The sequence below is a fragment of the Trichocoleus sp. DQ-A2 genome (assembly GCF_039961915.1).
Lineage (GTDB): Bacteria > Cyanobacteriota > Cyanobacteriia > Cyanobacteriales > FACHB-T130 > FACHB-T130.
In genome coordinates this window covers 113,197-228,539 of record NZ_JAMPKD010000004.1, presented here as the reverse complement: position 1 = coordinate 228,539, position 115,343 = coordinate 113,197, and the positions used below count along the sequence as shown (strand labels likewise).

Here is a 115,343-nt window from a genome sequence, read left to right as displayed (position 1 = left end):
TGCTGGTGAGTGACATTGGGATGCCCGAAATGGATGGGTATATGCTGTTGCGGCAAGTGAGACGGTTGCCCGCAGAGCAAGGTGGTGAGATTCCGGCGATCGCTCTCACGGCGTATGTGGGGGAACTAAATCAACAACAAGCGATCGCTGCCGGATTCCAGCGGCACCTTTCTAAGCCGATCGAGTCAGCCGCGTTAATTGCAGCGATCGTCGATCTCATCAAGAATGCAAATTAAGACTGCTTGCTTAGTGGTTCAATACTGCCCCTTCTGGGCTTTTTGGTGAGGGATTAGGAGTGAAGTTTCAAATGTATTTCACTCAAGCGACTGCTATCGCAATCCTATTTAAGTTGTGAGCCAGTCCTTCCGATCCCCGACTTCTATCTCGAAGTCGGGGATCTCAGCTTTAGGAATTATTTAGGAGTGCTATATATATTTTCTTTTTTCTGGACAAGGGTAGCAGCGGATTGTGGATATTAGAGGTCGGTAAAGTTTGTTGCGACAGGTTTTCTAGGAACGTGGGCGTGTCAAGTGCCGGTTTAAAGACGAGGGGGAAAATCAAAATTTTCTTCTATTTTTGTTTTATTTAGGCGATGATTCGCACTCTTTAAAGCTTCCTTTGTCGGGGGGTGAGTGCAGGTGTCTTAGAAACCTCTTGCCAAGAGCTTAATCTGGTTTACCCAGGTTAAACACCTGCTAAAAATTTTTGCCCCCCGGAGTCCGGATACCGTACCAGGAGATGATCCCCAGGATAGATGAACAAAACCTATGTTCAGTTCTATCTTTATTTATCAGAGCGGTCAACACGCTTAATATTCGGTCTTAGGGCATTAGCATCTCGCAACCAAAAAGTTTCATTAACCACATCTTTTTTTAAGGTTCGGGAAGCTCAAAGTTAATTTATTTTTTCAGATTGTGTTCGCCTATACATTCGCTTGAGTGACCAAGGCTTCAGGGGTGTACTTTTTGTGAATAAGGAGTTTAATAAAATGCGAATGAATACTTGCCATTGTTGCGGCAGTCCTCTTCTACGTCATGCGCGGCAAAATGGGGTTTATTGGTTTTGTACTTCATGCCGACAAGAAATGCTGCCTGTAGCCCTGGATCAAACACTTCCACTTCATCAAGCGGTTCAGGGAGCGCGATCGCTTTCTCTGAAACTGGTAAAACCATAAAACAGTTCCCTTCCCTTATTTGGGAAGGAAAAAATACCTAACTGTTAGATAAAGAAAAACTGAAAAGTCCGTTTTCAGCCTGGTGCTACTGTTCCCAAGCTGAACCTGGAAACCAATTCGCCGTCATGTCAGGCGTCAAAATTCATCTGCCCTGATAAAATCAGCTTGGACTCGGTTAGGGGCAGTGTTTCATGCTGGCAGCGGTACTTTACGGACAAACGGATCTACGCCTAGAACAGGTCGCTGACCCTACACCCTCTGCTGGTGAGGTGGTGATTCAAGTGGCTGCGGCAACGACTTGCGGCACCGATCTAAAGGTTTGGCGGCGCGGCGGTCATGCAAAGATGCTGAAGCCTCCTACCTTGTTTGGTCATGAAGCAGCGGGGCGGATTGTGGCGGTAGGAAGCGGAGTCCAAGGTTGGCAAGTGGGCGATCGCGTGGTTGCTAATAATTCTGCTCCTTGCATGAATTGTTTCTTTTGTCAACGTCAAGAATATTCTCTTTGCCCTAACTTGACGTGGAATAACGGCACGTTCGCACAGTATTTAAAAATTCCCGCCCCGATTGTGCAACACAACCTGTTGCCCATCCCAGATGACTTGCCCGATGCCTTGGCATCGATGACTGAACCATTAGCCTGCGTGCTGCATGGGGTAGCACGTTCTAATGTAAAGTCGGGCGATCGCGTTGTGGTGTTGGGAGATGGGGCAATTGGGCTGATGTTTGTGGCGGTACTGGCGCATCAATCGGCGTCGGTGTTGCTCTTTGGGGGAAATGACCAACGGCTGGAAATTGGGAAAAAGCTAGGCGCTGTGGAAACGTTTAATTATCATCATCTGACAGATATACCGAGTGCGGTAAAAGAGCGAACCGACGGCTGGGGTGCAGATGTGGTGATAGAAGCGACGGGTGTACCCGCAGTTTGGGAGAGTGCGATCGCGTGTGCCCGTCCGGGTGCTACCGTCAATCTATTCGGGGGATGTCCGCGCGATACCACCATCACCGTCAATACCGAACAACTCCACTACAGCGAACTCACTCTAAAAGGCGTTTTTCACAACACCCCAAAATATGTACGAGATGCTTTATCTCTATTGGCGAGTCGCGCCATCCCCTTGGAATTGCTCATCAGCGAACATCAGCCTTTAAAGCATTTAGAGCAAGTGTTCCAAGATATGAAGAATCGTAAGGTAATTAAGGTTGCTATCGACCCCAGCATGGCATCTTAAGAATAGGGATAGCTAAGAACAGGGTGCTGATTGGTGAAGTGTGTTTGCAGGTTTAAGGTTTAAATGAAAAGCGTTAAATTTTGGTCAGTTCTGTCACTGGGAATTTTACTAGCATTAGGAGCCACTAAAAGTGCTGACGCCCTACCCGGACAGAAAACAGAAGAAGTGATTGCCTGGATTAATTCTAATCCCACCCTTCGACCTTCTACAGGCGATGGTCTATTAGTGCAAAAGACCAATACAGCCGCCCAGCGATTTACTTTTCTCGCAACTGTCCTTCCTCCCGGTAGAGTCACTTTTCTTAAAGATCGAGGCACGATTCGCAGCGAACGCTTTTCTTTTTTTGACATGGTTAATGGCGTAACGCCACAACGTCTAAAAGAATCGCTGCGGGTAATTTATGGCCCAGATATCTATCAAGACTACGACCGTTCCCGAATTGTCTACGAATATCCCACACCACAAACTGTAGACTTAGCTCGTCGGCAGCGGCTTCCGCTTTTGGCGGCACAACAGGGTGAACTGCGCTTAGGAGATCGATTTGGCTACTGGATGGAAATTGCCCAAACCAAGGAAGGGAAGGCGTATAACGGTCAAATGGTCATTTTCTTGAGAGAGGATTTAGACAAGTTAGAGACGGAACTGCGCGATCGCTAAATTAGAGGAATGGCAAATTGCTAATGATTAACTAGATTCAAAAATTAGCGATTTGTCATCTTAATTTAGTTGCACCGGACTTAAAAAAAAGAGACACGATTAATCGTGTCTCTCCTGCATCATGAGTGCAATCTGTAGCGGCATTAGTCGTTTACAAAGACTACTTATTTTTACCCTTATCTTTGTTCTTGCCTTTTCCTGTGCCATCAAATTGTGTAGTGCCAGTGTTTTCAGGAGTCGATACCTGTTGGCTCGGTGTCTCTATCGCCTGGGGGCTTGGCGTTGCTGGTGATGGCGCAGTGGATGCGGCTGGTGATGGCTTTGGAACTTCTGCTGGCTTTAGCGCTACAACCAAGCCGGTTACAGCAGTGAGAATGGCAGCAGTTGCGGTCATAATGCCCGGAACGGTATGAAACCATCCCTGTGATTTTGGTTCTTCAGACATCGGTGAACTTCTAGAATTTCCTGTTAATTTAATACGGCTAATTACTCGGGTTTCCGAATAAACGGTGCGAGTATAACAAATGCGATCGCGTCCAGCAAACGGGAAATATACCAGATTTCACGCTATCTATCGCTTTCCTCTCCCGCCTGCAAATCCGGGAGATGCACGCCAAAACTTGATTTTGTTTTCTGGTTCTTCGCGGCTACTGCCAACAGTGGGGGTGAAACTCTCTCCGAGGGTCGCTAGAGTAGATGGTATCCCAACACAGCTAAATCAGGATAAAGCGACAAGGCTAGGAATCGCTAACCAACGAGAAGACCTGATATTTTTGGGTTCTGATAGAAGGTGTATTCATGAGCAGCAAACAAGACTACACTGCACAAATGCTTGACGGATGGATTTACCAAATCGTACCGGGACGCTACGGGCATCATCTGGAGATTTGGAACCCGCAAGGCAATCCATATCGCAGCTTAAAGGCTTTTGTGCAATACGAGGAAGCTGTAGCATTTGTCGAATCTCTAATTGCTTTGAGTAATCACGAAAGCCATTGGGTTCCTAACAACGAGGACAGCGTTCGCTTTGACGGGATGATGCAACAGCTAGTTTGCGTCGAATGCGACGACTTTATCTATCAAGAGTGGCATGTTAAATCCTATGAAGATTCTGACAACAACTGGAATCTTTATGCCATTAATCCAGTCATTGGGAAAACCGAGATTTTACTGAAGCGACAAGCAGAGTTACAGGAAGCGATCGCTCTGGTTAAGGCTAAGATTGATGCAATTGAGCCAGGTGGCGTGCCAGCAAGCGATCGCGCTAACGCCTTGCTTCGCTAACGTGTACTCCTTTTAGGTCAAACTTAGCCTGAGCGATTTATCGCATTGATTCCCTCAAGATAGATGTGTTTGAGAGGGAGCGATCGCGCTTTTATTCGCATCTTTCTTTAAAAAATCATCAGCTCCACCCAACACGAGTAATTAGTAGCAACCGGATGCTAGAAGCCTAAAGCCAAGAGAACACCGCTACACCAAGCCAAAACCAGAGCTATTTCGCTTGTTTCGTTTATTGCGTTCGTTTCAAAATATTGTTCGCGCACTTCTATCACTCTAGTAAAATAATAGCAGAGTGATAGAAGAAAGTTAATCAGAAATCAAAATACTTTCTAAGCCCATTTCTGGTTTTGGATATTGTGGATTCATTGCTTCAAGGGTGTCAGCAATTGTACGAGCAATAACTAAATTGCGGTACCACTTATTGTTAGCAGGCACCACATACCAAGGGGCATACTCAGTCGAGCAATTAATAATTGCATCCTCAAATGCCTTCTGGTATTCATCCCAAAACAGACGCTCCTTCAAGTCGTTGCTAGAAAATTTCCAATGCTTATCTGGATCTTCTAAACGACTTTGTAACCGTCGTTTTTGCTCGTCTTTAGAAATGTGCAGAAAAAACTTGATTACCGCAATGTTATTAAGCGTGAGCATATGCTCAAACTCATTAATAATGTGATAGCGCTCCCGCCATACATTCTCTGGTACCAGTTGTTTCACCCGGACGATTAATACGTCTTCGTAATGCGAGCGATTGAAGATAGTAATCATCCCTCGTAACGGCGTCCGCTGGTGATAACGCCAGAGAAAATCATGACCTGCTTCTTCTTCACTAGGTTTTTTGAATGACCAAACCTGGCAACCTTGCGGATTTACACCACCAAATACGTGTTTAATGGTGCCATCTTTGCCTCCTGTATCCATCGCTTGCAGGACAATCAGTAGACTGCGCTGATGTTCGGCATATAGACGTTCTTGTAAATTTTGAAGGCGTTGGCGCTGATGTTGCAGTTCCTGCTCAATATCTTTCTTATTTTTATAGTCTTCCGAAGCATTCGGATCGACAGATGCTAAGACAAACTGCTCTCCAGGATGAACCCGATAGTGGGGATAATTGGGTTTTGGGGGTGGAGAGTCAACGACAATTTTTTCGGGTGCCATTTCAAAAGCAACTTTGGCTGTTGCTTTTGCAGCCGCTTGTTGAGTCTTATGTTCTTCTCCTGTAGACGCATCGGTAGTTGTCGAACTATTGTTTGGTAGATTGCTTGATTGGCTCATGGTATCTCCTTATTAAAAAGCTTTCACAGCAGCACATTTAATCTTCAGGAAATGGACTTGACAACGTCTGGTAAATTGTGAATTTTGAAATTTCCAGGAAAACTTTTTGCCTATTTGGTTTGTTTGGTTATTTACCAGACGGGTAAGGCTTCCAGAAGGGATATCAGGCTGCTATTTCCGTTTTCATCTCTAGAGATTCTTTAAGATTAGATAAGCACTGTAAATAACGTGAGTTCGGGATAAGGAGGGGTGGAACAGATACAGTTGAAAGTGCTTAATTCTCAACATATCTGACCACCCATGCTTAGTCTAGAATCGTTGTTCTGCCATGTCGATGACTTCTGTCAGGAATTTGAACCGAGGTGGAGGCAAACCTTGCTCAAAGACAAAGTGCAGCAGCGATGCCGCTCCCGCAGCCTGTGCTTAAGCGAAATCATGACGATTTTGATTGCGTTCCATCAGTCGGCTTACCGCAATTTCAAATGGTTTTACACCCAGTTGGTCTGCCGTTATTGGGGACAAGCCTTCCCGGGCTTGGTCAGCTACAACCGCTTTGTCGAATGGATGCCATCGGTGTTCATCCCGTTGTGTGCCTACTTGCGCCATTGCTTTGGACGCTGTACCGGCATCAGTTTTATCGACTCCACCAGTCTCAAGGTGTGCCACAATCGCCGCATTGCCTCCCACAAAGTGTTCCAGCCCTTAGCCGCTCGGGGCAAAACCTCGGTAGATTGGTTCTTCGGCTTCAAGCTACACCTAGTCGTTAATGAGCAGGGGGAGTTGCTCAATGTAGTCCTAACCCCTGGCAACACCGACGATCGTAGTCCCGTCCCTCAACTCCTCCAACGCCTCTTCGGCAAGGTGTTTGGCGATCGAGGGTATGTCTCACAAAAATTGATGCTGCACTTGTGGCAGTCCTTTGGTATTCAACTGATCGCTAAGCTCAAACGCAACATGAAGAACCGTCTGATGCGTGCAACCGACAAGTTACTGCTGCGTCGAAGAGCTATTATCGAATCCATCATTGACCAACTGAAGAACATTTCTCAGATTGAACATTCCCGTCACCGTTCCCCGGTCAATGCTTTCGTCAATGTGATTTGTGGGTTGATTGCCTATTGCCACCAGCCGAAGAAGCCCTCCCTGCTGATTAATGAGGCTTTGCCTGCTTCTGCTTAACCCGAACTCACGTTAAATACATTCAAAAATGATGTAAAGTTCCGCAAGAAAACGATTTCTTCCATCAATTTGAATTGATGGTGTAACTGGGAAATGTTTTGTTTGTTACATTATCAGTGTTGAACTTTTACCGGGTGTCTACATCAGTCTGACGGTGTAAAGGTTGAGTTTTCCTCAGCATCACCTTAATGTCCGTCGTACTGAGGCACTAATCATATCTACGATAAAAGTGAGGGCGAGAAACACGATTAGAGTGGTTAGGAGACCTTTGTAGTCAAAGCTACTCAGTTGTTCCGCGAGCAAGCGACCTAATCCACCCGCACCCACTAATCCGACGATGACGGTGGCGCGGATGCAGACTTCCCAACGGTAGAGGATATAAGCGATAAAGCGGGGCAAAGTGCGGGGTAAGACGCCGTAGAGGAAGACTTGAGAACCACTCGCGCCCAATGCTTTAAGCGATCGCAAGGGACGTTCATCTAGATTTTCCGTTACTTCCGCCATCAGACGCCCTAGGATACCTAAGTTGTGTAAACCGAGAGCGATCGCTCCCGGTAAGATACCTGGAAACAATACAAATAGAAAGATTAACGCCCAAATAGGTTCGGGGACGGCACGGGCAAACAGTAGTAGGAAGCGGGTAAAAATCAGTACAGCAGTTGCTCGTAGATCCCCCCTAGCCCCCCTTAAAAAGGCGGGTATTAGAGTCGCTGTCCCCTTTGATGAGGGGAGTTTGCTGGATCTTCTGCCAGTATCTAAAATCCCTCCTGGCAACAGGAAATTATTTGCGGCTGGAAAAGATAATAAAATGCCGCCTAATCCAGCCCCAGCCATTGCCAGGATTGACATAGCAAGGGTTTGAGCCGAAAGGGTAAAAAGTTGACTCACCTGACTCCCATCCGGTGGGAAGATATCCTGAAACACTCCTGCCAATAGCTGTACGGTTCGCGGTGCCCAAAGCTTTGAGAAATCAGCTTGGACGTACCAGAAGGAGAAAATGACTAAAACAATGCCGCCGAGAAAGGACACCTGCACGACTGGATCTTTTTGATAAAACCGCTGTTTGCGCCCTTGGAGATTTAGGACGTTCAAATCCAGGCGACTCGGCGCACCTAAACGGTGGCGTAGCAAAGCACTCCAAAAATCCGTAGCACCATTTAATACAATTAGGGCGATCAAAAACGTCCACATCTGCTCATAGCGCAGAGATTGGAGGCTGAGGAGAATTTGATACCCCAGTCCACCTGCACCGATAATTCCTAATACGGCGGCGGAACGAATCGAACACTCAAACCGATAGAAAGCGTAGGATAGCAGATTTAGAAAGGCTTGGGGAATCAAGCTATAAGCAAAGGCATTCAGAGGAGGAACGCCGCTATTGAGCAGTGCCATGAGTGGCTGGCGGGGGGTTTCGTCTAGAATCTCGGAGAAGACTTTGGCAGTAATCGCACCAAAAGGAATTGCGATCGCTAACACGGCTACTAGCGGATCGAGTCCAAAAATATTGACAAAAAATAATCCCCAAATTAACTCGTGAATTGCTCTGGGGATTGCCAAAATTCCTCGTATTACTACCCAAGGAGACTGAATTTTGAGTTGTAGAGACGCAAGCGATCGCGTCTGAGTTTTGAGTTTTGAATTTGAAACAGATTGCCACCAGATATCAGAAGAAAAAACACCCCCCACCAAACCAATCAGCACGCTGAAGAAAGTGCCACACACGGCGTAAGCGAGGGTTTTCAGGGTGGAATCTAGAGTGAGGTGGAGAAATTCCGGGCTGAGATCGGGTGAAAATGCAGCTACGAGAAAGCGCCAGACAAGGTTCCAGCCACCTGAGTTGATTAAATTGCCTTGGAATACGCCTGCTACGTGCAACGACCAAATGAGGGACGCGACAAACAGCAATCCCCATACAGTACGCCAGTTAAGCGGGGAGGGGCGCTGAGGGAGAGTAGTTGGATGGCGATCGCTTGTTTGTGGCACGCTTCAGATATCGAACCGCTAGAGATGAAAAAAACGCAGAGGAATTTGAATAGAAATATTTAGGATTAGTCCTTGGTTTGGTAGAGAGTTTCAATCATTGCATCGGATAAGTCTTCAGCGGGAATATCAAACAAAATACGCCCATGTCGCAGACCAATAATTCGCTGATAATGACTGCGAGCAAATTCAATCGCGTGGACACTGGTGACTAAAGTTTTCCCGGTTTCTATACTCAACTGGCGCAATAAATCCATAATCTCGCGGCTGCGTTCGGGGTCGAGGCTGGAAATGGGTTCGTCGGCAAGGATGGCGGTGGGATTTTGCACGAGGACGCGAGCGATCGCTACCCGTTGCTGTTGACCACCAGAAAGGCTATCGGTACGTTCGTAAAGTTTTTCTGGAATCCCCACCTGTGCCAAAGCTTGATGAGCAGTTTCGACTTCTAAAGGATAAATCAGCGAAACTGCTGCTTTGAAAAACGACCAGCGCCCTAGATGTCCTGCATTGACATTGTGAATCACCTGCAAATTATCAACTAAGTGGAATTGTTGGTAAATCGTACCCATCTGACGCTGGACTTGACGCAGCAACTTGGGACGCAGATGGGCGAGGTTGCGACCGAGTACCCAAACTTCTCCTTGAGTGGGTAGCAGTGTACCGTTGAGTAAATTAATTAGCGTACTTTTTCCCGCGCCGCTAGAACCAACCAGCGCCACGCGATCACCTGCCGAAATCTGTAAGTTAATCTCAGCGAGAGATTCAAAACGTCCAAATTGCTTAGAAACGTTTTTCAGTTCAAATATTGGCGCAGATGAGTTCACTTCTCTGCTTAGTTTGCTATCCATTTAGTCATGAGAGAGCGATCGCGATCTTTAGAACCAACCTTCTGATACAAATTTTGTGCTGCTGTCTTTTTCCGCTCGACTTCTAAATAAAGTGCTTGAATTTCTGGAGAAGGGCAAACACTTTCTATAAACTGAATTACGCTCATGCCTACCCCTTGCCCCCGATAACTCTCTCGGATGTAAAGTTCATCAATAAATGCATCACGTCCTCGAAATTCCAAACTGTAGCCAAAGGTCAGGACGATGTAGCCAATCGCTTTGTTGCCATGCTAGATCGGCCACACTCGTCCTAGAGAATCATCCTGCAAAATCTTTGCTAACCCCTTGCAAACAAGGGATTTATCAAATTTTAGGTGTTCAAATTTGTAGAATTCCCAGATAAACTCCACTAGAGTTTCACTAGCGGAGTTTTCTGCAATTTTAAAGTTAGCTTCGGTCATTTACATCACTTTATTTTGCCAATTTCCCGACCAATTTCCTCAATTTGAGCATAATTGGAGTTTTGGGTAGGAATAAATTTAGTTGCTTGTAAAAGGTCAAGAATTTCTTTTTGCTCTGGTACCTTGGGGTCTAGTTTTAAAAAGGCGTTTTGCACTTTTTCAACAAAATCTTCACCGTAGTACTCTTTGACATCGGGATGAATGACCCAGTGATAGTCGTAGTAAGCGGGTGTCTCCCAAAGGACTTCTACTTTGTTCAAGTCTACTTCTTTGGCATCGACTCGCTTTTTCCAGACGCTTTCATTCACAGCACCGACATCGTAGGTGCCTGCTTCCACCAATTTAATCGTCTTATCGTGATCGCCAGAAAAACCAGCTTGACCTTTCAAATCTTCAAGCTTAAGTCCAGCTTGTTGCAAGAAATATTGAGGCATTAAACGCCCGGATGTTGAAGATTCGCTGCCAAAAGTGAAGCTATGTTTTTTTAGTTGTTGTAAACCAGAAATATCTTTAAATGGCTTCAGCCCAGCCTTTTTGTTGGCGATGAAGAGACTGTGAAATTGGGCGTCTACGTCGCGTTGCGCGATCGCTTCTGCACCGGGCACCTGCAACCGTGCCTGCACCCCCGTCAATCCCCCAAACCAAACCAAATCCAAATCCCCTACTTTGAACACAGTAACCGCCGCCGTATAGTCAGTAACCGGCTTATACTCAACTGGCACACCCAGTTCCTTTTCCAGATAAGCAGCTAGCTTCTCATACTGACGCTGTAACTTTTGCGGATCTTGATCGGGAATGGCACCGATTGTCAGAGGTTTTGCCTCAGTTCCACCGTTCGTCGCTGAAGTCCCGGAGGGGTTGGGCGAACATGCTGCTAGCGGTAGCAACAACAACAAACCGGACAACAATATTTTTTTCATCCCTGACTTGGCTCTCCTCATTTTGACTGGCATACAAACCTACGCTAGAAGCGACCCATGCTGGAAATGGGGTGTAGCGAGGGTGCCAGAAGTCAGTGTAAGCGAACGGCTACCCTTATGCCAAAATTAACCCTAGTGTCGAGGCAGCTTTAGCAATGGTTTGGCATCCTGGACAAAAGTTGCAGGGCGGACGATACATTATTGAAAAGCAGTTGGGTAAAGGTGGCTTTGGGATCGCCTATCTTGCTGAGAATAAATGCAATCAAAAGAAGGGCAAGCGATCGCATTCTCTATTCGCGCCTGTCTTCAAACCAATCTTGCCCACCCGGTAACTGAGTTAAATACTCATCAATCATGTCAAGTAAAATACTTGCTGAATGAGCATACGGCAAAGCAAGTAATTGTTGAGCTGTCAGGATTATCTGAGTTCTATCCACCTTTTCTTCATCTAATCCAGCCCACCTAAAATCGTCAAAGTTTCTTTATCGCGTCCCTCAATGATGCTATTTCGTAAATCCATGAGTTCCTGAGTCATAACAATTGCCTTCATCTAGGCGTTTCTACGCTGAATATAGCACTCAAAAACAAGAGCGATCGCTCTTCTCTCACCTTTGTTTCCTTCCGTTATGGAGCCTTCTGGAATAGGTCAAATACTTAACAAAACTGGCACCAAGGGTATGGCAAAATTAGCCTAAGTGTCAGGGAAAGTGTGAGGAATGGTTTGGGCCGCTGGGCAGATGTTGCATGGTGGAAGATACATCGTTGAAAGGGTGCTAGGAGAAGGAGGCTATGGCATCACTTTTCTAGCTAGGGACAAAAAAGGGAATTTTGTCGTCATCAAGACGCTGAATGAACGGGTACTGACTAAACGCGAATTTACAGCGTACCGAGACAAATTTAATCGAGATTTCCAGAAAGAAGCGCTGCGACTCGCTGTGTGCCGACACCCTAATATTGTGCAGATTGACAATGCCTTCTCTGAAGGACAGTTACCTTGCATGGCGATGGAGTATGTTGAGGGAGAAAACTTAGAGCAGCGCGTACTTAATCTGGGTGTTTTGTCGGAAACCGAAGCATTACACTACATCCGCCAGATTGGTGACGCACTAACTTTCATCCACGACAGGGGCTTTTTGCATCGGGATGTGAAGCCATCTAATATCATGGTGCGTGCCGAAAAATTCCAGGCGGTACTGATTGATTTTGGCATTGCTAGGGAATTTATCCCCGATATAACGCAGACTCATACGCAAACCTTTACTCCAGGCTTTGCTCCAATTGAACAGTATGCTCAGCAAGCAAGACGGGGCGAGTATACGGATGTTTATGCACTCGCGGCGACGCTCTACTATTTGCTGACTGGAGAAGTCCCGCTACCTGCGCCTGCGAGAGCTGCGGGGATTCGGTTAAATTCACCGCAACGCCTCAATTCCAGTATTAGTAATTTAGCCAATCAGGCGATTCTTAAAGGGATGGAATTTCAAGCGGAGGAACGCCCTCAGTCGGTGCAGGAGTGGCTAGAATTGCTTAATCTTAATAAGATTTCTACTTACAGTTTTAAGCAGCCACTATCTAGCAATATCCCGGTTTCAAAAACTTATAATGCTAGTTCAATCGCTACAAATCGGAATTTTTTAACAAATCGGCAAAGTTCAGCGTCAAAGATAGATTACCGGCAACTACAGACTTTTTTAGCGTTAGGAAAGTGGCAAGAAGCGGATGAAGAAACCACGACGGTTATGCTGAAAATTTCTGGTCGAGAAACAGAAGGTTGGCTGAGAGTGGAAGATATCAAAAATTTTCCAATGTCAGACCTTCGGATCATTAACCAACTTTGGATAAAACACAGCAAAGGACGCTTTGGTTTTAGCGTCCAAAAATATATCTGGGAAAGGATCGGAGGGACGAGAAGCGCAAATTATGAGATTTTGTGTATTTTAGGCGATCGCGTCGGATGGCGGATTGATGGCGCTTGGGTTCCTTATGAAGAATTTATCTTTGATTGCGATCGCGCTCCCGCAGGTCATCTTCCTAGCGGATATGTTTTTTGTGAAGTTGGTTGGTGGGTCGGGTTATTGAACCTCTTCTATCGCCTTGAGTAGATGATTATAAAAAATTAATATTTTTATGAAGTCTTATTGATTATTTTATGAAGTTAAGGGCTGTGTGAATATAATAAATGCTGCCTACGCTAAGTCGCTCTATTAACCAGCAAAAATGCCGGATATTATTTTAATAAAATAAACTTAAACTTAAGATTTTTTCTACATTCAAACAAAATTTTAGCAGAGCAAAATTTTATGTATCCCATTACTACGAAAACTCAACTTGAAAATTTACGTCCAGGCGATCGCATAAAATATTATGGCGTTCAGTGGCAGATTAAAGAATACAGCACTTATGACGATTCCTATGGATATGAAACAACGGAGTGGTTGCTAAAATCTCAGGCAGGAAAAGAATACTACTTGCTACGAGAAATTGATCCGCAAAATCCTGAATCCTTAGTCAATTGGTATCTTGCCGAAGAAATTTCAGACCCTAAGATATTTGAACCAGAATCACTGAATAATTTGGCTATTCGTTTTTGGCACGATATGCAAGGAGGAAAAATGCCTTACCCAGAATTACAAGCCTTGGGTAAACGCTATTACTTTGAATCATCAACCAAGGGTAATTATGAAGGAGATGAAGAGGAGACATCTCGAATTACGTGGGATTATTGGGACAAGGATCATCAATGGAATTTAGCAATTGAAGCTTGGCCTGATGGCAAACGACATATTTACTCTACCAAAATAGTAAAACCAGAAGATTTTTCTCACATTGAACGAGGAGCGAAGAAGAGTTTTTTGGAAAGCGTGATTTTCCAAGCATTAGTAGCCAGTTTCATGATGGCTTGCGGAATATTGTTGATGGTATTCGGATAGTAAAAAAATGCCTACATCTTTATTTATTGAACAACATAACAACGGATTGGCTTTTTATATCAATGGTGATTTGCAGTTTGATACCGCTGATGAAGCCATTTATCACGAGTATTTAGTGATTCCATCGGTAGCGCTGGCAGTCAAACGATTTCCTCACACAGAGTTGCAAGTCTTGATTTGTGGCGGCGGAGATGGATTAGCTGCACGGGATGTGTTGCGATTTCCTGAAGTTAGTCACGTTGATTTAGTGGATTACAACCCAGAAGTTTTAGAACTAGGGAAAAGGGTATTTAAGGATTTTAACGAGGGAAGCTTAGAAAGCGATCGCTTAACAATTTACACGCAAGAAGCTTTTGAGTTTTTATCGACACTCAAGGAAAAATCTTATCACGTTATTATTTGCGATTTCACTTATCCTAGTTGTACAGAAGATACGGCGATATACAGCCAAGAATGGTTTAAAACGATTAGCCGGGTTCTTTATCCAGGTGGGATTATTAGCACGAATGGTGTTTCTCCAGAAAATCGGACAACAGGTTTTTGGTGTTTATATCAAACCTTGTTAGCTGCTGGATTGATGGCAAAGCCTTTACAATTAACAATCCCATCCTTTCAAAGGCATGATTATGGCAATTGGGGGTTCTTCTTAGCGTCTCCAGTTGCAATTCAGCGTTCTGAAATAGAAGGAATTACCCTACCTGAAAATTTACAGGCGATCGCGCTTAAAAATCTGCTAAAAGTGTTTGAGTTTGAGAATGCGATCGCGCATAGCCGCCACAGCGTCAATATTCACACCCTGGATTGCCCGCAGCTATTTTACTACTTACTAAATCCTCATATTCAATCGCCTCAAATTAGCGAAGCAATTGATGAAAAAACCATTAATTTTTTAGACATTGAAGAAGCTGGAACTGGAGTGATAGGGTTGCGGGATCTCTTTCAGCTAGAATCAACCGCCCAAAGGTGGTTAGAAGAAGTTCAGGGTAATGAGATAGATACTAGCAAACTATTGCCGGTACAACATCCTTATCACAACCCAAAGATGACAGCAGAATGGTTAGCCCACCTTCAAAAATTACTATCAGAAATCGACTTATCACGTTTATTGGGAAGTATTTTAGAACGTGCTCAAGAACTGCCGCCTCAGATTGCCGCTGAACTAAAACAATTGTCTGATAAAATCCGCACTGGACAGCAAATTTTAACGCTATCACCACGAGCAGCAGAATTTATTATGATGCTCTCAGTAACTTTATTAATGGCCAATTTAGCATCTCCAGATGCTGTATTTGCCAAGGGATACTATTCAGGAAGTAGCCATTCTACTGGCTCTAGCGGCTATTCGGGAGGAAATACTTATTATAGCGAAGGAGACTGGAGTTGGTTCAATAGAACTATAGGATTTGTTTTGACGGCGGCTGGTGGTATTTGGTTGATAAACTTATTAACAAATCGCTCGAATAATGACTGACATTTTAGATGTAAATAATGGGCACAAAATTCAATTGGAAGAATTATCTTTAACCCTTAGACTACTAAATTCAGAAGAACGCCATCATTGGGACTTGCTTGTGCAAACTGCTCCCGCAGGATGCTTTATGCAGTCTTGGACTTGGGCAGACTTCAAAGAATTGGAAGGATATAAAACCTTCCGTTATGGTTTATTTTACAAGCAAGAATTAGTGGGAGGATGCATTTTTTATTTTTATCCCCATCCTAATAAAGCCAATTTATTAGTTGCTCCCGGTGCCCCTCTGCTACCTGAAAAATTGGAAAAAGAAGGAATGCAGATATTGCTGGAAGAAGCGGCATCTTTAGCTAAAAAAATAGGAGCGGTTGCCCTACGAATTGAACCTTTATGGCAGCAAAAACTAGATTTGCTTTCCGGGTTTATGCGTGCACCTGCTGATTTATTGCCCTCGGAAACTCTGTTAATTGATTTACAGTTAACAGAAACTAAAATGTTAGCAACTATGAAGCCAAAAGGACGATATAATTTGCGTTTGAGTTGGCGTCATGGTGTAGAAACTGAATTTAGAACAGACTCACAGGCAATTCCTGTGTTTTACGATATTTTTTGGGAAACGGTAAAACGCCAGCAGTTTTTTGGTGAACCCTACAAATTTTTCATTAATCTTTGCCAAACCTTATTTAAGGCAAATATGGCAGAGCTAGGTTTCGCAATCTGGCAAGGAAAAATATTAGCAGCTATCTTAGTTGTTTATTGGGGCGATCGCGCAACTTATCTCTACGGCGGACGTAGTTTTGAACATCCGGAAGTCATGGCAACTTACAGTTTACACTGGGCTGCAATGCAACGGGCAAAATCACGCGGTTGCACTTTCTATGATTTCTATGGTTTTACTCACGATCCTAATCATAGCTATGCAAAGTTTTCTCGGTTTAAAAGTCAGTTTGGTGGCGTATCAGTAAAAACTATCGGTGCTCATGATTACTTTTTTTATGACCAACTAGCAGATACAATGATTGGCTTATTACAACACTTAAAAATATCGAATTAATTGAATATCAAAGAAATATTGAGAAGGAGTTAAGTAGTGGAACAAGTTAGTCAACTAGGATTTATTCTTCTAGAGCTAGTCGTAGGCTTTGGGTTGTTCTGGCTGGGACAACTCGCTTACCAAAAACTATTTCGTCGCATGGAATTAAACTTGGAACTATTTGTTAAAGATAATCCAGCCGTAGCGATCGCTCTCGTCGGATATTACCTCGGTATCGTCATTGCGCTGGGTGGTGTTTTAGGACAACCTTCAGGCAATTGGCAGGACAAATTACTCAATTTGGCAAGCTATGGCGCAACAGTCATTTTATTCATGTTGGCTGGCGCTTGGGTAGGCGATCGCTTAATTTTGCGTTGCTTTGATTGTAAGCGCGAAATTCTTGAAGAACGGAACACAGGCGCTGCTGCTGTATAATTTGGCAATCACATCGCTAATGGACTCATTCTCAGCGCCGCACTCGGCGGGGAAAGTGGCACTTGGCTGGTAGGGTTTATCTGCTGGATCGTTGGCTTAGGCGTACTCGTTTTGGTGAGCGTTCTCTATCCTCGTGTCACTCAATACAATGTATTTGGAGAGATCGAAAGGCGCAATAATCCTGCTGCTGGTGTGGCGTTAGCGGGCTTACTTATTGCCACAGGTAATATCGTGCGCGTAGCATTTGCCGCCGAGTTTCAAAATTGGGTAATTAGTTTTACTCAATATGGTTTAACACTCCTATTTTGCTTAGCCTCACTGATTGTAATTCGCTGGGTAGCAGATTTAATTTTAGTGCCAGGAGTAAAAATATCAGACGAAATTGCACGTCAACAAATCCCGAACTTGGGTGCTGGACTAATTGAAGCTTTTGCTTATATTGCGGCTTCATTTTTAATCGCTTGGGCTGTTTAAATTAACCAGTAACGCAGAAATATTTCCACTGCTCATTATTGGAATTGTCGCCAATCTCCAAAGTAAGTAATTCAGCAAGAGTTTTTGCTTTTTCGTAATTATCTTGCTGATAATCACACACATGGATATCAACGGTAACTTTCCCTTCTTCAGGCCAAAAATGCAAGGCGACGTGAGATTCTTCCAGTAAGAGAACTGCTGATACTCCCTGTGGTTGAAAAGTAAAAGAAAGCTGACCAACGGGAGTTAGATGGGCATCTTGAGCCGCACTTTTTAATGAATCTAAGAAATCGGCTTCTGTCCAATCAAAAATAGATGGAGAAGCGATGAGAATCGCTGAAAAATGATGGGATCTAAGCACCGCTTGTCCTTTTAGCCAGCACCTTGAACAAAGTCAAATAAAGCGTGAGCCATCTGCAATTTACTACAGGGTTCAATCTCTACTTTGCGCCCTTGATTGTCAAGAAATACGGCTTGGTTGTTGTCGCTGCCAAAACCAGCATCGGCTTGATCGATGGGATTGGCAACAATGGCATCCAAATTTTTCTTCTGCAACTTCTCCAAGGCTGGCGTAACAATATCCCCAGTCTGGGCGGCAAATCCAATTAACTTTTGATGCGGCTGTTTGAGACTCGCCAATTCTGCCACGATATCGGGTACAGATTCTAAAGGTAATGAAGCAGGAAGCGATCGCTTCGGCAATTTCTGGGTACTATACTCGGCGGGTTTCACATCTGCCACCGCCGCCGACATTACAATCAAATCCGCATCGGGAAAACACTCTAACATCGCCTGCTGCATCTGCTGGGCGCTCATCACACTAATCAATTGCACTTTTTGTAGAGAGGCGATTAATGGTGTCTCCATTGGCCCATGCACCAGCGTCACAGATGCGCCGCGATGCAGTGCAGCTTGTGCTAATGCGAATCCCATTTTGCCAGTCGAAGGATTACCGATGAAACGCACCGGATCGAGATGTTCTCGCGTTCCTCCAGCACTAATTAAAACTCGTTTCCCGGCTAAATCTCGCTTACCGCCAGTGTGCAATAGAGATGTAATTTGCGGCAAAATTTCAGCAGGTTCTGCCATACGTCCAGCACCAACGCGATCGCAAGCTAACAGTCCAGCACCGGGACCAACACCGTGATAGCGTTTATCTGCGAATACCTGTTGCCAATTGCGTTGCACTGCCACCTGTTCCCACATATCCGTATTCATTGCCGGTGCTAACAGCACTGGACAAGTTGAAGCGAGGACGGTATTCGTGAGCAGATTGTCAGCGAAACCATAAGCTAACTTGCCTAAGGTATTCGCAGTGAGAGGAGCAATAACAAAAACCTCTGCCCATTCTCCCAACTCAATATGCAAAGGGCGTCCGCGTGTCGGCTGCCAGAAATTTTCGTCTGTATAAGCAGGATGACGGGACAGCGTTGCTACGGTTAGCGGAGTGATAAATGCTTGAGCCGAATCCGTGAGAATCGCCCGAACTTCCACCCCAGTTTTCGCAAGCGCCGAAATTACCTCACAAACTTTATAGGCGGCGATACCGCCGCCTATCCCTATGAGAACTCGTCTGCCACTTTGCATTTAAGCTTCATCGAAGGGTTGAAAATCCAGTAGGTAGAGGTAGGGTTCAACTAAATCTGGACGTTGAAAAGCGATCGCTCTGAGCAAATGCCAATCATCCAATCCTTCAAAAGGATTGGTGTAATTATCTTGCTCTAGCCGTACAGCCAGATGTTCCACTTCAGTTGCCGTTACAGCAGAAATATCCCGGTTGGAAATGCTAACAGTTGTCATTGACCGCGCCTCCCTCAATCTGCATCTGTGCCATGTATTATACAGATGCAACAAACCATTTTATCTTAACGCCATTACTGGCGATCGCTTAATATAAAAAACGTCAAGTTAGCGGGTCTACTAGCTTTAAACGGGAGATTTCACCGAGTGGGAATGGGGAATGGAAGGGAAGACTCGACACCCACTACCCATTTCACTCTGACGACTGCTATTAGCGGCTAGCGCCGATCAGATATTTGCCTTGACAAACTTCCGCATCACTTCTAAAGCTGCCGGTTGAACCTCATGCCCCATATCAAATTCCTGGTATTGTACCGATATTCCTAGTGCTGTTAAAGCGTCCCGTGCCTTCTGGGCAGCACTCAGCGGCACCACAGAATCTTGTCTCCCATGCAAAATTAATACAGGTGGATAAGTCGCATCAGGTTTTGGAGAGAGAGGATGCAAATAGCCGCTCAACACGACTAAACCCGCTAAAGGTAAATTCAATCCTACATCCAGCGTCATTGCTCCGCCTTGAGAAAATCCACACAAAATTGTGCGTGAAAGAGGGACTCCGGTAGAACTTTCTAAAGATTTGAGCCACTCAGTTAGCATTTGCTGACTTTTGACTAAATCCGCAGACTGCGAACCTCCTGGCTTTCCAAATTCGTACCACATTCGCCCCCCCGATACATAGGGATTTGTAAAAGGGGCATCGGGCACCAAAAACTGATACTCCGGTAAATTCAAAAATGGGGCTAAGGATGCCAACTGTTGGGCATTCCCTCCAAAGCCATGCAATACGACAATCAACCCAGCGGGCTGTTGATTCGTTGCCGATGGAACCGAAATTACTGAGAGAGACAGAAGCTTACTCCTAACAAATGCGACTCACCAATCAGAGATGCTGGCAAAGCTCTCATCTTTTAGGATAATGTGGCGATCGCAATCCAGGCTAATCGATCCCTGCTGCTGTAACTTGCTGAGCAATCGCGTGATTGTCACGCGGGTGGTACCGATGGCACTGGCGATATGTTGATGGGTGAGGCGTGCCCCCAGACGAGTTCCACCCGCTACAGGTTGACCGATTTCTTTTTTTAACAGCAACAACAGTCGCTGCAAGCGATCTTCGACCCGTCGCTGTCCGACAATGGCTAAAAGTGCCTCTGCTTGCCGCATCCGTCGTCCCATTTGCGGCAAAATCATCTGAGCTAGACGTGGGGAAGCTTCAATTTCTGTGACTGAAAACCATCTTAAGTAGACATCACAGAGCGCCGTTGCCTGATAGGCTTGCAGCAAGGTCATCCAAAGACCAAAGAATGTTGCAGTTCCTGCCCAACCCAGCAACACTTCTTCACCATTCGGGCAAAGGGTACTCAGCTGCACCAAACCTCGATCGATCTGCCAAATGCCCTGTGGCACGAGGGGAATTAGGTCTCCCTTGGCATAAAAATGCAAACGACGCCCTTCATTGGGATCGTATTGATCGATTGCTAGAACTGCTTTGGAAGTTGGAGGCATGGCTGTAATTATTTCCAGCTATGAAAATTTGGCGATGGATAGCCACTGCCACTGTAACCCCCTAAGGTAAAGGAGAAGTAATCAAAAGATTACTAAAGGCTTAAAGACGGTGATTTGGGAGTATTTTTTGATTGTGCTGTCGCACCTTTGAAGGGTAAAGGCGATCGCATCTAAATTGTTCCAGATTCACCCTAAAAATAAAGAGACTGGCGATTGATAGCCAGTCTCTGTTTAATATTCCAAAGGAAAAAATCGGTAATCCAAACGCTTAGAATCCATCAGCAATTGGTCAAAAACTCATCACCAATCACTGATTACCCTTAGATTTTGGTGCCGCAATCCGGACAGAAGTTGTTGCTAGCAATGTTTTTCGCACCGCAACCGCTGCAATAGACTAGCTCTGTGGCTTTTTCCAACTTGCGGCGTTCTGGCAAGCCAATCATTTGAGCGTTACTCTTGCCAGGAGCCACCATTGGGTAACAGTTTTCGTCCCGTTTAACTTGGGCTTCCAGCAAAACGGGGCCATTGTGAGCCAACATTTCGGCGATCGCATCTTTCAGTTCCGAGCGATCGCGGATCGACATTCCCTTAATACCGTATGCTTTGGCAAGCATCACAAAATCCGGCATCCCCACTTCCATATTTGAGGACGAGTAACGCTCTCCGTAGAACGCCTCTTGCCACTGACGCACCATTCCCTGCCAGCCATTATTGATAATAACAGTCTTGACATTTATGCCGTATTGTGCCAGTGTGCCCAGTTCCTGTAAATTCATCTGGAAACTGGCATCGCCGCTAATACAAATCACCTGTTCGTTTGGCAGCGCTACCTTAGCACCCATCGCCGCTGGCATCCCGTACCCCATCGTGCCTAAACCGGCACTAGAAATCCACCGACGCGGCCCATTTTTGAGAAATTGCGCCGCCCACATTTGGTGCTGACCTACGTCTGTCGTGTAGTAGGCTTGGGGAGCTTGATTCGCTAGTTCTGAAATCACCTCTTGCGGTGCCAGACTATCGGGGTATTGGGGCACCACGAGGGGATAGTCTTCCCGCCAGCGATTAATGCGTTCCAGCCATGCTTTCGTTTGATTTGGCTCAAAAGCCGCGTTGGTTTCCTGACATCGGCGCAGCAAGTCAATCAACACGTTCCGCACATCGCCGACAATGGGAACTTCCGGAGCGCGATTTTTTCCGACTTCTGCGGGGTCGATGTCAATATGAATGACCTTGGCGTGAGAAGCAAATTCATCCAACTTACCCGCCACTCGGTCATCAAATCTAGCTCCCACCGCAATCAGCAAGTCGCACTCGCTCACTGAAAAGTTAGCGTAGGCGGTGCCGTGCATCCCCAACATTCCCAGTGAGAGGGGATGGTTCTCGTCAAATGCACCAATGCCCATCAACGTCGTTGTTACGGGGATTTGGAAGAGTTCCGCCAGTTCCTGAATTTCTGCATGGGCACCAGATGTAATCGCGCCTCCCCCCACATACAGCAACGGCTGCCGTGCTTGCCGAAGTAAGGTACACGCTGCATTGATCTGACGAGGATTGCCCTTCACTGTAGGACGATATCCCGGCAATCTCACCGTATCCGGCTCCACCGGCACATAGTCAAATTCCGCTAATGCCACGTCTTTGGGCACATCAATCAACACGGGTCCCGGACGTCCCGTACTGGCGATGTGGAACGCTTCTGCCACAATCCGCGCCATGTCTTCGGGATCGCGCACAACATAGGAGTGTTTCACAATCGGCAGCGTAATTCCGAAAATATCGGTTTCCTGAAACGCATCGCTGCCAATCGCGTTAAGAGCCACCTGCCCCGTGACTACCACCATTGGAATCGAGTCCATGTGAGCTGTTGCAATGCCTGTCACTAAGTTCGTTGCCCCAGGGCCAGACGTGGCAAAACAGACACCTACCTTGCCAGTGGCACGAGCATAACCATCCGCCGCGTGAGCCGCGCCTTGCTCGTGTCTTGCCAGAATGTGATGAATCCCGCCATCCGTTTGTGCCCGATACAGTTCATCGTATATCGGCAGAATTGCACCACCCGGATAGCCAAAAATATGCTCAACACCGTGACGCTTCAGACTGTCAATCAGGGCAAAGGCACCTGTTCTGCGGCTGCTCATTTGACGTATTGATTCTTTTTCCGAGACGCTTTGCGATCGCACCATGAAACCTCTCACTATAGCTACGTTCTTTTTTAAGATTTCTATCTAATTCAGCATTAGAAATAGGGGTTTAATTCTTAAGTCTAATCCTGATATCAATTCCTGTCGAGGGATTAACCCCCCAAAAACTCGCGAGTGTTTATTTTCTGTGACTTTAAGGTTTATTGTTTCGGTTCACGCCACCAAGAAGGAGGTGCGCCAAGGATACTGGCTAAGGGCGGCTGACTTAATGAACGCGCCTTCAATTGGGTTGTAACGCTGAGCGCGTCCCCTTACCCAGCAAAAGGCAAAGGCGTTTCTAGGAAGGACTGGCTACAAGATGTTACTCCTCAGTCCTCCTTTCAAGCTAGATGACATCTTCTAAAACATTACGGGTACTGAGCCACGCCCAGACCCCAACGATATTCACAATAATGCTCATTCCCAAAAGAACGCCTCGCAAACCAAATTGATCCGTAAGTGGGCCAGCGATCGCTAGTGGCGCACTCAGTGCAATATTGACAGCATTATTCTGAAACCCAAAGACTTTGCCGCGCATATTTTCTGGGGTTGAGGCTTGAATCAGAGTTTGCATGGGTACGCCAATGAGCGAGGCACCCAGACCCAACAGGGCGCTTAATCCTAAGCCCATCCAGAGATTTGTCGTCAACGTAAACACAGCCAACACAAAGCCCATACTCAAAAAACCCACCAGAGGCAAAGGCTTGTGGTGGAAGCGATCGCCCCAATGCCCCAATACCCCCGCACCAAAAACCATACCCACCCCAGCAGCGGATAACAAAAAGCTAAATTGACCCGGCTCATTGAGACCGATTTCCTTCGCCAGCTCAATTGCCAGTACAGTTAAAGCCGCAAATACCGAATATAGAATCGTCAGCTGCACCATCGCAGTCCGAACTAGGCGTTTTTTCCATAAATAACGGAAGCCTTCCTTAAGGTCATTCCAAGGATGAACTGCCACCGAGCCAATCGGAATTGGAGTTTCAACGATTTTCACTAACTGGCTGAGACCAGCAGCCAATAGGTACAAAAGCGCCACCATAAGTTCTTGACTATACGTTCCCCCCCAAGTTCTGGCTAGACTCAACAGCGGCTCTCCCACAGAGAAACCGACAATCAGAGACCCCATCATGGTGGTTGTAAACAGCGCATTTGCTGTCATCAAATTTTCGCGCTTCACCAATAGGGGAATCGCCGCCTGCTCTGCTGGAGCAAAAAATTGCGTAACTGTCGAGAGCAAAAACGTAATTACTAAGAGAACTAAAAACTGCTTTGGCAATATCGGAAGCAATAGTATCAATAAAGCGCGAATCCAATCAGAAGCCACCATAATTTGCTTCTTTGGAAAGCGATCTACAAAAATACCGGCAGCTGAGCCAAAGAAGATTGCAGGTAGTGTGAAAGCTACCATGATGGCGGAACGCATAGAATTTGCCCCCATCAGCGACGTCTGATAGTTTTCCAGCAATGCAATCAACAAAATGAAGAAGACCTTGTCTGCTACCTGAGACACGATCTGCCCTACCCAAAGAATGAGAAAAGGCCGATTCTTCATCAGAGCGCGAAAGCCACTACCAGAAGCCGGAGGTTCAGCTGGAAACATAAGAAGAGTTCAGGAGCCTCTTGAGTACATCTTTAAGTGTGCGCTGGCGAGAGTCACTTGTGCCAGTCGAGTAGCCACTTTTTGTCAAAGTTCTTAAAAGCCACATCTGCCATAATCGCTATCCCACTCTATATGCTAAGAAGCATCCAGTCTCGTAAAGATTCCAAAACCCATGACTTTTCCCGCATCCGTAGCGGTTAGAACCCCTGTATAGCTGTTGTTTTTACCTTGTGTATAAACCGCAATGCTTCGCAGAAAATTGTCACTCTTTAAATTACGAAATCATTCCCTTGACAAATTTCATATTGTTTTCCTTGATGGCGAATGCCTGAAGCCCGATCCTGTGCTAAGTTAATCACTGAGAATTTAATTCGGCTAAGTGAGTTGGTTGTCTACGTTGACAGGCGTCTCTCCGAATCTAAGTCTCTACACCATCTGCAGAAAGCGAGATACTTCCATGTCAATCTATGTAGGCAACCTATCCTACGACGTCACCCAAGAAGACCTCAGCCAAGTTTTTGCCGAATACGGAACTGTTAAGCGGGTTCAGCTACCCACTGACCGCGAGACAGGCCGCCCACGGGGTTTCGGTTTTGTAGAAATGGAAACTGAAGCTGAAGAAACGGCTGCCATTGAAGCTCTAGATGGAGCGGAGTGGATGGGTCGAGATTTGAAAGTTAACAAAGCCAAACCTCGTGAAGATAGAGGACCCTCTGGCGGCGGCGGTGGTAATCGCAGACCCAGTAGCGGTGGCTTTTCTCGGCGCTACTAAGTTTTAAGACAAAAACATTAACAAGTCTAGTCTCCAGCAGATTGACACTTCCACTGCTCCACGCTGTTTTTACTTTCTATATATAGAATGGGCGTTCTAGCAGTGGATTTTTATTTAAAAATGCTGACATTTCTAAAATCCTGAATTGTTAACTTTCCTTTACATTTTTGTTGACATCAGGTATTAAGTAGTGCTGATTCAATAAAATTTTGACGGTTTTTAGAAACTTTTTAGTCGAAAATTCCCTACTTCCTCAATTAAGAGTGACAGAGCTGTAGGGGGAAAAAGCTAATTAGATGCATTACCCCCAACCCCAAGACCTAGTCAGTAAGTAGGATTAATTATTTGTGGGATGGGTTAAGCGATCGCGTCACCCCTGTAAGTGTTGGGCTTGCTAGGTCAATCCCACCTCCAAAAATCTTCAATTGAATTGCTTCGCTTACTTACCCAGCAGTTAATTCAGTCAGTCAGGACGGGGGGGTAATTCAGAGGGCGAGAGCGAACCTGGTTCGCTGGGGGTTGGTACGGTAGCAGGATTGGCAGGAGTACCAGCGGCAGGAGTAGCAGTGGCAGTACCGGCAGCAGGGGCACCCGTGCCAGAAGCCTCTGGGGTACCAGGGGCAGAGGTTGCGGCGGGGGCACCCGCTGCTCCGGGAGGGGGCGCTGGGGGCAGCGGCGGTGGGACGATTGGAGCCGGGGCTAAGGTAGGTGGAGCGGGGACTAAGGTAGGTAGAGCCGGGGCTAAGGCAGCAGGTGGCGGTGGGGGTGGCGGTTCAAAAGTTTCAATGGTAACTGCTCTGCTAATTTGTTCGCCAGCTCCATTGGTGACTTGCAGCGTAATCGTTTCACTACCCGGTTTCTGACTGAGAGTGTAGGGGATACTGCCCTGAGCGGGAACCGTACCGGGTGCCGGAAGCAGCTCAACTTTAATATTGCTGCCGCCTTCTACTTTCCAAGATATTTTAATAATTTCACCAGGTTTTACCTGATTGACTGGAACAATATATTTGGGTAAAGCTTCTTGATTGTTGATTTTAAAATTAACAATTCTCGAAGGTTGGGCTGTAATTTTAATCGCATCCGTCTTCTTGGAATCTGATGGTTCCTGTTGTCCTGTATTGGGAACGACCATCATTTCAAAGATGTAGTCTCCTGGTTTGCGGGCATCTGTAGGCACATTTTTACAGATTAGCGCTGCTTCGGCAGTACAGTATTTTGCCAAACCCTTTGCAACACCTTTGCTGAAGTCAAACCGCTTCAATACACTATTTACCGTACCGTCAGGCGATCGCCCGATCAACTGCAACTCTTTGATCTGCTCTGGATTCACGACTCTCCAATTGAGGTGAATTTTATTGGCATTGGTGGGCTTACCAGGGACTTCTGCATAAATCGGTCTTGTAGAGGAAAACTCGATAATTTTTGGGGGAGGCTCCGGTTCAATTTTGATCGGACTGGTCTTCAGCGTATCCGATGCGACATCTTTTCCTTTTTTGGAGAAGACTTTCAGTTCAAAAACATAGTCACCGGCTTTGCGGGCATCTGTCCGCACATTTTTGCAGATTAAAACCTGACGAATCGCGCAAAATGACTTGAGTTGCTCTGGAACACCCTGGCGGAAATCGTAAGAAATGGGTTCAACGGTAGCTGTACCATCGGGCGATTGCCCGGTGAGCAAGAGCGACTGGATCTGATTTGGGTGGCGAATTTGCCAACTCAGACGAATTAAGTCATCTTCAGAGGCTTGATAGAGAGCATCTGAAGAGCTAAATTGAAGAATTTTTGGCGACGGCTTTGGCTTAAAGAAGATCAACCAAATCAGGAAAGCGATCGCTACCAGAATTCCTAAAGAAAGCAGTAGTACCAACAGGAACTGCCACCAAGGACGGGGTTCCCAATACAACGTCCCTTGTGGGGCATCATTAATTAAGGGCAACTGCTGCGTATCTTCAACTTCAACGCCGAAGCCGATCAACCTCCCTCCCCCATACAGAGGGCGACGCCACCACTTAAGCGGTTTTACCTGAACTTCGGCGATGGCTAAGGAAAAAGGCGCTATCCGTATCAAGGAAGGCGACACCGTGTAAGAACACACATCCTCCTCATCCAAACTTTTGGCTCGCAGGATAACCTCGCGCGAGGTGTTGCCCCCATTGTTTAATCTGAGTTCGTACAATCCGGATAGGCGTCTCACCTTACCGACCAGGGTGCGGAATTCTACGGTCAGAAGGTAAGTCGGGAGAATTTCTAGGTAAATGACATCCAGCAATACCAAGTCTGGATTGTTAACAGAATATAAGCGAACGGTAGGATAGTAAGTTCCTGCCAGCGCGTCCATTGGCGGGTTTAACACCAGCAGAATTTGCCCAGTATCTCCGGGGTTGAGGTCTAATCCTGTCGTCGTTGTCACCAGTCCCGGCGACTCTAGCCCTTCCGGATAACGCACGCTAAACCATTTCTCGTCCAAATCCGGGCACATCAGCCGAAACCGATCGACTCTGGCAGAGCGGTTGTGTACGTTCACCACAACTTGCAACAGCGAACCGGGTTGGAGACGAGCCGGAACCGCAGAACTGGTGATTGGCTGAAGACTAAAGGTAGGATCGCTAACCCGAATGGCAGTCTCAATCGGCGGTAAAACCTGAAGTCGCGCTTGATGGCGGATCGGGGTATCTTCCGGGTAGTGCTGCGGCGCATCGACGACCAACAGGTAGGGGTAGGTGCCCGGTTTCGTCTCGACTGGCACCTGAAACTGAAAGATGACCTCGCTGGTAGAGTTGGAACCTAACGCCAGTCGCTGATGGGGAGAAGTACACCACTGACGGAGCGGTTGGGATACTTCATCGATAAAAATATCAATTAAGGCGCTTTGATTGCCCTTGTTGCTGACCGTGATGCAGAGATCGAAGGTCGCTCCGGCGACGAGGGCGTAGTCTCCGGAAGGATTGAGGATCACCGCGAGGGGATTACCGGGAGCCAGCGCTTGGTGGATGGTTTTAGGCAACTGCTGAGCGCCTCGTTTGGCAGCAAGACGCATCCGATAGCGTAATTCGCCTGCTACTTCCGTCTCCTGTACAAAGCCTTGAGCAACCAGATCGTCCAACAGCGCGATCGCTACGTCTTCCCCTGAGCCTGTACGATCTGCCACCTCAGCCAGACTAACTTCGGATTTTTTACGCATCATCCATTGCACGATCTGTCGCTGGGACTCAGGCAGCGTCAGGACATCGACCATTGTGAGACCACCGGCTTTTTCATCCTGTCTCTCTAAGGAACCAGCATCGAACGGTTGTCTCGTTGTCATTGTTTCCCTCCCCAGAAATAAGGACTGAGGAGACGCGATAAATCGGCGTCTCTACACGGCTGAAAACTCAGTGAGGCTTCTCGCTCAGTTCTCCGTTTTTTCACCTCAGTTTTGTTGGTCGCACTGTAGTTGGGGTAGCCGATCCGCACGTTTTAACCTCACTTCAGTATCGTCACTACCACTCAGCACAAAGATAGAGTTTCCGACCGTCTTAATATCTACACTATTAATATGCCAAGACTGACCAAACGAGCCATCGATTTTTCTGCCTTTTAACTGAGAATCCCGCTTACCTTCAGCAGTCAGAGGCCAAAGCATCACTCGTCCGTCATCCCCTCCACTCACCAAGTAGCAACCATTTGCGCTCAATGCTACCGAGCGAACTGACTTGCCGCCATGACCATCCGACCATTCATCCAAAACTTCACAAGGTCCCTGCTCGGCAAGACATTTTTGCATATTCCATAAGGTAATGTACCCCTGGTTATCAGCAGTGACTAAAAGATTCGGCTTGTATTCAGCACTATCCAAGCTGACGATGTAATCTTCCTGACCTCCTTGGCGAGGATAGGATACGCGCCCCCACTTGTCTTTTGCCAAATTCCAGACGACAAATTGGTTGAAGCGTCCTGCGATCGCTAGGTTTTTATCCGCTTTTCCCACCAATGCCAGAGCATTCACGACAAAATCAAATTTCTTCCCTCGCAGCGGTTGATTGGTAGCGTTAGGATTGTCGAGGTCGCGTTCCACATCCCACACTGCAACTAAACCACTCCCGTGACCGCTTAATAGATAACGCGAGTCTTTGGTGAATTCTAGAGCTAAAACCCGATCGTCCTTTTGGAACGAGAAAGAATTTATCGGTTGCTTTCTTTCTCCCGATACATTCCATAGCTGGATCTCTCCATTCTCCAAGCCTGCGGCAACCACATCATTGTCTACTGGTTTATAGCGGATGACCCGCACAGCTTTACCCGCCTTTCCCACAACTCCCATTTGTTGATTAAGCAAGGGATTCAGAAAGCCTGAAGTGCGCCATCTAATTGCGGTTTGGTCATTCGAGCCAGTAATGAGTTGCTCTCCGAGTCCATTAAATTGCACCGACGTGACAGAAGCTTTGTGTCCCCAAAATGGGTTGTAAGGGTTTAACCACGACAGCGCCCAGAGCAAGAAAAGCAGCAGGATTAATCCAGTTAACTGCATCCAGATAGGGAGAACTGGCCGGACAAGCAGTTTCAAGATTTGGGTGTCATTTCGGACATCTAAGCGCTCATCCGACACAATCGCCTTAACTTCCAAAAGAAATCTTTGAACTGAACCCAACCACCGGCGTTTCCTCGTACAGACTAGCTGTAATTGAGTCGTCTCACCTGGCTTCAGGTCTGCCACTTCAGGGATGATCTGCAAATGGAATCTCCGCCGATCTTCCGCATTGACTTCGCAACTTACTTGCTGAGTTAAATTGCTGGCATTCTCAAAATTGAGTTTGTAAGTTGCGGAGTTAGACTTCCATCTCGGCAGCCAATTTCGCGATGGAGGGATTTGCTGTAAGGCTGGGGTGCAACTGAAATCTATAAATCCCGCAGCAACAACCTTAATGGCTCCTGCATTCTTTGATGGAGGACCATTGTGCTGAGTACATTCAACGGAAAAAGGGTATAACTGGCTGGGAGCAAGGGTGGCAATGGGTATTTGGCATAAGAAACTTGTTTCTACCTTGCTACCGGGTGCAACTTGCAGCCGTCGTTCGGCACTCTCGGCTAGCCAAGTCGGCTCTATGCCCGCAAAATGTAGCACGACGTTGGTGGACAGTTGGCTGGGATTGTATACCCAGACTGGTATTTCGATCAAATCTGTCGGATGAACAACAAATTCTCGGACTGGCAGCTCAACCTGCATGGGGATAGAGCCAGTTCCCTGCTCAATGGATATCCTCAGAAGTTGTCTTTCTTCTTCCCGCAGTTCCATTGAGAAGATGCGGACGGTGATATTCATTTTGCCGACAAACCCAGGAACGGGCGTGTCAGTAATCGCTACATAAAACTTTGTACTATCTCCAGGGGGTGTTTTGGCGCTAATTCCTGGAGATAGTTTATACCAGGAATTAGCTAAACTAGAGTCAGCACCAGCGGCTAGTAGTTCTACTTGAAAAGTTGCAAATTGATTGCTTTCATTTGTAACTGTTACTTCAAAGGCAGCTTGTATACCTCCCGGTTTGTATCGAAGTAGCTGGGTGGATAATTTAGCGTAGATTAAACTTTTATTTACCATCGAAAATATACCTTTTTAGCGATAGCAGTCTTATTTAATTGAGGAAAGCTACCTTTTTTTATGAACTGCGAAGACGCAGAGGGCGCTAAGAAAGAAGGAAAGAAGCGAAAATTTTATTAGTTCATTAGAATTACTCTAGTATCTAGATATCTAAATAACTGTTACTCGTTACTCGCAACAAATAAGAATACCGGAAAAATGCCTGGTTTTTGTTTGGGACAGAGAATTTTTTAAAATTGTAATTTGTCAAAAATCGCTTGTTTGACAGACGGTTTAGCAACGGTTGACACAGGATTGTCTGCCCTTAATAATTGGGTGAGTTGCCGCTTGCGCCATGCGAAATGCAGAAGGTTTATTCCTAATTCTTGGGCGGTACGAATCGTTTCTCGCGGTAGTAAAAGCTTGTCATCTAATCCCCATGCTGCTGAGAGATTGCCAACGACTAAGATAATTCCTCCTCCATAGCCGAGTTGAATGGGCTGTTGATTTAAACTAGGTAAGGCTGCAAACAAGAAAGGCTGTGTCCGCAAGGGATGATTTCGGCTCAAGCGTTTGATATCCTCTAAAGGAGTTCCGAGTTGTTGAGCGATCGCCATGATGCTCTCAATCAGTTCTATGGCATCGGTAGCAGCATCAACTAGCAGAACACCCCCTGTCTCTAAATAATTTTTGAGGGCTTCAAATTCTCGATCGTTGAGAGAGAGTGCTTGACGACCTGTAAAGTAAAGCAGGTCATAGCCTAAAGCGGCAAGCGGCAAAGACTTTTCGGCACCCAAAAAGGGAACTTGTCCTATCAGATCCGCTCCCTGCAAGCTTGGGTAAAGTGCAGGAACCGAATTGAGTAAGTACGAAAGATTGGAAAAACTGCGCCCATCGGCAGGTTGCTGCTGCGTCACTTGGGCAACGCGGACAACTGCTTGAGGACGCGATCGCGCGATCGCTCGATAACGTAAATCTAAGCTATTAACTGCCGGAAAAAATACATCCTTGGGATTCTCTAATTCCTCTGACTCAGATTGCAGAAAAATTCGGCACAATTCCACTTCCATTTCACTCGGTGGAGTGGTCTTTTCATCAAGCCGGAAGGTTTCTTTTTCAAATTCACGAGACTCTTTCCGGCGCAATTTTTCCGGATCTACGTAACTAATCGCTAGATAAACCATCTGCGGATTTTCTGTCAGCGTCTCACCCGACACCCGAAATTCAATCGGTTCGGAAACAACAATCGGATTCCCCGCTAAATCAATTGCAATTCCCGGCTGAATTTGTACCCAACGCCCATCCCGGAATTGCGGCGCGACTTCCGCAGGTGCTGCAATCAAGCGCACGCCCAAACCGCAGACAATTCCTGGCTGGTTAAGAGACTGATAATGGATATTCTGCCGCTGTCGATGGTACTCATGCGCCCGACGCCAACGGTCGGCATTCATCAACAGACCATCAGTAACTTGGAGACGTTCTAAAGGATTCGTTGGGGGTGGTGGAAACATAATGATTAATGGCTAATTAATGATTGCTAATTATTAATGACTCATGGTTTTTTTACTCAGATTACCCACTACCGATTACCTCTGCGATATCCAGATCGTAAGTGCAGAAAGCCGGTTTTTCTTGGTCGATGATGTGCCGCACCAATCCTTCATCGACTTGACCAGGTCGCTCAGGTCGCAGGCGTACAATGAAGTGATAAGGACGCCCACCACCCAACATGGAGTCTTCGCCAAGGCGGGTTTCCCCTAAAAGGAAACCTTTACCAAAGATTTCTTCAATACTAATGTGCTTATCAGCTTCTTCAGGGAGATGCTCATCGAGTGGCAAGTCTGTATAGAGATGTAGATAGAGCCGCAACCCCCGTCGCGTTCCTCGCCAGCGATAAAGTTCTACCGCCTGACGAATCAGATATCGCTGCCGATTTAGACTCCAACGGGCGTCCATCGGCCATGCTACCCAGTGGGCAAGAAAGGGTAACAGCGTCGCTGGCGCAGTTAACGGATCTAAATAAGCCCACAGGAGATCCATCGACTGCACTGCGGGTTCAAAAGTCTCCTCAAAAATCTTCAAAAAGCGACCAATAAAGTCTACTTCCCGATAGAGACTGGGCAAAAAATCCAGGTAGAGACTGCGAGGACGGATATAGAGGTTGAAGGCTGCGGATTCGATCAGTTGTCTGGCTGGTGTGACAAGCCCGCCCGTGCCTCCTTGCTCTGTATAGTACACATGAAGGCGGCTATGATAATCGACGACTAGGGTTCCACCCGACTCTAAAGACTGGTTATTTTCAAAGAAGTTGGCTGGAATTTGGAAATATAACACCGCATCCATCTGCTGACCTGGAGCAATTTCATGACCCTCCATCCCAATGCGATACCACTGGCTTGGGAAGTTGCCCTCAAGTTGCAGGTTCACCTGTAGAATTCGGGTTCCCAGGTTTTTTAGCTGCACCACCATTTCACTGGGTTCGCCTGGATACACGAGCAATTGATTGCTCGTCATGCCTTCGGTACTGACACTGCCAGTGAGTGCCAGGGCATTAGCCGTGCTACTCGCCCCCATTGGCTGAACTGCCTCGGCAAGCTGCATGGGGGTGAGTGTCAGGTGTAAGATTTTACCGTGCGACGTGCTTTGAGTCATGGTCTGTGGTGAGTGCTGAAAATCAGGGGTGAGGGCGGAAAACTCAGTGAAAAATCAGACAGTGGAAAGCCAGAAGCCAGCAGTTAAAAATTGAGAAGAACTGATACTACTTTCTCATTCTGTTCACACTTGCACTGAGTCCGTGCTTCGCACCGCTTCGCTAACAGTCCTCATCCCTCAGTCCTTTATTGAATGAGGTTGACGACATGACCGGAGCGCAGGCGAGTGTTCAGCCAGGAACAGACTAGCCCTAAAGGGCCGGGATCGATGACCGGATTTTGAGGCAGTGTACGAACCCAGGTTTGTTCCTGCTGACGCAACTCAAACAGCTGCACCACACCTAAATAGCGAACGCCTGGAATTTGCTGGAATAAGGTGACAATGTCTGAAGGATAAACGGGGCGTCCAAAAGGCCAGCCTTTCCCATCCATTCCGCCAGTAAGTGGGTTGAGGAAGCGGTACAACGCTACCCGTAATTTCAGCAGAATTTCTTCTTGGGCGCGGGGGTTATTGTACTCTGGCTCCAGTGCCACTTCAGTTTGAACAGACACTCCGACATATTCAGGTGCTTGCAGACGCACTTGCACTCCCAGCAGTCGTCGCTCGTTCAGGTAAGCATGGATTTGCTCGCTCAGTTGAGGGCTGAGGGAAAATAGGTCTGGGTGAATGCCTTCGCCTCGCGCGATCGCATCCGTATTCGCCTGGGGCACCAGCATCAGTCGAACGGTTCCGGCTTCGCTACTATCGGTAGGGGTCAGACAACGCGCACGAGCAACGCCACCGCCTGCTGCCTGTAGTGCCAGTACCTCAAAATCTTCGGGGGTAACAGCGCGATCGCGGGTGCGGAGCATTGCTGGCACTCGGACGACGGCATCTTCCAAAGATTCGGCGTCGGCACCGTTGCGGGCGGGGGTATGGTTAATGACTCTGGCAACGTAGGGAACGGCTGACTTGGGGATAGTAATGGTTCCCCGTTGAACATTGCCTTTTCGACCTCCTCCCGTGCGGTAAGCGACCATGCGAATCGCGGAGCCTTTGGGCGGCACTGCACCATATTGACGCTCTAGCGATCGCACTTCTTCAGGACGGGAACTGGCATTCAACAGGCGATCGCTTACAAGGTGCTGCATCTGCGTTCTCGCGCGCAACTGGGTCTGCTGCTGGAGTTGGGCGGGTTCTCGAATCAGGGGGCCAAACTGAACCATCCCAGTCCGCGAGTCAATCGTGTAGTGAAGATCCTGAGGGCCAGAATCAGCAAAGTCATTGACTTCTGTCCAGATTTGAGGCAAGGCTCCAGGCGGACTTACCAAAATGTATTCATCTTCCCGCCGTGTCAAGACAGGAACGCCTTGCAATTGGAAAGTTTGACCGGGCGTACCCTCGCTTTCTCCCAAAAGTTCATTTCTAATCTGTTCGCATTGAGAAGCGAGGACGGTACCGCCAATCGCTCTCGCCGACAAACTCACAATCCGCGGGGAACTACTGTAACCCGGTTGCGTAGGATCGATGTGACTGTAAACGCAGCGCAGCCAACGACCCTGGTAGGTGAGAAAGTGGCTCACAGGCCAACGTTGGGGCAGATGTAGCACGACGTCCCCACTTTGGAGGGGATTGCTCCCAGTCCGGGCGAATTCGCTGAAACTAAATCCTTTAGTGCCATCATCGGCTTCCTGCAACAAAACCGGCTGCCAGTACGCGCCATTCCAAGCTTCCCAGCGGCGAGGAGGCGCGTCGGGATTAATCCCAGTAGATGTCGCAACTTCTCCTTTAAACTTGACTGCCAGAACATTCCCTTCGCATTCGTCCTCCGGGTCGAATACCAGATAAAAGCAATTTCCCGACTGGGGTTGCTCATCAAAAAAGGCTAATTCTCTGCCCATCCACTCACCGTCTGGGCGCAGAGTCCAAAGGTTCGTGAAGCGATCGCGCAACATTTGGGGAGTATCTTCAACCGTCTGAGCGGTTAGAAAATGTCGGATACTGGGCTTGCCAATCACCAGGGGCTGGTTGGTACTGAAGACAATCGCTTGCTCAGTTTCTGTCCTGACGGTCGCAATTTCCACCCCAGATGGAATCGTATACGGTTCGGGCAAAGCAGCACTTAGATAAAAAGTCAGGTCTGTCTGAGCGGGAACCGGAGCTTGTAGGCGAACCCCTAGCAACTCTAAAAAAGCAACGTAGTTGCGACGGGGAACTTGATTGAACCGCAGCAACATTTGATCGGTCAGCCACGCAAATAGCTCAATCAGCGTGATGCCAGGATCGCTAGGGTTATAATTCGTCCACTCCGGACAATAGCGAGGAATCCGTAGAATGCACTCATCTACTAAATCTTTGAATGTCCGATCATCTAAATCAGACTTCGGTAACTTGGGTAAAAAATCAAAGTCCATTATTAATAAATAATCGGTAACTAGGAATTGGTAATTAGTAATTGGGCAAAAGTTATAGAAATGCGATAAATGAGTAGGGATTTTGAATTAAAGAATTCTCTTATTACTCAAAACCCTCATGAACCATCACTCCTCTTTGCCGTTCAGATAGAAAGGATAGACCAAGCTCCGAGCATCATAAGTGCCCTTAGGATGGTATTCCACAATAATATCCACTCGACCTCGGATGGGATCGGGGTCAGTCCGCACCAAATCGATGACAATGCGCGGCTCCCACATTTCTAGAGCTTCTTGGACGTGCAAGCGCAACAGGAGAAGGGTTTGAGTATTCATGGGGGCAAAGACCATCTCCGATAAGCGCGACCCAAAATTGGGCCGATACACCCTTTCTCCGATTTCAGTCCGCAGGATAATCCGAATAGATTCTTCAATATTCCGTTCTGCCGAACTGAGTTGAAGCCCTCCCTGTACGTTCACCCGTAGTGGGAAAGACCATCCCGTACCCAAGTGGCTGCGCTGCTTATCCGATCCTTCTGGCATAAAAGTGACTCTGTGCCTAGTATCGCAGCTACTTTACTAAAGCTGAAAGTCCCCGACTATTCGCCAAAAGTCGAGTTATCCCAAGCTGGCTGTAGCCCTAGGTTCTAGGGGCGGTGCCCTTCCACCTCAAAGCGGGTTGTAGCCGAAGGCAACAGTCGCCAAGCGCAGCCAGTCACCAGCACATACAACATTGCTTAAATAACCTGAATCAGTTTGACACTGCGGGAGCTACCCCGTGTTTAGTGGCTAACTAATCGTTGACTCTCTACCCAGTATCCTGTTTTTGATGGAAATGGAGGTTTTACAAAACCGGGATGCTCCTTGTATGCGAGGCATACTCCAAGAATTAGTAATGTAAAAAGTCGCGCTTGGACAGTACCCCAGCGCAAGTGGTTGGAGCGAATTGGTCAGCAGTTGAAGACAGAGGTTATTGTGGAGCGGGATGCTTTCGCTTGCGGAGCGTTTAAGGTTTAGGACGAGAAACTTTAGCGCCTGAACGAGACTTTTGAAGGGTGCTTAGAAGAGATTCTGCTGAAAAGTAACATTATTCTTTACGAAAGTGCAAGCTCAAATCTGTGGTTTTCTTACAGATATGATTTAGACACCGAATTTAAGATTCTTTTATTGTTATGACAGAACAAATAAGGGAAAAATTCATCTATAACGGAGGAATTTACTATTTAGCTGGCTTAGAACCTTCGTTAAAATATCCAGTTGATGGAATTAATTCTACAGCCGAAGAATCGGTAGATTTTGATGGGATAGAAGATAAAATGTTTGATTTTTTAAATGAGGAATCAGTTCCTTCAAACGTAATAAAAGTAGGAGTCTTAATTAGACCGCACGACTATGGGATGAAAGAGATTCTATTTTCTACAGCTTGCCGGAGAGGATTTTATTCAACCTATGAAATTGTTAATGAAGAATTGTTTTTGAAGGAAATGACTGTCGGTAGTGTTACTGGTGGTCATAAACCTATAGAAGGAGTTATGCCAACCTACGATAACCATAGTGGTTTTTGTTATCGGAATCTTAAAATTTTTACCCGTTTTACTGGGACAATCACCTTAGGTAAAGACTTCATTGATGGAATCTTCTTAAAACCTCTTTTGGGGATGACATTTTATCAAGGCAAATTAGTTGCGATTCAAGACCTTTCATTAGACATTTCCATTAGTCTTGCTGTTATCTTTGGCGGGTTAGAAGCTGTTAAGAGACGCTTGGCTAGTGCAGTGTCAGCGCAAAGAATTCTTGCATTAAGCGGTGCCCTCTATTATGGCGAGTCAGGCTTAGATTTGGTGATTCCTGCTTTGCTGGATGAATCGGCACAGGTAATGTGGGCTACGTACTCGCTACTGCGGACAAGGACAGAAACGAAAGTCAAAATTGCCTTGCAAGAATTCAATCCTTATCAATTTTTTGAATGTCTTTGTACCTTTGAGGGGCATTCTGACTATGTTAGTTCGGTAGCGATCGTGCCGGATGGTAAAACCATTGTTAGTGGCAGTGGCGATATGAATATCAAAGTGTGGAATATTCTGACGGGTAAGTGCAGGGGCACCTTCGAGGGGCATTTAGGCTGGGTTGATTCTGTAGCAATAGCGCCAGATGGTAAGACTTTTGTCAGTGCTAGTAGGGACAACAACTTCTGTGGTAGAGGGGGCTTAACGAGTATCAACGTATGGGATATTCTGACGGGCAAGTGTCAGCGCAGCCTACAAATACTAGGAATATTCCCAGATGGTAAAACTTTGATTCATGGTCGTCAGTATAAAACCATCAAAGCGTTAGATAAAGAGACGAGGGAGTGCCTCCGCATGGTAAATAAGTTTTTATGGGATGTTTATTTCGTAGCAATAGCCCCGAACGATCAAACGATTGTTAGTAGCAATGATGACAACATCCTCAAAGTGTGGGATATCGAAGCAGGTAAGTGGAAGGGTTCGCTACAGGGGCATTCACGCCGAGTTTATTCCTTAGCAATAGCCCTGGATGGAAGGACGATTGTTAGTGGCAGTAAGGACAATACTATTAAAGTGTGGGATCTCGTGACGTGCGAGTGTAAGGGCACACTAGAGGGACATTCAGACTATGTTCTTTGCATAGCAATAGCGACGGATGGTAAAACTATTGTCAGTGGCAGTAAAGACAACACCATCAAAGTGTGGGATCTTGAGACGTGCGAGTGCAGAGGTACGCTAGAGGGGCATTCAAACGCAGTGAGTTCCGTAGCAATAACCCCAGATGGAAGGACGATTGTTAGTGGCAGTTACGACAACACCATCAAAGTCTGGGGAATTCGATAAGGAAGTTTAAAGTATTCCCTGTTGAGGATGATTTGGGCAATTCAGGGATGCGTTCGTCGGGATTTGCCGACGCACCTTAAAGAATAAGCGATCGCTAACCCAAACTAGAAATAACGAATTCTACCTCTTATAGTTGCTCATTAAGGAGCAACTAATACAGTGACTCCTGTGGCAATCACAGGTAAAGAAATGGGAACTGGAGGCACAGTAGGAGTTGCTCCCACTGTCATTGTGCCCATATGCGCCACTGGACGCCCGCAAGCCAGAACGGTGACAGAACAAGGCATCGCGAGAGCGCCAGCAATTGACGGACCCGTGACAGCATCTCCCAGACAAGCGATAGGTCGCCCCATAACTAAAACGGTTGGTGCCCCCGGTCCGATAATGGGACTACCACTAGCGACATCGCCCAATACGGCTACTGGTAACATAAAACCTTCCTTAATCGTTAATCGAGAATGGCTAATTGTGTACCACGTTTCTATGGTTAGGCATTAGCCATTGGTCGCGATCGCAATTTCTTCTTTCTTGCTCCTTTTAATTGTTAGCAATTCAGCCGAATCAGCGGTGCGGTCATACTCGCTGTGGCAGCTGCCATAATCGCCACCGCAGCACCTGCTTGCAGGTTCAACGCTCCGGCAGACTGTACGCTCACAGTAGCAGCCGACTGCGCCGACAAAGCACCGCCAGATTGCAGTGACAATGCCGCACCAGCTTTCATAGTGGCAGCACCCCCAGACTTCAAATCTAAAACTCCGCCTGCTTGAGCGCTTAACTTGGCTGCGGTTTGAAGTTCTATGCCAGCAGGTGCCAGTTTTATACTACTAGGGCCTGATTGCAGCAGAATTTCCATTGGTGCTGAAATACTCACTTTTTGCACTGCCTGCATCGTGATGGTGTTGGTCATGTCATTCATCAGCAACTTCTGACCACCAGTTGTTGTGATATCCAGCTTCTTATTGAGATCGTCGATGAGGATCTTATGACCGCCTTTGGTTTTAATTTCGATCTTCTTATTTTGATCGTCTAGGCGCACATAATGACCGTCAGTGGTTTTAATTTCCACAAACTTTTCGCTGTCATTCATGTGACATTTATGAGCGCCTATTGTCTCAATGTAGACGCCAGCTTTGCTAGTATCTTTATCCTCTTCCACAAACTGTAATTTATGCCCGGTACGGGTTTTAAATGTCCGCAACCGGACTTTACCTTCACCTGAAATTGTATTATCCACATCTTCCGGCGGTGCATCTGTACCGTTCCAGACACCGCCAATGACGTAGGGGCGATGAATATCGCCGTGTTCAAAGGCAACCAATACCTCGTCATTGACCTCCGGCAGACAGTCAAACCCGCGATTTACACCAGCTCCGGCTCCCACCACTCTTGCCCAGTTACTTTCGTGTGCCTCTGTTAAAGTGGGAAGTTTCACTCTCACTCGACCCCATTTTTTGGGGTCTTTGTTATTGGTGACAATCCCCACTAACAACGTTTGTCCTGCTTGGAGATGGGTTCGGGGAGACAGGGTTGCCAGAAGATCGTCTCCCCGCAATCCCCGCACGCTAAATTCGGTGGTGTAGAAACGTTCCTGATAAACGTGACGAGTTGTCGTGACGTAATACTTGCCGCTGTATTTGCCCATACTTGCCAAGTCCACGACCCGTCCCGGTCGAATTCGCGGATCGCCTTCAGCTTTGGCATCAGCGTAGACAAATTCCCCCGATAACTCGTTATACAAAGCTTGGGCGATCGCATCTGATTCTGCCTGAGAAGAGACTGGCTGATCGACAACAATCATCTTAGGAGTACTACTAAAGCTAGTGCTAGTTGCTTTGCCCTTGCCTTGTTTGGTATCGGTAATGACTTGTGTTGTTTGACTGCTTTTAGTAGAGGAAATCACCTGTTTACTTCGATAATCCCAAGCTCTTACCTCAACAGAATCTACCTGTTCGGCACTTGTTACCCGAACTTGGAAACTATGTATTTCTTGCAACCACTTGAGAGCCAAAGAAGCACCCGCCACCGGCTTGCGGAAGTGCAGTTTCCCATCTTGCACAAACAACTCAAAACCGTTCCGGGCTGCCCTTTCTCGCAAGAATTCCATGTTGGTTTGATTTTCTTGGAAAATATAGCCAACAGGATCGCCAAAGCCATAAGGCCCACCACTTGCGTCAATGGTGCCCGCTGTAATCCCCAATTCACCAATAATCTGCCGAACAATGTCAGTGTCGGTCATATTTTGGAAAGAGCGGTTGTAGCGTCCCCGATGTAGGCGGTGGGAAACGTCATACCCGCGAATCACGACCGGAGCTTGAGAACCACTGGTAAAGTGGGTTTCAATTGCTGTAATTTCGCCATTCAGAATGTTACCCTGCTGTGGATCGTCAAAATCAGCATCTTCTGTAGTGCTGGATTTAAAACCTATTTGAACGGGTTTACCAATTGTTAATAAGTTTTCGTAGCGCCAAAGTTCATCTCCTTCGCGCCCCGGAAAGTAGTCGTTCCGAATGACTAGGGTAAACATGGCTGGGAGATGGAGGCTTTCTTCCACGGAGATTTGAAGAATATCTTCCATCAAACTCGCAGGAGCATCATCTCCATCAATTTTTATTTGAGGATAGGATATGTACGGAACTGTTTTTTGTGGCATTTGTAGGCGACATGTAAATGATTTTAGATTCTAAATTTTAGATTTAGAATTAAAGGCTGGCTGGCAACTTTTTTAGAATTTGGTATTTAAACTCTTGAGACATTTTGTAATTCAAATTTAAAATTCAGAACGCAAGTTTCAGCTAGTTTAGAAGAAACTCTACGCTCTCGACCATTCTCCAAAGGTCGAACTACAATTCTTTTTCTAACCGTTCTGCTTCCGCGCCACCCAACAAATGATTACTTTATGTAGCTCTTCGAGTCCTGCTGTTTCGGCTTTCTCCAGTACGATTCACACTAGAAGGAGCTTCTGGAGAGCCTGGGGGGATGAGTATATCGACTTCGTGGAGGGTCAGGCTAGCTGAAGCACGCACTGGAGTGCCATCAGGTAGAAACATAGTGAGTTCGTAGCTGAGTGATTGCACAAAGCAACGGAGGTATTCTTGGGCACCCCAGGTAAATACATAGACGGGTGGGACATCTTGACCATCGGGAAACTCAACAGCTTTTTTCAATTTGTTGATGTACCAAAGCACACTTGTGCCTTCTTCATAGGTATCAAACAAAATCTCTGAGATAGTGAGTTTGTAAGGATCTATACTTTGGAAGCTGACTTTCGGCAGTCCTTTAGCAGTACGTGCGCCTTGAGGAGAATTGATTTGAACACTCCGGCTGAAGGAAAGCTTGGTGGGGTTGAACATGAACTCAATGGTGTCCACACCCTGCGCTGGAACCTTTGGAATAAGTTTTGCTTTGACCAGACGAGTAGTTGACATATTATTCTCCTTAATAATGGCAGTAACTTTACCAGGGCAGACGTCCTGAATAGTTATTTCCTCGACGTTCTCGCTCTATTTCCAACCGTTGCCGGATAAAACTATAGACTTCACGAGCTAGAAGCTCTAAGTTGTCGGTGGCTTCTTCACTAGAGGAGTCATCAACGGTAGATACGCTTTGATCGATTGCTCCTACTTGGCTATCAGCGTCCCCCATTAACTGTATAAGCGCTTCCATTCCAGAAGCTGATGTGCGACGCGAGGGCATGGAATATGTTTGAATGACATTGCCCAAACTATTGTTTTGCGGGGAATTCATCAGGGACTGGGAAATATTTGATTGGGAGCTGTTAAAGTCGGATGCTTTGGAAATTATCGGCTTTTGCGGTGTCTCCCACGTCCTCTGTTCTGAGAGAGGTTGTACAACGATTGATTCGCTTTCTTTAGGTGTATTCTCCCCTAGTAATTCAGAAATACTTGACCAAGATGTTGGTATGTCTCTGGTGTTCGTAGAATTATTTGCGGAAGGTAAATCATGAGAAGAGGAAAGGGAAGAAGGTGCCATTTGCACTTGTTCTACGCTGCTTGAAAATGTTGTGGCATCTTGATTTTCCTTCCATGACTCTTCTGGCATTCTCTGGATAGGAATAGACTGCTCCGAAGCACCAGAGAAATTTGAGGTACTCGGCGCAAGAAAGGATTCTTCAACCTTATTGCTTCCTATGTCTAGAAAAGGGGAAGTAAGAAGATTAGATTGTTGAGCTAGAGGGCTGAGAATGGATAGATTTGTCAACACTTGAGGCAATTGAGGCAGTTGTTCGCTCTTCTCAATCGACTCTGTTTCCACCAGAGGTTGTATAACGGTGGGTTCTGTAATTTGTGTGCTTTGGGGCACCTCTACAGGGGGATTGGCAAAGGATGTGGAAGCGATCGCGTCTGGTGCCAATCGAGCCAAATTTTCACTGACTGGTTCGGGTTCTAATTTCGGTTGAATGACTGTAGCGTCTGGCGTGGTTGTACTTCCAGGGACTTGTATGGAGTCGGTGGAAGCGATCGCTTCCGGTGCTAACCAAGTTACCTCTTCACTTGTCGGTGCGGTTGCTAATTTTGGTTGAATGACTGTAGTTTGTTGCGTTGTTGTACTTTCAGGTATCTGTATGGCATCAGTAGAAGCGATCGCTGGTTTTGTCTCAACCGGAAAATCTTCACTTCCCGATGCGGTTTCTAATTTTGGTTGAATGACTGTAGTTTGTTGCGTTGTTGTACTTTCAGGGACTTGTATCGAATCGGTGGAAGCGATCGCTTCCGGTGCTAACCCAGTCAAATCTTTACTTGCCGGTTCGGGCGTTGTTGTACTTTCAGGTACTTGTATCGAATCAGTGGAAGCGATCGCGTCTGGTGCCAATCCAACCAAATTTTCACTTACTGATTCGGGTTCTAATTTCGGTTGAATGACTGTAGTTTGTTGCGTTGTTGTACTTTCAGGTATCTGTATGGCATCAGTAGAAGCGATCGCGCCTGGTGCCAATCCAGCCAAATTTTCACTCGCCGATTCAGGTTCTAATTTCGGTTGAATGAGTGTAGCGTCTGGCGTTGTTGTACTTTCAGGTATCTGTATGGAATTGGTTGATGCGATCGCTTCCGGTGCTAACCAAGTCACCTCTTCACTTGTCGGTGCGGTTGCTAATTTTGGTTGAATGACTGTAGTTTGTTGCGTTGTTGTACTTTCAGGTACTTGTATGGAGTCGGTGGAAGCGATCGCGTCTGGTGCCAATCCAACCAAATTTTCACTGACTGGTTCGGGTTCTAATTTAGGTTGAATGACTATAGCGTCTGGCGTTGTTGTACTTCCAGGTACTTGTATGGAATCTGTGGAAGTGATCGCTTCCGGTGCTAACCGAGTCACCTCTTCACTTGTCGGTGCGGTTTCTAGTTTTGGTTGAATGGCTGTAGCATCTGGTGCTAACCAAGTCGCCTCTTCACTTGTCGGTGCGGTTGCTAATTTCGGTTGAATAACTGTAGTGTCTGGCGTTGTTGTACTGCCAGGGATTTGTATGGAGTCGGTGGAAGCGATCGCGTCTGGTTCCAACTCAGTCAAATTTTCACTTACTGGTGCGGTTGCGAATTTCGGTTGAATGACTGTAGTTTGTTGCGTTGTTGTACTTTCAGGTACTTCTATGGAGCTAGTGGAAGCGATCGCTTCTGATGCCAACCTAGTCACATCTTCACTTATCGATGCGGTTTCTAGTTTCGGTTGAATGACTGTAGCGCCTATAATCGGCGTACTTTCGGGCATCTGTAGAGGAGAGTCGGTTGATTCAGTAGGTGAAAGCGCCAAGTTGAACGCTTCAGGCTCTTTTACCGATGATTCTATTGGGAGTGGTAATTCAGCGATGGGTGCCAAGAATTCTGGCAACACTTCTCCCTTTGTTTGTATAGATAACTCCCCAATCGGTTGTATTAGCGTGGATTCTGTAGGCGTCGTTTCTTCACGTACAGATTTTGGAGCGATCGCAGAGGTGGAAATCGGGGGAGATGAGCTTACCTGTGATGGAAATTCAGCCCTTAACTGTACCGCAGGCTCAAATGGTTCCAGGACTTCTGGCACTGGTGTTGTTGAGTCAGAGGGCTGTGAATTTAAGCTGGCTTGTACAAGGGTGGATATGTCAGGTGTAGTTTCAGGTAGTGCAGTAGCTGGTGTGGAAATCGAGGGTGTGGGGGCGAAGTTGTCAGTCACTTCTGAAGAGAAATTTTCCTCCATCCTTTGTAGCAGTGGGGGTTCACCTGGTTCTGTTGCTGTTGAAAGCGCTGGTGCCTTTTGAACTAGGGATTCTACCTTTGTTACAGGCGCTATGCTGTCCGAGCGGTCAACTGTTATATTCTCAGAAGCGATCGCTGGTATTTCAACTGATTCCGCCTCTGTCACCGCAGAAAATGATATTGGTGACTCAATTGATTCCGTAACCTTCGATAACGTAGTTTCTGTGTGGTTTGCTGCTTTTGTTTCCAACAGAGGTTGTACAACAACTCGATCTGTAGTGACTTCTGGCACAGCCTTGGAAGTAGTCAAATTAGAGACTGCGGCTAAGTTTTCGTTTACTGCTGAAGTAAGTTCTAACTCTGTCTCTGGTGGCACCGATGCCGCTTGCGGTGCAGTTAACGGAGGCATTTGTACCTTTTGAACTTGCAGTTCAGCTTGTAACAGCTGTTGTTCTACGGTTGGTGCGATGGCGGCTGTATCTGGCTGCACAGATGAAGGCATAGTGGGTGAGGACGAATCAGCCAGAGGGTTTTTCACCTGAGTCATCTGTTCTGGCGCTGGTGCTGTAATAGATGACGTGAATTCCTCAACCGCTGGTGCCCTTTGAACTTGTGGTTCTGTATGCGAAAGGGTTTGTCCCAAAGTTGGTTGGCTATCAATGGGATCTCGCTGGCTAGCAATGGTGTCTCGTGGTGCTGATGCTACATTTGGTGCTATTTGTTCGTTAATTGCTGGTGCTTTTTGAACTTGTGGTTCTGTATCCAAAAAGGCTTGTCCTAACCTTGCTTCGGTTGCGGCTGTCTTAGTTGGCACCGATGAAGGTGTGGTTGAAGAGGGTAAACTGATCTCGTTGCTTCTTTCAGTTCCTAGTGCTGCATCTGGTTCCGTGGCAACCTCAATCGCCACTGTCCTTTGAATTATGCTGGCTGAGGGTGAACTAGCGATCGCATTGCTTATCTCAGTTGCTGGTGCTTCAATGGGTGCCGTGATAGCGTCAATTGTTGGTGCCCTTTGAATTGTCCTGGGTGAGGCTGAACTAGCAATTTCATTGCTTATCTCAGAAGTTTGTGCTGCGATAAGTGTTGTTGGTTCGTTAATTTCTGCTGTCCGTTGAATTGAGCTGGGTGAGGGCGAACTAGCAATTTCATTGCTTATTGCAGTTCCGGCTGCTTCAAGGGGTGCCGTGATAGTCTCAATCGCTTCTGTCCGTTGAATTGTGCTGGAAGAGGGCGAATTAGCGATCTCATTGCTTATTTCAGTTGTTGGTGTTACACCCGGTGTGGAAGCCTCAATTGCTGGTGCCCTTTGAATTGTGCTGGCTGAGGGCGAATTAGCGCTCTCATTACTTATTTCAGTTGCTGGTGTTGAATCTGATGCCGTGGAAGCCTCAAGCGCTGCTGTCCGTTGAATTGTTCTGGCTGAGGGCGAACTAGCGATCTCGTTGCTTATTTCAGTACCTGTTGCTTCAAGGGGTATTGTGCTGGCTGAGGGTGAATTAGCGCTCTGATTGCTTCTCTCAGTTGTTGGTGTTACATCCGGTGTGGAAGCCTCAATTTCTGCTGTCCGTTGAATTGTGCTAGCTGAGGGCGAATTAGCGCTCTGATTGCTTATTTCAGTTGTTGGTGTTACACCCGGTGTGGAAGCCTCAATTGCTGCTGCCCTTTGAATTGTGCTAGCTGAGGGCGAATTAGCAATTTCATTGCTTATTTCAGTGCCTGCTGCTTCAAGGGGTGCCGTCTGTTCGTCAATTGTTGCTGCCCTTTGAATTGTGCTAGCTGAGGGCGAATTAGCAATTTCATTGCTTCTCTCAGTTGTTGGTGTTACACCCGGTGTGGAAGCCTCAATTGCTGCTGCCCTTTGAATTGGGCTAGCTGAGGGCGAATTAGCAATTTCATTGCTTATTTCAGTGCCTGCTGCTTCAAGGGGTGCCGTGAGAGCATCTATTGGTGGCTGAATTGTGTTGGGTGAGGGCGAACTAGCGCTCTCATTGCTTATTTCAGTTCTTGGTGCTGCAATGGTTGCTGGTGTTGAATCTGGTGCCGTGGAAGCCTCAATCGTTACTGCCCTTTGAATTGTGCTGGGTGAGGGCGAACTAGCGATCGCAATGCTTATTTCAGTGCCTAGTGATTCAATAGGTGTCGTTTGTTCGTCAATTGCTGGTGCCTTTTGAATTGTGCTGGAAAAGGGCGAACTAGCGATCGCATTGCTTATTTCAGTGCCTGCTGCTTCAACGGGTGCCGTGAGAGCATCTATTGATGGCTCAATTGTGCTGAGTGAGGGCGAACTAGCGCTCTCATTACTTATTTCAGTTGCTGGTGTTACACCCGGTGTGGAAGCTTCAATCGCTGCTGCCCTTTGAATTGTGCTGGGTGACGGCGAACTAGCAATCGCATTGCTTATTTCAATTCCTGCTGCTTCAAGAGGTGCCGTGAGAGCAGCTATTGGTGGCTCAATTGTGCTGGGTGAGGGCGAACTAGCGATCGCATTGCTTATTTCAGTTGCTGGTGCTGCAATGGGTGTCCTGACAGGACCAATCCCTACTGCTTTAGCTGGTAGTTCGGTAGCTAAAACGGGTTGCACTAATGTTGGATCGGTTGCCCGCATAACTGGCAAAGCAGCCTCTGCCGAGATCGGTGCCGTGTCAACATCGACCGATTCACTTAATTGTGAGCCTTGGGATTCTGCAAAAAAGGGTGAATTCTTGAAAGGATTATCTGGCGGAAATTCATCCGCCACTTCCTCAGAGAAAAAACCGGAAGGATTGAAAACGGTAATCGATCTTGCTCCCAGCGGGTGCAAAAATTTAGGATTTAGTAAGTTCTGCCCTAACGGATTAGGTGGAAGCAAGGGGTTTTTGATACCAAGGGGTTCCTGGGGTATCGTTTCTCCATCGGGAAAATTGTTCCTTGGTTCTGTGCCCTCATGTTCCGCCATATTTTTGTTGTGTTAATTTCTAGGCAAAGTATCCCAAACTATCGCGTCCACCGGAAATTGAAGAGCCGCCATTGCGTGACTTATCAACCTGTAAACTCTCGTATGAAAGTGTTAACTCTTCAATTGCCACTGCATTGGAATCCGCGCTTAATGAGGCTGACTTCCAGGCAACAGGAACGGCACCAATTAGTGTCCAACACTGCATTGTTTCTCCTGCTGGGTTGAATACCAAAATATTAATGTTACGACGTTCTTTTTTCGGTAGATTATTGCCTTGATTACGCCCAACATCGCTTAATATTTTACTAATCCAATCCCAAAAAACTAAATCATTAGTGATACCCCGCTTGAGGGTCACATCTGAAAATTCTGCCTGACCTAGAAAAATTCTCTGTTGATCGTTGACACCGCCTTCATAGTGTTTTTGAGCCTTGATCGTCACGCCCAAGCCTTGGCACTCGGTGAAACAGGCAGTAATATTACTTTGAATTTCTACATAAAAACGATTGGCAGTAACGTAGTTTAGTTCGCGGACGCTAGTGCCATTTTTGTTCTGTCCATTATTGCGACTTGACGCAGACGACTGTGCTGGTGGCAGTGGGGCGGGCATCAGAAGTATCCTCCGTAGTTTCTACTGCGTTCCCTTTGACGACGTAAATCTTCAAGCATCAATTCATAAACGCGATCGCTCAATTGCCTCAGCAATAAAGGATCGCGCAGAACTTTAGCGGCTGTCTTTGATACCGCAGTTTGGTTATCTTTATCGTTACTGGGAACTAAACCCGGTGCTGCGTACCCAGCCGGACGAGTGCTACTCCCAATGGGTTGTAGATAAGATTGTGTCCCCAGATTAGCGATCGCGCCGGAAACCGCTTGTTGGGAAGAATACCTGTTCATAAAAAAACCAAAACTTCCTGTTATTTTAGGGCATCCGTTTTTGGCTGATTGCTAGACAAAGGTCTAAATTCAGCTAATAGCTATTCACCATTAACCTCTAGGAATCTAACCCACTCTAATCCAGCAGGTAATTATCTAAAAACTATTCTAGCGGTTGTAACGGCACCAGTCCTGCTTTGCTCAGCAATCGCTGTGCCTCAAGAGTTCTCAGCAAATCGGCGAACTTTTGACCAGCCGGGATACGACGGTTATCTCCAGAATAAATAACCGTTATCGGATATGCCAAGGGGTAGGTGCTATTTTTGAAAAATTCTATATTAGGATGATAACTTCCTTTATCATCACAGAGGTCTGTTGTTGGCTCTACAGGCTTCCCATTATCTTGAATTAACGCCTGGATTGCTGGTTTATTTCCGTCTTTTAAAGCTAAGGGATAAGCCGAACATTGACCGAAAACTTTGCTGATTGTGCCAAAGGCAATTCCCCCAACCTCATCATCCTCAAAATCCCGAATCACCTGTCGTAGAGTCTCGAAAGTTGACAAAGGCTTAATTTCTGGCTCGAAAGAGTTTTTAAACAAAGGAGGTGGTTGCTCGCTCTTTTGAATTAATTTTCTAAATAGAGCAATTTTTTGCTCATCTTTAAGAACTCGTTGCTCAAATATTCGTACCGCCTCAGTTTCTTTCGGAATATAGAGTTTTACAGGTAAATCAGGCCCTCCTAAAACTTGCCAATTAGTAATTTCGCCAGTGTAAAGCTGACGCAATTGCTCAAAAGTAATTTGACCCCTGAGAGACTGAGGAAGGCTTTTATCTCGTTTGGCGTAGCTGAAGGCAACAAACACGACCAGCCCATCGTAGGCAACTTGTTTATACTTCAATTCGCTGGTCAAATCACTCACCAAGCTAGAAATCGCAAAGTCTACTTGCTGCGAACTGACTTTCGCGATCGCGTCCTCTCCGGAAGGCTCAGCTTGATAATTCAACTCTAATTTCGGCTGACGTTCTCGGAGCTTGTCTTCTAAAGTTTTGTTCTTTGAGATGAGATTAGCGTGGCGCAGGATATAGCTCCATGTTCCGTCTTTTTCTGCTGTGTAAGTAAACTTACCCGCAGGAATACCAGGGATTTCCTTGATGCAACAAACCAGAAAATCATCATCGGCGGCACGATTACCCGCTTGGGACTTCGGAATCAAAAACCAGATGAGTATTCCCAACAAAGTCACTCCCAAAGCACCCAGCAGCAGCCAGGGAGGACGGCGCAGCTTGGTTTTTTGCTCTTCCGGCGGCACTGTGTCTACAACTACCAGATCGACTGGTTTTTCCGGCGGCAACTTCAACAGTGCTTGTCGTGCTTCCTCAGCACTCTCAAAACTGACATCTAGCCCTAAAAGGCGAAAAATGAACATTTTGAGGTGAGGTTCCACCACAGGCCATTGCTGTTCATCCTTGGGGTCAAGCAGCTGACCGGAAACAGGGTCAGTAGAGCGTCCTACTAACAGGTAAAAAGCCACGTATCCCAAAGCGATTAAGTCTTGGGTAACTGTAGGGATAACGGTTTGGGCAGTTGGCAGATCGAACAGACGCTCCCAAAGCGCCAAATCGCACACATGGATAAAAAATTTCTGGTCGTCTGTCACCATCAGCAGACTATCCAAACTAATATTGCCGTGAGCGATTCCCTGCTGCACCTGACCGGAGGGCAGACTAAACTTTTGACCGTGGAGAAACTCCAGGGTTTGCAGGACTTGGTTGAGAACTTGGCGCACTTGCCGACTGGTCATCGCACCATTGGCGGCAAGGCAGGCGTTTAGAGTTGGATGCGTATCTAAATTGCTCGTGGTAACAAGATAGCAGCGTTCCGCAATCGGGTCAGAAATGGCGTCCCAAGGGTGACGCAAGCGAACATCTTGGACTCTTCCATCTGCTAGAGTCAAACCGGCTGCTAACTCGAAGGTTTGCTGACGCAGGCGGATTTCTTCCTCGTTGAAACAACGGTCGGGAAGCAGGTACTCTTTAATCACAACTGGCTGCTGATCGGCAACCTGAATTCCCTTGTACAGCCGTCCCATTCCCCGGCGTCCCAATAAGCCTTCGATTCGATATCTTCCCCGACGTCCCCGGATCTCACTTTTCTCAGCTAAGGTGGCAGGGAAACTACATTCTGAGCAATATTTGGCGGTTGGATCTTGCTGAACCGTTTGTAACGGTAAGGTACAGCTTAAGGCTTCACTATACTTGCAACGGTACTGTCTGTAGAGGTGGTCAACTCCCTGGACCTGCGGGGTAAATTGAGGCGGCGGTACTTCTGTTAGGTCTGATGGAGTCGTTGGTTCTTCTAGCGTTAGCGGATCGAGTTCGGTTTTGATTTCATCAACGACAGGCGCAATCCATTGGTATTGACTCAACCAACCGTATTGGTGGAGTCTGAAATGGGGGGGGTTCCGCCTTAGATACTCCCTTAGAACAATTTTGGGAATGTTTGTCAGTGCCACCGAAAATTCTCCGGATAAGCGATAGGTGGATGGTAAGTTAACATTGATTTAACGTACTGGGAATATAAACTGATGGCAAAAGAGGAAGTAATAAAACTTTTTAGAGCTGTTCAAACTGACTCCGCCTTACGGGAAAAGCTCAACTCTGCACCCGACTTGGAAACCTTAGTCAAAATGGCTGAAGAATGTGGTTATCACTTTACAGTTGAAGAATGGAAAGATACAACCGGATTTAAGGTAGAAGAGTTGGAAGGGGAATTGTCAGAAATCCCTGGTTTATAAGTTTAATCAGCTGTAAAGAATAATTAGCGCGATAGCGTTAGCGAAGCGAGGCGTTAGCCTAGCGCCGACCTGTCGGTTCGCCTTCTCATTTCACACCCAGCCTTTCACTTCAGCATCGGTGAGAGGTCTTTCCAGTTTGACATATTCGCTTTTTGCTGCTTGCAAAATGTGTTGCATCCCGACCGGCTCATTGGCGTCTGCGGCGATAAAGGCTGCATTTAAGGCAATATTGCGAATGTTTCCCCCGGCGACGTTTAGCCGTGCCAGCTTCACAGGATCTAGCCCTTCAGTCGGTGTTTTTCTGGGGAAGATGCGCTGCCAAATCTCGGCTCTTTGGGTGGCATCGGGGAAGGGAAACTGAACGATAAAACGAATCCGGCGCAGAAATGCCTGATCGAGAGAACCTTTTAAATTAGTCGTCAAAATCGCTAAGCCTCGGTAAGCTTCCATGCGTTGTAGCAGGTAGGCAACTTCAATATTGGCATGACGGTCGTGGCTGTCTTTCACTTCAGAACGCTTGCCAAACAGGGCGTCAGCTTCGTCAAACAGCAGAATTGCTCCCCCAGCTTCTGCGGCATCAAATACGCGCCGCAGGTTCTTTTCTGTCTCCCCGATATACTTACTGATGACAGAACTCAGGTCGATGCGATAAAGGTCTAGCTGCAATTCGCCAGCCAGTACATCTGCTGCCATTGTTTTGCCAGTACCGCTGCCTCCGGCAAATAAGGCGCTGATGCCCAAGCCGCGTCCGCTGCCGCCAAATCCCCAGTTTTCGTATACTTTGGCACGTTGCCGAACGTGAGCGGCAATGTCGCGCAACACCTGTCGCTGTGCCTCTGGCAATACCAGCTCATTCCAACTGGCTCCTGGGATAATGGGTTGAGCCAGGTCGTTGAGTCTCTGGCGAGCTTGTGAACGGCAGGTATCCCACAAGAGGTTGCTGAGCGTTTCTTGAGGGCTGAGAGCTGAGGACTGAGGACTGAGGACTGAGGACTGAGGGCTGAGTGAACAGAGAGATTCTTTATTCTCTCCTCTACCTTTTGCCTCAGTACAAACAGCGTAAATAGAAGGGGCGCTAAGGCTGAAATGGGATACCAGCGTATCTAGATGTCCGTTCAAGCTTTCTGCTGCTTCACCCAAGGCATCTTGCCAGATAGCTCGTTGTTCGGGGGCGGTTGGCTTGCTAACATCAATCGTAATTGAGGGACGCTGTCGCGATCGCCGTCTTTCAGGACTGATGACGATTACCGGACTGGTAATTCCTTCAATCAACGTGGCAATGATATTTTCTCGTGCTGGATCGCTTGTGTCTACATCGTCGCAGTCGAGTAACAGGACACTCTCACTGAGAATCGCTTCCCGATTCCATAGCCGCAGAATGCTATTAAAGTCGCTAGGACTGGTGGGAATGACTTGGGCGGACATCGCATTTAAGTTGAGCTGCAAAAGAGCGCAAGTTGCAGATGCGATCGCTCGTTTGCTGGCAGTCTCATCTCCACATAGCTGCACGACAGGTAACGCCGAACCTTGTTGCGATGCCTGCAACCACGTCCCTGCCAGTTGTTCTGCAACTTGTCGGTGCGATGGCACCAAACTTTGAACCGATCGGTGCAATGGCTCGATAATGCCTATGAGCCGTTCATCTAGATGTTGCACGCCAGCGATGTAGTGCAATATTCGCTCGTCAATTCGCAGGGGACTGGAGGTGAGTGTATTGCCTGTCCCAACTTCAATCAGTTGCCAGCGACGCAATGAGGCAGTGGGGGTGAGTGCATCCCAGTGGGAGTCAGATAGAATCGCCAGCGCTAAGCTCATTGTCGGATACGCCTGCCGCTCGTTGCCTTGAGCGATCGCGCATAAAGAAGGAAAACTGGGGTCAAGTTCCATCCCCACGCACAACAGCAGGATATCCCGCTCAAAATCTGACAAACCGAAGGTTTTGCACAGTTGTTCTAGTGTTGCTGGAGGCGAAAGGTTCGAGGTCAGAGGTAGAAAATCTTCTTCCTGGACTTTTTCCTCTCCTTGCATCTTTGCCGCTTGGCGTTCTAACGCCTGACGCACGCGAGCAACTTCTCCCATGAAGTAGCGCTGATTCGCTGCTTGCCAGCGATCGCTAGTCGTGGTCATCATACAATCGCTACCTTTGGGTCAATATACTGCTGGAAGGTCGGGCTGTCTTTGTCCGTATCTACGCTCAACATACTTTCCGCTCCATCTACGTGTACCCGCACCAAATACTCTCCTGGCTTCACATCTCGAACCGGAATGATTACCGAGGTTGTATCGGCTCGACGCGGTAAAGCATCAAACAGATAAGCGCCTGGGTTATCGATTGACCGTTCGTTCAGCGCCACCACAACTCGCTGCTTGTTGCCGATAGTAAGATTTACTTGCAGCGTCAGGTTCGCCGAGCGCAGTTCATCTCCACTTCCCTGAATGTCGGTAATACTTACTTCTGTAATCGTTGGACGCAATACAAACGGTGCCACATTCGACTCCACACTGCGTTGGAGAGCAGGCTGGAGGCTTAACGCGGGGGTCGAGTTGCCTCTGGATGCGCCGTTAGATTCAACTCCACCGTTTGCTACAGGCGCGCTGGGACTTGAGAGGTGATGAATCACCTGTAGACTTTGTACGCCTGCGCGGAGCGACTCGGCAGAGAAGGCACTTAGGGGCAATGTGACCTGGGTTTCGTGAACTTCTGAAGGCGTCGCTTCCACCTCACCAAGACGCACCCGCGTGATGTTGCTATTCAAATTTTTACCCCGAATCAGCAACGTGCTGTCTGCCAAGATTGCCTGAAACCTGCCCGCTTGAGACACTACCTCCTGAATCACCGGCTGATTGGAAAACGGTACCACACCGCTGAACCTATACTCGCGTACGGGTAAAGCTTTCTGGGCTGCTTCTTCCCCTTCTATCATGACTACGGTCGCTCGGTAAGCCACTGATAGGGTGTATGGGGTTTGGAAGAATACCGACCAAACTTTAGATAAATCTTCTAAAGATAAATCCATTGGCACGAAGCTAATTTCTTCGAGCTGTTCGGAGAGGTTAGAGTCCGCTAAGTAGGTAAAGTTAGAATCAGCGATCGTGTCCCAAATCATTTCCTGGGTTAGAGTTGAGCGATCTTTAAGGGTACGGACGACGCTGCCTAAAAGTCGTTGCGGTTCTAACTCAACCTCATTGCCATAGAGACTGATCATGTAATGCAGATCGAGAGCATTGTGCGATCGCTTTGCCATTTCGCCCTTGCGATTCCGATTCCGCACATCTGCACTGCTGCGCCACACGGGATTGAGACTCACTTGATACAGGTAGATGTTCACTCCCGTCTCTGGGGTGCCACTCCCTAAGTTACTGGGTCGCACCGTTGTCACTCTTGCGCCATCCAGGTCTATTTGTACAACAGCTTGCAAAGTTCTTTGCAAAGCAGCAGTGACAGTAGCGATCGCTAAATAATTGCTCATAAAAAAAATTCAGCAATCAGCTTCGCAAAAAGCTGATTTATTCGTTTTCACAGTTTAGCTTGACAAAGGTTTCTTTTGATAATGACCAGATTCTGACCATTAAGCACTAACTAATCCCAGTTTTAAGGCTTTTACAATTGCTTGCGTGCGGCTGGTGACACTGAGTTTTTCAAAAATTGCTGTTAAGTGAGCTTTAACTGTAGCGACTGTGATGTAAAGGCGGCGGGCAATTTCTTCATTAGAAGATCCTTCAACGAGCCAGTGTAAGACTTCTCGCTCTCGTTCGGTTAAGTGAATGCTCCGACCGGAAAGATGCGATCGCCCTGCATAAAATTGAAACAATCGAAAGAAGCAAGCTGCAACTTCTGGCGATAAATACACTTCATTTTTCATGACGGTGTTAATTGCTTCGCACAGTTGAGTTGCCACCCGGTCTTTAAACACGTACCCGCTAGCACCCGCCTGCATCGCCCGAAACACCCATTCGTCTTCCCGGTGTCCTGAGAGAACTAACACTTTCCCCTTATAGGACATTTCTCCTAAACCGATCAAGGCGGTAATTCCATCTCCAGGGGGCAATTCCATATCCAGCAAAATCATCGCTGGCTTTTGCTCAGCGGTTAATTTTAACGCTTGCTCTACAGAAGCCGCCTCTCCGACAATCTCAAATCGAAAAGAGCCGTTATTACTCAAGAAGTCAAGTAGAGTCCGTATCCCTGCTCGAAAGCGTGGTTCATCATCCACGAGTAAAATCGAAATTGGCGCTGGTGCGGACATTTTAGAGAACCTCAAGGCGACTGTTCGTTTTAGAGGGTGAGTAACTCATTTATCATTCCCACTGACTCACTGAAAATTGCTATCGAGGTAGGGTGAAGGAAAACTGTGCCCCACCAGAAGGCAAGTTTTCTACCCAAATGGTTCCTCGATGGTCGAGGATAATTTTTTTTGCGATCGCCAAACCCAAACCAGTACCGCCTGGACGCTTAGAATAAAAAGGTGTGAATACTTGTTTCAAGTCTTCTTCAGAAAGCCCGGAACCGCAATCGGAAACTTCAACGATTACTTCAGATTGAAAGACTTGCCAATTACAAGTAATCATTCCCCCAGGGGGGCTAAAATGAACTGCATTACTCAACAGGTTGTCAAATACCTGTTTCATCTGCCATCGATCCCCTGCCAGCGTGACCGGCTTCTCCGGATAGCGGATATGCAGTCGTTTTTCTTCTAACCAAGGTTGCAGACCTTGGATACTTTCAGCCAATGTTTTCCGCAGCTCATAAGGTGCTACCTGTAGTTTTGCCTGCTGTCCGCAATAAACCAAATCCGTTAAGTTTTCAATTAACTCATTCACGGTTTCGCGAACAATCCCAGCCTGCTCTTGCAAGCAGCCACATGGCAACCCTAAACATAAATTTTCGGCGTAAAGACTAATCAGTGCCAAGGGATTTCGCAGTTGATGTTCTGTACGACCTAGCACTTGCTCAAGTAATTGAATCTCAGCTTTTTGACGGGAACACTCACGAGACATCACCAGGTAGTGACTCAGTAATTGAGCCTGTTTTTCTACGCCTTGTTGTTGCAGCGAAGAAAGGGGATTTTTACTCCATAACAGCAAATACCCAACTTCTTTGGCTTTCTGCTCGCTGAGAGGGCAAACGTAAGTGTTGTAGCTACAAGCGGCGTCAGCAGATGCACTTTTAGCACGCTTGGTTATTTCGCTTAACTTCAGCGCAGGTAGGGAATCTTCCCACCCCACCTCAGCAAAAAATTTGGGCAACTCTGCGTAATTTCCTTGGCGCTCGTCTGAATAATAGGCTACTAATTGACGCTTTTGGGTATCTAAATCTTGGTAAACAATCCAGGCGGCTACAACAGGTAGTTGTGCGCCTATCTGTTCGAGATGGAGCTTGCAAATACTCCTAAGATCGGGAGGGTACGGTGTACCTAGCGAACCGAGTGTGGAGGAAGGTGGATGCACCTGTACAGCAAACCGTTTTATTCCAACCTTCATCTGTAACTCCCCGCCATACAGGATATTTCAGTAACGTTGAATCGGATGTAAGCACCACTGAATTTTCATTTTGCGGAGCTTGTCATCTTCCGCAAGAAATAAATGACAAATCTAGCTTAGTCGGGGATTTCAGTCTTCATCCGTATTTACACACATTTTTTAAAGTTTCGACCAAAGTCTAATAAACACTCTGGGGTTGTCTTCCTAATCTAGACCTATACAGCCTAAACACCCAGTCTTATGATCCCTGCTGCTGCCCAGACTTTGGCAGAAATCCTGGCTGAAGGGACTTCCCTGCTCAGTACAGAGCAAATTGATTTCAACCACCCTAGTATGCGGCAGGATGTAAGACCAGCACTGAACCTGTTCTGCTACAACATCGGGGAAAACAGTCAGGTAGACCACAGGATTAACCAGGAAAAACCGCATCCACCCACTTTTGGGAAGTATTCCCCATTATGGTTTGACATTTCCTTCCTAGTCAGTGCCTGGGATCGTACCGTCCTGGGAGAACAGCGTCTGCTGTCAGAAGCCTTGATGCTGTTGTTACGTTACCGCTGGCTACCAGAAGAGCTGCTAGCGCCTTCACTACGGGGTTATGGCAACTTGTCAATGACCATTTCTGCCGTTGGGCTTATTGATGCCGTCGCTCTATGGCGTGCGCTGGGGGTTCCATTACGTCCAGCTTTATATGTAACCGTGACAGTTCCCTTTAACCAGCTAGGACAAGGAGAACCAATCACACCTATAGAAGTAGTAGGGAATGGGGTAGTAGGTAGTAGGTCGTAACAATTACCTACTACTCTAGGGGCGACCTGCTAGATCGCCCCTACCAATTACCGATTACCAATTACCGATTACCCACCACTAATCAAGGAAGACTACGCTATGCCAATGGATTATTTTGCTCCTGGTGTCTACGTCGAAGAAGTAGACCGTGGTAGTCGCCCGATTGAAGGCGTAAGCATGAGTGTTGCTGGGTTTGTTGGCTTTACCGAGGATGTACGCGGTGATGCCGAACTGTTCAAACCCATGATGATTACCAACTGGAGCCAATACCTAGAGTATTTTGCCAAACAAGGCTCCGATGGTTACACAGACTTCAACGCCTACCTCCCTTTTGCCGTCAATGGCTGGTTTATGAACGGCGGTGGACGCTGTTGGGTGACTAGCATTGGTACCAAACTCCCCGGTTCGGAACCACCAGCACCGGAGGAAACAGCCACAAAGCTCAGAACCTCTGGAAATCGTCCCTCTTTGATGTTTGCGATTAAGGCATCCGAAGGCGAAGAGGATGGTAGCTCAGCTCTTGCCTTACCCGGTGGACGAGTCAATGTTTCGATCCTTCCCGATGAACCCAAAGCTCCTGAAGATCCAGAGGCAGAACCCCCACTCAACACGGGTGAATACTTTAAAGTCATCGTTAGTCGCGGTGGAGAGAAACTCGAAGAGTACAGCCACCTGACCATGAACCCGGACGTCGAGGCGCAAGTGGGTACCTATGTCATCACTGCGATTAATGAGGGGATTGGCGACCACGAGGCATCTCAATTTTTGTCCGTCACCGATATGTCCACCAGCGGACAACCCCTGTCTCGACGACCTGTCAACGGCACCTATGAAGTCAGCCCTCCACCCGTCATTTCTAGCCCAGAACGCTTTCCACGGGATGTAAATGGGGTGCGCGATGACCGCACGGGCGTCCAAGGGATTTTTGAAATTGACGAAGTTTCGATGATTGCTTGCCCCGACCTAATGCTGGCATACCAACGCGGCCTGCTGGATTTGGATCAGGTTCACGGCATCATGGAAATGATGGTTAGCATGTGCGAAAACAACGCACCCAGCCCCAACTATCGCATGGTGGTTCTCGATCCCCCACCTTGCAAGGGAGGCGGCGAGCCTGTACCCCCTGAGCAACAAAAGCCTCAGCACGTAGCTCAGTGGTTAAGTAACTTCAATCGTCGTTCCATGTTTGGGGCATTGTATTATCCCTGGATTAAAGTGGCGAACCCACGCAATGCCGGACGACCGATTTTGGTTCCCCCCTGCGGTCACATGATGGGGATTTGGTGCCGCACCGATGAGACTCGTGGCGTTTTTAAAGCACCCGCCAACGAAGTTCCTCGCGGTGTCTTGGGTCTAGCCTACGAAACTAACTTCCGCGAACAGGAACTGTTGAACCCGGTGGGGATTAACTGTATCCGCAACTTTGCTAACTACAACCGAGGTTTCCAAGTTTGGGGCGCACGGACTCTGGTAGAACCGGCTAATGTCCAGTGGCGCTATATCAGCGTCCGCCGCCTGATTAGCTACATTGAGCGCTCGATTGAAATCGGTACCCAGTGGGTTGTGTTCGAGCCTAACGATCAAGATTTGTGGGCGCGAGTTACCCGCACGGTCAGCAATTTCCTCGAACGGCTGTGGCGTGCAGGGGCGTTATTCGGTGGTTCGCCTGGTGAATCTTTCTACGTGAAGTGCGATGCCAGTATCAACACCCATGAGACGGTAATGCTGGGTCGTTTGTATGTCGAAATTGGAGTTTGCCCAGTCCGACCAGCGGAATTTGTGATCTTCCGCATCAGTCAGTGGTCTCCTAACCAGTAGGTTAAAACTCTCAGATATCAGCTCTTGATCAAGAGCTGATATCTGAGCTGATATTGAAAAATTTGTAAGGAGGTTTTGAATAATGGCGATTATTACCGTTGAGAATTTTGAATTAGAAATTAAGGGCGTAGGTGACGGTTTACAGTTTAAAAGTGTTGACTTACCAGCATATAAGACTGACGTTCAACACGGTGATGCCCTAATGTCTGGTGCCAAGGGAGCTGTACGGCAAACTCTTACTAAGAAAAGGGAAGCCGCGGTTCAAATTACTTTAGTAACCCTAGCGAGTGGAGATGCAAAAAGCACTAGCTCACTGATGCGAAAGTGGTTGCTACAGTGTATGCCAAAAGCAGAGGATGGTGGCGGTTTTCCAACGAGTGCCAGGATGGCAGAAGGCGTAATAAAATCCTATAACTCAGCCGGAGAAATGGTGGACTCTTGGAAGATGAGCGGAGTTTGGATTTGTAAATATCAAATCGGGAAACTCAGTGCAGATGGCGGGTTGCTTGAAGAAACCTTTACGCTACAGGTTGACCAATTTGATCCAGCTTGATCTATCTAAGTCTGGGTGTTTGAGACAATATTCTTAATTTTGTTCGCTTTAAGAAGCGATCGCAAAAATCATTCCTTTGCACTTTGTAATTGATTGGAAGGTTATTTATGGCTGATGCTGTTGAGTTACTATCTAGTGATAACTACGATGTAGCAATTGGTGATATCAAAGACATCATTATCAAAGAAGTCAGTGGGATGTCAGTAGATATGTCCCCAAAGGGTGCTGATAATGCCATCGGTTCTGGTCCGAAGGGAAAATCGCTGGTTCTCAGTGTTCCAAGTCAACCGAAGTATGGCGAGATAACGCTCGTTTTGGTGCCAGGAGCGCATCAAGGCGGAAATGACGATAAGCTGTGGGAGTGGTACAAGGATTGTGCCTCGAAAGCTAACCTTGGGGAAGCTGCAAAAGCGCGAACTTTACGCAAAGAAATGACAATTAATGTCTATTACTCCGGTTCAGAGGGGAAGGTGGGGTTAACGTACAGCTTTGTAGGCGTGCTTCCCAATAGTTTTGATGTTCCTAAGCGGGACGCAGGAAGTAGCGAACTGGAAACTTGGACGCTTAAGCTTAACTACGAGCGGATGAAGTTTACTGTATCGGCGTAGAAAGAATTTTAAAGTCAACTCCCTGTAAAACTGCGCTGGTGAGGTGAGATGTTACACAGTCTTATTCACCAGTCATTGATTTATCAGCTCGAAAGCTCATTGGTTGTAAGGCGGTATCAACTGTGACAGACTTCCCTGAAATTCTCACCACTTGCCGATTTTTTCTAGAACTAAAACTAAATGGCAGCAATGATGCAGTAGACGGCTACTTTATGGATTGTAGTGGTTTTAAGTCTACCCAACAGGTGATAGAAATCTCTGAGGTGACACCTCAAAAGTGGGGAAAAGATGGGGAATCTAAGGGTCGAATTGTCAGTACAAAAATTCCGGGTAAGGTTAGTTACAGCAATATTACTCTGCGCCGGGGTCTGACTTGTTCGATGACGTTATGGAACTGGATTCAAGCTGTCCAGGATGGAGATTGGGCTGAACAACGACGAGATGGTTCTTTGGTGATTTATAATCAAGCGGCGGAAGAACAGTTTAGATTTGAGTTTCAACGGGCGTGGCCTACTAGCTATAAAATTTCTGATGTGAATGCGGCTGGGGGTGAGCTGGAGATTGAAGAAATAGAAATGACAGTTGAACAGTTAAAACGGATTCAAGTAGCAAGGAATGATTCAAACTGAGTTTGAATTTACTTTACCTAAGGGATATCTCGATGCGGATGGCAATCTGCACCGCAAAGGTGTGATGCGTTTGTCGAGGGCGATGGATGAGATTGTCCCTTTGCGAGATCCGCGTGTTAAATCAAATCCTGCCTACGCTACAGTGATTATTTTGTCCCGCGTGATTGTCCGCTTGGGAGCGTTGGAGGAGGTCACGCCTTCAGTTGTTGAAGGCTTTTTTGCTTGTGACCTGAATTATCTCCAGAAATTTTATCGTCAAATTAATGACCTAGAACAGGAAAATGCAGGATTGAAAGAAGCCACGAACCCCTCTGCAAATCCTGCACTGGCTTCTGATTCCGAGTAACCCGACGAGATGGACAGCGATCGCATCCAAACAGAATTTGAATTTGTCCTCCCTAGAGGATTGGTCGATGCTCAAGGGGGCGTTCATCGCCAGGGGGTGATGCGTCTGGCAACGGCAAAAGATGAAATGTGCGTCCAAAAAGACCGGGGCGTTCAGGATAATCCAGCTTATGGAGTCTTGGTAATGCTCTCGCGGGTGATTACCTGTATCGGTACTGTAACCGAGGTAACGCCTACACTGTTAGAGGGTCTTTTCTCGCGAGATCTGGCATATTTGCGGGAGTTTTACAATCGCATTAACCAGGAGGGGGAAGCTTACATTCCGGTTCAGTGTCCCCAGTGCAATCGTCAATTTCAGGTGGAGCTTTCTCTATCGGGGGAATTCTAGGCTACCCTTCGGACGTACTACGCCAAGAGGTAGCCTTGATAGCTTTTCACTTTCACTGGTCTTTAGAGGATATCCTCAATCTGGAACATCGCGATCGCCGGGATTGGGTGACAGAAATTAGTCAGCTGGTGCAGCCAGAATAAAGTAGGAGTAAGGGCTTGACCCTTACCCCTAATTCACTGCAATGCTTTCCTTTATCGGGTTTGCTTCTGAGTGATATCTACCACTAAGGGTTCTTCCGCCACTGTGCCGAGATTAACTAACTTTAACAAGTCTTTCCAATCGGTCTCTAAGGTGAAATCGCTAGGATTGGCGTTACGTAAGTCAGCTAGAGATGAGAGGGTGTCAAGCCACATCCCAGCTTCTGCATAGATTGCTGGGCGATCGCGCGGTGCTGCTTTCTTTAGATCATTCCTCAGGGCAACATTTGGTTGGACTCGTTGAATCCACCCTTCTACAGAAATATCTGCTCCCCGATCTTCAGCATCGCAAATCATTGATAACGACCAACGGTATTTTTTGCCAGCAACTAACGAGGGTGCATCCTTTTGAGGAAGGCTAACACTCACAACACCTCCTGTGCTAGGAATCGGCAATGTTGTTTCGTATATTACCTGCTGACTTGTTTCGCCGTCATACAGAATAAACTCTGCGTCCTGGGCGGAAGTTTTAGGAACAGCAACAAATAATGTCGGGCGAGCTGCTACAGTCAAACCTACATTTGTGCTGGGCAACAATGCCATGAGCGACTTTCCTTGGGCGGCGCAGCTGCTGCTACCACGCGATGCTCCCGGTTCTCTAGTTTTGGGTGCCCCAACCCTTGGCAGCCTAAATCTTAAGCGCCCTGCCACACGCATTTCCCTACGGTTCAGGCTGGGTTGTTGAATCGGTTTGCTTTTTGTGGTGGCGGTGGCTGGAAAGCTGGTAGCGATCGCACTAAGCCCCACAAACAAGGCTAAGGAGAGTGTTGTGAAATACACAGAAGACTTGTTCACCATAATCTTTAAGTTGTTGCAGTGGGTTTACCTAGCGAGCAGCAAGCGGAGTGCATACAAAGGGATCGAAACACTTTCCAAAGGGATCGCCTCCATGAGGCATCGTGCTTTGTAAATAAACTCGATCGCGACCGTAGTGGTTTTAGACAAAGACTCTTTAATCTTCAACAAAGTTTCCCACTTTTCCTGGCATATCTCTACAAATTAGCGATTAATTTTGTCATATTTCTTGCCTTAGTGGGTACTTAAAATCGCTGGTTTTTGCTTAGTACAAAATTTGATGTTATAACTACTATAAAATTATCTCTCAAATTGGCACTTTTTCTTTTCTCAATCAAAAAAATTATCTATTTGTCCGATTTCTTCTCAAAAGCTTCATAAAGTTTTGTAGTCAATTAATTTTTTGGTTCTTGACGACTCAATTTGCGGCTTAAACAATTTTCAAGGACACAAGGATACATACAAATTCTTAATCTTAATTTCCTCTGTTTAAGCTACACATTGAGCGAAGATTAAAACTCTAGCCCCTAGAGAGGAGGCGGCAATTATATGGTTTCTCAGCTCAGTTCAAAGATTCGCTCCCTGCTATCAAACACAAACAACCTACGCACAGCAGCTTTAAATTTTGGTGGACAAGTTGTTCTCACCAGTGTGGTGGCGACAAGCTTGGTCGTGGGAGCTAGGCAACTAGGGATACTCCAAGGACAAGAGCTGGGTGCTTTTGACCAGCTGACTCGGATGCGTCGTGATGAAGGTCCAGATAATCGCCTGTTGCTGGTGGAGATTACTGAGGGAGATATCCAAACTGAGAAAGGGTGGCCTATCTCGGATGCCACAATTGCCAAAGCGTTAGAGAAACTAGAGCAGTATGAACCGAGAGCCATCGGTATAGATATTATTCGGGATGTTCCGGTCAAAGAGGGGAATGCCAATTTATTGAAGATCCTCAAAGGAAGCGATCGCATTATTACGATCTGCCAACTCAGTGATGGTAAACAGGCAGGATTTCCGCCACCGCCTGGAATCTCACCAGACCAAGTGGGATTTGCTGATTTTGTCAAAGAACCTGATGGATGGGTTCGCCGCAGTCTCTTAGTGGCAAATCCTCCAGTCCCGAACGCTCCCTTAGAGAACCCCCATCTTTGTAGCGATCCCGAAGAGCAAATCACCTCCTTGGATTTGACCCTAGCACTCATGTACCTGCAAGCTGAGGGAATCGAAGCAGAACCTTCAGATGACGGGAATCTGAAGATCGGTTCCACTCTCTTCAAAAGCCCCGATCCGAATGCTGGCGGATACCGGAAAGCCGACACGGAAGGGTTGCAGATGTTGATTAACTACCGTTCGGCAAATCTGCCTGCCCAAAAGATAACGCTCACAGATGTACTCAAGGGCAAGATAGATCCGGCTTTAGTCAAAGATCGCGTTGTTTTGGTTGGCTACACCGCAGTTAGCGTGAATGACGACTTCAACACGCCCTATAGTGCTGCTCAAGAAGGCACTCAGAAAATGCCCGGAGTGGTCATTCATGCTCAGGTTGTGAGTCAGATCCTCAGTGCAGTTCTGGATAAACGACCGCTATTTTGGTACTGGAGTGAGTGGGGCGAAATTGGATGGATTTGGGCCTGGTCGTTGGTGGGAGGCTTAGTGGCATGGCGGATTCGGCGTCCCTTGCTCTTGGTGATTGCGGGAGGGGGAGCGATCGCCCTCTTGTTTGGAACTTGTTATGTTTTGTTTCTCAAAGCAGGATGGATACCCCTCGTGCCCCCAGCATTGGCACTGGTGACAACGGCAGTCGGCGTCGTTTTGATAGATAGAGGATACGCCAAAGCCATCTATCAAGGCGTCAAAGGGTTTTTAAAAATCGATATTGAGATTGACCAGGAAAAGAAAGAACGCCAAGTAGCGGAAATTACAGAAAGTGACTACTTCCAAGAATTGCAGGAAAAGGCGAAAAATCTCAGGAGTCGAGAAAGCAATCCTTCTGAAAAAACAACTTCTAAATTAAAAGTCGAGAGGTCAGAAGCGGCTGAAACAACGGCAGAAACTGACTACTTACAACAGTTGCAGCAAAAGGGAAAAAGTTTCAGGAATCGATCCAATGATGGGGAAGCAGAAGCTACCACTGAGTCAACCGTTGAAATCCCAGAAGCCGCTGAAACAACGACAGAAATCGACTATTTACAGCAGTTGCAGCAAAAGGGACAAGAGTTAAGAAATCTATCCAATGATAGGGAAGCAGAAGCTACCACTGAGCCAACTGTTGAAATACCAGAAGCTACACAGGCAAGCCAAGCCACTGAAACAACAGAAGAAATCGACTACTTACAGCAGTTACAGAAAAAGGGTAAAAAGTTAAGAAATCGGCATCATGATGGGCAAGCAGAAGCTGTTGCGGAATCAAACGTTGAAATACCAGAAGTTGCATTGGCAAGCCAAATTACTTCTCCTGTCGAAGAATTAAGCAATCAGCAGGACGGACAGGGAGAAGCCGCAATTGAGTCCAATATCTCCACCCCAAAAGTCCTCCAGCCAAGCCAAGAAGTTGAAGAAACCGAAGAACTCGACTACTTCCAGCAGTTGCAGCAACGAGCAACCTTGAGAAATTGGGAGGAAGATAGGCAAACCCAAGCTGCTACTGAGTTAAATACCTCAATAGCAGATGTCACACCAGCAAGCCAAGAAACTGAAAGTGAAGAACTCGATTACTTCCAGCAGTTGCAGCAACGAGCAAACTTGAGAAAATCGAGCAGCGACGGGCACGCAGAAACCACTACCGAGTCAAATTCCTCAACAATAGAAGTTCTAGAGACTAGCCAGGAAGCTGAAAGCGAAGAACTCGATTACTTCCAGCAGTTGCAGCAACGGGCAAAAACCGTGAGGAATACAGAGACTGAATCTACCTGATGGCAGCGAGATAAAGCGCTATTAGAGGACATCTACCGATACATCGAACTGAGTATGCTACGCCGGATGCGTAGGCTCGCGATTCACATCATTAGCTGAAGAACAAGGAAGGAAAAGATGAATCAGGAACGAATCGATCAATCACCCACCGATTCCAGCGGACACCAAACTGATATTGGTCTGAATATGCTTGATATGATGAATTTGCCCGATGACCTGCAAAAACTCGTCAACTGGATGATGCGTCAAAAAAACGTGACCTTGCCGGAAGTGGCAGCTCACACTGGCGAAAGTGAGGAAGTTGCCCGCACCCAGTTAGAAGCTCTAGTAGCTCAAGGCGTCGTGCAAGAACTAGAAGAGGGGGAAACACTCCGCTACCGACCTCGCCTTGCCTCTAAACAGCGAAGCAAGCTATCTACAAATATCTGGCAGAACCTGGAGTGAGTAAACGAAATAAGCGTCTATCAAGCTGTGGGAATTAGCCTAAACGCAAGTTTCTATTACCTTGATAAGGTTGTAATCCTATTTGGGTTATGAGGCGCTAGATTAACCCTTCTTCCAGCCCCTCCCTAACGCTTGAAAAAAGGGCATCTGAGAATCTATATGTTGCAACCAAAAGACAAAATGGTATAGCGTATAAGCCGCACGGTTCATTCCCCCCGCCCTTGAGTGGGCTTTCTCGATTGTTTTCTATTAAGGATGAAGAATCCTCTCACATATTGAGGTAAACCATGTCAAAAATTGTGTCCATCCACTCATTCCGGGGTGGCACCGGCAAATCAAATTCGACGGCGAATCTGGCAGCTTTAGTGGCTCGCTTTGGGTATCGCGTTGGTATCGTTGATACCGATATTCAATCGCCAGGAATTCACGTGCTTTTCGGTTTCGATGAGCAGAAGATGGAACACTCTCTCAATGACTACCTGTGGGGTCGCTGTTTAATTGAAGAAGCTGCTTATGATGTCACCTCAGTTTTAAGAAAAACTGGCGTTAAAGGCGGCAGCATTCATCTGATTCCTTCTAGTATCAAAGCAGGGGATATTACTAAGGTTCTGCGCGAGGGATTTGATTTTGGTCTCCTCAATGACGGTTTCCAAGAGATAATGGAAACCTTAAATCTGGATTACTTATTTATTGACACCCACCCAGGTCTTAACGAAGAAACTCTACTTTCTATTACTATCTCTGATATTTTGGTGCTAATTTTGCGTCCAGACCGCCAGGACTTTCAGGGGACTGCTGTGACGGTGGAGGTGGCTCGGAAATTACAGGTGCCTAAGATGTTGCTGCTAGTAAATAAGGCGCTACCCGTTTTGGATTTTGATGCCTTGAAGCAACAGGTAGAAAAAACCTACAATGCTCCGGTGGCTGGAATTTTGCCGCTTTCAGAAGAGATGATTCAAATGGCAAGCAGCGATCTCTTTTGCCTGCGGTTTCCAGATCATCCCTTGAGTAAGGTGATGGAAAAGGTTGCCAAGATGATTATGGCTTAATAGGTAATTGTCAGTGCAACCGAAAAAACAACTGAATTTGTAGGGACGGGTTTGACAAAATATTGGTGATTAGCTAAGCATATTGATAAACTTCCCTACACTATGGACTTTTGCTAATTTAATTAATTGCCCGTAACCATTCGCAAAATAGTTTGGGGAAGTTGGGTTATCTGCTGCCAAAGGTCTTGGGGGCCAATGCCAAAGAAGAGTTGTAAAACGAGAACAACTGCCGCAATTAAAATGGCTGTGCCGATGCTGGCTTTCACTACCTTAATGAGTAAGGTGAAGACTAACCAGGATACGATGAGTGCGGCAATTAGAATGATTAAGTCTACTGGCATGGACGTTACTCTCAAAGGTATTCATCAGGCTGGAGAATTTTGACAAGGTAACAGAATCTTTGCTTGGCTAGCTCGAAAATACAGAGATAGTTTTCGTGAAGTCACCTTTGCGAACTTCATTTACCTGGCTTCAAGCTTTAGTCTGTAGGAAACTTGCTTTTAATTCCCGATCGCCTGTCTAATTTTCCCCGAAATAGCGATACTTTTACTTTGATTTACTCTCCACCGGGCATATAAAGCAGACGCCATTGCCCCTTCACTGTGCCAAAGACGGCTTGATATTCAAGGGGAGAATAAGCAAAGCGATTGGAAATGTAGCCCGGTTTTCCATTTGGCAAAATTACCGCAGTCCACCCGTTGATGGAACTGTAATCTTCGCCTCGTTGCGCCCGTTCTCTGGCGCGTTGTTCTTCGATTTGACGATTGACTTTGACGACTTCGTTTGAGAGTAAGCCGACTACTGGACTCTCTACGCTGGGTTGCGATCGCACGTTCACATTTTCACCTACAACGATGACGCGGCTTAATTCGTAGGAAACGCCATCGGCAGAATTTGGTGCGGGATACTGTCGAGCAAAATCGCGCGGTACGGTGTTACAAATCCAACCTGGAGATTGGGGGTCAACGTCCGGTTGCCCCTGGTTAGTGGTTTGAAAACAACCGGCAGCTAGGGCTTTTTCTAGCCATCCCCAGATTGGGGCATTGTGATTTTCTAGCTTCAAATCGGGGAGGGTGCTGATGCCGTGACCAATGCCAATTTGGTTGGGGGGCAAAATGGATTGCAGAAACTCAGCATCGCGCGATCGCACTGCTTCCCGCAACTGTTGCCGAAATTGAGCGAAGTCACTTTCTGGGTTTACTTCATCTACCAGAACGATGCGTTGATGGGGAAAGTTATGCAGCTTTGGCTGTATTGCCACATCCGCTTGAGTCTTTATCTGTGGCGTTGTGGCTTCAACTGCATCGTTGTTGGTTTTAACGGTGGAAGCGATCGCAGTTGGTTCTGGGAGCGAAGTTGATTGCGGTATATTTGTTTCTATGCTTTGTTGGTTCTGTTCCCCAGTTTGGCGACCGGCTGTTGCTAGAGTGGCACCAGTAATTGCCGAAATCGCAACTGCCCCCATAATCAAAAAGTATATTTTTTTCATAACTAATGCCGATAACGTCTTTTTGTTACCTACAGTTGAGACGCTAGGATTTCAGGCAAAGTTATTAAATTTTTGTTTTTAAATACATGAATATGCCGGGAGGCTGATGATTGGCGCTCCCAGCAAAGGTCGTATATTATTTCTCTTCTACATACATTGGAGGCTCAATCGCAAAATTGTTTAGCTGCCCCGCTTCATCCAGGATGTAACCCTCGGTCGTATCTAAACCAGTTCCTTCTTCTTGTTCTCTAGCTGCTTCAACTTGGTGTTTATTCAGCTCTTTGTCCACATTAGATGGAATCACCGCATCTGCTGCATTCACGCCCAATACTGATTGCGATAATTGAACTCCAATGTGGTTGTTTCCTGGTGCCCCTCTTCCCGGTTCTGCTTCGCTGGGATCTTCTGGCAATACTGGATTTTGTTCGTCGCTCATGAATTTTTCTCCTATGTTATTTTAAGTTGAGCGTAGTCTGTTTATTACGATGTTTCTATTTATGAAGGTAGCTTAGTTAGTATCGCTCTTTACTCTTTCGCGGGTATTAAATTGGTAAAGGCAAAGGTAGAGAGCGCAGCGGCATTGCTTGATAGCAGAGGCTTGGCTTGACGCTGGATAGGCGAGATTTCCTCTGACACGGAAAAGACGAGATCGCATTGAACTCCTCTCAGCACGTCGGTAATTATAGGGAAATCGCAGCCAGAACCAAGCTTAATCCTTTCACAGTAAAATAAATTTAAAAAATCCATCTTAGTGCGGATATATCGGTAAGCACAATGAATAGGATTAGCAAATCTGATTGTTCTAAGAAATCGGGTTTGGGGTACTGTAACGCAATTTTCAGTTTATTTCGCTCGTTTTGCGGAAATTGTCTTTCAATTTTCCGGTTTTATAATAAACACGCTAGTAAACAACTCCTTTCATGGCATCAATCGCCCGCAAAAACCTATTTGAGGATATTCCCCGCTTCCTGGCAGCTCAGGCGGGGATTATGTTTGCAGTTAGCTTAGTCACTATTCAAACGGGTATTTTCAATGGATTTACTCGCGCTACGACTTTGCTAATCGACAATTCCAATGCTGATATCTGGGTATCCTCAGCGGATATGATTCACATGGAGCTGACACTACCCATACCCGCGCAGCGAGTTGTTGAGGCTCGACGGGTAGAAGGCGTAGAACAAGCTGAACCGCTGATTGTCCAAGCATCTTTGTGGCGAGATTCTCGGAACAAGATTTCACCGATGAGAATCATCGGATTCAATCCAGCCGGAGAATTATTTAGTCCAGGGAAAGTTATTCAAGGAAGTTTGAGTGCCTTAAAGCAGCCTTACACGGTGATGCTGGATAAATCTAATTTGCGTCCTTTGAACATCAAACAAATTGGCGATGTTGCTGAAGTTGGCTCATTTAAGGCACAGTTAGTTGCTCTGACGCAAGACACTCAATCAATTACATCGAATACTTTTTTGTTCACCTCGTTGGAGACTGCCAACGCTTACGCAAATTCCCGCGTAACGACGAGTTTAAACTGCAAGCTCCAATCGGGTGACATAAAGTGTACCAGTGCGTCGGCGAGTTTTAATAACCCACCCGCTGCGAATAATCTATCTGCTCCTGCACCCCAGAAATTAACTCCTACTGATTTAATCACTTATGTATTGGTGCAGGCAAAGCCCGGTCAAGATTTACAGCAACTCAAGAAAAAGTTAGAAGCAGCACTACCAGATACCCGCGCTTATACGAAGGCTGAAATGGCATCGCAGACGCGGGTTTTCTGGCAGCAGCGCACGGGAATTGGGTTTATTTTGGGCTTGGGTGCCGTTGTTGGCATTATTATCGGGATGGCGATCGCAGGTCAGATCCTCTACGCTTCTGTATCTGACCACTTAAAGGAGTATGGTACGCTCAAGGCGATGGGAGCTTCTGATTGGAAAATTTACGGTGTGATTGTCGAGCAGGCGCTCTGGATGGCGGTTCTGGGCTATATTCCCAGCATGGTTCTTTGCCAGGGGTTGGGAGCTTGGACGTTTGCTACTCAGGGAATCATCATTTTAATCACGCCTGGAAGTGCGATCGCCATCTTTGGGATTACGACTCTGATGTGTGTTGGTTCAGCTATCTTCGCTATCCAAAGAGTGACTCGTGTCGATCCGGCTATTGTTTTTAAGGCATGATTTTAGAATTTTGCCGCTTTAGGATAATAGTCGATGGTTTTCAGGAACCTGATATACTCAATGACCATCAATAATAAATGTAGATGTCTGTTTTATCCTAACTGATAGTGAGTTGAACTTTATATTGGCAACAGGGCGGAACAATTAGAAATTAAAACATTATACAAACCTATTTTGGAGAGTATGCGTACTTTAAGTAGGTGAGTGTAATTCAATCTTACTTGAAACGGTGAGGGGAGCAGGGTTCGTACTACCTAAAGTCACACCTACTATTTAGTCCCTAATGTCAATCTCCATAAAATAGATTGATTCCTGCTCGCTATTCAATAGTCGAACAGCCTTTATCTAGAGCCGGAGGCATTAATGTTCGGTTTCTTCTTAAAGCCTGCATCTGATTCTTTCCTTCGATGCTTCCGTTGAAATTTTGTCCGGAGTATGGTTACTTAAGACAGATTGCATTTAGTAACTCGTTGTAGTTTAGACCTAACGAATAGAAATTTTGATGATTCTTTCCCAAAGCAACCGTACTCAATTTGCCAGTGTCCGAAATCTAGATGCTATTCCTTCTATGAGTTCGCTTCAGGCTCACAGAAAAGCCATTATCGGCATCGGAGTAGAAATGGTATTCCAGTCGGGAGGATCGCGTTTCCAAGCCCTTAAAAGAGTCAATCTGGAAATCTTCAAGGGCGATATTCAACTATTGATGGGGCCATCTGGATCGGGTAAAACGACCTTACTCTCAATTTTGGCTGGGATTTTGACGCCGACTGCTGGCAGCGTACACTTGCTGGGGGAAGAGATTACAAGGATGTCTCGGAGCCAGTTAGCAAAGTTCAGACTGGAAAATATTGGCTTTATTTTTCAAGGATTTAACTTGTTTCCGGCGCTGACTGCGGCTGAGAATATAGAAGTAGCGCTGAATCTGAAAGGGATTCGGGGACGAATGGCACGGCAACAAGCACAAATTTTGCTAGAACAGGTGGGATTGGCGGATAAGGCGAAAAATTTACCCCGCGATTTATCTGGGGGACAAAAACAACGGGTAGCGATCGCTCGTGCTTTAGCTGGCAATCCTCAGTTGATTATGGCAGATGAGCCTACGGCGGCTTTAGATTCTCACTCCGGACACGCTGTGATTGAGTTACTGCGTCAGCTCGCCAAGGAAGGCGGTTGCACGGTTCTGATGGTGACACACGATAGTCGAATTATGGATGTTGCCGATCGAGTGTTGCATCTAGAAGATGGAAGGTTGAAGGCATAACATCTAATTTGTGAATCGGGTCATTGATAGTTTGTTGCTGTTTGGGAATGGAGAAGTGGAAATGAAATTAGGCCTGCCTTCTTTCCAATTCCCCATTCGTTTTAAGAATTATGAGAGCGATCGCAACTTTAGATTTAGATGAGAAGGCGGCTGAGGTTGGATGCGATCGCTTCAACCGAGTAGTGTCCCTGATGCGATCGCCTTAAATATTATTTCCTGGGAAAAACTCTTTGACGACTGCGGCAACTCCCAACGCCGCAGCTGCTACAGCGCCCCATTTAACCGGCGGATTCTTATCCAGCCAGTCAGTAAAGGAGGGAATCGTTAGATTGCCAAAATCTCCTTCTACTTTGTCATGGCTGAGAATCGGCTCGTAAAGATTATCTGGCGCATCTTCAGACTTTGGCTCGTTCGTTTTCTGAAAATTGAAGCCGATGAGAACCAAAATTTGATCCACCAGTCCCGGTGAGATGCGCTGAACCACGTCTAACATCTTGCCCACATCCCCCACAATAAAGTCACGAGTGGGGTGTTCGGCTACGTAGAGAATCGCATCGGCAACAAGGTTCGGCTCATAGTAAGGCGGTATTCCCGTCGGCTTGACGCCTAATTTCGTGCGACCGTTGTTGTAGAAGGGCGTGTTGATCACGGATGGCTTCACACTCGTCACACTGATGGGGATTCCCTCATGTTGCAGCTCGACGCGCAGAGATTCTAGAAAGCCCTCAACCCCGTGCTTTGCTGAGGAGTAGGCACTCTGGAGGGGTAATGAACGCCTGCCTTCCATTGAAGAGATGTGGATCAGCGCCCCGCGTCCTTCACGCTTGAGATGAGGTAGCGCCGCCATTGCTCCGTATACCTGCCCCATCAGGCTGATATCGATAATCCGCTTAAACTCTTCCGGTGTTGTATTGTCGAAAGTGGCGAAAACGCCCGTGGCGGGGCAATGCACCCAGGTATCGAGTCGCCCGTATACCTGCACAGCTTTATCTGCGATCGCTTTTACTTGCTCGAAATCCGTGACATCAGCAACGACTGCGACTGCTTCACCGCCTTGTTGCTGTATCTCATCCACCAAAGACTTTAACCCTGGTTCGCTGCGAGCTGAGACGACTACTTTTGCGCCTCGGTGGGCAAACTGCAAAGCTGTCTCGCGCCCGATGCCGCTAGAAGCGCCAACGACGGCGACGACTTGCTCTGTGATTGGCTTTAATTGCATTGTTGCTCATCCTTTTATTAAAGTTGCCGACGACAAACCATTCACCTTTGCAGCTCAATTGCATCCAGGAACGTTGCCTTAGTTGTCAAATGTTAAGTTCTATTAACTAACTTAATCGACTCACGGCGGGTTACATCAGTCTCAGGGTTGACCTCAAGGTTGACAATGGGGATGGGAGTAGCGCCCTTTGCCTAGATTTTGCGATCGCTGGATAGCTGACTTTTACAGAAGTCAGCTCCGAATTCGTGCAGGTAGTCCACGACTGAATTTTCCAGAATGAGAAAAAAAGAAAACAATTTATTTAGCGCCAATACAGAAGCAAGAAGAAGCGAACAAATTTTATAACAGAGCGATAATAGACTAAAAAATATAAGCAAGTGAATACTTTAATAACTTTATGAACACAGCAACAATTACTTTACCTTCTACCCTCAAATTAACAATTGACTTGACAGACGAGCAGTTTTTCCAGTTATGTCAGAACAATCCGGATTTAAGATTTGAGCGCACAGCATCGGGCGAATTAATCATTATGCCCCCTACAGGTAGCGAAACTGGAAATCGTAATATCGATTTATCGTATCAACTCCAAGCTTGGAGCCGGCAGAGCAATCTAGGGCTTGCCTTCGACTCTTCGAGTGGCTTCAAACTACCGAATGGTGCAGATCGTTCACCTGATGCGTCTTGGGTAAGACACGATCGCTGGGATGCTTTAACCCCTGAAGAACAACAGGGATTTGCGCCTCTATGTCCTGATTTTGTGGTTGAGTTACTTTCTCCTAGCGATTCAGTGAAAATCGCACAAGCGAAAATGAGAGAGTATATGGAAAATGGCGCTCGATTGGGTTGGTTAATTAACCGGAAAAACCAGCGAGTAGAAATCTATCGCCAAGGTCAGGATGTGGAGATTTTAGAAAATCCGGCAAATTTATCAGGAGAAGATGTGTTTCCTGGATTTATATTAGATTTAAAACAAATTATGTAGTTTTAGACAAGGTCGTGCCGTTTTTGTGGGAAAGCGATCGCAGTCGTATGTGAATAAATGTGATCAACAGCCGTGAGTGCTTACAGGCGATCGCAAAAAGTCTTGTAAAATCTTGCCATTCGATATAATGAACAGATGTTGGACTTTAATTCCCTCTCTGAGTTTTCACGCGCCCACTGTATCGCCATTTGCGCGTTTCTGGTTCCAGCCAACTTGGGTGCTACCATCTGGACAATGATTCTGGCTGCACTCTGTCGCCCTCAAGTTCAGGTGTGGCGGAGTGCTGGAGTGGCAACCGTCTTTGCTCTGGTGATGGTGCTACACGTCTTTACTTGGTTCCAGGTTGGGGTAGTGCTGCCTCCCACCTATATCCTGCTATGTTTGGGAAGCACCTGCCTGGTCATGAATATTCTAGCGATCGCCTACAACTACAATACAGTTGTCCTCCGCAAACGCTACCCTAATGCTTCTAGCGCTATCAACCACCCCTGAAACAGCTTCATGTCGTCAGTATTGCCTCGCCTTTGGTTTGATGCTTGTAGTAACAACGTTAGGCAATGCTGGCTTCTGATGGATGTGCGCTCACACAGATATCATCCCAGGTTTTGTTAACAAAGATATTTTGTAGCTTGCTAGCCAAACTCCAGGTACTCATCAAAGATTAGTTTATACCTGTGGATTGAATGGCGATCTTAACCAACTGGCAGTAGTTGCTTAACTTTTTATAGCTCCATTTATTACTTAATGATGACTCATGGTTAATTGCTAAGTGTTGAAAAGCAATTAGCCATTTGTTGTTTTTTGTTCAGAAAAACAGTGTTTTTTAAAAGTCTGTAAAAACACCTTAGAAAATTATAAATAAATGTAAATGCTTGTCAATGCCTTTGGGTATAATTCTCTTGATAGATCACAAAAGCATAGAGGATGAATTAGCTTTGTTATAGTTATCACCGAGAAAACTATGCTAATTTCATCCAGGCCAGTAAAAGATGTATTCTATTGCCCAGAAGAATCTAATTTTTATTCTCAATGTTTAGAAAGTTTAGTTTTAAATGAGGGCGCTCATGGTAAAACTATTATCGAATTTGGTTCAGGAGATGGAACCCCAGTCATTAACTCCTTAATGAGAACCAGATTTGATGGAATTATACATGGCTTTGAACTCAATGACTTAGCCTGGAAAACTGCTAAATCAAATATTCAGGAATACGAACTTAGCGCCCAATATATCATCCACAATACTTCTTTCTTTGAGGCATCTCTTCCCAAGGCCGATTATCTGATTTCAAATCCACCATACCTTCCAGCGCCAGATGAGAATATTTATCAACCCCTGTTACATGGGGGTACAGATGGGTCTAAAATTGCCAAACGGCTTTTATCTTTAGATTATGAAAACGTCTTACTAATGCTCTCTAGTTATTCTAATCCGGAGGGCTTTATTAATTATGCAATCATGCAAGGCTACTCGATTGCTAATTTTATCGTCTCCCCTCTAAACTTTGGTTATTACAGTTGTGAGCCAAAGGTTAAAAACACAATTAGAGAGTTGCGAGAAAAGAAAATGGCTTTTTACTCAGCGAACATCTATCTTTTAGCAGGTGTTTTGTTTAGGAAGCAGCAGAAATGTCAAGTGGATTTATCTACTGAGCTGATTCAGATCATGACATCTTTGTAAAAGCTTGAACGGGGAGGGGGAGAGCGATCGCTAAAGAATCTTTCCTAAACCCAAAAGCCACTTTAGACGGGAACGAATCAAGGGTATTGAGAAGTTAACAGTTCTCAGTGCCCTATTCTTATTGTTTAATTTCTAACTAAAACTAGAAAAATTAAAATTTATTCTCGTTCTCAGGGTTCAACCCTGAGAACGAGAATGGAAGACGACTGACTGTTAACAAGTCGGCAAGTATTTTAGGCAAAATGTATTTTATCGATTGGCCTCTCGATCCGCTTCTCTTGCCGAACGCGCGATCGCTACACCAGCGCGATCGCCCATTAGCTTCTCTTGGTCATATCCCAGGACAATTTCCCAAGCATCATTTGGGTACTTGTCAACCAACGGCATCGCCACATCATCTAACATCCATTGACCGTGACGTTCGTCTTCCCGAATGTGCAGTTCCCAGTAACCCATTGCTGCATCAGAAAGGTTCAACCGTTGCGCTGCGGCTAGATAGGTTTTGTATGCCGCAGGACCTGCCACTTCAAAATAAGTCAATCCACCGCAGTAACGCAAGAAATAAATTTTGCGCTCAGTAACGAGAAAGTTATGATTAGCGCAGGCTAGCACTTCCCAAGGTACTAAATCGAAGTAGCCCTCTGGCTCTGTGTTCATGCCAAACTCGTCAAGCATCTGGGCAAAAAAGGTAGAGTGCTTGCGGGAAAGGCGACCGTTGCCGTACTCTTCCAACAACACTTTGACGAGGGTACATTGTACTGCGTTGGCGGTGCCTCCCAGAATGCGCGACAGGCGGCTGCCTTCAACTAAGCCATCAAAGGAACCAATTGCCAAGATTCGGCGATAACCAGCCTCTGTTGTCTGCTCCCGCAAGTAGCGACTACCTTCCGATAGGGGAGGATCTAAGTCGGCTGCACCACGCTCGCTCAGCGCTTGCTTGACATCGGCTGGGGAAAGTTTTTGGAGTGCTTCTACGTCAAAGTGTGCCAGTTCCCACTCCTGCCAAGCGGACTCGATTTGGTTGCGAACTTTTTGCAACCAAATTGAGCGTTCGTTGGTGTAATGGCGCAGATCGTCATACCAAAACAGCTTGAGCCGATTGATGCGATACAGCACGCGCTGCAAAAAGAGGTGTGCGGCTTCAACTAGCTCATCACCACTTCCTACCTTGTAAGCCGCCTCAATTGCGGTAGCGATCGCACTTTCAACGTCGCTTGCTAGTTCAGGCTGTGCAGCCAGCTTGTTGTCTAAATCTTCCATTTCGAGCAATTTTACAAATTGCTGCTCAGATTCGTTGTAGCTTGTGGCTGTTTCTTGACTCGTTGCCGTATTCGTTGGTTGAAAATCAGTAATCGCGACCATAATTGCCCATGAATTCCGTCTTTGCACTTTTTTGATGCTAGTGCTGTCTGCTTGGAACAATTGTCGGTCTGTGGGGGGAACTTGCGATAGCCAAACGTATTTCTACCTAAATATATAGGTGTTTGAAGATTAACCACAAAGACACGAAGACACAAAGAAAACTTCGTGCTTTCTTTGTGTCTTTGTGGTTCAACAAAACTTTTTTGCTACGGTACTATGCGATCGCTGCCACCGCAGACAGTAATCCTTGGAACAACCCAATGCCATCCGTACCGCCCAAAATCGCGTCTGAGGCGCGTTCTGGATGAGGCATCATCCCTAGCACGTTGCCTTTTTTATTGCAAATACCCGCAATATTATTCAAAGAGCCGTTATGATTCTCGCCGTGATAGCGGAAGAGGATTTGCTGGTTATCTTCCAGCCTTGCCAAAGTATCGGCATCCGCGTAGTATCGCCCCTCTCCGTGGGCAATCGGGAGGGTAATGACTTGCCCCGTAGAATAAGCTTGCGTCCAAGGGAGATGGGTGCGTTCGACTTTGACGGGAACGCGATCGCAAATAAAATGCAACTCTTGATTGCGGGTAAGCGCCCCTGGCAAGAGTCCCGCCTCTGTTAGCACCTGAAACCCGTTGCAGATACCCAAGACAAACTTCCCTTGCTGGGCGTGTTTAATCGTTGCTTGCATCACCGGAGAGAAACGAGCGATCGCGCCACATCGCAGATAATCGCCGTAGCTGAAGCCACCCGGAATCACTACCACATCGAGATCGGAAATATCCGTGTCTTCATGCCAAACCATCCGCGTTGGCTGATGTAGCAAATCGCGAGTCACATAGGCGACATCGCGATCGCAATTAGAACCCGGAAACACAACAACCCCAAATTTCATATTGCTAATCGCTAATGGAAGACTGGCTAGCCAGAAGTCATCAGTAGCGATTGGTTCTTCACAAATGACCCATCGCTACTAACTACCAACTACCTAGCCCCTATTATCCTAAAAGAATATCTCCGTCTCTATCTGACCCGACATCTCAGTTAGGTCAAACCGATAGTTTTCCGTTACCGGATTCGTCAACAACTGATCGCACATCCGATCTAATTGATGCCGCGCCTCATCCTCACTTTCTGCCATCAGAGTCAGTTCAATATACTTTCCGATTCGCACCTGCTCAACATTGGCATATCCCATATGCCCCAACCCAGACTGTACCGCCGTGCCTGCTGGGTCTAAAACTGAAGGGCGCAGAGTCACGTAGATTTTCGCTTGATATTTCCGATTCACAGCCATTCCTATAAATTATTCCCTTAGATAGGTGATATTTGTTTTATTCTAAGGGGGGAAGGGTGTGAGCTGCGTGAAGTTCTCGCAATTTAAGCTGGAAAGAGATAAAGGTATCAGCGACAACCTGAAACATATTAAGGATATCTAGCAAAACTGAAGACCATGAAAGCCCAACGCACCCGCAGTCAGGAGCGTATTTTGAATCTGCTCAAGACGATGAACCGAGCTGTCTCAGCTCAAGATATTTATGTAGAACTTCGCAATCGTAGCCAAAGCATGGGACTAGCAACCGTCTATCGTTCCCTGGAAGCCTTAAAACTGGATGGTGTCGTCCAGGTACGGACATTGGCAAGTGGCGAATCGCTCTACAGTTCCGTGCAACAAGACAAGCATCACCTGACTTGTTTGCAGTGCGGAGACTCGATTCCCATCAATCAATGTCCAGTCCATGAGTTGGAGAGCCAGCTGCAACAATCGCACTCGTTTAAAATTTTCTACCATACTCTGGAGTTTTTTGGACTGTGCGATCGCTGCTGTGTTGCTCAAGTTGCTAGCGATGCCCTGGATTAACTGTCCTCATCTAAATCTAAAAATTGAGCTTGGTTCGTGTCTCCGACAATCGAGCGAATGCCTTCCAACGTGGCTGGGATAGTACGCGGGTCCATAAACATCACCTTGCTGCTACCGCTCTTGCCAATCGCCATCCCCATTTCTAGATAATTCTGAGCGAGTAGGTACTGGAGAGCTTCCTGGGCGTTGGGGTCGGTTTTGAGCGTTTTAGAAATCACTTGCAACGCTTCAGCAGTAGCCTGAGCCTTGAGAACTTGCTGCTGCCGTTCCGCCTGCGCTTTGAGAACAATCGTCTTTTGTTGCCCTTCTGCCTCCAGAATCGCGGATTTTTGACGGGCTTCTGCTTCCAAAACTTGCGCCTCAGCCTTCCCTTTAGCAGAGTTCACGGCTGATTCGCGTTCGCCCTCAGAGGTGAGAATTGCCGCCCGCTTGCGACGTTCCGCCGACATTTGCAATTCCATCGATTCCTGCACAGCCCTGGAAGGAACGATATCTCGCAGTTCTACCCGCGTGACCTTCACTCCCCAAGGATCGGTAGATTCGTCCAGTTCTCTGAGCAAAAGTTCGTTAATTTGAGTCCGGGCAGTAAAGGTTTCATCTAGTTCCAGCTTGCCCATTTCTGCTCGAATCTGCGTCAGCACCAAATTCACCATTGCTGACTGGAGATTTTCCACTTTGTAGTAGGCTTTCTCCAAATCCAGAATGCGCCAGTAGACGACAGCATCAGCGGTAATCGAAACGTTGTCGCGGGTAATACATTGTTGGGGAGGAATATCGAGAACTCTTTCCCGGACGGTTGCTTGGTAAGCGACTCTTTCGTAAACCGGGATCACGAAATTCAAACCGGGTTTGAGTTTTTTGCCGCTATATTTACCTAAAGTTTCGACTAAAGCTTCGTTTCCTTGCGTAACCACTTTGACGCCTGAGAGGGCAGATCCGCCTAAAACTAAAGCAATTAGTAACCCAAAAAATCCTTCCATTGTGAACCTCGTTTTTACAATATCGCAGATTGATAAACCCTAGAATTAGGATTTCAACAGGTGTTCTGGAAGCACGACCAGAGTTGTGCCTTCCCGTCTGACGACGTACACTCTTTGATTAGGAGCGATCGCCAGTTTCTCATCTTCACATCGTGCCTTCCAAGAATTTCCTTCGTAGAGTACCCGCCCCATCTCTCCTGGCAAAATCTCTGTTAAAGTCTGACCCTCGGTTGCATCTTCCATCGAAGACACCTTTCGCCTCGGCATCAAGCGATGACCCAGGTAAACGAAAGCAATTGAAAACACTAACCAAAGCACCACCTGTAAAGCCGCCGGTAATGGGAGCAGCATGACTAACAGTGCCACCACGAAGGCGCTGATTCCCATCATGAAAGCGGTAAAAGCTGTTGGTACAACTAGCTCTACTGAGCAAAGGATCGCCCCTACCAGTAACCACAACAAAGTTGGGCTGAATCCCAAAGGCTGGAGCGCCAGCTGAATGAGTAACGGAGAATCAAACAACCCTGCTAGAAACCAAATCGTCATAAAACTCAATCCCTTCTTGATATCCCGGTAAGGATAGTTATCAAGGTAAGATGAACTATTCCAATGAAAGCCAGTTAGGATTGGGAAGGCATCTTGCCTTTCTGTTTACTACAACATTTCATCTATAAATTTCCTAGAACCCAGTGGAATTTTTCCTTAAGAATCTCTTGGAAGCTTTTTTATAAAAATTTCAGTTTATGAACAGTTCCCAGTTAAAGAGCGATCGCTATCTTTGGGCAACTGGCTCAGTTGCTGCAACGATCCCGGTCGGAGAATTCGTGCAAGACAGATATCAAGTTGTTGCACCTCAAGTTTGGCTCGATACTCAACCGACACAGCCGCCTCAGATCCCCGAACAGTTCCCGGAAAATCTTTACCCTTACCTGCGCTTATATCCCCAGCGGTTTCATCTCCCCGAAGTCTATGGATATGCAGCAGTGGGAAATTCTCCATCCCCGACTGAGATTCTGTTGCTAGAAAATGTCCCGATGGATGCCACGGGCAAGCTATTTCCTTCCATTTTGGACGCTTTGCCCCAAGCATCGGCAGTCCGCCAGATTTACTGGCTCTGGCAAATTCTGGAACTTTGGACGCCGCTGGCGGAATTTGGGGTAGCTTCTAGCCTTTTAGTTGCGGACAATCTCCGAGTTGAAGGGTGGCGGTTGCGGCTGTTAGAACTTTACGCCGACCCAGTCACCGACCCAGAGATGGAAGTTGCCCATACAAACAATGGGAATGGGATCTCTGACCACAGGCAAATCGGAGGAAGTCGGCGGGAAGAGAAAAAATTTCTGCCTCTTACCTTGAGCCTTGAGCCTTTTGCCGCTCACGCCTTAGCGGAACCGACCGGGGATCAAATAGTCGCGGGGTTTAGCCCAAGTCTCCGGGATCTGGGCCTTGTTATCGCCAGTTGGTGTCGATTAATCCAGGCATCAGCGGTGACGCCACTTTTAGAAATTTGCGAACTGATGCAAGCTGAAGATGCGACCGAAAGCGCGATCGCCGAACGGCTAAATCAGCTATTACTGGAGCAGGCAGCAGAACTCCCCTTGCGCTTGCGGGTTGCCGGTGCCACCGATACGGGTCCCCAACACGACCACAACGAAGACACTTGCTATCCGACCGCGCGGGATTTACTAGCCGCAGACTTCACCCAAACAACAGACCCGCTGATTCCCCACTTGAGCATCGTTTGTGACGGGATTGGCGGTCATGAAGGTGGAGAAGTTGCCAGCCAACTAGCAGTACAATCCCTGAAACTGCAAGTGCGGGCGCTTTTGGCGGAAGTGGCAGAGCAAACCGAAATCGTGCCACCAGAACTGGTGAAAGAGCAACTTGCGGCAAGTATCCGGGTAGTCAATAACCTTATTTGTGCCCGCAATGACGACCAAGGACGAGAGTCTAGACGGCGGATGGGAACGACGCTGGTGATGGCTCTCCAGCTGCCCCAGAAGGTGGCGACGGCTAATTCTGGTGTGGGGAATGCCCACGAACTCTATATCGCTCATGTTGGGGATAGCCGCGCCTACTGGATTACCCCCCATTCCTGCCAGCTGCTGACAGTAGACGATGACGTTGCTGCTAGGGAAGTACGCATGGGGCGCAGTCTCTACCGCGAGGCGTTACAGCGACCCGATGCCGGGGCGCTCACCCAAGCGCTAGGCACGCGGGATGCCGAGTTTCTTCGTCCGAATGTGCAACGCTTCATTGTGGAAGAAGACGGACTGCTGCTGCTGTGTTCTGATGGTCTGAGCGACAATAACTGGGTTGAGCGATCCTGGGCAGATTATGTGGAGCCGGTGCTTCAGGCTAAAATTCCCCTGGAGGCGGCAGTCCAGTCCTGGATTGACTTAGCGAATCAGAAGAACGGTCACGATAATACTTCAGTCGTGATTACTTACTGCCGCGTTTCCCCAGAGTATCCGGTGCTACTCAATTTTGGCGAGATCGGGAATCTCACCTTAATGCCGAAAGCTAGTCTGCAAGCTGAAGCTGAAGATGTGAAGTATGCTGAAGCGGTGCCGGTGGAGATCGTTCCGGCAAAGCCAAACCGACTGCGTCGAGGGAAAGGGTTGGTCGTCGCACTGGGAGTCTTCCTCCTACTGCTGGGGGGCAGTGCGGCTGGGTTATATGCTTGGTGGAAATACAATCCTCAAGGGTTCCAGCAAATACGCGATCGCTTGTTCAACCCCGCACCGTTGCCCGTTCCAGTCCCCGAAACGCCATCTCCCGCTTCCAGCGTGCCGCCATCACCGCAAAACTCTCCGTCTCCATCTACACAAGTGCCGCTACCTCCCGAAAATTCGGCGTCACCAGTTCCCTCAGTACCCCCGCCCGAAAATTCAGCATCGCCAGTTCCGTCAGCACCCCCTCCAAGTCCATAAAGAGGAAGTTACCGTCCTGTGCAAGAATATTAAGGTTGTTCACAATAGCACAATGCTTGGGTACTGGTAAGAGCCAAGCGTCTTGATAGGCAACGCTCCCAGCTCACCACGCTTGGTGGAAGCAGTTATTCCTCAAAAGAAGGCTGCACCAGTTTGACTCAGATACCCAACCGGAGATCAAGAAATGAAAGTAGGCGATCGCGTCCGCGTTATCAAATCTGTGATTGTTTACCACCATCCTGAAAATAAGGGTAAGCCTTTTGATGTCAAGGATCGGGAAGGAGAAGTGGTCTCAATCATTCACGAATGGCAAGGCAGACCCGTCAGCGCCAACCTTCCAGTTTTTGTCCAGTTTGACAAAAAATTTAAAGGTCACTTCCGCGAGGATGAGCTAGAAACTCTAAATTAGGCTCATGGTCAATGGCTCATATTCGCGATTAGCTATGAGCCATTGACCATGAGCCATTGACTATCATCGCCTACCGCGATTAAACCAGCCGAATATATTGATGTCACCCCGCATTCTCTGCAACTCTTGCCGGTTAGCTTCCGCTGTCATCTGATACCACTGGCAGTAACGCTCAAGTTCCTTTCGGTACTCGGCTTCCCGGTAAAAGTCATGAGTCATTTGGTAGGTGGCAAAGATGTCCGCTACGGGGGGAGGTGCTGGAATAAAGTGTGGGAATTCTTTTGGCATTTTTGAAGGTTGGAAGGTTGAAGGTTGGAAAAATAATCGCTTCAAACTACTGTCTAAACTTTTTAAAGCCAGCCTTTAAGGCGATAGATCCCTGTTCCAATGTATTCTTTTAACGCTCTGGTTGACCTGTGTAACCGCTCGGCATCTGGTAAAACATTTAGGATTCGAGCTTGCAGGCTCCTGTTGGATTCGAGAAAGTCTGCTTCTGTCACCAAAAAGTCGGTGGGTGCGGGGATGGCTTGAATTCCCTGACGCTTGAAAATCAGGAGCGAGCGCGGCATATGCATTGCCGAAGTCACTAATAATACTCGGCGAATCCCCTGCTTTTCTAAAATTTGCCGCACATTCACCGCATTTTCATAAGTGTTCAAAGAGCGAGGATCTTGAAGAATGGCAGATTTGGGGACGCCTAATGTTTCTAAAATTACAGCCATATCCGCAGATTCCGGTGCCCCACTGCCCCGCCAGTCGATGCGTCCGCCGCTAGCAATCACGACAGGAGCTTTGCCTTCGCGGTATAACTGGGCACCATAGAAGACGCGATCGCCTTCTTCGCTCAAATCTACACTCGGTCGAGGCGGCGAAGCCGATTTCGTGGCACCGCCCAAGATAACAATCGCCTCAGCAGTTGGGAGTTCGGCTGGTGGGAGATTTTGCCATTCTAGCGATCGCAATAACGAGTTCTCCACCCAGCCATTACTCCCCACCAGCAAGGCAATCAATGCCAAAACAATCGGCACCGCCGCCCAACGAGGGCGTTTCCACAGTAATACCAGTGCCACAATCATTAGCACGCAGGCAATTCCCAAGGGATAGATAAATAGCGGTAGCAGTTTTGAGAGAAACAAAAACATAGAACAAGGTAATTAGTAATTTCTATACCATTTCACCTTAAAGCCACTAAAAATCAATGCTTCAGCGTGTCTACGGACAAGACTTGTACGAGCCAAAATCTAAAATCCATAACCTGAAGTCCAAAATCTAAAAGAGGATAACTTCCTGTCTCCCTTTTGCGCCCCTGCTTTTCATCCCCAGCAGAATTATTCTTCCCGGTTATCTTCTGTGTTGTCTTCCCGGCTATCTTCTGTGTTGTAGGCTGTATTGTTTTGTTGGTTATTTCCTAGGTTGCCCCGGTCGCGACGACCACTTAAGCCACGATATTGTTTTTTGGGTTTACCATAGCGTTTTCTGTTTGCCGAATTATTCCGATTCCGCCCATTGGAACCTTCTTTCGTCTCCTCTGAGCGTACCTGCCGGGGTTCATCTTTGGCTTTTGACCAGGCAACCACCCATGCCCCTGCAAAACCCCCAACCGCCCCCAGAAAGATGCTTAAGGGCACCCGATACCCCAGCATTACAAAGCAAATCAGAAAAAACAACCAGTACTTCAACCCAGCAGAGAACCCACTTGAGAGTCCCAGGGATCTGAACCCATTGCCTTTGTTCGTCATAAGTGTCTGGCTAATCCAAAAGTGGCTAACCGAAGAGTGGTTGAATCCTTCAATTAGCCACTTTTCGATTAGCTATTTAATTGTGACTCCCAATCCTGAGTCGTGTCTAAAGTTTTCACGTAGGCTTGTTCGGATTGAGTAAAAGGTTCAGCAGTGGCTTGTTGCTTCGCCAATAGGTCAACGGTAGCATCAGAAACATCACCAGTACGGGAGGCGAGACGATCCTGGCAAACTTCCATTGGTGCCGTGCAGTGGAGGATTTGCAAAGGGATTTGGTGAGCAGTGGCTTGAGCGATCGCATCTTCTCTCAACTTCTGCCGATCGTACTTCGCATCCAAAATCACCGACCAACCTTGGCTAGTCAGCATTATCCCCAATTCCAACAACCGGCTGTAGGTCTTCTGAGTCATCTCATCGGAATAAAGGTCTGCCCCTCCTGGTTGTTCTAAGGGAACGCCGCCTAAATGTTTCCGCAGCGCATCCGAACGGATGTGAATTGCCCCCAAACGTCGCGCCTGGAGCCGCGCTACCGTACTCTTTCCAGAACCCGATAGACCAGACATCAAAAACAGCTTTCCTTGGCGGGAGGAGCCGCTAACAGAGGCATACGCCGGGGACGGCGATCGCGTGTATTCCCACGCCAGTTGGTAATATTGGGCAGCAGTGGCGGCGGCTTTTTCCTTATCCGCTGCGGGAACAGCCGGATCGTTCAACAAGAAAGAAGTCACCTTCGCCCGTACATAAGCTTGACGGCTCAAGTACAAAGGCAACACCTGCAACCCCTCCCAATCTCCCATCTGCTCGACATAAGTATTCAAATAGGCATTGCCGAGGTCTGGACGCGATCGCGCATCCATATCCATCACCGCATAGGCAATGTCGAACATGACATCGACAAAGCGAAACGGCTCGTTAAATTCAATGCAATCAAATAGCAGAATCTTGTCTTGCCAGAGACAAATATTTCTCAGATGCAAATCCCCGTGGCATTCCCGAATCCAATTATTTTGAATTCTGCTTTTAAATAGCTCCTCTCTATTAGCGAAGAAAGAGTCTGTATACTGCCTGGTTTCCTCGTAATGTTCCTGAGTTTGCGGCCCACCAATATAGTTTTCAGTTTGCCGATAATTTTCATCGATAGCATCCCGAATTTGAGCCACTTCACCAAATTTACGAATATAGTCATCCGTGTGGGCTTTTTCATGGAATTTGGCAACAACCCGTCCTAAGTCCTCCATGAGTTTTTCCGTCAGCAAGCCTTGCTCAAACAGATTGCTGAATAAGCCATCTTGGGGAAACTGGCGCATTTTCAGCACATATTCCACCGGCTCGCCCGTGCCATTTAGATGAAATTGGTCGTCTGTCTGAGTAATTGGCAAAATTTCTAAATAAATTTCCGATGCACCGCGCTGATTCAGCCGGATCTCTTCGTTACAAAAATGCTGCCTTAGCTCTAACGTTGAATAGTTTAAAAAGCCAAAATTCATCGGCTTTTTAACCTTATAAACCAAATCACCTGTCAATAACACATAAGAAACGTGTGTCTGAATCAGCTCAATGGGTTGCGTCACCGGATGAGGATAAAAACTCGGCTGCAACATTTGCTGAATTAAAGGGGGAAAAGAAGTTTCTGTCATATTTTTTGCGTTTTATAGCGAGAAAACGTATCGCTTCACGAATGTGTCATTACAGTTAAAAAAAAGCCAGGGGCTTAACCCCTGGTCTTCAAGCCAATGAGAAACAAACTGGCAAAAAGCCATTGCCTCATGCTTCAGATTCAGTTTCCGACTCAGTTTCTTGATCTTCAGCTTGGACTTGAGGTTGGAGGACACTTACAGTCACTTGATCTGGCTCACCAAGCGCTGTCACCCCAGGCGGCAAAACAAGTTCGCCGATATGCAGTTTATCTCCGATATGCAAATTAGAGACATCAATCTCAATCGAATCTGGGATGCTTTCAGGCGCACACCGTACTTGAAGTTCGTTGAGTACGGGGTCTAATACGCCGCCCTCTTGCTTAACACCATAAGCTTCTCCTACATAATGCAGGGGCACTTGCACATCTAGGTCGCCATGAGCCGCGACCGCAAAAAAGCTGAGGTGATACAGGGAGGTTCTTTTCCAAGGATGTGTCTGCACTTCTTTGAGCAGTGTTTTACCACTCCAAGAAATCTCAGGAATGTTGAGCTGGATCAAGGTGTTATTAACGGAGGCACCTTTGAGTAAAGTTTCAGCTTTTTTGGCTTCCAAAGTCAGTTCAATGGATTCAGTTCCTTGGTGCCCGTATAGGACGGCTGGGACTAATCCACTGCGACGAAGGGCATTCGGCTTGCTCCCTTCAGGGCGCTTTTGACATTCAACTGTATGTTCCATCTTCGTTGTTTGTGAGTTGCTAATCGTGACTTGGTAATTGGGATCTTCATGAAAAATTAGAAATTAAAAATTAGAAAATAGTCTTTCTTCTATTTTTAATTTCTAACTTTTAATTTTTTCGCCCATTACCGATGTGATGTTACCGGCGTGCCATTGGCGTGCAATAGCGCCCGCTTAGGTCCGTGGATCGGATCTTCTACTATAATCGTTTGATCGCGGCTAGCACCGAGGGAGACGATCGCAATGGGGACATCCATCAACTCTGCCAGGAACTTGAGATAATCCAAAGCCTGCTGGGGTAGGTCTTCCAGGGTACGGCAGTCAGCAGTAGATTGTTTCCATCCGGGCAGAGTTTTGTAAACCGGCTGACAGCGGGAAAATTGCCGGGAGTTGGTGGGGAAATCTTCGGTGCGATCGCCATCAATTTCGTAGGCGACGCAGACCTTAATTTCCTCTAGTTCGTCGAGAACATCTAGTTTGGTGATCGCGAGACAGTCGAGACCGTTAATCCGCACGGCATAACGACCGATTACTGCATCAAACCAGCCACAGCGACGCTTGCGCCCCGTCGTGGTGCCAAATTCCGCCCCGCGATCGCACAACATTTCTCCGACGCTGCCATTCTGTTCGGTGGGAAATGGCCCTTCACCTACCCGCGTCGTGTACGCTTTCGCCACCCCAATCACGCGGTCGATCATCGTTGGTCCTACCCCAGCACCCACGCAAGCGCCCCCGGCGACTGGGTTTGAGGAGGTAACATAAGGATAGGTTCCGTGATCCAAGTCTAAGAGCGTTCCTTGGGCACCCTCAAACAAAACATTGCGCCGCCGCCCAATCGCGTCGTAAATCTTTAGGGAACTATCCACGATATGCGGACGCAAACGCTCGGCGTACCCCAGGTACTGCTCGATCACAATTTCTGCATCCAGGGGCGGTAAGTTGTAAAGCTTTTCTAAAATGACGTTTTTATAATCGATCGTCCATCGCACCTGTTCGCGCAAACCCTCGGTATCCATCAAGTCTAAGACTCGAATGCCGGTTCGTTCCGACTTATCTGCATAAGTGGGGCCTATGCCGCGTCCAGTGGTGCCGATTTTATAGCTACCGCGTCGCTCTTCGGATGCCTGGTCAATTAACCTGTGGTAAGGCATCGTGACGTGAGCATTCTGAGAAATCAATAGATTACGGGTAGATATTTTCAGAGCTTCTAATTGATCCAGTTCTTCAATCAGAACCTGCGGATCGATGACCGTCCCACAACCAATAATGCACTCGGTGTCCGGATATAAAATTCCAGAGGGAATCAGGTGCAGTTTAAAGGTCTGATCCTCCACCACGACGGTGTGCCCAGCGTTGACACCCCCTTGGTAACGTACTACGACATCTGCTGATTTACTCAGTAAATCAGTTATCTTACCTTTGCCTTCATCGCCCCACTGGGCACCGATCACAACTACGTTAGCCAAGGGTTTATTAAAAGAGCTAGAGTTTTCACAAATTACAATTATTAACAGATGGTGCTACCGCTGTCAACTTCAGATTAACAATTCGCAGCTTCACATCTACAAGGGGCGCACCGCGCACCCTTAGCAACTAACAAGATAACAACTCCACAATTACTGGCAAGAGGTTCCTGTGTCTTTATATGCTGAATTACATCGCCATCTTGGCGGTTCTGTTGTGCCTCGCATTCTTTGGCGGTATTTCCATCGCAGCGATTCTGAGCTGGCTCAACGATTTCCGAATTACCCAGAGTTTGAAGAATTTTACACGCGACCCCGCAACACGCTGGATGAGTATCTAGAACTACATACGCTGGTGGAAAGTACGCAAACGGCAGAAACTTTGCCCTACTTCATTTATCGGCTGATTCGGGGTGCTTATATCTTTGAGAATTTGGCTTATTTGGAATTGCGATATACACCGTATCTGCGAACGTCCGAGCATTTAAGCCAATCAGAACGAATTGACCAAATGGCGACAATTGTGGATATTGTCGGCAAAGCCAGTCGGGTACCTGAGTATCCGATTGTCACCAGTCAAATTCTGTGTATGCACTCGCGGCTCCCTTATGAGGTAAACCGGGCGATTGTTGATTTGGCAGCACAGAAGAAGGAATATGTCTGCGCGGTGGACATGGCGGGGGGAGATGCTCAAATTTCCGAGCGTCTAGATGAGTTTGTCCAATTGTATAAAGATGCGCGATCGCTCGGTATTAAAACTACGGGTCATCTCTACGAAACCCCTTCTGGCTGTTATCCGGAACTGCTGCCGTATTTGATGCGAATCGGTCACGGCATCCAAATCCCCCTGCAATACCCAGAATTATTACCACAATTGGCTCAACAAAATCAGTGTTTGGAAGTATGTCCTACCACTTACTTAAAAACAGGCACGTTGGAGGATATGCGTCAACTCAAACTGGTGTTTGACCGCTGTTTTGAAGCGGGTGTAGATATTGCCATCTGTACTGATAATGCTGGGTTACACAATGTGCGTCTGCCCTTTGAGTATGAAAATCTGCTGACACTGGATATTATTGATTTTGAACAGTTGCAAGCTTGTCAGGAGGCGGCATTCCGTCATGCCTTTGCTTGGCCTTACAGCCAACGTCCAGCATCACTTTTGACAGGATTGCTGCACCCTGCCTCCACGAATGTTTTAGCAGCCAGTAGCTAGGACATTAATCGAGAAATCGATAGCAATTCTCATTTGAATTAAATACGGCACAAGAACCTAATTTATTCTTCTCGATGCTGACTTATCTCCAAATCGCTAAAGTTGAGTTGTCAGAAATGAGTGAATTCAATACTTGCGAGTTGGAGGAATCAATGAGTGTTTGAGCTGGCAATGAGCGATCGCGCCGTGTCAGCATCGACCGGCTTCGAGAAGAAATATCCTTGAGCGTATTCACATTGAAGCGATCGCAGTTGAGCAAGTTGCTCTACAGTTTCCACACCCTCTGCGATCGCATTCATTCCCAGATTGTGAGCTAGCATCACGATTGTTCGGACAATCTCCAGACTCTCATTATCCCCTGCCATCTGGGTAACGAAAGATCGGTCAATTTTCAGCTTATCGATCGGGAAACGCCGCAGGTAACTTAATGATGAATAACCTGTTCCGAAGTCATCCATATATAACTGAACGCCCAGCTTTCTCAGTCGCCAAAGCATCGCTGATGCAGATTCAACATTTTCCATAATGGCGCTTTCAGTAATTTCTAGTTTTAAACTGCTAGCATCCACACCAGTTTCCGCGAAAATCTCAGCGATGCGTTCCACTAAATCTGGTTGAGAAAACTGTTTACCTGAAAGATTTACGCTGATACTCAAAGGGATAGAACTCGGAAATTGCGTCTGCCATTCGCGCAATTTGGTACAAGCTTCACGCAGTACCCACCAGCCAATCCGAGTAATCAATCCGGTTTCTTCTGCAACCGGAATAAACTCTCCCGGAGAAACAAGACCGCGTTCGGGATGTTGCCAACGTAACAGGGCTTCAAAACTAACAACCTGGTTAGTTTGTAGAGATACAATCGGTTGATAGTGAAGAAGAAATTCTCCCCGTTCAGTCGCTCTTTGCAAATCAGTTTCTAACTGAAGCAGCGCCACTGCACGGGCGTGCATATTTTTATCAAAGACCTCATAACGAGCCTTCCCCAGTGCCTTCGCTCGATACATGGCGATATCGGCATCGCGCAGGAGATCCTCTGGATGCTCATAACCCCCATAGTCGGGGTAAGAAGACCCTGCCCCTACAGCAATGCCAATACTGGCGGTGGTAAATACTTCATGCCCGTTTAAATTTAACGGCAAAGTCAGTTCCTGATGGATGCGATCGGCAACATGGGTAGCATCGCCGATCCCATTGATATTTTCCAGCAGAATCGCAAACTCATCTCCACCCAGACGCGCTACCGTATCGCCGTGGCGAAGGCTTTTTTCTAGGCGTTTAGCGATCGCAATCAGCATTTGATCGCCGACAATATGCCCAAGGCTGTCGTTGACATTTTTAAATCGGTCAAGATCCAAAAACAGGACGGCAAATAAATAATTCTCGGAATGCTTTGCTCGCTCAAGCGCCCGATGCAAGCGCTCCATGAACAAAGCTCGGTTGGGCAAATCGGTGAGAACATCATAAAACGCATTGTGCAGCAGTTGCTCTTCCGCTTGTTTGCGCTCCGTAATATCCATTTGAATGCCAACAAAATGAGTAACAACACCCTCGCTGTTGTAAATCGGCGAGACATTTAACTCATTCCAAAAATGGGTGCCATCTTTACGGAAGTTGCGTAAAACAACAGTCGCAGCTTTTCCTAACCGCAGCGCTGTTCGCAGTTCCTGTAACCCCGATTGATTGGTTTCTTCTCCTTGCAGAAAACGGCAATTTCGTCCAGTGACTTCCGCCGCCGTATAACCTGTAATCCGCTCAAAAGCTGGATTCACATAGATAACAGGTAAATCGGGCAGTCTGGCGTCAACGATAACAATCCCATTACTACTAGCAGCGATCGCGCGATCGCGCAATCGGGAAGTTTCCTCGACCCGCTGGCGTTCTGTCACATCCCGAATCACCAACACCCAATTGCTCGTTCCTAAACCCGCCTTGGCGATCAACGGTTGAGCGACGACTTCAAAAACCTGGCGCTGTACTCCCTCCAGCACCACCTCATGGCAAAACTTTCCCTCGCTCGGTGGCTGTAGCAGCATCTCCAAAGACTGCTCTCCTAAAAAAGTCACAATATTGCTCGGAGTAGAACTCTGGTTTTGTAAGAGCGCCAGATACTTCCAAGCCGCCTGGTTTGCCAGAACAATCCGCTGGTTGGCATCCAGTAGCAGCACTCCCTCCGGCAAATTTTCTACCAAGCTCTCTAAATGTTGTTGTTCAGCAGCCAGCAGCGTCCGCAACCGCTGAATAGAGGCAGAAGCCTGGTTCGCCACCGTGTACAGCAATCGTACCTGCTCTTCAGTAAATGCTCCCTCCGCTTGAGCTGCCACGAATAGCAGTCCCACCACTTGGTTGCCTTCAGCATTAATAATCGGCACTTGGAAAGACGAACCCAAACTGTGAATGGGCGATCGCGTTCCATCAAATCCCTGTGGCTCTATCGTTGTAATTGGGCATTGCTCCGCCTCTAGTTGGGTATTTTTCCCCCTCATGCGGACAAAAGTTTTGAGCAGCCGCTGTTGGATTTCCTCCTGAACTTCCGGCGCGAGGGTGCAATTCGGTTGGATGAAAACATGGCACAAGTCTTCAGTCATCAAGATGCTCGCTGAGACATCATGGGGCACGGCACGATGCAGGTGTGCCAACATCAGTCGCACCAATTCTTCGTAGTTTAAGGTGTAACCCAGTTGCCAAAAAAGCTCGTACAGCATCTCCAAAGTGCGGAAGCGCATCTGACTCGCCTCCAACTCTCGTGCCTGCTGTTCCAAAGCACTGACCAAACGCTGTCGCTCCATCACGGACTCTATATACTTCAACTCGGAGCCATCCACGGGTTGCAAGACCCGATAATCCTGAATTTCTATTGGATCTATCTTTAGGAGGAGGTCTTCCTCATCGATTTTTTTCAACATAATACGAGGCTTTTTATAATTCAGCAAAAATTTTAAGGAAAGCAGCAAAGCTACAAGCAGTTAGTCCTCAAGCAAATAAGAAACAGCATCAAGGGCGCTCTTCGCTAGATGCGAAGAAAGCGATCGCCAGTCCGCAAACGTGCGGCAAATCATGGCTAGCAATAGATGCAGCCAAAAATCCCAGAATTTAGCAGACACCCTTGGCGTTGTCTTTACGAAATAACTCCCCGATCGCGGTATTTATCCTGGCAGGTACTCCCTTAGCGCTTTCCGGGAGAGCCTACCAAAGGCTTTTTATTGATTTTGGCGCTTCAACAATCTGACCACGGTCAATTTGTCTAATGATATTGTTCCCTGTTTTGTAGTATTCGTCGATACACTATGTCAAAGATGGGGGGTTCTACCCATACCAGAGGTTGATCGATTTGTTGGAGTAGGATACAGCTTTCCAGCCTTCTTTCTCGTTATCCGTAGGAAGGCTCTTTTTAGTAAAAGCAACCAGATATAAATTTAAATTTCTCCGTAAAAGCCTTCTTGGACGCTAACTCCCTTCCCTTGGCGAATCGTGTAAGGATAGGGGCGGGTGTCAGAGTGAGTCCCTCTAGATTTACGGACTTGAAGTACCCGAAAACCTTGCCCCGTCTGACCCATCTCGCCCCAGTTCGGAACGTACACATCCAGAACGACATCGTAACTATTAAGCAAGCTGTAAAGAATGCTCTCATTGAGTGTTTTGGGGAGAATTGTGTCAAATAATGCCACATCCAGTTGCCGCAGCAGACGATTCTTGCGTTCGATGAAGGTGATGAACTCATCCGGAGCATATTGGACAGCAAGCGGGGTCAGAGAATCTGTAATCAACCGACAGGGTTTGGGCATTGCCCGCAGGTGACGCTCGATATCGTAGAGAAAGCGTTCCATATCAGTCAGGTCAATATATTCTTCGCTAGAGAAAGGATGAGTATCTAAAATACGCAGGTGTTGAGATCGCAAATAAGACTCGATCTCGACTCCGAACACTTCCATTTGTTGGCGTAGCAAGTAGCTAGGAGCCTCTGTAGCAATAAACAGAGCGCTTTCCCCCCGTTGCAATCCTTCAATCGCAAACTGCTGGGCAAGCGTCGTCTTGCCAACTCCCTGTTCCCCCCGCACCAACCAAGCAGAACCGTAGAAAACTCCCTCCCGTGCGATCGCGTTTAACGGCGAGAAAGCCAGTAGGGGCGGTGTCTTCATTCCGCTAGTTTTTTGCTCAGTCGGTGCCAGATATAACACCTCAATGCCCTGATGACCGATTTCCATGCGGTGGCGACCTGGCACATGGTCGGCGGCTCGCATTTTGTAAACTTCTATGTAGCGTCGGCGCTGAAGACCATTGACATCTGTGGAAAGGACAATCGTCCCATCCACCACGGTTTCTTCCACCCCAAAGCGAGAAAGGCGGTTCACTTCGCCTGCGGGAATATTCGAGATGAGAAAACCCACCGCACCAACCCGCTGCACCAGCGTGGACAATTGGAAAGTTTTTTCCCGCTGCACTGCCAAATCTTTCACTTTGTGCAGGAAGACAGAAAAGGAATCGATGACAAAGCGCGAAGGCTGGAAACTTGCGATTTCCTGTGCCATGTACTCTAAGTGTTCCTCGACCCGAATCTCCGTCTGGGGAATAAAAATGATCCGTAACAAGCCTTTGGCTTCCAAATCTTGAGGGTTCCAGCCGAAACCCTCTGCCATTCGGAACAAGCGATCGCGCGTTTCCTCAAAAGAAAACAGCAGTCCCTTCTCTCCCTGAAGAGCGCCATTGACGAGAAACTGCATGGCAAGCGTCGTCTTACCCGTTCCAGAGACGCCGGAAAGGAGGATAGACCGCCCCTGAGGGATGCCGCCCCGAAGAATGCTATCTAGTCCAGTAATTCCTGTCGATGCCGTCTCGCTCTCCTCCTCCAAACTTGTCTCCCGACGTTTGAGCGTCAGCATTGAACCCAAAACCTGAACCCCCCCATCTGTGAGCGCAAACGGGTAAGGCACCATCTCCGTCGCTCGACCGCGCATTTTATATACCTGGAGAAAACGCTGCTGTTCCCCCTCCTGGAGTGCAATGTTTAGATAAACAATGCCATCAGCTACCGCAAACTCTGCCCCTTCGCCAATATCCGAGCGGTCATACTCCCCTAATAAAAAGGCGGTACACCGCGCACTCGCTAGACGAACGGAGAGGTCATAACAGAAACGACGAAAATCACTCACGTCGTCAGACAAATCGCGGATGGCTTTAAAGGAATCAATCGCCAGAATTTCCGGTTGGTGTTTTTCTACCCTGGCGAGAATCTCGTCAGCTAATTCGGTCAGGGAATGCTCGCGGATAAAAGGCCCGATATCCTGAAAAAGTACCTGTTCGCCAAAAACTTCTACATCAAAGAAGCTGAAGCACTGCATATAGCGCACCACCTTCAACGTCGGCTCCGAAAGGGTTGTCAGGTAAAGAACTTTGGCAGTGCTGTGATTCCGGATGTGGTTAAAGAGCATTTGCTGCACCAGGATTGTCTTACCTGTCCCCGGTTGTCCAGCAACAATATTCAGTGAGTAAACAGGGATGCCTCCGCCCATTACGGCGTCTAAGTTGGGAACACCTGTCGGCATTAGTTTAATATTGCTCATCCCTCAGCCCTTTTCCAGTTGTTGTTTTAACTGCTGCACGAGGGGTTCCACCTTCCGCAACAGGATTCCACCCGTTAAATCGATTAGTAGAGCCATTACGTTATCAGTAAAAGCCATCAGTCCGGCTCGGACGGCTGTACGCTCGAAGGCATCCAAATTGTTCTTCAGTTGCTTAAGGCAAATTCCATCGCTATCGATATTAATTTCTTGGCATAGCGGATGGTCGCGACTTGCTTCTAAGAGGGCACTCCGAAAAACAGCAACCGTCGCCGTCTCGCCAATTAAACCGACAATGCGTTCCCACAGCCGCTCTAAAAGTTCGCTAAAGATGTCTAAAGTCTCCTGTTTGCCTGCTTCTAGCATCTCTGATTGGGCTTGACGCAGTGTTGTCTTTTGGCTATCTTCATCCGTGGATTCTGTCATCTCCAACCTTCTCACGGCTCCTGTTCGCCGACGCCAGACTCTCAAGTAGACTCCTGTTCAGTCTGCTTGAGAGTCTACAGAACCCTAGCCTGGTGGCGTTTTTGTAAAACTTACCGTGCTTGTTATTACTGGTTTCTACCATAGTCCTCACCGCTAGGGTTAATTTAACGGTGATTTCTTTATTTTATGCTCAAAATTCTATCGGAAATGGCAACTGGCGGTGGTTGTGGGGCTGGCTTTGCCTGAGTAAGGAGAGGTAGAAACCCCTCAATTTCCTACTTCTCAGGAGAATTGAGGAGCTTCTCGGTAAATCTGCTCAATTGAGATGCGCTTGATTGGTGGAATTAGATGGCTTGAATCCACTCTTTGACATCGTATTCAGTCCAGATGCCGTTTTGCCAGTAGGGGTCAGCTTCAATTAACTGGCGCACGGCGGCTTCATCTTCCGCCTCATAGATGCCGAAGACTTTAGTGATGTCCTTCGTCGGGCCAATCGTCATCAGAATACCCGCTTCTTTTTGGGCAGCAAGACCGTCTAGATGCGCTTGCCGGTAAGGCGATCGCTTTTCTAAAACATCTTCGCAATAGCTTCCCCACATTACGTATTTAGGCATGGTTAATAGCAGTAAAGTTTTGAGTTTTGAGTTTTGAGGGTTAAATCAACATTCAACCCTCAAAACTTTATTTAACTTCTCAGATTAACGCCGAATTTTTCGACGAGCGCGTCGCGGACTTTTTGATGCACTGGCTCGACATCTTCATCGGTAAGCGTGCGATCGCTAGCTCTGTAAACTAAGCGAAACGCTAAGCTGCGTTGTCCTTCCGGGACATTTTTCCCTTGATATTCATCAAACAACTCGACCGATTCTAGTAGGGATGTCCCCTTGTGTTTGTCTGCAATGGCAGCTTTCGCGATCGCTCGTTTCAAGTCTGAGACAGAAACTTGAATCGAAGCGAACAAAGCCAAATCCCGGCTGGATGCGGGGAAGGTGGAGTAAGGCTTGAACAGAGGCGTCCGGTTTTCCTCTGCATCCAGGTAATCTAAGACAACATCCAAATCCAGCTCAAACACGTAGACTTCATCCGGCAAATCCCGTTCTTGCCGGAGTTGGGGGTGGAGTTGCCCAAACGTTCCCAATCGGTTTCCCTGTACCCACAAAGAAGCCGTGCGTCCGGGATGCAGCCGTGGATCGCGGCGGTCTGGTTGATATTCTACTGGCAGGCTGAGTTGCTCAAATACACTTTGCAACACTCCTTTGGCTTCAAACCAAGTCATTGGTTGTGGCTTTCCTCCCCGCGTCCAAGTGCCTTGGGTAAAGGTGTCGCCTCCTAAAATTCCAGCAACGGAATCGGCTTCGATCAGTCCGTCTTCTTCCCGCCAGAAGATCCGACCCATTTCAAACCCGTTCAACGGGCCGTTACCTTGTTCTAAGTTGTACTGGAAGGAGTCAATCAAAGCGGAGATTAATTCAGTTCGCAGAGATGAATATTCTGCAAACATGGGATTTGCGATCGCGACTTCTGTATCGTTCTTAGTTTTCGCGACTGAGTAAGAGTAGTGCATAACTTCTGTCAATCCGGCTGCGCGGAATGCTTCCCGCATCTGACGCATCAGCATCTGATCGACCGAAAGATACCCCGGTTCAGTCTTGTCGGGTAGGGTATCGCAGAATTTGTTATAGCCGTAGAGGCGAGCTACTTCTTCAATGAGATCGATTTCTCGCTCCAAGTCTCGGTAGCGATAAGGCGGTACTTTCACCGTCCACTTCAGGGATTCCGAAGGCTGAAGCTTAGAATCTTCTCGATCCGTCCGCATTCCACCTTCATCCTGCTTCGTCACTGGCTGTAGCTGACACCCTAGTGCCGTTAGGATGCGCTCAACATCTTCAGCGTGAACTTCCCCTGTAGTTTCAGTGTCTCCCATCTCTACTGGGCCTAAAACGTGATTTACCCGGTCTAGACGCAGTTCAATCGAACGACTCCAAGTTGAGGGGTCGGGTCTTGTGTCGGCAATTTCTTGTGCTACGGGAGTGCCCCCTGCAAACTCCGAGAGCAGCGCGATCGCTCGTTGACAAGCAATTCCCAATTCTGCCTGATTGACGCCCCGCTCGTAGCGCCCAGAGGCTTCTGTCCTTAAGTTTTGGCTGCGTGCCGACCGGCGGATTGCCACCGGGTCAAACAAAGCGGCTTCTAAAATTAAATTTTCAGTCCCTTCATACACTTCGGTTTCTTCACCGCCCATGACCCCAGCCAGTGCCACCGGGTGGTCGTTGGCAGTAATCAGCAGATTTTGCGGTTGCAAGGTGCGGGTTTGACCGTCGAGGGTTTTTAGGGATTCCCCAGTATTGGCAAAGCGTACCCCGATCTGGAGCGGTGAAGTTCCCCCACCACCACTTGCCACGGATTGCAAGCGATCGCGGTCAAAGGCGTGGAGCGGCTGACCCCATTCCAGCAAAATATAGTTGGTAATATCTACCACGTTATTGATGGGTCGGACTCCAGCGGCTTGTAATCGCCCTTGCAACCATGCGGGAGAAGGGGCAATTTTGACCTTTTCGATGACCGTCCCGATGTAAGCCGGACACGCTTGACCCGAAGCAATTCGCAACTTCAGACCGCCATTCCCCTTCGGGATTGACACTTCTGGGACTTGTGGAAGTCGCAGGGCGGCACCCGTCAGTGCCGAGACTTCCCGTGCAACGCCAACCATACTCAAAGCATCAGCACGATTCGCGGTAGATGTCAAGTCTAAAATTACATCATCTAAGCCTAGGAGCGATCGCGCATCGCTACCCAGTTGAAGATTTTCTTGCCCAAAAATATGAATTCCTGCGGACTCTTTTGCCAAACCTAATTCCGCTAAAGAGCAAATCATCCCTTCGGAAGGAACGCCCCGGAGTTTTGCCGGTTTAATTTTCAGGTCAACAGCAGGTAGATAAGTCCCGATGGTGGCGATAGGCACATAAATATCTGCTCTGGCATTGGATGCCCCACAGACAATATTCAAGGGAGACGTTGCCCCCACATCGACCGTACACACCCTGAGTTTATCTGCATTCGGATGGGGTTGAATCTCTAGAACTTTCCCGACCACCACCCCATCCGCCCAAGTGCGGCGGTCTTCAATATCTTCTACTTCAAACCCAGCCATTGTTAGCGTGTGCGCCAACTCCGCCGGAGTCATCGTCAAGTCAACCAATTCTTGTAGCCAGTTCAGAGAAATACGCATTTACGCTTAAGCTTTTACTTACCTCAGCCCGATCATTTTACCGTTTTGTACAGCTGAAGCATTCCGGCGACGAGTGGGGAAAGCCAAAGATAGTAATGCCCGCAGACGCAGCCTTCTGGGAGAGCCTTCGGGGAGGGTGAGTGCGATCGCTTCTCCAGGTGAGCGTGTTGCTTAGCACCATCCCCCTCAGCTTCTTTGTTCCTTTGTTCTGCCAGAATTTTGCCCTCACTTCCAGATGGCATGAGTGTTTTAGGGGTAACACCAATCACATCTAGCGCTTCCGGATGTGCTATCAAAGATATGGAAACAATTTTTGTGCTTAATCCCGACCCGCTTCTTCTGTTCGCTAGTTGTTTGATTACAATTTAATACCGTCTCTAACTGCAATGTTTGAGAAAAATCTTGGCAGTTGCAGGAGTACATCGTTTTTCAATTCTTTAAGCAAAGATTAATCGTCTTTAGCAACTCTTTAAAGAATTGTCCGTAAATGTACCATGCTTATTGTTTATTAATGCCTCGATAATTTAAGTTAGGGTAGCAATATCCGGTTTCAGCATCCCGGTGAGTCTGAATGAGCTACTGCCTCAATCCCGCCTGTCCAAATCCGCAAAACCACGACCACGCCGAAGTTTGTCGGTCCTGTGGCTCAGAACTCCTATTACGAAAGCGCTATCGAGTCAGTCAAGCGCTGGGGCAAGGAGGTTTTGGAGCGACATTTTTAGCTGAGGATGAGTCTTTGCCTGGGGAGCCAAGTTGCGTAATCAAGCAACTGAGACCAGCAACGACTGTAGCCCACGTTTTACAAATGGCACGCGAGCTATTTGAACGAGAAGCCAGAACCTTGGGGAAAATTGGCAATCATCCCCAAGTGCCACGGCTGCTGGATTACTTTGAAGACAATCAGCAGTTTTACTTAGTGCAGGAATATATCAGCGGCTTGACGCTACAGCAGGAGGTTAAAGGATCGGGACCTCTAAGCGAAGCTGGTGTCAAGCAATTCTTAAGCGAGATTTTGCCCGTCCTGCACTACATCCACAGCCAGCAGGTGATTCACCGGGACATCAAACCCGCCAACTTGATTCGCCGCGAACAAGACCGCAAACTGGTTCTGATTGACTTTGGAGCAGTGAAAAACCAAGTCAGTCCGACAACGGCAAACAGTAGCTCCGAGCAAACCGCTTTGACGGCTTACGCAATTGGGACACCTGGATTTGCCCCGCCCGAACAGATGGCAATGCGCCCGGTTTATGCGAGCGACCTGTATGCACTGGGAGTCACTTGCGTTTATCTGCTGACTGGAAAATCGCCAAAAGACTTAGATTACAACCCGTCAACGGGCGAAATGCTCTGGCGAAAGCAGCTTCAGATCAGCGATCATTTTGCCGATGTTCTCAAGAAATTGCTAGAGGTTTCGGTTCGTCATCGCTATCAGTCTGCTGAGGAAGTGTTGAGAGCGCTTGACCTGGAACCGTATCTCGACAGCTTGGAGCAAGGCTTAACGACTAAACCCAATAGCTCCCAGCGACAACCACAAACAGGCAATCGCTACACCAACTCTGGAGACTTAAGCAGTCCAACACTTTCCTCAGCCCCTTCGACTGGCACTTCCGCCTCAGAACGTCTGGCGATGGCAATTCGAGCACGTCGAGAAAAGTTAGGCATGACCGGACCGCAAACCGGGGGAAGTATGTATAAACCAAGTCCTGCTACCGGCTCTGGTTATCCGCCGACGATGCTCAAAAATAGCGGTTCTAACGGCAATGCTAAGTCAAAACTTCCTGCCAAGTTGGATGCTGTTGGCGTGTTAACTGCCTACACCAAAGGTAGACGAGACTTTGCCTCTCAAGATTTAAGCTCGCTGAACCTGCAACGGGTTAACCTATCAGGAGGCATTTTTCATCAGGCTAAGTTAGCTAAAACCAACCTTCAGGGCGCTGACTTGTCTAGTGCCGATTTTGGCAGGGCGAATTTAGTTGGGGCAATTCTGAAGGAGGCAAATTTGGGCAGGGCTTACTTCAGCACGGCAAATTTGGAAGGTGCTGACCTACGCGGTGCAGATTTGAGCTTTGCCTATCTCAATCATGCGAATCTCCGAGGTGCAAATTTGTGTGGCGCTAATCTCACGGGGGCAAAAGTTAGCGAGGAACAGCTATCGCAGGCAAAAACGAATTGGGCAACCGTTTTACCCACTGGCAAAAGAGGTTTTTGGTAATTGGAAGGAACTAAGCGCAATAAGTTTTGAGTACGAAGAGAGTTCTGTAATTCAACACTCAAAACTTTAAAGTTTTTACCAATGACTCTTTGGGTTAACCAATTGGTAGAACTTGCACCGGCTCTCCAGATGCAATGAAGGTTTGACCTGCTGGTAAAACAGCCAGACCATTAGTTTGAGCAAGATTAATTAAATTACCGGAGCTGTGACTACCGCCAGCCAAATGAAATTCATAAGCACCGTTTACTAAATTCATTTTGCCCCAAAGGTAACTTTCTCGTTTACCGTCTGAACGCAAATCGTGATGCGATCGCGCTTGTACAAACTTTGGCTCCCAACCCTCAGCTAAACCGGCAAGTTTTCTCACGGCTGGCTGCACAAATCGCCAAAAACTCACCAAGGAAGAAACTGGATTTCCCGGTAGACCGAAGTATAAAACAGAACGCTGGGCGTTGGGAAATCTGGCGACGGTTAAAGGTTTACCGGGTTTAACCGCAACAGCACGGATATGAATCTCAGCACCAAGTTGGGCAAGAATTTCATCCACATAATCGTAGTCGCCTACGGAAACGCCGCCGGAAGAAATGACCACGTCAGCGGTGGCGACAGCTTGCTCGATCGCTTTCTTGAGTGCCTCTGGTTCATCCCTGACAATCCCCAGCATCTGAGGTTCTGCCCCCGTCTGTGCCACTAATGCAGCGAGGGCGTATTGATTGGAGTCCACGATCTGACCGGGCTTCAGGGGTCGATCCGGTGTCACCAATTCGTCGCCAGTGGACAGAATTGCCACGCGAGGGCGTCGGTAAACGGGCAATTGAGTACACTGAGCCGCTGCTAAGATAGCGATTTCCGGAGCATTGAGTCTAATTCCCCCTGGCAAAAGGGCAGTTCCCGCCTGGTAAAAAGCTGCCCGGTGACGCACAAAGGCTCCTAATTCTGCTGGAGCAGCAAAGATAAACACTTGCTTCTCCTCCCGCCGCGTTACTTCCTGCATCACTACAGTATCAGCGCCCTCTGGCATCACCGCACCTGTCAAAATGCGGGCGGTTTGCCCAGTTTGGAGCGATCGCTGCGGTTGATATCCGGCTGGAATCTCTTCTACAATTTCCAGCACCACTGGCTGTTCGGCGCTAGCTCCCTGCACATCAGAAAATTGCACCGCATACCCATCCATTGCTGAATTCGTCCAGTGGGGAAAATCCAACTCGCTCGTCACCGCAGCCGCTAGAATCCGACTATTGGCACGAGAGAGGTCTACAACCTCAGCATCCATCTGGTTATCTAGAGGTTGCACTAAATCGAAAATGATTGCCTCTGCTTCTTTAACCAACAGCATCGCCATCAATCCAGCCTCTTCTCAAGAATTGTCTAAAAAATTGTCAGTTAGTAGAGACGCTGATTCATCGCATCTACAGGTTAGTTGCATTGCCTAGCGGCTCTTTTAACCAAGATATCGGTGAGTCGCTTTTGTCTATCCAATGAAACCCGCCGATGCCAGTTAGTTGGTGGGCACTGTTTGGAGAGCCGTACCCCTAGAGTCGTCGCTATCAACACATTCACGGACAACAGACAAAAAGCGGTTAGGTGAAAGCTTAATATGGAAATAGACCGTCGGAAAAGCTATTTTTCATGCGTAACGAACTGACCAACCGCCGATTACCTAAGGTGCCAATTGAGCGACGGTGTATTGCTTTTGCGATTGATTTTCTAATTATTTGGCTCTTTAGCTTGCCCTTTGGGGCAAATACTCCGGGTATCCCGATTGCACAAATCTTGGTTTTCATTATCGCATGGCTAGCTGGGCGAGTGCTTCTGGTTGCGCGAAATCAGGGACAGAGTGTGGGACGCTGGGCTTTGGATATGAAAGTCGTCGATCCCAAATACCGCAAAACTCCTGGGCTTTTTGAGTTATGCAAGCGCGAAGGGATTCTGGGATTCGCTGCTGTTTTGGCGATGGTGGGACTGACCATTGGGGTGTCGAACGGGGTCTCTTTGCTGCTGCTGATCAGCCCTCTAGCGGTGGATTGCGGGGTGGCTTTTGCAGATGCTGAGTGGCAACAAGCTTTTCACGATCGCGTCGGGCGAACTTGTATCGTGCAGACGCGCCGAGGTTATTCTTTAGATATCCGCGTCAAAAAATTACTTGCTCAAGTGACTCGTCGTATGAAATAATATTGGTTTGTGTTTAATTTTGTCCTCTTGAATTTTGTAGAAATAGCATTATGGCAAGTAAGAAGGGGGCGCGCCTGATTGTGACGTTGGAATGCACCGACTGTCGCACCAACATCGCCAAGCGATCGCCGGGTGTTTCCCGATACACAACCACCAAGAACCGCCGGAACACGACGGCGCGGATTGAACTGAAAAAGTTTTGCACCCACTGCAACCAACATACCGTCCACAAAGAAATTAAGTAATCATCAGTCCTGAGTCATTAGTTTTTGATTAATGACCAATGACTGCTGAGTGCTGAGTGCTGACAATTAACAACGAATCACCAACGATGACTTACTTCCGTCGCCGCCTTTCCCCAATTAAACCTGACGAACCTATCGACTACAAAGATGTCGATTTGTTGCGGAAATTTATTACAGAGCGGGGTAAAATACTGCCTCGCCGAATTACAGGTTTAACAGCAAAGCAACAACGAGATTTAACCGTAGCAATTAAGCGGGCACGCCTTTTGGCTCTGTTGCCCTTTATTAACCCTGAAGGTTAACTCAATTTTGGATTGGGGATGGGTGGATTTTGGACTTAGATCGAAAATCTACAATTTACAATCGCCACGCCGCTAAACTGGTAGATAGATGGGCTGTCCAATGAATGCTACTGCGTAAGCCAAAAACTTGTGGAGAAAGGAACGTTAATTGAGTTTCGGCTGCATGGAGAGCGGCGTCTTGCTGTTGCAGAACGTCAAGAAGGCAAAACGCACTGGATTGTGGTAGACGAGAAAGGTCAATCCCACACCATCCATCCCCGACAAATGACCTATAAGATTGCAGGTGAAAGCTATAAACCTGCACAAATTTCCAGCTTCCTCCAAGAGGTACAGCGCTATCTGGACCCAACTGGCTTGGAGGTAGCATGGGAATTATTGGTAGAGGATGGAACGAGCGTTACAGATGTGGAAATGGCGTCAGTGCTGTTTTCTGACAAAAGTGCCCCCCTATGTTACGCAGCGTACTATTTGCTATCTGAAGATAGACTTTATTTCAAGCAAAAAGGCGATCGCTACGAGCCGCGTCCTGCTACTCAGGTAGCAGAACTAAAACATCAGATAGAAGTCGAAAAAGAACGGCTCTTGCGGCGGCAAGAATTTGTAGAGCGCGTGCAAAAGGCGCTCTCTGGCGAACAGGTAAAGTGGGAACGCCGCGAACGTCAACGCCTGGAAGCCATTGAAAAATATGCGGCTCTGTTGACAGATGTCGTTCGTGCTGGACTCAATCAAGAATCTCTGAATCGCGCCTATCCCCCTCCAGCACCTGTTTTGGAAACAATGAGCGAGCTTGGACGCCCTGGAACTCCCCAAGCTGCGTTTCAACTGCTGGTGGATTTGGGATTGTGGAGTCCTCACGAAAATCTATATCTGCGGCGCAGTCAGATCCCCGTTCACTTTCCAGACAAGGTGATAGAAGTGGCTAAGCAGTATGCTGAGTTCGCGCCGAACGATTCGGATGAGCACCGATTAGATCTGACTCATTTGAAGGTGTACACGATTGATGATGAAAGTACAAAGGAAATAGACGATGGATTGAGTATGGAAACCCTCGCCGATGGGCGTCAGCGGCTTTGGATACACATTGCCGACCCCTCGCGCTTGGTTTCCCCAGGAGATGAATTAGACTTAGAAGCTAGACGGCGTACCACAACGTTGTATTTACCGACGGGGATGATTCCGATGTTCCCGCCGAGTTTGGCAACCGGGCCGATGAGCTTAGTGCAAGGAAAAATTTGTTGGGCGCTGAGCTTTGGCGTGCTTTTGGATGAAAAAGGTGCCGTAGAGGACTATTGCATCAGTGCCAGCTTAATTAAGCCGACCTATCGCCTGACTTACGACGATGTGGATGAGATGCTGCAACTGGGTATCCAGGCAGAACCAGAGATAACAGCGATCGCTTCTTGGGCGAAACGTCGCCAATCATGGCGGCAGTCCCAAGGCTCGATTAACATCCATATGCCAGAGGCGATGATTAAAGTAAATGGTGACGAAATCATCATTGAAATTTTGGAAGACTCACCCGCACGCCAATTAGTAGCGGAGATGATGATTCTCACGGGTGAAGTGGCTGCCCACTACGGCAAAACTCACAATATTCCTCTGCCCTTTCGCAGTCAACCCCAACCCGAACTTCCCTCAGAAGAGGAACTATTGCAGCTGCCCGCAGGACCTGTGAGATTTTGTGCAATGCGGGGATGTATGCCTCGTAGCGAAATGAGCCTCACGCCGGGACGACACGCCGGTTTGGGGCTGGAAACCTACGCTCAGGTAACATCTCCAATCCGCCGCTACAGCGACTTGCTGGCGCATTTCCAAATAAAGGCGCATTTACGCGGCGAACCCACGCCATTCTCAGCGCAAGAGTTACAAGAAGTTATGCTGGGTATCGGCACCGCCTCCCAAGAAGCAAGGTTAGTGGAACGCCAGACAAATCGTTATTGGGGGTTAGAGTACCTGCGGCGTCATGGCGATCAGGTTTGGCAAGCGCTGATGCTGCGATGGTTGCGAGAAGATGACCGATTAGGATTAATTTTGTTAGAAGATTTGGGATTAGAGTTGGCGATGCGGTTCACCCACTCAGTGGCACTTGGCGATCGCTTAGAAGTCCGAGTCAGCCATGCCGATCCCCGGCAAGATGTCATTCAGTTCCGCCAGCTTATCGATCAGGAAGCTCAGCCAGCTGGCACGTAAAAAAATAGTGCAAAGGATTGATTCGACAGGACTGAGTGAGAAAATAGTGCTGAGGACTACCTCAAGAGGAAGAAACAGAAAATAGATTTCACGTTTCCCCTGATGTTTATTTTTTACCTCAGCGATCGGTCTTCAGCTTTCAGTCCTCAGTCCTTTCCAGCGGGGCGAGAAAAGACAAGCTATGAATAACATTCGCAAAACTATCGCCATTGTCGGAATCACCACAGTAATTGGTGGAATTCCTACTGCTGTCTACGCTCAGTTGCCGCCCAGCCAGTTACTGAGTGCAGCTGATAATAATAAGGCAACGATGAGCGCGGTTGATTTATACAACCGGGGCGTTGATAAACTAGACGCCGGTGATTATGAGGGGGCGATCGCAGACTTTGACGAAGCGATCCGTCTTGCTCCCCAGGATGCAGAGTCTTATTACAACCGGGGGTATGCCCGTCACATCCTCGGAGCTTATCAGCAAGCGATCGCAGATTACACTGAGGCGATTCGGATTAATCCTGAGTACGGAAATGCTTACGGCAACCGGGGATATTCCTACTATCTTCTCGAAAATTATCAACAAGCGATCGCTGATTCTACGGAGGCCATCCGACTCAATCCCAAAGATGCAAGTGTCTATATTAACCGAGGCAATGCTCGCGACGATCTAGGAGAAACTCAAGCCGCAATTGCCGATTTTAACCAAGCTTTACAAATCGACCCCAAGAATGCCAGAGCTTATTACAATCGGGGTTTAGCTTACAACCGGCTAGGACAACATGCCAAAGCGCTTGACGATTATACTCAGACGGTAAATTTAGATTCTAAATTTGCTGAAGCCTATTACAACCGCGCAATCACCTACTTACGATTGAATAATCGTCAAGCGGCAGTTGCAGATTTTAAGAAATCCGCAGACCTTTTCAAGTCCCAAGGAAGAACAGAAAGTTACCAAGACGCCCTAGAAGCGACAAAAAACCTTCAACGGTAAACCTACGTTCAATTCAAAGTAGAAGGCAAAAGACAAAAAAACGAAATTCTGTTTCTTTTTACGTTTAACTTTTTACTTTTGCCTTATTTCACCCGTTCCTGAAAAGTATCAGGTGGGTGCTTAGCCTACATTGGATGCCGAAATAGCAACAAATATTAAGCTGCTAAGCAAAGCGATCGCGCCAATTCCCATGAAGAGATAGTTGCGCTTTTGATCCTGGGTTGGCGGTTCTGCTTTGTAAACTTTTGGTTCTACTGCAAAATTGTTCAAACGTCCGCCGTCTTCGGTTGTATATCGCATGAATGATATCCTTATCTGGGATTTATTTTGTAAATAATTGTAACAAAGAATCGGGTCAATGTACTCTATCTTTTGCATGAATTATTTACACTACTTCCGCCAGAGGAGAGAATCTTGGTACCGACTAAGTGCAGGAGTGCCAAGGAGAGGTTGAACTTACATTCTCCTCAGCCCCTTTAGCCTTTAACTGGTAATCGTGCCAGTCAGGGGAGAACTGGGGTTGGCGTAGACTTTTACAGGGATTCGTCCGGCTTGATAGGCGAGACGCCCAGCCTCAACACCCAGAGCCATTGCGCGACCCATCGCAGCAGGATTTTTTGCCCCAGCGATCGCACTATTGATCAACACGGCATCAGCCCCCATCTCCATTGCCTGCGCTGCCTCACTGGGCGTAGCCAGTCCGGCATCCACCACCACTGGCACCCCAGCATTCTCAATAATGATTTCAATATTCGCTGCATTCTTGATGCCCTGTCCGGAACCAATCGGAGAACCCAAAGGCATCACCGTCGCACAGCCAACCTCTTCCAATCGTTTAGCCAGTAACGGGTCAGCATTGATATAAGGCAGAACCGCAAAGCCTTCCTTCACCAGTTGCTCTGCCGCTTCCAAAGTGCCAATTGGGTCGGGCAGGAGATACTTTAAGTCAGGAATCACCTCTAACTTGACAAAGTTATTGTCTTCTTGACCCAAAAGTTTTGCCATCTCCCGCCCCAGACGCGCCACTCGAATCGCCTCTTCAGCGGTTTTGCAGCCAGCAGTGTTGGGTAGCATCCAGATTTTTGTCCAATCCAGCGCTTCAGCCAGCCCTTCATGTCCGGGCGCTTTTGTTTGTACCCGGCGCACCGCCACTGTCACAATTTCGCAACCGCTAGCAGCAATACTTTGCTGCATTTCTTCGATGCTGCGATACTTGCCGGTACCAGTCATCAGGCGAGAGCGAAAAGTCCGACCCGCAATAATTAAAGGATCGGATGGCAGGGTTTCCAAGGAATGATTCATCTGTAGGGACGAGCCTTGAATTCTCCCGGATTCAGAAGGATGGCTTATTTGAAGCATTTTGGGGGTTGCATTGATGGGTTTAGATCCAGCGTAGAACCTGGAGTAGTGAAAATGGTCTAACAGGGGATCGGACTTTTGCTCCCAAATCAGGTCTGCCACTAACGAAGCCGTCACGGGTGCCAGCAAAATTCCGTTGCGGTAATGACCCGTTGCCAGCGTTAAATTCTCGCAGGCGCTAGAACCGAGAATCGGCAACTCATCGGGTGTCGCCGGTCGAAATCCCCACCAAAATTCTTGGATGGGAAAGTTCTGCAAGGTGGGATAAAGGCGAATCGCGCTTTCCAATAAGGTTCTGATTCCGGCTGGAGTGTTATGGGGTGTGAATCCCACATCCTCGCTAGTGGCTCCCACGATCAGTTGTCCATTCCGACGCGGCACGATGTAGATTTCCTCACCAAACAGTACCCGCTTGAGAGGCAATCCCTCCTGACTACCCCCAGGCGCTTGCACGGATAACATTTGACCCTTTTTCGGGCTGACCGGAATTGGCAATAATTCATTTGACCAAGCCCCGGTGGCTAAGACATAGTGTTGAGCGCGAAAATCCCCAGATGCTGTTCTGACGCAGTTGATTCTCCGGTTCTGTTGCTGGAGGGCTTCAGCTGCCACGCCTTCACGGATATCTACACCTGATTCCCTCACTGCCACCCGCAAGGCTTGAACTAAAGCCCGATTGTCTACTTGACCATCTTCGGGATACCACCAACCACCAACAACATCTGAACCCAGTCCGGGTTGAATTTGATGGATTGCATCTTTATCTAACCAATGTGCTGAGGAGTGAGGACTGAGGGCTGAGGACTGAGGATTGAGATAAACGGGTGCCAAGATGCCACTAGGCCAGTAGCCGATAGATACCCCTGCGATCGCTTCCAGTTTGCTTGCCCAGTCCGGATACAAATCCCGACTCCGCAGACATAAATCCAGCATTGCGCCCGTCGGAATCCCTTCTGCTTGGGGTGCTAGCATTCCAGCAGCAGCATAAGCCGCTGCGGAGTTGAAGTCGCGGCACAAGACGGTGACGGTTGCCCCCCGCAAGCGAAGTTCGAGGGCGATCGCTAAGCCAATCGCACCGCCGCCGATGATGAGAATGTCACTTTCTGTATTCATATAGATATAGTTGCTTTAACTAAAATCCGACTCTAAGGCTTTCCATAAATCAACGCATACGCTTTAGAAAAAGATGGCGTCCTAATTTAAGCCTAGTCAAGAAGCGTTCCCGATGAGAGATAGCGATCGCTTTAGTCTTGGTCATGACGACGGATTGCTTCGGAACACCAGGCGCTCCGCAAAACCATCCCTCCTCCCCTTTCGGTGATTGATGTTAGCCTCTTCCCGCCCCTCTGCGATCTTCTCCCTGACTGTGAACTCAACTCGGATTCCTAGAAAACTGTCTCTCAAAAATTAATAATTATTCATCAAAATCCCCACTTTACTTGCAGATGCCTCTGTGACCCTTTTGATTAGCCATCTGCTTCAGGCAGTGTAGCCGATTAGGCGAAGTCAATCCGAGTTATAGGTACAGTTTAAGACTTTCTCGACGAGCGCCGTTGTTCGCAGAGTCCTAAATAGCCTCAAATTATCGGTTTCACGTTGTAGCGTGAGCGTCTTCTCTTCGCCCCGAGCTTTTTGTCTTTTGTTCCACATTATTAATTAGGAGAGTACAAAACCTCTTAAAAATTTAAATTGCAGCTTTATAAGCATTTTTAGGAAACGGAAAACATTAAAAACTTATCTATCTTCTCAATAATCGCGATTAGTACCTAATCCATTCCTCCATCCCCTTTATTTTCTGCGGCAGTTGGACAATAATGCAGTTCATACCCAGATAAAAAGCAATCTACGGCTGGCTTTCTTCGGCAGCGACTTTATTCATGCCCTGCCTAACACCAAAGACAACCATCCTGGTTTGAAATGAAACTATAGGAGACGAAGCGCGTGAAACTGTCAGTATACGGAAAAGGCGGAATCGGCAAATCCACAACCAGCTGCAATATCTCTGTGGCTCTAGCCAAGCGCGGCAAGAAAGTCCTGCAAATTGGCTGTGACCCCAAGCACGACAGCACCTTCACCCTGACCGGCTTCCTGATTCCCACAATTATCGACACGCTTCAAGAAAAGGACTACCACTACGAAGATGTCTGGGCTGAAGATGTCATCTACAAAGGCTATGGCGGCGTTGATTGCGTAGAAGCAGGGGGTCCCCCAGCTGGTGCCGGTTGCGGCGGTTACGTGGTAGGCGAAACCGTGAAGTTACTCAAGGAACTGAACGCCTTCGATGAGTACGATATCATTCTGTTTGACGTACTCGGTGACGTGGTATGCGGTGGCTTTGCAGCTCCCCTCAACTATTCGGACTACTGCTTGATTGTCACTGACAACGGCTTTGACGCCTTGTTTGCAGCCAACCGGATTGCCGCTTCTGTCCGTGAAAAAGCTCGGACTCACCCCCTGCGTCTCGCCGGATTGATTGGCAACCGCACTGCTAAGCGCGACCTGATCGAGAAATACATTTCTGCGGTACCGATGCCAGTGCTGGAAGTGTTGCCGCTGATTGAAGACATTCGCGTTTCCCGTGTTAAGGGCAAAACTCTGTTTGAAATGGCAGAGACTGACCCCTCGCTGAACTACGTCTGCGATTACTACCTCAACATTGCCGACCAAATTCTGGCGCGTCCAGAGGGTGTTGTGCCGAACGATGCTCCAGACCGCGAGTTGTTCTCCTTGCTGTCTGATTTCTACCTCAATCCCACCAAGCCAGAGGTGAAGACTGAAGAACAAGAGCTAGATATGATGATGGTTTAGGGAGCTAAGGATGGAGAATGGATCAATGCTTTTAGTGTCAATCTTGACGTGCGTATTGTTATGCACCATTCTCCAAACCAAATTATTTTCACCAGCATCAGCATCAAGCCCAACTGTGAACACCGAGCAGCTATGTCCTGAGCAGCTACGTCCTGAGCAGCTACGGGAATCGGTCAGAGCCAAATGGCTAGACTACTATCGAAAAAATCACCACTGGCTCAATCGTCTGCAAGTCTGGGTGACATCTGAAGGACAAAGACGCCCTACCTCCAGCTTCATTTTGGCGACGCTATCGACTCTAGACCCGCAATTTAATGAGATGCTTCCCCTGATTGTGGACCTCAATGCAGACCCCGACCGAATTGTGGCGAGCTTTGGGCTAGACTTCGATCCCGACGATGAGCTAGAGGCATTACCGGCGGCTCCCGACGATGAGCTAGAGGCACTATCGGCTGAAAAAACAGATACAGAGGAAGTCAGAATGCTACCTCCGGCTGCTGTCAATGTTGCTCAATCAGCCAGTCGTATCGCTGCTAAGGTGGATGAATCTTGCGAGGGAGTTTATAAAAAGCATCGCTTTCCTTGGCAGCGCTAAAAGTTAACCCAGTATTGGCAGGATGAGCTAACAGAAAGGATGACTTTTTTTGAAAACTTTACATCTGCTTTGAAGCAGAAGTGGTTGGAATATTTTCAAGCGAATCGTTCCTGGATCGCTCTGCAAATGAAGCTTAAGGATGCAGAGATTGTCGCTCTAATCCCAGAGCCTGAGTAATTTGTCAATAGTTATGAGTCATTAAGTCAGAATTTCTTAGTCTCTGGAATGACTAATAACTAATCACCTTTTGACTAACAATCAATTAAAAATTTGAGAGGAAACCTTTACTATGACCCTTGCGAATACAGAACCGGAAGCGCTTAATTTTGAGTGTGAAACTGGAAATTATCATACATTTTGTCCCATCAGCTGCGTAGCTTGGTTGTACCAAAAGATAGAAGATAGTTTCTTCCTAGTTATTGGTACAAAAACCTGTGGCTACTTCTTACAAAACGCGATGGGGGTGATGATTTTTGCGGAACCCCGCTACGCGATGGCTGAGTTGGAAGAAGGAGATATCTCCGCTCAGTTGAATGACTATGAAGAGTTGAAGCGGCTGTGTTTGCAAATTAAGCGCGATCGCAACCCCAGCGTCATTGTTTGGATTGGCACCTGCACCACCGAAATCATCAAAATGGATTTGGAAGGCTTGGCACCCAAGCTAGAATCCGAAATTGGCATCCCCATTGTGACGGCTCGCGCGAATGGTTTAGACTACGCCTTTACTCAAGGGGAAGACACCGTACTGGCGGCGATGGCTGCCCGTTGTCCCGATAAAGCACCCGTGGTAGAAACTGAGAAGAAAGAAAGGAATGCGATCGCTTCTCTGCTCAACTTCGGCAAGAAAAAAGAAGATGTTGCCGCCGATGAATCGGAATATGTCAAGCATCCGCCACTGGTTCTCTTCGGTTCTCTCCCCGATCCAGTTGTTACCAATCTGACACTGGAACTGAAAAAGCAAGGCATTAAAGTTTCAGGTTGGTTGCCATCCAAGCGTTACACCGAATTGCCAGTTCTGGAAGAAGGGTACTACGTCTCTGGCATGAACCCCTTCCTCAGCCGCACTGCTACCACCCTGATGCGTCGCCGCAAGTGCAAACTCATCGGCGCACCCTTCCCCATTGGTCCCGATGGCACCCGCGCCTGGATTGAGAAAATTTGCTCGGTGTTTGGGATTGAACCCAAAGGGCTAGAGGAGCGGGAAGCGCAAATCTGGGAAAATCTGGAAGACTATGTCCAGTTGATTCGCGGCAAATCTGTCTTCTTCATGGGCGATAACTTGTTGGAAATCTCTTTAGCTCGTTTCCTGGTGCGCTGTGGCATGACTTGCCCGGAAATCGGCATCCCCTACATGGATAAGCGCTATCAAGCCGCTGAGTTGGCGTTGCTAGAGAAAACTTGCCACGAAATGGGTGTACCAACGCCTAGAATTGTGGAGAAGCCGGACAACTATAACCAAATTCAGCGTATTTACGAACTCAAACCAGATTTGGTGATTACTGGTATGGCGCACGCTAACCCACTGGAAGCACGCGGTATCAATACTAAGTGGTCTGTTGAGTTCACTTTTGCTCAGATTCACGGCTTTACAAATGCTCGTGACATTCTGGAGTTGGTGACTCGTCCGCTGCGCCGGAATAACAACCTTAAAGATTTGGGTTGGGATAAGTTAGTGAGAGAAGAAGCGAAGATTTAAGAACCTCGCCCCTTGCCCCTTTCCGCTTTTCGGTGAGGGGCGTAATAGATAATAAATAGTAGGAGCGATCTAGATGCGATCGCTCCTATTACTTTTATCAGTAAAGTTAGGTCATCTTGATAGAAGGGTCGAATTGCGATCGCTTTTTTACCCAACTACAGAGGACGCGAAGGAAGAGAGGAAGCGATCGCAAACACAGGATAACTATATGAGTTCTTTAACTAATAACTACACCAAACTTCAGTAATATTCTGGGCAGGCAATCATCCAAATTCTTGATATGTTCATCCGATAATTCGATTAAGTTGAGCTGGTACTTCTGATATAGCTCCTGCTTAACTCGCTTACGTGCCGCATACTCTTGATCGTTGTCGTATCCCCAATACTCGATATACACTCTCCCTGATGGAAGATAAAAGTCACAGTACGCTTCTTCCTCAATGGGTAGTCGTCGTTCGTAAGCATGAACGATTCCCGAAACATACAACCAATTATCAATCAGAGCTTCAGCCTTTGATCGAACCCAATGCCCATCAGTGGTGCGATGCTGTGCGCTAGCCCGAAACTTCTCGCGAAACCCTTGTTCGCTGGTTGCTTCCTTGGTACTTGCTTCTAAACTATCACCATTGATACTTTGGATAGTCGTGAGGAACGCTTGATTCGTCAGAATCGACTCAGACCAGAGAACGTATAGCATGCCGTCTTGCGAATAAGTTTTTTGCACCGCACCGAAGTTAATTCCTAACTTGGTAGCAACCCAGCCGTTCTGGTCTTTGCTCAACAATCCTAATTCAGCCAAAATGGGGTTAACTTTGTGCTTGGGTATTGCCAGTTTCTCGCTGATGCTGGTAGCGGACAACAGCGATGGGGAAGACGATGGCTGAGGCTTCGGTTTAGGTTTTGGTGTGGGTGACGCTTGAGTGTTGTTAGCCTTCCAATGCTCGTAACACAATTTATGACCTGGTTTAGAAACTTGTTTAGTACATTTTGGTTCAGTACAAATTTCCATTG

At 47.4% G+C, this 115,343-nt stretch carries 103 protein-coding genes (2 of these 103 only partly in view); 46 read left to right on the top strand and 57 right to left on the bottom strand.

The window, feature by feature from the left end:
• From NC997_RS05465 to NC997_RS05450, 4 genes are all read left to right on the top strand, one after another.
• Positions 1-236 carry the end of an ATP-binding protein gene (locus NC997_RS05465; protein WP_199306240.1) on the top strand. It extends 4,699 nt beyond the left edge of the window, so the window shows 236 of its 4,935 coding nt (coding positions 4,700-4,935); the start codon falls outside the window, past its left edge; it ends in the stop codon at positions 234-236.
• Positions 237-994: 758 nt separating this feature from the next.
• On the top strand, positions 995-1,174 hold the full coding sequence (locus tag NC997_RS05460) for a hypothetical protein (protein ID WP_347275937.1): 180 nt from the start codon (positions 995-997) through the stop codon (positions 1,172-1,174).
• Between the two features lie 191 nt (positions 1,175-1,365).
• On the top strand, positions 1,366-2,403 hold the full coding sequence (locus tag NC997_RS05455) for an alcohol dehydrogenase catalytic domain-containing protein (RefSeq protein WP_190528484.1): 1,038 nt from the start codon (positions 1,366-1,368) through the stop codon (positions 2,401-2,403).
• A 63-nt stretch (positions 2,404-2,466) separates the two neighbouring features.
• The gene (locus NC997_RS05450) at positions 2,467-3,060 is read left to right on the top strand and encodes a hypothetical protein (RefSeq protein ID WP_190412648.1); all 594 of its coding nucleotides are present in this window, start codon (positions 2,467-2,469) and stop codon (positions 3,058-3,060) included.
• Between the two features lie 160 nt (positions 3,061-3,220).
• On the opposite strand, the gene NC997_RS05445 is transcribed toward NC997_RS05450, so the two are convergent.
• Entirely contained in the window at positions 3,221-3,505 is a 285-nt protein-coding gene (locus NC997_RS05445) for a hypothetical protein (RefSeq protein WP_190528482.1), read from the bottom strand.
• Between the two features lie 353 nt (positions 3,506-3,858).
• Between NC997_RS05445 and NC997_RS05440 the strand changes: the two genes are divergently transcribed.
• The gene (locus NC997_RS05440) at positions 3,859-4,344 is read left to right on the top strand and encodes a hypothetical protein (protein WP_190528480.1); all 486 of its coding nucleotides are present in this window, start codon (positions 3,859-3,861) and stop codon (positions 4,342-4,344) included.
• A 303-nt stretch (positions 4,345-4,647) separates the two neighbouring features.
• On the opposite strand, the gene NC997_RS05435 is transcribed toward NC997_RS05440, so the two are convergent.
• Complete coding sequence (locus NC997_RS05435; protein WP_190528478.1) at positions 4,648-5,616, bottom strand: polyphosphate kinase 2 family protein; 969 nt, start codon at positions 5,614-5,616, stop codon at positions 4,648-4,650.
• A gap of 300 nt (positions 5,617-5,916) precedes the next feature.
• Here NC997_RS05435 and NC997_RS05430 point away from each other — a divergent pair, with 300 nt between their 5' ends.
• On the top strand, positions 5,917-6,795 hold the full coding sequence (locus NC997_RS05430; RefSeq protein ID WP_190528476.1) for an IS982 family transposase: 879 nt from the start codon (positions 5,917-5,919) through the stop codon (positions 6,793-6,795).
• A gap of 180 nt (positions 6,796-6,975) precedes the next feature.
• On the opposite strand, the gene NC997_RS05425 is transcribed toward NC997_RS05430, so the two are convergent.
• The 4 genes from NC997_RS05425 to NC997_RS05410 form a co-directional block, all read right to left on the bottom strand.
• The gene (locus NC997_RS05425) at positions 6,976-8,700 is read right to left on the bottom strand and encodes an ABC transporter permease subunit (protein WP_190528535.1); all 1,725 of its coding nucleotides are present in this window, start codon (positions 8,698-8,700) and stop codon (positions 6,976-6,978) included.
• A 143-nt stretch (positions 8,701-8,843) separates the two neighbouring features.
• On the bottom strand, positions 8,844-9,599 hold the full coding sequence (locus NC997_RS05420) for an ATP-binding cassette domain-containing protein (RefSeq protein WP_190528474.1): 756 nt from the start codon (positions 9,597-9,599) through the stop codon (positions 8,844-8,846).
• Positions 9,600-9,607: 8 nt separating this feature from the next.
• A complete protein-coding gene (locus NC997_RS05415; RefSeq protein ID WP_347276136.1) occupies positions 9,608-9,877 on the bottom strand; it encodes a GNAT family N-acetyltransferase in 270 nt (89 codons plus the stop codon).
• 191 nt (positions 9,878-10,068) lie between these two features.
• Positions 10,069-10,983: a putative selenate ABC transporter substrate-binding protein gene (locus NC997_RS05410; protein ID WP_190528472.1), complete on the bottom strand. Its 915-nt coding sequence runs from the start codon at positions 10,981-10,983 to the stop codon at positions 10,069-10,071.
• A 155-nt stretch (positions 10,984-11,138) separates the two neighbouring features.
• Here NC997_RS05410 and NC997_RS05405 point away from each other — a divergent pair, with 155 nt between their 5' ends.
• From NC997_RS05405 to NC997_RS05375, 7 genes are all read left to right on the top strand, one after another.
• Positions 11,139-11,315, top strand: coding sequence for a hypothetical protein (locus NC997_RS05405; RefSeq protein WP_190528546.1), 177 nt, complete (start codon positions 11,139-11,141; stop codon positions 11,313-11,315).
• 384 nt (positions 11,316-11,699) lie between these two features.
• The gene (locus NC997_RS05400) at positions 11,700-13,085 is read left to right on the top strand and encodes a serine/threonine-protein kinase (protein ID WP_190528470.1); all 1,386 of its coding nucleotides are present in this window, start codon (positions 11,700-11,702) and stop codon (positions 13,083-13,085) included.
• 198 nt (positions 13,086-13,283) lie between these two features.
• A complete protein-coding gene (locus NC997_RS05395; RefSeq protein WP_190412641.1) occupies positions 13,284-13,913 on the top strand; it encodes a DUF4178 domain-containing protein in 630 nt (209 codons plus the stop codon).
• A gap of 7 nt (positions 13,914-13,920) precedes the next feature.
• Positions 13,921-15,384, top strand: coding sequence for a spermine synthase (locus tag NC997_RS05390; RefSeq protein ID WP_190528468.1), 1,464 nt, complete (start codon positions 13,921-13,923; stop codon positions 15,382-15,384).
• Entirely contained in the window at positions 15,377-16,435 is a 1,059-nt protein-coding gene (locus tag NC997_RS05385; RefSeq protein ID WP_190528466.1) for a peptidoglycan bridge formation glycyltransferase FemA/FemB family protein, read from the top strand. The genes NC997_RS05390 and NC997_RS05385 overlap by 8 nt, the downstream gene beginning before the upstream one ends.
• Before the next feature lie 36 nt (positions 16,436-16,471).
• Positions 16,472-16,849, top strand: a complete 378-nt coding sequence (locus tag NC997_RS05380) for a DUF350 domain-containing protein (RefSeq protein ID WP_199306228.1) — start codon at positions 16,472-16,474, stop codon at positions 16,847-16,849.
• A gap of 12 nt (positions 16,850-16,861) precedes the next feature.
• Positions 16,862-17,323: a DUF350 domain-containing protein gene (locus tag NC997_RS05375; RefSeq protein WP_347276135.1), complete on the top strand. Its 462-nt coding sequence runs from the start codon at positions 16,862-16,864 to the stop codon at positions 17,321-17,323.
• Between the two features lies 1 nt (position 17,324).
• Here NC997_RS05375 and NC997_RS05370 read toward each other — a convergent pair whose 3' ends face one another.
• From NC997_RS05370 to NC997_RS05340, 7 genes are all read right to left on the bottom strand, one after another.
• Positions 17,325-17,684 (bottom strand): S-adenosylmethionine decarboxylase, encoded by a 360-nt coding sequence (locus tag NC997_RS05370; RefSeq protein WP_190436997.1) that lies wholly within the window; start codon positions 17,682-17,684, stop codon positions 17,325-17,327.
• An 11-nt stretch (positions 17,685-17,695) separates the two neighbouring features.
• Positions 17,696-18,910, bottom strand: coding sequence for a bifunctional phosphopantothenoylcysteine decarboxylase/phosphopantothenate--cysteine ligase CoaBC (coaBC, locus tag NC997_RS05365; protein WP_190528464.1), 1,215 nt, complete (start codon positions 18,908-18,910; stop codon positions 17,696-17,698).
• A complete protein-coding gene (locus NC997_RS05360) occupies positions 18,911-19,123 on the bottom strand; it encodes a DUF2555 domain-containing protein (RefSeq protein ID WP_190412635.1) in 213 nt (70 codons plus the stop codon). It lies immediately after the preceding gene.
• 228 nt (positions 19,124-19,351) lie between these two features.
• Positions 19,352-19,972, bottom strand: coding sequence for a dienelactone hydrolase family protein (locus NC997_RS05355; protein ID WP_190528533.1), 621 nt, complete (start codon positions 19,970-19,972; stop codon positions 19,352-19,354).
• A gap of 24 nt (positions 19,973-19,996) precedes the next feature.
• Complete coding sequence (locus tag NC997_RS05350; protein ID WP_190412634.1) at positions 19,997-20,626, bottom strand: Crp/Fnr family transcriptional regulator; 630 nt, start codon at positions 20,624-20,626, stop codon at positions 19,997-19,999.
• A gap of 320 nt (positions 20,627-20,946) precedes the next feature.
• Positions 20,947-22,809, bottom strand: a complete 1,863-nt coding sequence (ilvB, locus tag NC997_RS05345; RefSeq protein ID WP_190528461.1) for a biosynthetic-type acetolactate synthase large subunit — start codon at positions 22,807-22,809, stop codon at positions 20,947-20,949.
• A gap of 343 nt (positions 22,810-23,152) precedes the next feature.
• Positions 23,153-24,409, bottom strand: coding sequence for an MFS transporter (locus NC997_RS05340; protein WP_190528459.1), 1,257 nt, complete (start codon positions 24,407-24,409; stop codon positions 23,153-23,155).
• Between the two features lie 457 nt (positions 24,410-24,866).
• Between NC997_RS05340 and NC997_RS05335 the strand changes: the two genes are divergently transcribed.
• Positions 24,867-25,181: an RNA-binding protein gene (locus NC997_RS05335; RefSeq protein ID WP_190412631.1), complete on the top strand. Its 315-nt coding sequence runs from the start codon at positions 24,867-24,869 to the stop codon at positions 25,179-25,181.
• Between the two features lie 463 nt (positions 25,182-25,644).
• Here the strand turns inward: NC997_RS05335 and NC997_RS05330 are convergent, their stop codons facing one another.
• The 6 genes from NC997_RS05330 to NC997_RS05305 all read right to left on the bottom strand — a co-directional run bounded on the left by NC997_RS05330 (position 25,645) and on the right by NC997_RS05305 (position 36,320).
• Complete coding sequence (locus tag NC997_RS05330; RefSeq protein ID WP_190528457.1) at positions 25,645-28,485, bottom strand: hypothetical protein; 2,841 nt, start codon at positions 28,483-28,485, stop codon at positions 25,645-25,647.
• A gap of 105 nt (positions 28,486-28,590) precedes the next feature.
• Entirely contained in the window at positions 28,591-30,756 is a 2,166-nt protein-coding gene (locus tag NC997_RS05325; RefSeq protein WP_190528455.1) for a hypothetical protein, read from the bottom strand.
• A gap of 230 nt (positions 30,757-30,986) precedes the next feature.
• Positions 30,987-32,246, bottom strand: coding sequence for a DUF4159 domain-containing protein (locus tag NC997_RS05320; protein ID WP_190528453.1), 1,260 nt, complete (start codon positions 32,244-32,246; stop codon positions 30,987-30,989).
• A gap of 61 nt (positions 32,247-32,307) precedes the next feature.
• Positions 32,308-33,387, bottom strand: coding sequence for a phage tail protein (locus NC997_RS05315; RefSeq protein ID WP_190528451.1), 1,080 nt, complete (start codon positions 33,385-33,387; stop codon positions 32,308-32,310).
• A 185-nt stretch (positions 33,388-33,572) separates the two neighbouring features.
• Complete coding sequence (locus NC997_RS05310) at positions 33,573-35,780, bottom strand: putative baseplate assembly protein (protein ID WP_190528449.1); 2,208 nt, start codon at positions 35,778-35,780, stop codon at positions 33,573-33,575.
• A 126-nt stretch (positions 35,781-35,906) separates the two neighbouring features.
• Positions 35,907-36,320, bottom strand: a complete 414-nt coding sequence (locus NC997_RS05305; RefSeq protein WP_190412625.1) for a GPW/gp25 family protein — start codon at positions 36,318-36,320, stop codon at positions 35,907-35,909.
• 629 nt (positions 36,321-36,949) lie between these two features.
• Between NC997_RS05305 and NC997_RS05300 the strand changes: the two genes are divergently transcribed.
• Positions 36,950-38,626 (top strand): WD40 repeat domain-containing protein, encoded by a 1,677-nt coding sequence (locus NC997_RS05300; RefSeq protein ID WP_190528446.1) that lies wholly within the window; start codon positions 36,950-36,952, stop codon positions 38,624-38,626.
• 140 nt (positions 38,627-38,766) lie between these two features.
• Here the strand turns inward: NC997_RS05300 and NC997_RS05295 are convergent, their stop codons facing one another.
• From NC997_RS05295 to NC997_RS05265, 7 genes are all read right to left on the bottom strand, one after another.
• Complete coding sequence (locus tag NC997_RS05295) at positions 38,767-39,057, bottom strand: PAAR domain-containing protein (RefSeq protein ID WP_190528444.1); 291 nt, start codon at positions 39,055-39,057, stop codon at positions 38,767-38,769.
• A gap of 113 nt (positions 39,058-39,170) precedes the next feature.
• On the bottom strand, positions 39,171-41,276 hold the full coding sequence (locus tag NC997_RS05290) for a VgrG-related protein (RefSeq protein WP_190528442.1): 2,106 nt from the start codon (positions 41,274-41,276) through the stop codon (positions 39,171-39,173).
• A 244-nt stretch (positions 41,277-41,520) separates the two neighbouring features.
• Positions 41,521-42,051: a hypothetical protein gene (locus NC997_RS05285; RefSeq protein WP_190528440.1), complete on the bottom strand. Its 531-nt coding sequence runs from the start codon at positions 42,049-42,051 to the stop codon at positions 41,521-41,523.
• A gap of 28 nt (positions 42,052-42,079) precedes the next feature.
• Complete coding sequence (locus NC997_RS05280; RefSeq protein ID WP_190528438.1) at positions 42,080-47,746, bottom strand: hypothetical protein; 5,667 nt, start codon at positions 47,744-47,746, stop codon at positions 42,080-42,082.
• Positions 47,747-47,765: 19 nt separating this feature from the next.
• Complete coding sequence (locus NC997_RS05275; protein ID WP_190412619.1) at positions 47,766-48,356, bottom strand: phage tail protein; 591 nt, start codon at positions 48,354-48,356, stop codon at positions 47,766-47,768.
• Positions 48,356-48,643 carry a hypothetical protein gene (locus NC997_RS05270; protein ID WP_199299674.1) on the bottom strand — a complete coding sequence of 96 codons (288 nt, stop codon included), beginning with the start codon at positions 48,641-48,643 and terminating at the stop codon, positions 48,356-48,358. Before NC997_RS05270 ends, NC997_RS05275 begins: the two co-directional genes overlap by 1 nt.
• 142 nt (positions 48,644-48,785) lie before the next feature.
• Positions 48,786-51,137, bottom strand: a complete 2,352-nt coding sequence (locus tag NC997_RS05265; protein WP_190528436.1) for a substrate-binding domain-containing protein — start codon at positions 51,135-51,137, stop codon at positions 48,786-48,788.
• 72 nt (positions 51,138-51,209) lie between these two features.
• On the opposite strand from NC997_RS05265, the gene NC997_RS05260 reads away from it, so the two are divergent.
• Positions 51,210-51,419, top strand: coding sequence for a Nif11-like leader peptide family natural product precursor (locus NC997_RS05260; RefSeq protein WP_190528434.1), 210 nt, complete (start codon positions 51,210-51,212; stop codon positions 51,417-51,419).
• 90 nt (positions 51,420-51,509) lie between these two features.
• On the opposite strand, the gene NC997_RS05255 is transcribed toward NC997_RS05260, so the two are convergent.
• The 4 genes from NC997_RS05255 to NC997_RS05240 all read right to left on the bottom strand — a co-directional run bounded on the left by NC997_RS05255 (position 51,510) and on the right by NC997_RS05240 (position 56,900).
• Positions 51,510-53,549, bottom strand: a complete 2,040-nt coding sequence (locus NC997_RS05255) for an ATP-binding protein (protein ID WP_190528432.1) — start codon at positions 53,547-53,549, stop codon at positions 51,510-51,512.
• Positions 53,546-54,889, bottom strand: a complete 1,344-nt coding sequence (locus NC997_RS05250; protein ID WP_190528430.1) for a DUF4255 domain-containing protein — start codon at positions 54,887-54,889, stop codon at positions 53,546-53,548. The genes NC997_RS05255 and NC997_RS05250 overlap by 4 nt, the downstream gene beginning before the upstream one ends.
• 99 nt (positions 54,890-54,988) lie before the next feature.
• On the bottom strand, positions 54,989-55,666 hold the full coding sequence (locus NC997_RS05245; RefSeq protein WP_190412614.1) for a response regulator transcription factor: 678 nt from the start codon (positions 55,664-55,666) through the stop codon (positions 54,989-54,991).
• 79 nt (positions 55,667-55,745) lie between these two features.
• A complete protein-coding gene (locus tag NC997_RS05240) occupies positions 55,746-56,900 on the bottom strand; it encodes a HAMP domain-containing sensor histidine kinase (protein WP_190528428.1) in 1,155 nt (384 codons plus the stop codon).
• A 240-nt stretch (positions 56,901-57,140) separates the two neighbouring features.
• On the opposite strand from NC997_RS05240, the gene NC997_RS05235 reads away from it, so the two are divergent.
• From NC997_RS05235 to NC997_RS05200, 8 genes are all read left to right on the top strand, one after another.
• Positions 57,141-57,689 (top strand): Pvc16 family protein, encoded by a 549-nt coding sequence (locus NC997_RS05235; RefSeq protein ID WP_190412612.1) that lies wholly within the window; start codon positions 57,141-57,143, stop codon positions 57,687-57,689.
• Positions 57,690-57,788: 99 nt separating this feature from the next.
• Entirely contained in the window at positions 57,789-59,507 is a 1,719-nt protein-coding gene (locus NC997_RS05230; RefSeq protein WP_190427787.1) for a phage tail sheath C-terminal domain-containing protein, read from the top strand.
• A gap of 82 nt (positions 59,508-59,589) precedes the next feature.
• Positions 59,590-60,060, top strand: a complete 471-nt coding sequence (locus tag NC997_RS05225) for a phage tail protein (RefSeq protein ID WP_190412610.1) — start codon at positions 59,590-59,592, stop codon at positions 60,058-60,060.
• Between the two features lie 107 nt (positions 60,061-60,167).
• The gene (locus tag NC997_RS05220; RefSeq protein ID WP_190412609.1) at positions 60,168-60,668 is read left to right on the top strand and encodes a phage tail protein; all 501 of its coding nucleotides are present in this window, start codon (positions 60,168-60,170) and stop codon (positions 60,666-60,668) included.
• 122 nt (positions 60,669-60,790) lie between these two features.
• Positions 60,791-61,297: a phage tail protein gene (locus NC997_RS05215; RefSeq protein WP_190412608.1), complete on the top strand. Its 507-nt coding sequence runs from the start codon at positions 60,791-60,793 to the stop codon at positions 61,295-61,297.
• Positions 61,284-61,643: a hypothetical protein gene (locus NC997_RS05210; RefSeq protein ID WP_190412607.1), complete on the top strand. Its 360-nt coding sequence runs from the start codon at positions 61,284-61,286 to the stop codon at positions 61,641-61,643. The genes NC997_RS05215 and NC997_RS05210 overlap by 14 nt, the downstream gene beginning before the upstream one ends.
• 9 nt (positions 61,644-61,652) lie before the next feature.
• Positions 61,653-62,030, top strand: coding sequence for a phage tail assembly protein (locus tag NC997_RS05205; RefSeq protein ID WP_190436942.1), 378 nt, complete (start codon positions 61,653-61,655; stop codon positions 62,028-62,030).
• A complete protein-coding gene (locus NC997_RS05200) occupies positions 62,015-62,173 on the top strand; it encodes a DUF6760 family protein (RefSeq protein WP_347276133.1) in 159 nt (52 codons plus the stop codon). Before NC997_RS05205 ends, NC997_RS05200 begins: the two co-directional genes overlap by 16 nt.
• 51 nt (positions 62,174-62,224) lie before the next feature.
• Here the strand turns inward: NC997_RS05200 and NC997_RS05195 are convergent, their stop codons facing one another.
• A complete protein-coding gene (locus NC997_RS05195) occupies positions 62,225-63,028 on the bottom strand; it encodes a DUF928 domain-containing protein (protein ID WP_190677836.1) in 804 nt (267 codons plus the stop codon).
• A gap of 546 nt (positions 63,029-63,574) precedes the next feature.
• Between NC997_RS05195 and NC997_RS05190 the strand changes: the two genes are divergently transcribed.
• From NC997_RS05190 to NC997_RS05180, 3 genes are all read left to right on the top strand, one after another.
• Entirely contained in the window at positions 63,575-65,932 is a 2,358-nt protein-coding gene (locus NC997_RS05190) for a CHASE2 domain-containing protein (protein WP_190528424.1), read from the top strand.
• Positions 65,933-66,049: 117 nt separating this feature from the next.
• Positions 66,050-66,376: an ArsR family transcriptional regulator gene (locus tag NC997_RS05185; RefSeq protein ID WP_190528422.1), complete on the top strand. Its 327-nt coding sequence runs from the start codon at positions 66,050-66,052 to the stop codon at positions 66,374-66,376.
• Between the two features lie 287 nt (positions 66,377-66,663).
• Entirely contained in the window at positions 66,664-67,425 is a 762-nt protein-coding gene (locus tag NC997_RS05180) for a MinD/ParA family protein (RefSeq protein WP_190412602.1), read from the top strand.
• Between the two features lie 122 nt (positions 67,426-67,547).
• Here NC997_RS05180 and NC997_RS05175 read toward each other — a convergent pair whose 3' ends face one another.
• From NC997_RS05175 to NC997_RS05165, 3 genes are all read right to left on the bottom strand, one after another.
• Positions 67,548-67,766: a hypothetical protein gene (locus tag NC997_RS05175; RefSeq protein WP_190412601.1), complete on the bottom strand. Its 219-nt coding sequence runs from the start codon at positions 67,764-67,766 to the stop codon at positions 67,548-67,550.
• 215 nt (positions 67,767-67,981) lie between these two features.
• Entirely contained in the window at positions 67,982-68,914 is a 933-nt protein-coding gene (locus NC997_RS05170) for an SH3 domain-containing protein (protein ID WP_190528420.1), read from the bottom strand.
• A 136-nt stretch (positions 68,915-69,050) separates the two neighbouring features.
• The gene (locus NC997_RS05165; protein WP_190412599.1) at positions 69,051-69,350 is read right to left on the bottom strand and encodes a hypothetical protein; all 300 of its coding nucleotides are present in this window, start codon (positions 69,348-69,350) and stop codon (positions 69,051-69,053) included.
• 484 nt (positions 69,351-69,834) lie between these two features.
• On the opposite strand from NC997_RS05165, the gene NC997_RS05160 reads away from it, so the two are divergent.
• Entirely contained in the window at positions 69,835-71,088 is a 1,254-nt protein-coding gene (locus tag NC997_RS05160; RefSeq protein WP_190412597.1) for an FtsX-like permease family protein, read from the top strand.
• Between the two features lie 568 nt (positions 71,089-71,656).
• Positions 71,657-72,349: an ABC transporter ATP-binding protein gene (locus NC997_RS05155; protein ID WP_199292335.1), complete on the top strand. Its 693-nt coding sequence runs from the start codon at positions 71,657-71,659 to the stop codon at positions 72,347-72,349.
• A gap of 202 nt (positions 72,350-72,551) precedes the next feature.
• Here NC997_RS05155 and NC997_RS05150 read toward each other — a convergent pair whose 3' ends face one another.
• Complete coding sequence (locus NC997_RS05150; protein WP_190412595.1) at positions 72,552-73,568, bottom strand: SDR family oxidoreductase; 1,017 nt, start codon at positions 73,566-73,568, stop codon at positions 72,552-72,554.
• A 397-nt stretch (positions 73,569-73,965) separates the two neighbouring features.
• Between NC997_RS05150 and NC997_RS05145 the strand changes: the two genes are divergently transcribed.
• The 3 genes from NC997_RS05145 to NC997_RS05135 all read left to right on the top strand — a co-directional run bounded on the left by NC997_RS05145 (position 73,966) and on the right by NC997_RS05135 (position 76,231).
• Positions 73,966-74,553 (top strand): Uma2 family endonuclease, encoded by a 588-nt coding sequence (locus tag NC997_RS05145; RefSeq protein WP_190528418.1) that lies wholly within the window; start codon positions 73,966-73,968, stop codon positions 74,551-74,553.
• Between the two features lie 135 nt (positions 74,554-74,688).
• Positions 74,689-75,045, top strand: coding sequence for a hypothetical protein (locus NC997_RS05140; protein ID WP_190412593.1), 357 nt, complete (start codon positions 74,689-74,691; stop codon positions 75,043-75,045).
• Between the two features lie 469 nt (positions 75,046-75,514).
• Positions 75,515-76,231 (top strand): class I SAM-dependent methyltransferase, encoded by a 717-nt coding sequence (locus NC997_RS05135; protein WP_190412592.1) that lies wholly within the window; start codon positions 75,515-75,517, stop codon positions 76,229-76,231.
• Positions 76,232-76,480: 249 nt separating this feature from the next.
• On the opposite strand, the gene NC997_RS05130 is transcribed toward NC997_RS05135, so the two are convergent.
• The 3 genes from NC997_RS05130 to purS all read right to left on the bottom strand — a co-directional run bounded on the left by NC997_RS05130 (position 76,481) and on the right by purS (position 78,878).
• Positions 76,481-77,593, bottom strand: a complete 1,113-nt coding sequence (locus NC997_RS05130; protein ID WP_190528416.1) for an iron-containing redox enzyme family protein — start codon at positions 77,591-77,593, stop codon at positions 76,481-76,483.
• 214 nt (positions 77,594-77,807) lie between these two features.
• The gene (purQ, locus tag NC997_RS05125) at positions 77,808-78,482 is read right to left on the bottom strand and encodes a phosphoribosylformylglycinamidine synthase subunit PurQ (protein ID WP_190528413.1); all 675 of its coding nucleotides are present in this window, start codon (positions 78,480-78,482) and stop codon (positions 77,808-77,810) included.
• Between the two features lie 108 nt (positions 78,483-78,590).
• Entirely contained in the window at positions 78,591-78,878 is a 288-nt protein-coding gene (gene purS / locus NC997_RS05120; protein WP_190412878.1) for a phosphoribosylformylglycinamidine synthase subunit PurS, read from the bottom strand.
• Between the two features lie 162 nt (positions 78,879-79,040).
• Here purS and NC997_RS05115 point away from each other — a divergent pair, with 162 nt between their 5' ends.
• The gene (locus tag NC997_RS05115) at positions 79,041-79,448 is read left to right on the top strand and encodes a Fur family transcriptional regulator (protein ID WP_190412589.1); all 408 of its coding nucleotides are present in this window, start codon (positions 79,041-79,043) and stop codon (positions 79,446-79,448) included.
• Here the strand turns inward: NC997_RS05115 and NC997_RS05110 are convergent.
• On the bottom strand, positions 79,445-80,428 hold the full coding sequence (locus tag NC997_RS05110) for an SPFH domain-containing protein (RefSeq protein ID WP_190528411.1): 984 nt from the start codon (positions 80,426-80,428) through the stop codon (positions 79,445-79,447). The two genes, NC997_RS05115 and NC997_RS05110, sit on opposite strands and share 4 nt — an antisense overlap.
• A 45-nt stretch (positions 80,429-80,473) precedes the next feature.
• The gene (locus NC997_RS05105; protein ID WP_190528409.1) at positions 80,474-80,974 is read right to left on the bottom strand and encodes an NfeD family protein; all 501 of its coding nucleotides are present in this window, start codon (positions 80,972-80,974) and stop codon (positions 80,474-80,476) included.
• Positions 80,975-81,171: 197 nt separating this feature from the next.
• On the opposite strand from NC997_RS05105, the gene NC997_RS05100 reads away from it, so the two are divergent.
• Together NC997_RS05100 and NC997_RS05095 are read left to right on the top strand one after the other, a co-directional pair.
• The gene (locus tag NC997_RS05100; RefSeq protein WP_190528407.1) at positions 81,172-83,358 is read left to right on the top strand and encodes a protein phosphatase 2C domain-containing protein; all 2,187 of its coding nucleotides are present in this window, start codon (positions 81,172-81,174) and stop codon (positions 83,356-83,358) included.
• Positions 83,359-83,542: 184 nt separating this feature from the next.
• Positions 83,543-83,767 carry a ferredoxin-thioredoxin reductase variable chain gene (locus NC997_RS05095; RefSeq protein WP_190412587.1) on the top strand — a complete coding sequence of 75 codons (225 nt, stop codon included), beginning with the start codon at positions 83,543-83,545 and terminating at the stop codon, positions 83,765-83,767.
• Positions 83,768-83,830: 63 nt separating this feature from the next.
• On the opposite strand, the gene NC997_RS05090 is transcribed toward NC997_RS05095, so the two are convergent.
• The 6 genes from NC997_RS05090 to NC997_RS05065 form a co-directional block, all read right to left on the bottom strand.
• Complete coding sequence (locus NC997_RS05090) at positions 83,831-84,055, bottom strand: hypothetical protein (protein ID WP_190412586.1); 225 nt, start codon at positions 84,053-84,055, stop codon at positions 83,831-83,833.
• Positions 84,056-84,117: 62 nt separating this feature from the next.
• Complete coding sequence (locus tag NC997_RS05085; protein WP_190436911.1) at positions 84,118-84,909, bottom strand: YdcF family protein; 792 nt, start codon at positions 84,907-84,909, stop codon at positions 84,118-84,120.
• A gap of 186 nt (positions 84,910-85,095) precedes the next feature.
• Positions 85,096-85,395 (bottom strand): hypothetical protein, encoded by a 300-nt coding sequence (locus NC997_RS05080; protein WP_190528405.1) that lies wholly within the window; start codon positions 85,393-85,395, stop codon positions 85,096-85,098.
• 179 nt (positions 85,396-85,574) lie between these two features.
• Positions 85,575-87,143 (bottom strand): AAA family ATPase, encoded by a 1,569-nt coding sequence (locus NC997_RS05075; protein ID WP_190528403.1) that lies wholly within the window; start codon positions 87,141-87,143, stop codon positions 85,575-85,577.
• Positions 87,144-87,270: 127 nt separating this feature from the next.
• Complete coding sequence (locus NC997_RS05070) at positions 87,271-87,879, bottom strand: 50S ribosomal protein L25/general stress protein Ctc (RefSeq protein WP_190528401.1); 609 nt, start codon at positions 87,877-87,879, stop codon at positions 87,271-87,273.
• Positions 87,880-88,004: 125 nt separating this feature from the next.
• Complete coding sequence (locus NC997_RS05065; protein ID WP_190412581.1) at positions 88,005-89,345, bottom strand: adenylosuccinate synthase; 1,341 nt, start codon at positions 89,343-89,345, stop codon at positions 88,005-88,007.
• A gap of 169 nt (positions 89,346-89,514) precedes the next feature.
• On the opposite strand from NC997_RS05065, the gene NC997_RS05060 reads away from it, so the two are divergent.
• Positions 89,515-90,558, top strand: coding sequence for an adenosine deaminase (locus NC997_RS05060; RefSeq protein WP_190528399.1), 1,044 nt, complete (start codon positions 89,515-89,517; stop codon positions 90,556-90,558).
• A gap of 149 nt (positions 90,559-90,707) precedes the next feature.
• On the opposite strand, the gene NC997_RS05055 is transcribed toward NC997_RS05060, so the two are convergent.
• From NC997_RS05055 to NC997_RS05025, 7 genes are all read right to left on the bottom strand, one after another.
• Positions 90,708-93,461, bottom strand: coding sequence for an EAL domain-containing protein (locus NC997_RS05055; RefSeq protein WP_190412579.1), 2,754 nt, complete (start codon positions 93,459-93,461; stop codon positions 90,708-90,710).
• Between the two features lie 60 nt (positions 93,462-93,521).
• Complete coding sequence (locus tag NC997_RS05050; RefSeq protein ID WP_190412578.1) at positions 93,522-93,659, bottom strand: hypothetical protein; 138 nt, start codon at positions 93,657-93,659, stop codon at positions 93,522-93,524.
• Positions 93,660-93,971: 312 nt separating this feature from the next.
• Positions 93,972-96,116 (bottom strand): ATPase domain-containing protein, encoded by a 2,145-nt coding sequence (locus NC997_RS05045; protein ID WP_190436901.1) that lies wholly within the window; start codon positions 96,114-96,116, stop codon positions 93,972-93,974.
• A 3-nt stretch (positions 96,117-96,119) separates the two neighbouring features.
• Positions 96,120-96,539 carry a hypothetical protein gene (locus NC997_RS05040; RefSeq protein WP_190528397.1) on the bottom strand — a complete coding sequence of 140 codons (420 nt, stop codon included), beginning with the start codon at positions 96,537-96,539 and terminating at the stop codon, positions 96,120-96,122.
• 344 nt (positions 96,540-96,883) lie between these two features.
• Positions 96,884-97,153: a YciI family protein gene (locus NC997_RS05035; protein WP_190412575.1), complete on the bottom strand. Its 270-nt coding sequence runs from the start codon at positions 97,151-97,153 to the stop codon at positions 96,884-96,886.
• A gap of 71 nt (positions 97,154-97,224) precedes the next feature.
• A complete protein-coding gene (gene pheT, locus NC997_RS05030; protein ID WP_190528394.1) occupies positions 97,225-99,768 on the bottom strand; it encodes a phenylalanine--tRNA ligase subunit beta in 2,544 nt (847 codons plus the stop codon).
• Between the two features lie 32 nt (positions 99,769-99,800).
• Entirely contained in the window at positions 99,801-100,064 is a 264-nt protein-coding gene (locus NC997_RS05025; RefSeq protein WP_190528392.1) for a hypothetical protein, read from the bottom strand.
• 275 nt (positions 100,065-100,339) lie between these two features.
• On the opposite strand from NC997_RS05025, the gene NC997_RS05020 reads away from it, so the two are divergent.
• The gene (locus NC997_RS05020; RefSeq protein ID WP_190436889.1) at positions 100,340-101,980 is read left to right on the top strand and encodes a serine/threonine-protein kinase; all 1,641 of its coding nucleotides are present in this window, start codon (positions 100,340-100,342) and stop codon (positions 101,978-101,980) included.
• Positions 101,981-102,074: 94 nt separating this feature from the next.
• Here the strand turns inward: NC997_RS05020 and glp are convergent, their stop codons facing one another.
• Positions 102,075-103,316 (bottom strand): gephyrin-like molybdotransferase Glp, encoded by a 1,242-nt coding sequence (gene glp / locus NC997_RS05015; protein WP_190528531.1) that lies wholly within the window; start codon positions 103,314-103,316, stop codon positions 102,075-102,077.
• Positions 103,317-103,609: 293 nt separating this feature from the next.
• Here glp and NC997_RS05010 point away from each other — a divergent pair, with 293 nt between their 5' ends.
• From NC997_RS05010 to NC997_RS04990, 5 genes are all read left to right on the top strand, one after another.
• Positions 103,610-104,152: an RDD family protein gene (locus NC997_RS05010; RefSeq protein WP_190412571.1), complete on the top strand. Its 543-nt coding sequence runs from the start codon at positions 103,610-103,612 to the stop codon at positions 104,150-104,152.
• Between the two features lie 50 nt (positions 104,153-104,202).
• Positions 104,203-104,397: a 50S ribosomal protein L33 gene (gene rpmG / locus NC997_RS05005; RefSeq protein WP_190412570.1), complete on the top strand. Its 195-nt coding sequence runs from the start codon at positions 104,203-104,205 to the stop codon at positions 104,395-104,397.
• 86 nt (positions 104,398-104,483) lie between these two features.
• Complete coding sequence (rpsR, locus tag NC997_RS05000; RefSeq protein ID WP_190412875.1) at positions 104,484-104,699, top strand: 30S ribosomal protein S18; 216 nt, start codon at positions 104,484-104,486, stop codon at positions 104,697-104,699.
• 129 nt (positions 104,700-104,828) lie between these two features.
• Entirely contained in the window at positions 104,829-106,889 is a 2,061-nt protein-coding gene (locus NC997_RS04995) for an RNB domain-containing ribonuclease (RefSeq protein ID WP_190528390.1), read from the top strand.
• 181 nt (positions 106,890-107,070) lie between these two features.
• Entirely contained in the window at positions 107,071-107,874 is an 804-nt protein-coding gene (locus tag NC997_RS04990; protein ID WP_190412568.1) for a tetratricopeptide repeat protein, read from the top strand.
• Positions 107,875-107,994: 120 nt separating this feature from the next.
• Here the strand turns inward: NC997_RS04990 and NC997_RS04985 are convergent, their stop codons facing one another.
• Positions 107,995-108,174 carry a ssl1498 family light-harvesting-like protein gene (locus NC997_RS04985; RefSeq protein WP_190412567.1) on the bottom strand — a complete coding sequence of 60 codons (180 nt, stop codon included), beginning with the start codon at positions 108,172-108,174 and terminating at the stop codon, positions 107,995-107,997.
• A 183-nt stretch (positions 108,175-108,357) separates the two neighbouring features.
• Positions 108,358-110,346 carry a glycine oxidase ThiO gene (gene thiO / locus NC997_RS04980; protein WP_190528388.1) on the bottom strand — a complete coding sequence of 663 codons (1,989 nt, stop codon included), beginning with the start codon at positions 110,344-110,346 and terminating at the stop codon, positions 108,358-108,360.
• Between the two features lie 828 nt (positions 110,347-111,174).
• On the opposite strand from thiO, the gene bchL reads away from it, so the two are divergent.
• From bchL to NC997_RS04960, 4 genes are all read left to right on the top strand, one after another.
• Positions 111,175-112,041: a ferredoxin:protochlorophyllide reductase (ATP-dependent) iron-sulfur ATP-binding protein gene (gene bchL / locus NC997_RS04975; RefSeq protein WP_190412565.1), complete on the top strand. Its 867-nt coding sequence runs from the start codon at positions 111,175-111,177 to the stop codon at positions 112,039-112,041.
• Between the two features lie 115 nt (positions 112,042-112,156).
• Positions 112,157-112,636 (top strand): DUF5331 domain-containing protein, encoded by a 480-nt coding sequence (locus NC997_RS04970; RefSeq protein WP_348257764.1) that lies wholly within the window; start codon positions 112,157-112,159, stop codon positions 112,634-112,636.
• Between the two features lie 39 nt (positions 112,637-112,675).
• Positions 112,676-112,813, top strand: a complete 138-nt coding sequence (locus NC997_RS04965) for a DUF5331 domain-containing protein (RefSeq protein ID WP_190528385.1) — start codon at positions 112,676-112,678, stop codon at positions 112,811-112,813.
• 112 nt (positions 112,814-112,925) lie between these two features.
• The gene (locus NC997_RS04960; RefSeq protein WP_190429383.1) at positions 112,926-114,332 is read left to right on the top strand and encodes a ferredoxin:protochlorophyllide reductase (ATP-dependent) subunit N; all 1,407 of its coding nucleotides are present in this window, start codon (positions 112,926-112,928) and stop codon (positions 114,330-114,332) included.
• 217 nt (positions 114,333-114,549) lie between these two features.
• On the opposite strand, the gene NC997_RS04955 is transcribed toward NC997_RS04960, so the two are convergent.
• A protein-coding gene (locus NC997_RS04955) for a hypothetical protein (protein WP_347276209.1) crosses the window boundary here: on the bottom strand, positions 114,550-115,343 show its 3' portion. It continues 76 nt past the right edge of the window; the window shows 794 of its 870 coding nt (coding positions 77-870); its start codon lies off the right edge, out of view; it ends in the stop codon at positions 114,550-114,552.

Bases quoted from the DNA above. Each gene is read 5' to 3' on its own strand.
- NC997_RS05300 (WP_190528446.1), top strand. From the start codon at position 36,950: ATGACAGAACAAATAAGGGAAAAATTCATCTATAACGGAGGAATTTAC.
- NC997_RS05070 (WP_190528401.1), bottom strand. From the start codon at position 87,879: ATGGAACATACAGTTGAATGTCAAAAGCGCCCTGAAGGGAGCAAGCCG.
- NC997_RS05105 (WP_190528409.1), bottom strand. From the start codon at position 80,974: ATGACGATTTGGTTTCTAGCAGGGTTGTTTGATTCTCCGTTACTCATT.
- ilvB (WP_190528461.1), bottom strand. From the start codon at position 22,809: ATGGTGCGATCGCAAAGCGTCTCGGAAAAAGAATCAATACGTCAAATG.
- NC997_RS05340 (WP_190528459.1), bottom strand. From the start codon at position 24,409: ATGTTTCCAGCTGAACCTCCGGCTTCTGGTAGTGGCTTTCGCGCTCTG.
- NC997_RS05055 (WP_190412579.1), bottom strand. From the start codon at position 93,461: ATGTTGAAAAAAATCGATGAGGAAGACCTCCTCCTAAAGATAGATCCA.
- NC997_RS05335 (WP_190412631.1), top strand. From the start codon at position 24,867: ATGTCAATCTATGTAGGCAACCTATCCTACGACGTCACCCAAGAAGAC.
- NC997_RS05320 (WP_190528453.1), bottom strand. From the start codon at position 32,246: ATGTTTCCACCACCCCCAACGAATCCTTTAGAACGTCTCCAAGTTACT.
- NC997_RS05140 (WP_190412593.1), top strand. From the start codon at position 74,689: ATGTTGGACTTTAATTCCCTCTCTGAGTTTTCACGCGCCCACTGTATC.
- NC997_RS05085 (WP_190436911.1), bottom strand. From the start codon at position 84,909: ATGTTTTTGTTTCTCTCAAAACTGCTACCGCTATTTATCTATCCCTTG.
- NC997_RS05450 (WP_190412648.1), top strand. From the start codon at position 2,467: ATGAAAAGCGTTAAATTTTGGTCAGTTCTGTCACTGGGAATTTTACTA.
- NC997_RS05170 (WP_190528420.1), bottom strand. From the start codon at position 68,914: ATGAAAAAAATATACTTTTTGATTATGGGGGCAGTTGCGATTTCGGCA.
- NC997_RS05230 (WP_190427787.1), top strand. From the start codon at position 57,789: ATGCCAATGGATTATTTTGCTCCTGGTGTCTACGTCGAAGAAGTAGAC.
- NC997_RS05255 (WP_190528432.1), bottom strand. From the start codon at position 53,549: ATGATGACCACGACTAGCGATCGCTGGCAAGCAGCGAATCAGCGCTAC.
- NC997_RS05130 (WP_190528416.1), bottom strand. From the start codon at position 77,593: ATGGTCGCGATTACTGATTTTCAACCAACGAATACGGCAACGAGTCAA.
- NC997_RS05295 (WP_190528444.1), bottom strand. From the start codon at position 39,057: ATGTTACCAGTAGCCGTATTGGGCGATGTCGCTAGTGGTAGTCCCATT.
- NC997_RS05330 (WP_190528457.1), bottom strand. From the start codon at position 28,485: ATGACAACGAGACAACCGTTCGATGCTGGTTCCTTAGAGAGACAGGAT.
- NC997_RS05260 (WP_190528434.1), top strand. From the start codon at position 51,210: ATGGCAAAAGAGGAAGTAATAAAACTTTTTAGAGCTGTTCAAACTGAC.
- NC997_RS05350 (WP_190412634.1), bottom strand. From the start codon at position 20,626: ATGCCTCCAACTTCCAAAGCAGTTCTAGCAATCGATCAATACGATCCC.
- NC997_RS04990 (WP_190412568.1), top strand. From the start codon at position 107,071: ATGAATAACATTCGCAAAACTATCGCCATTGTCGGAATCACCACAGTA.
- NC997_RS05430 (WP_190528476.1), top strand. From the start codon at position 5,917: ATGCTTAGTCTAGAATCGTTGTTCTGCCATGTCGATGACTTCTGTCAG.
- NC997_RS05315 (WP_190528451.1), bottom strand. From the start codon at position 33,387: ATGACTCAAAGCACGTCGCACGGTAAAATCTTACACCTGACACTCACC.
- NC997_RS05115 (WP_190412589.1), top strand. From the start codon at position 79,041: ATGAAAGCCCAACGCACCCGCAGTCAGGAGCGTATTTTGAATCTGCTC.
- NC997_RS05290 (WP_190528442.1), bottom strand. From the start codon at position 41,276: ATGCCACAAAAAACAGTTCCGTACATATCCTATCCTCAAATAAAAATT.
- NC997_RS05325 (WP_190528455.1), bottom strand. From the start codon at position 30,756: ATGGTAAATAAAAGTTTAATCTACGCTAAATTATCCACCCAGCTACTT.
- NC997_RS05045 (WP_190436901.1), bottom strand. From the start codon at position 96,116: ATGAGCAATATTAAACTAATGCCGACAGGTGTTCCCAACTTAGACGCC.
- NC997_RS05245 (WP_190412614.1), bottom strand. From the start codon at position 55,666: ATGTCCGCACCAGCGCCAATTTCGATTTTACTCGTGGATGATGAACCA.
- NC997_RS05270 (WP_199299674.1), bottom strand. From the start codon at position 48,643: ATGAACAGGTATTCTTCCCAACAAGCGGTTTCCGGCGCGATCGCTAAT.
- NC997_RS05445 (WP_190528482.1), bottom strand. From the start codon at position 3,505: ATGTCTGAAGAACCAAAATCACAGGGATGGTTTCATACCGTTCCGGGC.
- NC997_RS05400 (WP_190528470.1), top strand. From the start codon at position 11,700: ATGGTTTGGGCCGCTGGGCAGATGTTGCATGGTGGAAGATACATCGTT.
- NC997_RS05440 (WP_190528480.1), top strand. From the start codon at position 3,859: ATGAGCAGCAAACAAGACTACACTGCACAAATGCTTGACGGATGGATT.
- NC997_RS05090 (WP_190412586.1), bottom strand. From the start codon at position 84,055: ATGCCAAAAGAATTCCCACACTTTATTCCAGCACCTCCCCCCGTAGCG.
- NC997_RS04965 (WP_190528385.1), top strand. From the start codon at position 112,676: ATGACTTTTTTTGAAAACTTTACATCTGCTTTGAAGCAGAAGTGGTTG.
- NC997_RS05135 (WP_190412592.1), top strand. From the start codon at position 75,515: ATGCTAATTTCATCCAGGCCAGTAAAAGATGTATTCTATTGCCCAGAA.
- NC997_RS05435 (WP_190528478.1), bottom strand. From the start codon at position 5,616: ATGAGCCAATCAAGCAATCTACCAAACAATAGTTCGACAACTACCGAT.
- NC997_RS05190 (WP_190528424.1), top strand. From the start codon at position 63,575: ATGGTTTCTCAGCTCAGTTCAAAGATTCGCTCCCTGCTATCAAACACA.
- NC997_RS05035 (WP_190412575.1), bottom strand. From the start codon at position 97,153: ATGCCTAAATACGTAATGTGGGGAAGCTATTGCGAAGATGTTTTAGAA.
- NC997_RS05395 (WP_190412641.1), top strand. From the start codon at position 13,284: ATGTATCCCATTACTACGAAAACTCAACTTGAAAATTTACGTCCAGGC.
- NC997_RS05225 (WP_190412610.1), top strand. From the start codon at position 59,590: ATGGCGATTATTACCGTTGAGAATTTTGAATTAGAAATTAAGGGCGTA.
- NC997_RS05305 (WP_190412625.1), bottom strand. From the start codon at position 36,320: ATGCCAGAAGGATCGGATAAGCAGCGCAGCCACTTGGGTACGGGATGG.
- NC997_RS05205 (WP_190436942.1), top strand. From the start codon at position 61,653: ATGGACAGCGATCGCATCCAAACAGAATTTGAATTTGTCCTCCCTAGA.
- rpmG (WP_190412570.1), top strand. From the start codon at position 104,203: ATGGCAAGTAAGAAGGGGGCGCGCCTGATTGTGACGTTGGAATGCACC.
- NC997_RS05010 (WP_190412571.1), top strand. From the start codon at position 103,610: ATGCGTAACGAACTGACCAACCGCCGATTACCTAAGGTGCCAATTGAG.
- NC997_RS05390 (WP_190528468.1), top strand. From the start codon at position 13,921: ATGCCTACATCTTTATTTATTGAACAACATAACAACGGATTGGCTTTT.
- NC997_RS05235 (WP_190412612.1), top strand. From the start codon at position 57,141: ATGATCCCTGCTGCTGCCCAGACTTTGGCAGAAATCCTGGCTGAAGGG.
- NC997_RS05250 (WP_190528430.1), bottom strand. From the start codon at position 54,889: ATGAGCAATTATTTAGCGATCGCTACTGTCACTGCTGCTTTGCAAAGA.
- NC997_RS05145 (WP_190528418.1), top strand. From the start codon at position 73,966: ATGAACACAGCAACAATTACTTTACCTTCTACCCTCAAATTAACAATT.
- NC997_RS05175 (WP_190412601.1), bottom strand. From the start codon at position 67,766: ATGCCAGTAGACTTAATCATTCTAATTGCCGCACTCATCGTATCCTGG.
- NC997_RS04960 (WP_190429383.1), top strand. From the start codon at position 112,926: ATGACCCTTGCGAATACAGAACCGGAAGCGCTTAATTTTGAGTGTGAA.
- pheT (WP_190528394.1), bottom strand. From the start codon at position 99,768: ATGCGTATTTCTCTGAACTGGCTACAAGAATTGGTTGACTTGACGATG.
- NC997_RS05095 (WP_190412587.1), top strand. From the start codon at position 83,543: ATGAAAGTAGGCGATCGCGTCCGCGTTATCAAATCTGTGATTGTTTAC.
- NC997_RS05150 (WP_190412595.1), bottom strand. From the start codon at position 73,568: ATGCAATTAAAGCCAATCACAGAGCAAGTCGTCGCCGTCGTTGGCGCT.
- NC997_RS05405 (WP_190528546.1), top strand. From the start codon at position 11,139: ATGGTTTGGCATCCTGGACAAAAGTTGCAGGGCGGACGATACATTATT.
- NC997_RS05285 (WP_190528440.1), bottom strand. From the start codon at position 42,051: ATGTCAACTACTCGTCTGGTCAAAGCAAAACTTATTCCAAAGGTTCCA.
- NC997_RS05155 (WP_199292335.1), top strand. From the start codon at position 71,657: ATGAGTTCGCTTCAGGCTCACAGAAAAGCCATTATCGGCATCGGAGTA.
- NC997_RS05220 (WP_190412609.1), top strand. From the start codon at position 60,168: ATGGCTGATGCTGTTGAGTTACTATCTAGTGATAACTACGATGTAGCA.
- NC997_RS04985 (WP_190412567.1), bottom strand. From the start codon at position 108,174: ATGCGATATACAACCGAAGACGGCGGACGTTTGAACAATTTTGCAGTA.
- NC997_RS05180 (WP_190412602.1), top strand. From the start codon at position 66,664: ATGTCAAAAATTGTGTCCATCCACTCATTCCGGGGTGGCACCGGCAAA.
- NC997_RS05455 (WP_190528484.1), top strand. From the start codon at position 1,366: ATGCTGGCAGCGGTACTTTACGGACAAACGGATCTACGCCTAGAACAG.
- NC997_RS05240 (WP_190528428.1), bottom strand. From the start codon at position 56,900: ATGAAGGTTGGAATAAAACGGTTTGCTGTACAGGTGCATCCACCTTCC.
- NC997_RS05460 (WP_347275937.1), top strand. From the start codon at position 995: ATGAATACTTGCCATTGTTGCGGCAGTCCTCTTCTACGTCATGCGCGG.
- NC997_RS05280 (WP_190528438.1), bottom strand. From the start codon at position 47,746: ATGGCGGAACATGAGGGCACAGAACCAAGGAACAATTTTCCCGATGGA.
- coaBC (WP_190528464.1), bottom strand. From the start codon at position 18,910: ATGCAAAGTGGCAGACGAGTTCTCATAGGGATAGGCGGCGGTATCGCC.
- NC997_RS05275 (WP_190412619.1), bottom strand. From the start codon at position 48,356: ATGCCCGCCCCACTGCCACCAGCACAGTCGTCTGCGTCAAGTCGCAAT.
- NC997_RS05165 (WP_190412599.1), bottom strand. From the start codon at position 69,350: ATGAGCGACGAACAAAATCCAGTATTGCCAGAAGATCCCAGCGAAGCA.
- NC997_RS05160 (WP_190412597.1), top strand. From the start codon at position 69,835: ATGGCATCAATCGCCCGCAAAAACCTATTTGAGGATATTCCCCGCTTC.
- NC997_RS05075 (WP_190528403.1), bottom strand. From the start codon at position 87,143: ATGACAGAAACTTCTTTTCCCCCTTTAATTCAGCAAATGTTGCAGCCG.
- NC997_RS05100 (WP_190528407.1), top strand. From the start codon at position 81,172: ATGAACAGTTCCCAGTTAAAGAGCGATCGCTATCTTTGGGCAACTGGC.
- NC997_RS05185 (WP_190528422.1), top strand. From the start codon at position 66,050: ATGAATCAGGAACGAATCGATCAATCACCCACCGATTCCAGCGGACAC.
- rpsR (WP_190412875.1), top strand. From the start codon at position 104,484: ATGACTTACTTCCGTCGCCGCCTTTCCCCAATTAAACCTGACGAACCT.
- thiO (WP_190528388.1), bottom strand. From the start codon at position 110,346: ATGAATACAGAAAGTGACATTCTCATCATCGGCGGCGGTGCGATTGGC.
- NC997_RS05310 (WP_190528449.1), bottom strand. From the start codon at position 35,780: ATGGACTTTGATTTTTTACCCAAGTTACCGAAGTCTGATTTAGATGAT.
- NC997_RS05110 (WP_190528411.1), bottom strand. From the start codon at position 80,428: ATGGAAGGATTTTTTGGGTTACTAATTGCTTTAGTTTTAGGCGGATCT.
- NC997_RS05410 (WP_190528472.1), bottom strand. From the start codon at position 10,983: ATGAAAAAAATATTGTTGTCCGGTTTGTTGTTGTTGCTACCGCTAGCA.
- NC997_RS05040 (WP_190528397.1), bottom strand. From the start codon at position 96,539: ATGACAGAATCCACGGATGAAGATAGCCAAAAGACAACACTGCGTCAA.
- NC997_RS05210 (WP_190412607.1), top strand. From the start codon at position 61,284: ATGATTCAAACTGAGTTTGAATTTACTTTACCTAAGGGATATCTCGAT.
- NC997_RS05360 (WP_190412635.1), bottom strand. From the start codon at position 19,123: ATGACAACTGTTAGCATTTCCAACCGGGATATTTCTGCTGTAACGGCA.
- purQ (WP_190528413.1), bottom strand. From the start codon at position 78,482: ATGAAATTTGGGGTTGTTGTGTTTCCGGGTTCTAATTGCGATCGCGAT.
- glp (WP_190528531.1), bottom strand. From the start codon at position 103,316: ATGCTGTTGGTTAAAGAAGCAGAGGCAATCATTTTCGATTTAGTGCAA.
- NC997_RS05385 (WP_190528466.1), top strand. From the start codon at position 15,377: ATGACTGACATTTTAGATGTAAATAATGGGCACAAAATTCAATTGGAA.
- NC997_RS05195 (WP_190677836.1), bottom strand. From the start codon at position 63,028: ATGGTGAACAAGTCTTCTGTGTATTTCACAACACTCTCCTTAGCCTTG.
- NC997_RS05020 (WP_190436889.1), top strand. From the start codon at position 100,340: ATGAGCTACTGCCTCAATCCCGCCTGTCCAAATCCGCAAAACCACGAC.